Raw genomic sequence first — 115,343 nt, forward strand, 5'->3', positions numbered from 1 at the left:
TATTAAGCCATCTGCGGCGTTTGATGTGAAGGAAGACCTTATGGCCCCGAATTGGAAAATCCTGAACAGTAATCATCGGAAAGAACCCTTTGGAGAGCAAATTCTTCCTCTCCGGGTCATTCTCATCCGCATTCTTCTCATCTATATGCACGTGAAATACTCCATCCTGACGGTCGATGGATGTCAATTCAAAATTTTCAAGGATAAACTCTGGTAATAGAAACTGGATAATAGGCAAGAAACTCTCCAAAACGAACTAGGTTGATTAAAAACACAAACCTAGAAAATCCTATGCGCTCCACAAGTTTTTGATTTGATCCGTGATCCCTGAAAAGTAGAGCGTCCTGGCTTCTGAAGTTTTCGATCCCGAGGCCTTGCGCTGGACATATTCTTTGAACTTTTTGATTGCACTTTGATAGGTGACGCTAAATGTCCCGAAAACGAAAAACGCCCCTGCTGTTACCAGCAGAGGCATTTTGCAGAGAGGAAGAGATTCGAACTCTCGATGCAGTTACCCACATACTACCTTTCCAGGGTAGCCCCTTCAACCACTCGGGCACCTCTCTATCGGGCTGCAAATATAGTGAACAGATTGTTGTTTCCAAATGCAGGGGTGAAAATCAAATGCTCATTTCTCCGCGCAGCGGTTTGCCGAGCATGTCGATGCAGGCGCCGCCGCGGGTTTCGCAGGCGAAAACGTACATCATTTTGGTGATGGCGGCTTCGGCGGTGATGTCGGAGCCGCTGATGACGCCGATCTGTTGGAGGAATTTGCTCGTCTGGTATTGGCCCTGGGATACGCGGCCGCCGTCGCATTGGGAGACGTTGAATATGACGATATCGCGCTCGATGGCGTTGCTGATCGCATTCAGGAACCAGGGTTCGGTGGTGGCGTTGCCCGCGCCGTAGGTTTCGAGGACAATGCCTCTTAACCCTTCAATGTTCAGTATCGACTCCACGACTTGCTGGCTGATGCCCGGGAACATTTTCAGGAACGCCACATTGCTATCGAAGTTTTTATGGACTTTCAGTTTCAAACCGGGTTGGTAGGGTTTGATGTACGGAAAGTTGTATTCGATGCGCACGCCTGCATTCGCGAGCGCGGGGTAGTTTTCGGAATGAAATGCATTGAAATCCGAGCTTTCCTGTTTTTTGGAACGGTTACCGCGGAGGAGGTTGGAATTGAAATAAATACAAACCTCGGTGATGATTGAATGTCCTTCCGCATTCTTGGCGGCGGCGAGTTCCAATGCGGTAATGACGTTCTCTCGCGCGTCCGACCGCGCGACGCCTATGGGCAGCTGTGCGCCTGTAAGGATGACGGGTTTGTTCAGGTTTTCGAGCAGGTAACTCAATGCCGAGGCAGTGTAGGCCATCGTATCGGTGCCGTGCAGGATCACAAAGCTGTCGAACTGTTCGTAATGCTCCTCGATAATGGTCGCCAGCTCGATCCAGATCGACGGGTGCATGTTCGAGGAATCGATCGGTTCGGGGAGCGAGAGGAAGGTAATGTCGAAATCCAGGCGGCTGATCTCGGGTACCCTTTCGATGATCTGTTGAAAATCGAACGGCACGAGCTGCTTACCCTTCGTTTCGTACACCATTCCCAGCGTGCCGCCGGTGTAGATCACGAGCACGGAACCAGTGGTGGGTTCCGGGGAAATGGGGTTGATGTGTATTTTCGTATAACTCATTTTGATGGTCTGTTGAGGAAGCGCATTTTGGCATGACTTATTTTGTTACCTTATCGAGCATGCTTTTGGCATTCGCGGTGGTGGCGGCGATCACGTCGGCTTTGGTCATTTCTTTGAGATCGGCCACGCGCTGGGCAACGATATCGATGTAGGCGACTTCGTTGCGTTTGCCGCGGTAGGGGACGGGCGCGAGGTAAGGCGCGTCGGTTTCCAATACCAAATGCTGTATGTCGACGTGCGGGATTACTTTGTCCAAACCTCCATTCTTGAATGTAGCCACACCGCCGATGCCGAGCTTGAAACCCAGTTCGATGGCTTTTTCCGCTTCTTCCAACGTGCCGGTAAAGCAATGGAAAATGCCGGTCAATGCGGGATCGGCGAAGTCTTCAATCAATTTTACAGTTTCCCAAAATGCGCTCCGGCTGTGAATGTCGATCCAGAGGTTATGCTTGCGGGCGAGGCCGCATTGGTATAGAAATGCTTTTTCCTGCTGCTCTTTAAATGTCACATCCCAGAAAAGGTCCATACCGATCTCTCCGACGGCGATAAACTCGTATTTACCGAGCCATTCTTCCATGATCTGCAATTCCTTTTCAAAATTCTCCTTCACATAAGTCGGGTGCAGGCCGATCATCGGGAGGCATTTGCCGGGGTATTTTTCGGCGAGTTCGAGCATGCCGCCGATGGTCTCGTGGTCGCAGTTGGGCATCCATATTTGCTCGATACCGGCATTCCAGGCGCGGTCGAGCATGGCGGTGCGGTCTTCGGCGTAATCGTCGCTGTATATGTGGGCGTGGGTTTCAATCATAATAATTACATTTCCATTGCTTCAAACCGGAACCCCTTTTCGCTGAAATGTTCCAGGTAACGTGGGAGGGTATGAAGCATGTTTCTGGCGGCCTTGATGCTGTCGTGAAAAAGTACGATGGAGCCGGGCCGGGTGTGTTGAAGGGATTTTTTTAAACAAATTTCGGGGTTGATCTGCGGGGAAAAGTCGCCGCTCAGGACGTCCCACATGATGATCTGCTTGTCCTGCAAAACGATTCTCGACTGGCTCTTCTTAATGCGTCCGTAAGGCGGGCGGAAGAGCTTGGTTTCGAGATTCAATTGCTCCGTGCATTGCTGAATGTTTTCCAGGTAAACGGCGTCCTCGGTTTTCCAGCCATTCATATGGTTGTAGGTGTGGTTACCAATGGAATGCCCGCCGTTCCGCACCATGGCATAAATTTCCGGATGTTTAAACACATTGGCCCCAATGCTGAAAAACGTCGCTTTTGCATTGTATTTAGCCAGAAGTTCCAGCACTTGCTCGGTAATGTCGGGAATAGGCCCGTCGTCGAAAGTGAGAAAGATGGTTTTTTCCTTCGTAGGAATGCGCCAGGTAAACCCGGGGAAAAATGCTTTGAGCCAGAATGGAGTGTGATGCAGGAACATGCCGTGAACGGACAAAATGTTTCATATATAAACATCAAAGAAAATAAAAAAAGCCGCTTGATCAGACAGCTCTGTGATTTTATAGATGTTTATATATGCATCATTCAACAAAAAAGCTGCCCGTTAGAGCAGCTTTTTTGCAACAATATTTAGGTGCCGTCCCCCTTATGCGTGTGCAAACACGGGATTCAGCATCGATACAGCCTTGGCTTCGAGGAATGACTCGCCCATCAGGTATTCGTCCACCGAACGTGCCGCTTCACGGCCTTCCGAGATCGCCCATACTACCAGCGATTGTCCGCGGCGGCAGTCACCTGCTGCGAAGATCTTCTCGTTGGAAACCGACTGGTACCCGCTGGTTTTGATGTTGCCGCGTTCGTCGAATTCCAGGTCGAGGTCGCTCAACAGGCCTTCTTGCTGCGGGTGCAGGAAGCCGGCTGCCAAAAACGCCAGGTCGCAAGGAATCGTGCGTTCGCTGCCTTCTACCTCTTTCATCTGCATACGGCCCGTTTCAGGGTCTTTCTGCCAGTCGAGGTCTACGATTTTCAATGCAGTCAGGTTGCCGTTTTCGTCGCCTACGAATTCTTTGGTGTTGATAGACCAATGTCTGTCGCAACCTTCCTCGTGAGAAGTCGACGTGCGGAGCATCATCGGCCAGTTCGGCCAAGGCGTGCTTGCATCGCGGTCTTTCGGAGGAATAGGCATGAGTTCGATCTGCGTAACGGATTTTGCACCGTGACGGCCCGAGGTACCTACGCAGTCGGAACCCGTATCACCACCACCGATTACCACCACGTGCTTGTCGGTAGCGAGGATTTCGCCATTGGTGTAAGTCGCGCCGCGGTGATCCACCACGCGGTCGATACCGGCTACACGCTTGTTTTGCTGGCTCAGGAACTCCATCGCGAAGTGTACGCCTTTGAACTGACGGCCCTGGATTTTTACGTCACGGGGAACAGTCGATCCAACGGTCAAAAGCACCGCGTCGAATTCGTTCTGCAACTCTTCCGCTTTGATATCCACACCCACATTCACGCCGGTACGGAATTCAACGCCTTCGGCCTCCATCACCGCCATACGACGGTCGATAATGCCTTTGTCGAGTTTGAAATCAGGGATACCGTAACGTACCAGACCACCGATTTTATCCGCTCTTTCGAGCAATACCACCGAGTGACCGGCCTGGTTGAGCTGATAAGCGGCAGCCATACCCGCAGGTCCCGAACCTACCACAGCCACTTTTTTGCCGGTGCGGGTTTTCGGAATGCGTGGTTTGACCAAACCTAATTCGAATGCTTTTTCGATGATCGATTTTTCGATGTACTCGATCGCTACCGGCGGCTTGTTGATACCCAGTACGCAGGATGCTTCGCAAGGAGCGGGGCAAATGCGGCCTGTGAATTCAGGGAAGTTGTTGGTAGACGCTAATATTTCATAGGCCAGTCCCCAGTTTTCATCATACACCGCGTCGTTGAACTCGGGGATGATGTTGCCCAGCGGACAACCATTATGGCAAAAAGGAATTCCGCAGTCCATACAACGGGCTGCCTGCTGTTTGGAATTAGAGTCGGTCGGTGCGGTTTCGATCTCACGATAGTCTTTCAGACGCTCGTCAATACTTCTCTTTTTCGGCAACTCCCTTTCAAACTCTAAAAATCCGGTTGGTTTTCCCATTCTTATTACTGATTTAAAAAATTCTGATAGTTGATCTTGAAACTGAAAATTACTGGTGTACCACGTCTACGACGATGTCTTTGTACACCACGTTCTTATCCGCAATCTGCTGTGCGAGCGTGATACCGCGTCCTTCCAGCGCTTTGCGGAAGTCGGACGGCATTACTTTCACAAATTGCTTCACAGATTCTTCCCAGTTCTGGATCAGTTGGAAAGCGATGTTACTGGTTGTGTACTGGAAGTGTTTGTCCAGGTATTCGCGAAGAATGCCTTTGTCTTCCTCGTTCAACGCTTCCAGCGTAACCATTTCTTTATTCACTTTCTCTTCGAAATTGCCTGCTTTGTCGAGCACGTAAGCCACACCACCTGACATACCCGCCGCGAAGTTGCGGCCTGTTTCGCCGAGGATGATCGCCAGACCGCCCGTCATGTATTCCAGACCGTGGTCGCCGACACCTTCCACCACCACTTTCGCGCCCGAGTTACGTACGCAGAAGCGCTCGCCCGCCGTTCCGCGGATGTAGGCGTCACCCGAAGTAGCTCCGTAGAATGCCACGTTACCGATGATGATGTTCTCTTCCGGCTTAAACTTCGCGTCGCGGTCGGGGTAAACGATCAGTTCGGCGCCGCAGAGGCCTTTTCCGAAGTAGTCGTTCGCGTCACCTTCCAGTTCGAGGCGCACACCCAATGTGTTGAATGCACCGAAGCTCTGGCCCGCCGTACCGCGGAATTTGAAGTGTACATTGCCGTTTGGCAAGCCCACACCGCCGTATTTTTTCGAGATTTCGTTCGAAAGCATTGTTCCCACCGACCGGTTAAGGTTATTGATCGGGAATTCCGCGTAAATCTCTTCCTTACTGTCGAGCGACGGCTTGGCCGAACGGATCAGGTCGAGGTCGAGAATGGCATCTATACCGTGATCCTGCTCTTCCTGCTTGAATTGTGCTACCGAAAGGTCGCCTTCTTTGTACAGGATCGCGTCGAAGTTCAGGTTTTTGTATTTCCAATGTTTGATATCATTGCGCAGTTCGAGGTACTGAGCCTGACCAACCATTTCATTCACTGTTCTGAAACCAAGCTGCGCCATGATCTCGCGCAGCTCTTCCGCCATGTAGGTAAACATGTTCACCACGTGCTCAGGCTTGCCCGAGAACAATGCGCGGAGTTCTTTGCGCTGCGTAGCCACACCCACAGGGCAGGTGTTCAGGTGGCATTTACGCATCATGATACAGCCTGCGGCAACCAATGCGGCGGTTGCTACACCCCATTCTTCGGCACCGAGCAATGCGGCAATCGCGAGGTCGCGGCCGGTACGGAGCTGTCCGTCGGCCTGAACGGTTACCCGTCCGCGCAATTTGTTTCTTACCAAAGTCTGGTGCGTTTCCGCCAAACCGAGCTCCCAAGGCAGACCCGCGTGGCGGATCGAGCTCAATGGAGAGGCACCGGTACCACCGTCGTAACCCGAGATCAGGATGTGATCGGCGTGTGCTTTCGCTACACCGGATGCTACTGTTCCTACACCGGCTTCGGATACCAGCTTCACGCTGATACGTGCGGCACGGTTCGCATTTTTAAGGTCGAAAATCAGCTGCGCCAAGTCCTCGATCGAGTAAATGTCATGGTGAGGAGGAGGAGAGATCAAGCCCACACCCGGCGTCGAGTGACGGGTACGGCCGATCCAGTCGTCCACCTTGAAGCCAGGAAGCTGACCACCTTCGCCCGGTTTTGCGCCTTGGGCAGTTTTGATTTGCAGCTCGCCCGCATTGCTCAGATAATGGCTTGTCACACCGAAACGCCCCGAAGCAACCTGTTTGATCTGCGAGTTCATGCTGTCGCCGTTTGCCAGCGGGTTGTAGCGCAGTTCGTCTTCACCACCTTCACCGGAGTTGGATTTACCGCCAATGCGGTTCATCGCAATCGCCAGCGTCGTGTGCGCTTCCCACGAAATCGATCCGAAGGACATCGCACCGGTAGCGAAGCGTTTGAAGATATTTTCAACAGGCTCTACTTCGCTCAAAGGAATGGCATTGCCTTTTTTGAATCTTAACAAACCACGCAATGTCAGCGCCTTGTGGCTCTGGTCGTCGATCAGTTTAGAGTATTTCTTAAACTGCTCGTAGCTCGCATTACGGGTAGATTGTTGCAGCAAATGCACCGACTGCGGGTTGAAGATGTGTGCTTCACCACGTTGTTTCCACTGGTAAACACCACCTACTTCAAGTCTTGGCTTTTGCTCCGCGCTTTCGTGGTAAGCCACTTTGTGACGCACCAGGATTTCGCGTGCAATCTCAGGAATGCCCATACCGCTGATCCGCGAGATGGTTCCTGTGAAATATTTGTCGATTACGTCCTTGTTCAAGCCCACGCATTCGAAGATTTGCGCACCCTGGTACGATTGCAGGGTAGAGATTCCCATTTTCGAGAATATCTTCAGAAGCTCCTTGTTAACGGCCTTGATGTAGTTGTAATGCAGTTTTTCGTCGGTAAACTCGCCTTCGATCATGCTCTTGCGGTTCATGTACGAAAGCGTTTCGAACGCCATGTAAGGGCAAACACCCGCAGCGCCGTAGCCGATCAATGTCGCTACGTGGTGGGTTTCCCAAACGTCTCCCGCTTCCACGAGCAAGCCTACGCGGCCACGTAATCCTTCGCGGATGAGGTGGTGGTGGATGGTTGCTGTCGCGAGCAGTGAAGGGATCGGCGCGTGGTCGGAGTCGATGGCGCGGTCGGAGAGGATAAGGATCTCAAATCCGTCTTCGATAGCGTCTACCGCGTAACGGCAGATTCTTTCCAATGCTCTTTCCAGCGCTTTTCCGCCTTCGTCGGCGCGGAAGTAGGTATTGATGGTTTTGGCCTGGAAGCCGTCTTTATCTACGAAACGCAGCTTGTCGAATTCCTGCACCGAAAGGATCGGGTGCGGCAATGCGATCTGGCGGCAATGCTTCGGTGATTCTGTGAGAATGTTCTCGGTGCTGCCTACGAAAGAGATCAGAGACATGATCGCACGCTCGCGGATCGAGTCGATCGGCGGGTTGGTAACCTGTGCGAAAAGCTGTTTGAAATACGTAGACAAATGCTGGCTCTGCTCCGAAAGAACGGCCAGCGGAGAGTCGGTACCCATGGAACCGATCGCTTCCATGCCCGTCTGAGCCATTGGGCCGAGGATCATGCGCAAATCTTCCGAAGTATAACCGAATGCTACCTGACGTTTCAGCAATGCATTCTCGTCGTAAGCACGGTAGGTGCGGATCGGGTGATCCAATGCGTCCACGTGCAGCTTGTTCTCGTCCAGCCATTGCTGGTAAGGCTGCGCGGTGCAGATTTGTTTTTTGATTTCTTCGTCAGGAACAATGCGGCCCTGCTCCATATCCACCACGAACATACGTCCCGGTTGCAGGCGGCCTTTGGTCACAACGCGTGCCTGATCTACTTCGAGTACACCCGCTTCCGAGCCCATGATGATGGTGTCGTCGTCGAGTACCCAGTAGCGCGACGGGCGCAGGCCGTTACGGTCGAGCGTGGCGCCTACCATTTTACCGTCGGTGAATGAGATCGATGCAGGACCGTCCCAAGGCTCCATAATGGCCGCGTGGTATTCGTAGAATGCTTTGCGTTCGGCGTCCATCTGGTCGTTACCGTCCCATGCTTCGGGGATCAGCATCATCATCACGTGCGGCAATGAGCGGCCCGAAAGGTGCAGCAATTCGATCGCATTGTCGAGGTTGGCAGAGTCGGACTGGTTCCTGTCGCAGATCGGCAGAAGCATATCCATTTCCTCTTTCGAGAAGAATTTCGACTCAAACGATTTTTCTCCGGCGCGGATCCAGTTCACGTTACCTTTCACGGTGTTGATCTCCCCATTGTGCGCAATGTAGCGGAATGGCTGGGCCAGCTCCCATGATGGGAAAGTGTTGGTCGAGAAACGCGAGTGTACTACTGCCAATGCAGATACTACCGACTCGTTTTCCAGATCCGGGAAGTAATATTTCAATTGGGCAGTGGTGAGCTGTCCTTTATATGAGATCGTGCGGCATGAGAGCGACGAGAAATAGAAGTTTTTCGCGCCTTTTACCGTGTCTTTAATCAATCTTGCAGCAACCTGGCGGAGGATGAACAACTTGCGTTCAAACGCCATATCGTCCGTAATGTCGTCCGGACGTTTAATGAAAACCTGTTCTACACTTGGCTCGACAGAAAGCGAACCTTCGCCCAGGGTGTTGTTTAATGTAGGTACCTCGCGGTAGCCGAGCAATTGCAGGCCCAGCTTCTTGATCTTTCGGTTCAGGATATCCCTGCTTTCTTCCCTGGCAAGGTCGTTGCCCGGGAAAAAGATCATCCCCACACCATACTCACCTGCCGGCGGCAAGTGGAAGCCCAACTTGGTAGATTCTTCTACGAAGAACTCGTGAGGGATCTGAATTAAAATACCAGCACCGTCACCGGTGTTAGGGTCAAAACCAGTTGCACCCCTATGCTCCATCCTTTCGAGCATATGAATGGCATCAGCCACGATCTGGTGCGACTTACGACCCTTGATGTTAGCCCGGAAACCGATTCCACATGCATCATGCTCAAATTCCGGGCGGTACAGTCCCTGATTTTCTACCATTTGTTCAGACATTTGCGACATTTATCGAATTGTAGGTAATTAACAAATTCGTAATTAGAATCTGTTTAAATAAGCACTTTAAAAGGAAAGCGAAAACGCCAGTGTGTGATGTTTTGGGTAAAGCCACGCAATATACCCATAAAAAATATTTGGCTTATTATGGGAATGGCAAAATTTTCTATCACTAATATGCATTTGGCCGATTAATTACAATTATTATCGAAATATTGATAAAGATGTAACGAACCTCCGTATTGGTTACCATTTTGGAAAGCTGCAATCGCCATTTTCGGTGACTTGGAGGATTACAAAAAGCGTATGAGTAAAATATAAAAAGTGTTAGAATGACATAAGAAAAACGTCCCGCCGGGCTCGGCGGGACGTTTCCATAAATAGCTGAAAATTATACTATTCAAATATTAAGGCTCTTTCGACTCGCTCACGCCTTCGTAATCTTCGTCGTCATAATCATCATCGCCCGCACCGAACTCGTTTTCAAGACTATGCATAAAAACCGCGTCGATCGCCTCTTCTTTGGTAGGTAAAATGGTGAGATCGGGAATGCGCAGATCTTCCAGCACATCTATAAAATCGTCGTCGCGCGTGACGATCGCGAGCATGCCGAGGTCGTTGGCACACAGATAATTTACTTTCTTTAGTATGGTGATACCCGTCGCGTCCAGCGATTTTACAGTCTGCATATTCACGATCAGGCTGTGGTAACCTTCGCGAAACAGGCCGCGTGCCGTTTCTTCGAAAGCCGCGGGTACATCACCGGCGAATGCGGGTGCATCCGTTTCGATATAGACGTATTGTTCTTTCTTTTCCAGTTTAAAATCCATTTCGGTTGTCGTTTTGTGCAACAATATTTTGTTAAGCGAGTAGTCGGTAGTCAGGCCATTGCACGTAAAATGGCCTTCTCGATTCTTTCCAGCGGGTGATCCAGGTTGTTTTTCTGGAACTTCATGCCCGTCACTTTTTCGAACAGCTCGATGTAACGCTCCGAGATCGACGTCACTTTTTCATCCGTCATTTCAGGCACGGTCTGGCCGTCTTTGCCCTGGAAGCCGTTCTCGATGAGCCATTCTCTTACAAATTCCTTGCTAAGCTGCTTTTGGGCCACCCCACCGCGCTGATTTTCCTCATAAGTATCTTTATAGAAGTACCTTGATGAATCGGGTGTGTGGATTTCGTCGATCAAATAAATCGTGCCATCCAGTTGTCCGAACTCATATTTGGTATCCACCAATATCAATCCCTGATCGGCGGCCATTTCGGTGCCTTTTGCGAATAATGCGAGCGTGTAGCGCTCCAGGTGCTCGTACTCGTCCTCGCTCACGAGCCCCTGCGCGAGGATTTGCTCTCTTGAAATGTCCTCGTCGTGCCCTTCGTGCGCCTTAGTCGTAGGGGTGATGATAGGCTGGGGGAGCTTATCGTTTTCGTTCAAGCCCTCGGGCAATGCCACACCGCATACTTCGCGTTTTCCGGATTTGTACTCGCGCCACGCATGGCCCGCAAGGTAACCGCGTACCACCATTTCCACCGGGTAAGCCTGGCATTTGATACCGATGCTCACATTTGCGTCGGGCACTTCTTCGAGCCAGTTGGGCACGATATCGGAAGTGGCATTCAGGAAGTGGGCGGCGATCTGGTTCAAAACCTGGCCTTTGTAGGGGATAGCGCGTGGCAGGATCACGTCGAATGCCGAAATACGGTCGGTGGCGATCATGACCAGACGTTTTTCAAACGAGTAAACGTCACGGACTTTCCCTTTGTAAAAGCCTGTCTGGCCGGGGAACTGGAAGTTGGTTGCTGGTATGCTGTTCATTAGATTATTGGTAAAATTACCATTCGATTTCGCTCTTTTGACCGGGCTTTTGATTGTATTGCTTGCGCCGGAGCTGGTAAATATATTGGGATTCGTTCGATTTCATGGCATCCAGAATGGCGCGGGCCTGTTCTTCGGTCATGTTCATCGCTTTCAGGCTTTTGAGCAATTCCTCCTTTTTAACATCCTCGCTCACTTCCCGTATTTCCTGCGGCGGCGCAGGGGGCGGTGCCGGCTGCACCTGGTTAGGCTGCTGCTGGTTCGATCTCCGCTTCCGTGTTGTGACATCCGATGGTTGGTCTATGCCGGAGAAGCTCTTTTTCAGGATAATATAATTGGTACGGGCCAATGCATTTCCCGGTTCGATGCGCAATGCGGTCCGCAGGCTGGTCAATGCGCTGGCTGTGTCCTTTTTACTTACGAGGATCAATGCGATCTGTGCATTGGCTATGGAAGCAATGCTGTTGTTATCGATGTCGCTAAGGAGTCGGTAATGTTTCAAAGCCTGTTTGTAGTCGCCCGCTTTATACAAAGAATGGGCCAAGTTTAGTCTTGCAGCCGGATCTGAAAATAGCGATCCGTAGGTAATTTGCCGGTACAGCTCGGCCGATCTGGTAAATTCCTTTTTCTGAAAAGCCTGCTCGGCATCCAGCTTTCGCTGGTTCGCCTTGGTAATGGAATCGAACGTACGGTTATCCCAAAGCCAGAGCAGGACATAAAGGATCAGAGACGTCATAGCGGTTCACATTTGCGTGCAAAAATAGGGAATTGCGCTTACAGTCGAAACGTTCCGATGGTAATTAGTACATCGAGCAATATGAGCACCAGTGCCGCGCCGAGGAAATAATAGTATTTGTTCGAAACGACCGTGATCGTCCGCGAATCCACCAATGCGCCTTCCGCCTGGTTGATATCGCTGACCAGCTTCTGGATATCGTTTTTGGAATTGTTCAACTCATAATAGCTCCCGCGCGACGAGTTGGCAATGCTGCGCAGGAAATTCTCGTCCAGTTTGCTGATCACCAGCTTGTCGTTTTTATCCATCAACGGCTTCCCGTTCTGCTGGATGCTGATGCCCACTTTGGTACCCACGGCCACCGAATACACCCCGATGCCGAACCGCCGGAGGTTATTGAACAATGCATTGCTGCAACTGCTGCTGTTTTCGCCGTCTGTGAAAAGCACCATCATCTTGGCCCGACTTGTCGGGTCGGCGGAGTTCATGAGCTTGTTGTAGGCCATTTCAATCGCGCCGCACACGTTGGTGCCATTCGTGGGCAGCAAATCCGTTTGCAGCGACTGGATGAACAGTTCTAGCGCGGCCGCGTCATACGTGAGCGGCACGTGTATGTACGCGTTGTTCGAGAAAATGATGATCCCGATCCGGTTGGCCCGTTCGTTCTCGATGAAGCGGTTAAGTTCGAACTTTACTTTTTCCAGCCGCGAGGGCGTCACATCCGCCGCGTCCATCGACTTCGAAAGATCGACGACCATGAATATGTCCTTACCCTTCGCCTGAATGTCGCGTTCTGCCTCGCCGAACGACGGCCCGAGGAGGCTGATGATCAAAAGTGAGAAGGTAATGCTGCGTAAAAATAGCTTGATGATAAGCGTCCGGGCGGTCGTTTGGAGCTGCCTTGCGATCCGAACAGTGCGGATAATGTAGGCTGTGTAAGCGAAAATGAAAAAAAATATAAAAAAATATTCAGTGCTCTCAAAGGGGTAATTCCAGTTCATAATGAACGCATTGTGTAATTTAAACTTGGGCAAAAATAGGCATTTCAAGCTTCTGGTGAAGTTTTTTTTCTTTGAATGTTTGCTTTTCTGAAAAAAGACCAGCTATATTTGCACTCCCGAACGACGGAAGAACGGAGGGATGGGTGAGTGGCTGAAACCAGTAGTTTGCTAAACTGCCGTACTCGCAAGGGTACCGCGGGTTCGAATCCCGCTTCCTCCACAGCGGTTTCCGAACGTTCACCAAAGGGGTCTTTCTTAAAGTAGAAAGAAAATAATTCGGGGAGTGGCGCAGCCCGGTAGCGCATCTGGTTTGGGACCAGAGGGTCGCAGGTTCGAATCCTGTCTCCCCGACAAAAAGATAAGGCAGTAAGCCGTAGCAGTTTAAACTGTGAATCGCTGACTGCCTATTTTTTTAGAATAAAATTAATATTTGGATTATCGGTCCCGTAGCTCAGCTGGATAGAGCAACTGCCTTCTAAGCAGTAGGTCTTGTGTTCGAATCACAACGGGATCACTTCAAAATCAAGCACTTAGATTAACTTCTAAGTGCTTTTTTGTGCCATATGGGACTTTTTAACAGTCCTTCAATCCGTTTAATTACCAATATAATGTGCATTCCTTTTAAGAGAATCGTTAATCATTCCCTTCTCTTACTTTTTATTGCAACTACCTGCTCTCTGGTGATCAGTTGCACTTCGGTCAGGCAAACGCCAAAAATATTGGATGAGGATGTCCCGAATGTACACCTGGCCTATCAGGTCCAGCAAATCGAGATCGTCGACAAAAGAAGAAATGTTTCAGCGGGTGAAATGAAAATTCCGAAGTTTTCGACTCCGAAAAGCTATACCAGGCATTCGCCAGCCGTTACAGTCGAGCATCGGCAAGAAATAGAGGATTTTTTCAATCATAATATCAAGGGTTCTGGCCCGTCCGTACAGGCGATCGTCGTTTTGGTGGATGCCTACAAGGAGTTTTCCGCCACGGCGATGACTGAAAGAGAAAGGTCGCATGTCAGGATGGAGATTACTTTGTATGATTCGACGACGGATAAACCGCTCGTTTTCTGCGAATCCACGGCTGATTTTGGTGTAGAATCGCTCGATGCGGATCAGAAAAAAACGGAAAAAATCTATCGATACGTTCTCCGGCAGGCGATTTACAAATGCTTCAAATCCATTGCGATGAACGATGACGAGGAGTAAAACGGAGTCCGTCCCCAAACCTTTTGCTCGTTGCCAACAGCCCAGATATGAAGGCGTTGATTGGCCGTTTTACCGCTGATCAGTTCACCAATAAAATCGGCCATACCTTCTTTAATTGGGTGTGATAACAACGTGGTATCACTATTCATTTGATTGCTGAGCCATCAGGAATGTTTATAAAGCGATTCAGTCAGATAGCTCCCGGTAAATTTTAGAACTTCCCTGTAAAAATGGCTGCTGTCGTAGTACCCGAATTCACATGGGTCAAAACCCTCGGCGGTCATATAGGCGGTCAGTGCAGTCCTGGCCCGGAGTATTGAAAAATAGCCTTTTGGATTAATCCCGATGACGCGGTGAAAATAGCGGTTGATACTTTTGGATGTCGTAAAATGTTTTTCTGCGAGCTGGCTTACGTTGAATTGTAAACGCGTTTCCTGATAAGTTTCGGTTAAGTCCTGGACAAACGTCAGATAATGATCGGTTTTCCTTTCCTGATACCTGTTTTGTAAATATTCCTCAGCAATTTTCTGGCGAACAGCAAAAGTTGGACCGTTCCTGATCTGCCCGATGATATGCGTCGGGAGAATGTGATGGAGCGGTATTATTTTCCCTTTGAGTTGGACCTGGGATATTGCCAGGATCGCTTCCAATCCGCCCGGCTTAAATTTGATGGTGAAAATCCGGTCGCCGGGCAGGTTGAGGCGGGTGGTGTGAACGTCCCGCAGGACTAAGATATCCGCATCAGCATGGACATTCCAGATGGAAGTGTTCAGGGAAATTTGGTAGGGATTGCCCAGGTTAATGTATATGGTAGGCGTCCAGCTGGGAAACATTTCAACCGTAAACCCGCTGTCGTTGACAATGGATTCGGAGAAAAAATCGATATGTTTCGCCAGTTCGCCGCATGGCTGGGCGAACGTATAGTGATTGCGTATCGGGTCGAATATTTCTTTCAATTGTCCGTTTTTTACCTTGACGAAGATACTGGCCCTCACCTACATTTGGAAGAAAAAGCACTTATGCATCACCTAATTACCTGTTTTTTCATTGTTATCATTTGCAGCAACCCCATTTGTGCGCAGTTTGCAAAAATCGAGGAGTCCGGCTGTGATTTCCGGATCGATCCCGAGGTGTTGAAACTAGTCCCGGACAATGCGAAGCAATCCTACATTTCCGGTCCGAACCTGCCCGACAGCAGCTTTAAAAAGCAATGCGGCTACCTGGTCGTTCCAGAGAATCGGGGCAAGAAAAATTCCCGGCTGATTAAACTGCCGTTCATAGTCGTCAGGAGCAAAAATCCGGACAAACACAGCGACCCGGTGCTTTTTACCGCCGGCGGGCCGGGCGGGAGTTCATTGGGTATGGCGACATGGCTGGCGAAAAGTCCTTTTATTGAAAGCCGGGATTGCATTGTTTTCGAGCAGCGCGGTACCCGCTTCGCATTGCCTTACTTGCGTACATTCGAGCTCGACAAAGCGCTAAAAGAAGCCACCCGCCGCAATCTCGATAAAGATAGTATGGCAATTGTCGGTGTTAAAAAGTATAGGAAGGAGCTCGAAAAGCGGGGGATCGATCTTACCGGCTATAACACCGACGAAACCGTTTCCGATATTCACGATCTGCTGAAAGCACTGAAAATCGACTCGGTAAACCTGTTCGGGGTATCGTACAGCGGCGGCTTGATGACGGCGGTTTTGCAGCGGGACCCGACCCGGATTCGCTCCCTGATCCTCGATTCGCCATTGCCAACTTTCGTGCCTATCGACGAAGATGAGCCCGTCAATTTCATGGAAGCGCTCCATATTTATTTTGAAAGCCTCGCCAGCGATTCGACAGGACAAAAGCTTCACGGCAACCTCAGGAGTCGCTTTCATAATTATTTCAGTGCTATCGCTACCAAAACGTTCGAACTGCCTTACCTCGAAGCCGGCACAAAGGATTCTATCCGCATAAAGTACATGAAGAACGAGCTTCTGACCATCATACTCGACAAGCTCTACGACGATTCAGGGCGAAAGGAGCTACCGCGCATCATTGCAGACCTCGAAAGCGGCAATCACCAGCCCTACATGCGCCGTTACTTTGATGACTTCTTCCGCAGGAACGGAGCGCCGGACGGCATGCGCCTTTCAGTATATTGTGCAGACCAGACTGCCTACCATTCCGAAAAAGTACGCCGGGATTTGGACAAGATTTATCCGTATCTGGCTGGTTTTCACATTAATGACGTTTACCGGGAAATGTGCGATTGCTGGAAGGTCCCGCCCATCAACCCGGCTACGAAGCAGCCATTCTATTCGGATAAGCCCGTCCTGCTCGCGGACGGTGAGCTCGATCCCGCATGTCGGCCCCTGTACATCGATCGCATTGCGCACTACATGCCCAATAGTCAGAGGTTTCTGCTTAAAAACAGGAGTCACGGTGTGATCGGGACTTCCATGAGTGCAATCATAAGGGCATTTCTGGCTGAGCCTTATCGGAGAATAGTGTCGGCAGACAGAAATATCATCAGTTACTGAAACGTGCGATGAAACGGGTACCAAGTAAAAAACACGGTATTTGGGCTTCTTAGCTCAAAATCACCGATTTATCCATGGTATCGCACTACATCAAAATTGCTCTCCGCCATATTCAGCGACACTATATCATTAGCATCGTCAACATTGGTGGGCTGGCGATCGGGCTCACGGCTACGCTGCTTGTAGCTGCTTATGTCGCAAACGAGTATAGCCACGATCGCTTTCATGCCAATGGGGAGCGGATCGTAAAGGTGGAATTCAATCATAATGATGGAGAAAAGTCCTATACCGTGCCGTGGCTTTCATATGAATTCGGCAGGGTAGTCAGGGAGCAATGCCCCGAAGTCCGGCAGTTTGGCAGGATAACGGACCAAAGTTTTCGAAGCAAATTGGTACAAAGCGATGCGCAGCACAAAGATTATGAAGCCGGCTTTGTAGCAGCCGACAATAATTTCCTGCAAATGTTTTCTTTTGAATTGATTAAAGGAGACAAAAAAACGGCCCTGACAAAACCGAATACGGTCCTGCTCACGGAAAGAATGGCCAACAAATATTTTGGAGAGCAGAATCCCGTTGGAAAAACCATTACTTACGACAAAACGCAGTTGTTCGAAGTGGTTGGCGTAATAAAGGACCTTCCTTACAATTCGACGATCAAATTCGATTTTCTGAGCGATCTCATCTCTTTCCGTGCCCGTGAAGTGCGGGATCTGAAAGATTATCTGGGCAAAGAATTGCTGAAAGAACGAATCAAAGAAGTAAATGCCTCCGGATCGTATCATACCTATCTTCTGCTGGCGCCGAATGGTAGCCGCGAGGCAGTGGCCCGGAAAATTCCTTCGTTACTCACTCCTTCTTCCAAAATAACGGATGCGCGTGACAGCTACGACCTTTTTCCGCTTTTCGATTTGTATTTTGAAAGGGAAGATGAATCGGCAAAGCAAAGAGCTATTGTCTTTTCGGTCATCGGGCTGCTCACCCTTTCGCTGGCTTTGTGCAATTATGTCAACCTTACAACCGCCTCATCTTCCAGCCGGGCCGGCGAGGTTTCCGTTAGAAAAGTGGTGGGAGGTCAAAGATTTGCATTGATTTTGCAATTCTACCTCGAATCGGCGATCTATGTCACGTTCGCATTTGGATTGGCCACGGGGTTATTTTTTGCTTTGAAAGATTATTTTTACCGCTCGCTCGAACTGCCGGTCAATGCCTCTTTTCTGAAAAATCCCTGGTTTATTTTTTCATTGGCCGGCTTCTACATTACGAGCATAGTTCTTTCCGGGGGATACCCGGCGTTTCTTCTCTCGCGATTGTCCCCGGGACAAATTTTCAGGGGCAGCTTTGGTACAATGGGCAGCGCCGCGCATGCACGGAAGGTTTTTACAGTTTTCCAATTCACCGTTTCCATCGCACTCATCATTGGTTCCATACTGATTACCAGTCAAATGCAGCTTTTGCAGAAGAAGAATCTGGGCATTAGCCGGGACAGAATTGTAACCGTATTCCTGGATCGTGAAGACGGGCTGTCAAAACATTATCGCGAGATCAGGCAGGATGTGGAAAATCTCTCGGGCGTGGAGTCGGTTACGTCGTCCAGTTTGCTGATGTACTACCCTTACGGCAATGTTGTCGAGTTGGAAAAACTGAATAGTGACAAAAAGATAAATGTGAGTTATTTCCCGGTGGACGATCATTTTGTTGAAACAATGCAGATCCGGTGGGTGGCGGGACCACGGAAGTCGACGAATGGAAAAAAAGGGAGCGGTTTCGTTCTCAATGAAACCGCGGCGAAGGAGCTGGGGGTCAATACCGGCAATTACAGCCAGACAGTGAACCTGGGCGGTGGTGTGAAGCGGGATTTGTTGGGCATTGTCAGGGATTTCCATTTCACTTCGCTTAACGAGAAGATCAAGCCAATGGCATTACAAATGGGAAGCGACACGATTTTTCACGATTATCTGTACATCAGACTGGGAAAAAATGCAGACGCTCCAAAAACCCTGGCTTCCATCGAAAAAGTCTACAACCGGTTCAGGAATAACCGGCCATTCGAATATGCGTTCCTGGATGAGACTTATAACAAAATGTATCGTAATGAGCAGAAAACGGGCCGGATCGTTTTCTGGTTTACCGGTGTAGCCATCGTCATTGCCTGTCTGGGGCTATTTGGACTGACGGTTTTTTCCGCGGAGCAGCGCAAAAAAGAAATCGGTATCCGTAAAGTGCTCGGCGCGACGGTGATGAGCATTGTCGCAATGCTTTCCAAAGACTTTCTGAAACTGATATGCATATCCGTTTTACTGGCGTCACCGCTTGCCTATCTGGCGACGAAACGCTGGCTGGAAGATTTTGCGTACCGCATTTCTATAAGTTGGTGGGTGTTTGTTCTGGCGGGGGCGGCAGGCTTGTGCATTGCCATCGTCACGATCAGCTTCCATGGTTTCAAGGCGGCAAAAGCAAATCCTGTCAAATCGTTGAAAACGAATTGAATATTTCGGTTTGTTTTGGTGGCTCCTACTATCGTGGGTAACTCATGGTAGGCAAAATATTCTTCAACGCGTCAGCCCAAGCTCCGCGGCCATCCGTACCACGGTAGCGGTATTAGGTACCCCGAATTTCTCTTTCAGGTTCTTCCGATGGCTCTCCACAGTATGGGTACTGATAAATAGCTCGGCGGCAATTTGCTGGGTCGTATAGCCCTGGCCGATCAGTTCCAGGATCTCTTTTTCACGACGGGTGAGGCGGGGTATTTCTTTGGGTTCGGTGCCGGGCGCTTCGTTGAGGGCTTTCTGGGTTTCGGCACAGAGGTATATCTGCCCTTGCATGGCGGCTTGCAATGCAGCTACAATGTCGTCGCCGATGGCGTTTTTGAGCACATAACCACTCGCGCCGCTTTGCAGCATGTTCATGATCACGCTCCGTTCATTGTGGATGCTGAGAGCTACAATGCGGATTTCGGGATGCACTTGCTTTACCTGCTGGCACAAGGTAACGCCGCTGATGTCGGGTAGGTTGATGTCCATCAGCATTACCTGGGGAATGTCGCTGCCGGGCGGGGGATTGTCCAGTGCCGCCAAAGCGGTGGCCGCCTGATCGAATATGCCTGTCACGCGCACGCCGTCGCGGGATTCGAGCAGGTTTTTCAGTCCTTGTAAAACAATAGGGTGGTCGTCGATGATGAAAACGTTCATAGGTCAGATCTCGCATTCCACGGTAACGGAAGTGCCTTTTTGGGGTGATGATTGTAGTTCAAATTTCGCATTCAGGAAATCGGCGCGGGCCTTCACATTCGACAGTCCGGCACCGGCTTTGCCGTTCACGCGGTCGGGGTCGAAGCCACGGCCATCGTCCTCGACGGTGACAAACAGCGTTTCACCGCTTTGCTGGATAATGACCAGGATCTGTGGCGCGGCGGAGTGCTTCACGGCATTGTTCACCAGTTCCTGGATAATGCGGTACAGCAAGATCTGCTTCTCCTTGGGCATCGAATCGCGGTAGTTGAATACCTGACAAACGAGGTTAATGCCCGTTTCGCGCAGATTTTTGCAAAATTCCTTCGTCGCTTCGGCCAGGCCGTAGTTCATCAGTATCTCCGGCATGAGGCTGCGGGCAATGCGGCGCAGCTCATTCACGGCGTCGTCCAGGTGCGAAAGCGTACGCGTGACGCTGGTTTTGAAGCGGTCGTCCTGGACGGACAGTTCTCTCGACAAATCGATTTTAATGCTGCTGAGCAATCCGCCGAGGCCGTCGTGCAGGTCGCGGGCGAGGCGGGTGCGTTCCTGTTCCTGCCCTTCGAGCATGGCCGAGAGCATCGAGATGCGGTAATCCTGTTTGATTTTCTGCATTTCAAGGTCGTGAAGCTGCTTTTGTTGCTGCCATAGGCGCTTGTTGTTCCGGTAAAAAAGCAATACCAATACGGTAACGGCCAACAGGAAAAGGCACACCACGGCCAGTAGCCAGTTGAGCAGCCGGTTGTTTTTAATGGTCAATGCGGCCTTTTCATTATGGGCCTGCAACTGGTAAATGCGCTTCTCCTTCTCCGCCGACTGGAATTTGGCCTCCATCGCGGCAATCTCCGATTTGGTACGCTCCTCAAAAGTACTGTCGGCCAGCTCGGCGTACTTGTTCAGCCATTCGTAGGCAGCCTTGTCGTTGCCGGTTTTAGCCAGCATTTGCGCGTATTCATAGTAGTACAATTTCCGGTTCGCAGCGCGTATCAGCGGTGTTTTCTGATCGATCACGCCGCGGATAATGCCCAATGCTTTGGCATAGTTACCCATGGATTTGTAGGTAAAATAAACCTGTAAAAGCATTCCCTGGTAGTCGTACTCGCGTTTCAGCTCCTTCGCGAGCGTCATGCCTTTATTCAGGCTTTTCAATGCATCATCATACTGCCGCAGGCGCGAATGGTACATGCCTTCCACCATATAATAGTCGAGCTGGTAGGCTGCATTCGGGTGAATGCCGAGGATAATGGCCGCGCTGTCGAGCATGGGTTTTACGGGCGGGTACTCTTTGAGATACACATAATTCTTAGCCCCGAAAATGTAAGCGTCGGCGAGTTCGAGCGATGTTTTGTTCAGTTTTTGTAAAAGGGTAATGGCGGTATTGAAATAGCCTTCCGCGCGTTTGTAATCCAGCTGGTTGGAAAAAATAATGCCCAGGTTATGGTAATTGTTCGCGACGCGCACACTGTCGCCTGCCTTCGTGGCGAGCGGGATCACGTGCTGCAAAATGATTTCCGCATACTTTTTCTCCCGGTCCTGCCGCTGCTCCAATGCCCCGAAGTTATGCCAGGCCCTCGCCCTGTAAACGAGCGCGTCGCGGCCGGGGAATTTGCGGAACAGCTTTTCGGCCGTCAGGTAAGCCTGGCCGCTTTTCGCATAATCGGTATCAAAATAGGCGCTGCCGGTGTAGAACTGGCTTAATGCTTCCTGAAACGAGCCGGGTTTCACGAGCCGGCCGGCTTCCCGAACATACCGCAGCGACACGCTGGTATCCTTATCGCTCCAATAATCGGAGAGCAGAAAAAGGTTGGCCACACGCACCGAATCCGGCAGTTTACGGCCTAGTAGCGTCCGCAAGCTGTCGGAATAGCCGTCTGCGCGCCCTGCCGGGGCCGTGTTTTGGGCACGGCCCGGTAAGGCAAGCAGCATTCCAAGGCTAATAATGATCAGTTTTTTCATAAATCAGGTTTCACTTGAAGCGGCCCGCCCTCCGGCGCCGCTTTGATCATCCGGCCATCGAGCACGGAAGGCGTGTCGCGCAGCGGGGCAGGTACAACGCGCGTGGATTCGCGGGTATGCGCAAGCCGCGCGGGCTGACCGGCGGAGACGCCCATTTCCGCCAATGCGGCGTTCAGCAACGTCTCGTTCTCGTCGCCGAAAGGCAGGAACGGGAACCGGTTGTCGCTCACCGCCACGTCGGGCGCAATGCCGTCCACAGTGCCGTACTCCGATTCGCCGTCGGCATTGGCCGTCTGGCCGAGCATCATGTAAATGCCATAGTCCCAGCGCTTCTTCTCGTCGCCGAACAATGCGCCGAAGAGGTTTTTGCCGGCAGTATGATCACCTACCGTCACCACATCGATATAGGACCTCAACCCATTGACGACGAGCTCGCTGGCAGATGCCGTCCCTTGCGAGGTGAGCACGAAAACGCGGTTCAGCCTGCTCCCGATATTACTGCTTTCCTGCGAAAAACGGTAATTCAAAGCCTCTTCGCCCTTCTCTTTTTTCCAGTACTGAATGTATTTGTCGTTCCATTGCTCGGTGTAAAACAGCTTCTTGCCATCACTCCCCGGTACGATCAGCGAGGCCAATGTGACTGCCGATGACATATAACCACCGCCATTGAGCCGCAAATCGAGTACCAGCTCGTTCACGCCCGCGGCTTTGAAATCCGCGAAAATGCCGCGTAATGCATTGTCGTACTTCTCCTTATCGGCCTCGGTACCGGGCACAAACTGCGTGTACACCACGTAACCGATCGTTTTGCCTTTCTTACGGATCACACCGGCGTGCGCCACCGGGTCCTCCGTGATCTGCGTGCGGGTAAGCGGAACGGTTTTCGGGTCCAGCTGCAAAGATTGGTCCACGATCTTGCCCAACGTCAGCGTAACCGATTCCTGTGCCGCCAGAAATGTGCCGTAGTTCTCCGCAGTAAGCGTTTTTCCATCAATCTTAACAACAATATCCCCGCGTTTCAGCCCCGCATTCGCCGCCGGGCTACCTTTGATAATGTGACTAACAAACAGCGCCACGGTCGTTTTGTTCTCATCAATGTAAGCGGGGACATAGTTAATGCCGTAAGCCTTCACCACGCCGTTGAACTGTTGCTGCAATGCGCCGTAATTGTCGGTAACGAGCGAAAACCGGTCGTACACCTTGCGTTGGTACACGAGCTTTTCAAAGAATGCGTCCGGGTTTTCGGTGGTGTCGAGGGATTGCTTGTCGGGCATCTCGTCGTACCAGAAATAGCCGTCGTACATCATATCGTAAATCCAGCTGTTCACGGAGCCTTTGTCGCCAAGCTTGCCGGTGAGCGTATCCACGTTGTCCGGCTGGCAGGCGGCCATTGTCGCGAGCAGGATGAGCAGTCCTGAAATCTGTTTACTGAATGCTTTCATAATGGTCACAGGATAATGTGAATGGAAATTCAGGTTCAGAGAGGATGGTAAATGCGGCTGATGAGGTTATCGATAATGTAGGATTTGGTCCTTGAATAGAACGTGTCCAGGTCTTCGAGGTAGCGATGGTAGAAGTAGCTGAGAATGAGGCCGAGAAACAATGCGATGAAGGTGGTATCGAACGAAACATTCAGGCACTGCGTGATCAGCGGCATACCTTCCTCGGTTTTGGCCAAATGGAAAAGGCCGATAGAACCTGCCAAATGCAGAATGGTACCGATAAAGCCCAGCGATGCAATCGCATTAATCAGGAACCGCGCGATTTCCAGCTTGCCTTCGAGTTCGGTTTTACTGTTATCGATCTGCGCCGTCAGTACCTGCAACGTCTCGCCGATCGACTGGTTATTCCGGTACTGCGTGCAGGCGCGTTTCACAAAATCGGTCAGGAGAAAACTGAAACCGTGTTTTTCCAGGTCAATTACATTCAATTTAATCTTCGCCACCTCGTCCGGCGACAGTACCAGCTGGTCCTGCACGGGCAGCAGGTTCAGTTTAAAACCTTCGTGCTGCTTTTTGATAAACTTCTGATATTCCAGGATTTCCAGCACCCCGAAAATGAACGCCATGTAAATCACGGCATGCACATAGCCGCCGAACGACCCGCCGAAGGCCTCGAAGAACCGTTTCAGCCCAGGCCCCGACGACATCGACGCGCCCAGAATCAGTACAAACCAGATCATTACCGCCGCTACAAGGCTGATGGCAACGTGATAGAGTCTTTTATTAGTCAGCATAGGAAATGTTTAATTTTTGGTAAACTGAAATGCGCCGTTTTCCGGCATTTGCACCGTGCCTAGGAGTACGCGCGGGGCTTTGAATTGCAGCGTGGCGGCGAATGGTTCGCCTTTTTCCTCGCCCTGGTCGTTGCGCGAGTACACGAGGCCGCGTATGCGTACGGAAGAATTGTTTTTGATGCTTTCTTTAAATAATGCATACACCTTGTATTCGCCAGGCAGGATTTTGTCGAACTGCCGCACGGCCTCCTGGGTCGTGCGCAGGTCGCTGCCGAAGAACTTGGTTTTGGCCTTGCCGCTGTCCCATTGCCCGATGTCGCGGATCTCCCGCGCGCCACCCGAGACGCATTTGTTGCCTTTGCACACGAAAATGTCCACATTATCGCCGATGTCGGCCCAGTTGATTTCGATTGAAACCTTGCAGGGCACTGACGGCGGATCGCCTTCGTACTTGCTCTTTTTGAAATTATCCGGCGGCGCAGGAGGCGTTTCAGCCGGTTTGGTAACTGCTAATGCCGAGTCTTTTCTGGCAGATTCTTTTTTAGAAGACGCCGCTTTCTCAGGCGCGGAGTATGCGACCGGCTGCGGTTCCGGGCAGGTAGGGCAGTCGGGGCACTCGGCGATGCCGGGCATGGGCTTGTAGTCGGTGATGACCACGAGCAATGTATCGCCGGGACGCCTGGCAGCGAGGCTGTCGCTGATGGTCGCGAAAAGCTGCTTGTGCGTGGTATCGATCGATACATTGAGTTGGTTGGACCGCCCCGGCGGCGCGCTGCCTTTCGGCACGGCGATGAACAGGAAGATCACCGCGCCCAGCGCACCGCAGATAACGTCCAGGAACGAGATATTGAATATTTGAGGTTCGCGATTTCTGGCCATAGTCGGATGGTTTTAATGCTTTTAACCTGCCCGCAGGCTGCCGATGACGAACGTGCCGTCGGGCTGCTGGCGGTTTTCGGTTCGCCGGATTTGTACGGGAAAGCGGCATTCGGGGCATTTCGGCAAGTGTGCGCCGATGAGGTTGCCACAGTTGCGGCATTGCTGCTTTTCGGTGCCGGCAGGAGCGTCCGAAGTGCCCGTGACTGTTGAAAAGCTGCCCTGAATGCGGCAATGGGAGCAAACGCGGGCATCAGCCTCGTTGATGGTACCGCAGTTGTTGCAGACTTGCATCAATATTTGTCCCCGAAAATGAAATGGTGTGTATAGGTGACGTTCAGGATCATCGATACATTGGAAATTTTGCCGTCGATGCCCGCGGCCGAGCTGCTGCGCGAATTCACCGCATTGAAACCCAGGTCCCACATCAGGTTGAGGTTCAGCTTTCCCTTTTCGCCCACGGCCATCATCATGCCCGGCCCGAGCATAAAACCCGGCTGGAAACGCTTGTAGCTGTCATTAATGCCGCTCCCGAACTTGATCGTGCCCGATTCGCTGCGCGACCCTACGCCTGCCACTTCCAGCTCCAACCGCGAGTTACCCGATAAGCCGATGTTGAAAGAAGGCCCCGCGGAGGCCGTCAGCCCGAATTTTTCACCGAGAATGCGAAAACGGAAGAGTAGGGGGATCTGGATAAATGAAGTGTTTTCCCTGCCTTTGACATACCCTACATAATTGCCCTCGATGCGGTAGTTGTCGGTCTCGGCTTTCGAGCCTTTCTGAATGAAATTGGCACCCGTCACAATGGCCATCCGGTTGAACTCCATACCAAACACGACGCCGCCGTTGAGCCCCGGCTTGGGTTTGGAACTGGTCCAGCGGTCGGCATAGTCGGACGTGAAGCCGTACATCGACAGGTTGCCGCCACCGCCGCCGCCTATGAAAAAGGAACTGTTCTGCGCCTGCGCGGGAAGTACCGCAGCGGCTGCAAGCAAGAGGATCAGGATGGTCAGTTTTTTCATTGCTGTGTTTTTAAATGATGGTTTAGCATTTCAAAAGCGGGCAGGCCCGGGACCACTGACAGCAAAATTTCTTGGAGGATTTGAGTAAGACAAAGGTCACCCAACGCCCGAAAACAAACCATCCCTGAAAACAGCCATTTTTTACTGTGGCGGTTTTCAGGGATGGTCGGAAATTGACTTCTAATTACTGGCTCGAAACTTATTCATTCGCGAGCGCATCCACGGGATTGCCGGACGCCACCTTAAATGTACGTGTTGTGATGATGAGGCTGCCGAGGAATAGCAGCAATCCGAAACAAAGCCCGAGCGTTTCGAAACCGATCGAGACGTGGTAGGCGAAACTGGCCAGGAATGCATACCCGGCCACGTAGCCCAGCGGGAGTGCAATCGCGGCAGCTATGGCCAGCAGTTTGACAAAATCGCGGGATAGCAGCCAGATAATCTGGGCGATTTTCGCGCCGAGCACTTTTCGGATACCCACCTCCTTCACCCGCGTTTGCGTGTTATAGGTTACCATGCCCAGCAGCCCCAGGCAGGCGATGGAAAAGGAAATGCCGAGCAGCAAAGCCATGAAATGAAGGTCGTCCGCGTGTGAGTGGTGTTCATACAGGAAATCATCATACCATTGCCCTTCGAATGGCTCATAGGGGCTTAGCTTGGCCCAAATTCCCTTTATCGATGCTTCCACATTTGCGTTGGTACCGCTCGCTACGGCAGCTTGCAGGTACCTTACCCCCGATATTTGGGGCCTTAAAATCAGGGGTTTGATCTCCCATACAAAACTGGTGAAGCGAAAATCTTTCACCACACCGGCGATCTGTACCTCGGTGCTGTCTTGGAGCCAAACCGATTTGCCGACTGCCGAACGGCTATCCCCCAGATTCAGCTTTCTCACCGCCTCTTCATTCACGATCACAAGGTTTGCCGTGCCGGCGGTATTCAGCAGCTCTTTTCCGGCTACCAATGATAACCCAAGTGTTTTGACGAAGTCCGGGGCGACATCAAATTGAAATGCGACAACCGGATTGGAATCGTTCTGGCCGCTTTTTACTTGCATGGTAGGTCCGTGGTGACCAAACGGCTGGACGATTCCCGAAACGTGTTCGACGCCCGCCAGCTTGTCGATCTCGTTGGCAAGCCGCTCAAAGGGAACGCCGTTCAGCGGGATGTTGATCACGTTTTTACTTTGAAAGCCGTAGTCGGCCGTGGCCATGTAATGCTGCTGCCGCATCATCGTCACCAATGCTACCATCGCGATCAGTGAAATGCTGAACTGGGCGACGATCAGCGCTTTGCGGAACGAAATGCCGCGAATGATTTTCAGGCCGGTGCGGCTGCGCAGCACTTCGGCCGGCTGAAAACCGGACAGTACCCGTGCAGGGACCAACCCGGCCAGCAGCCCCACGAGAATGCTGAACGCGATAAAAACGCTCCACAGCTTCCAGTCCCACGCAACCCCGGCGATCAGCCATTGCTGTACAAACTGCATGGGCCTTACCATTTCCAGCATGACGAAAGCCAGCGCCAGCGCCAGCAGCGAAAGCAGCACCGACTCGGCCATAAACTGGCCTACGAGCTGCCAGCGCAATGCCCCGGAAGTTTTGCGGATGCCGATCTCCCGCGCACGGCTCATCGAGCGCGCGAGGGTCAGGTTGATGTAATTGAATGCGGCCATCAGTAAAGTCACCAAGCCGACGCCCATCTCTGCCGACAAACCGCTGGTTTGCGGCTCGTAGGTGCCATTCATCAATTCTTCCGTCGATGGCGATATGCCGGAAAGCGGCTGGGCGCGGAAGGAGTAGTCTTTGATGCCGTCACCCCGTAGATTGGTTTTCGCGGTTCGCGACAGCTCAGGCAGGACGTGTTCGAGTTGCGCGGCCGCAGTACCCGGTTTCAGCAAGGCGTAGGTGTAGCCGGTCGAAAACTCATTCCAGTCCTTATCTGCATCAAACCTGGCCATGATGTCTTCCGAAACGGAGATCAATATCTCAAACCGCAAATGCGACCGCGATTCGACATTAGCCAGCACGCCGGTGATGATGGAATGGCCGATCCCGTCCTGGTCCAGGACCTGCCCAATCGGGTTTTTCCTCCCAAAAAGTTTTTCGGCTGTTTTCTGGCTGACCATGGCCGTACCGGGTCGCGTGGCTGCATTGCCCGCTACGATGCGGTACCCAAACAGCTGGTAGAAAGAAGGGTCCACCGCGAAGGTGAGGAAATTCATCTTTTTTGTATTGGCCGAAACCTCCCCGTAAGTACGCACCACACGCGCGGTGTTTTCGACAAAACTGTACGTTTTCAGGGTCGCAGCGAGTGGCAATGGGGAGCTGGCGAATGCGGTCCGGTCGTTTTCTTTTGTGGTAACGTCTGTCAGGACCCGGTAGATCTGGTTTCGTTTCGGGTGGAAATTGTCGTAATCGAACGCTCCTTTGATATGGGCGATGGCCAGCAGGCAAATCATCAGTCCGGAAGCCAGGCCAAAGACATTGATGATGGAAAAAAGGCGGTGTTTCCAGATATTCCGCACCGCTATCTTGGCGTAGTTTCTTAGCATGGAGATAGGTTTAGTGCTGATGACAAAAAAGTCGTTCCGCGTGGCGACATGCCGGGATTTGATCGTTCCGCGTTCGTTACCGGACATCGGGCGTTCTTTTACGGACGCTCCGCACAATCTGCCGCCCAGCGCGCAAGTAATTGCAGATCGCCTATCGGTAAGTCGAAATACGTTTTATACGTTTTCATACTATTAGGTTTAAACAAACCCATCCTTCCACTTCTGGGCAATGGATATGGCCGTTTCAAGCATATACGGTGCCCATTTCTCTACCTCCCAGGCGGTGTTACGCAAGTCGGAGGACTGCAACATGGCCGTGGCTTCGGATACGCTTCCGGCGGTTTCCAGAATGCGCGATAACTGAACTTGCTGCTTGTGTAAATCGGGATCTTCCAGTGGAACAGGCGGAGCAAGGCCGGGTAATGGTGCAAATGGATAGACTGCCGCCTGCGGGTAGCCGTGCGCGAGCGATTTGATAATGTAGTCCATGCGAAGAAAATCCGCCTGGAATGCAGCTTGACTGGAAGGCGTGTCGAGCGCTGTACCTAGTTGTTCCAGCACGACAAATTTCAAATAAGGGCATTCCGGAATGGCCTTGCCCAGAAATTCGAAGACTGCTTCCGGGACGGATTCGTCGTGTGTATCCCGCCGCACAGATTTGCCTGGAATAGCCTCGGTTTGCTGCCAGCTGCCGCCTGAAATGTGTATTTCCCGGACTTTGTTCAGCGGGTATAGCTTTATGATGTCGTCAAAAGCGATGTCAAAGTTATGAACCTGGCAGTAAACGTTGTGCAGGTCGAGAATGATGAACCCGTTGACGGTTTCCACGAGCTGGTCCAGAAACTCGCCGTGTTTTTTCACTTCGTCGACCGAATATGAAAAAGCGAGGTTTTCCAGCCCTACCGGGCATTGGCATGCGTCCTGAATCCTTCGCAGGCGGTCCTGCCCCAGCGCGAGCGTACGTGCGGTACGCGGAATGCCGATGGGCGCGCCCTTGTGAAAGTCCTCCCCGGTCATGAAACCGAAATGCTCGGTAATGTGGTCAAAACGGAATTCCGCGGACAGCCTTTTTAGCTTGTCGAGCCATTGCTGTTGCGCGGGCGACCATTTGCCTGAAAACAAAGAGAAGTAGACGCCGTGACCGATCAGGCGATTGTGGTTGCTGAATTCGCTGACGAGATCTGTAAACCAGGCCGGGATTTCATCGAACTTAAAAAGCGTATCGAACGACCATTCGATGGCCTCTATCTTTTCCTGCTCAAACAGGGGTAGGGAGGCTTGCAAAATATGGGCGTCCAGGTTGCAGGCAACCGATGCGTAGATTTCAGACATGATTTGGCGAGATCACCCCATTCCGCAAGCCGGGCAGTTGTCCAGCGTTTTGGTTTTGCTCGTCTTTTCGCCATTGGGGCCGACAGCATTATCGGTGCAGGCGGTGGTAAGGGCAGCCACGGTAACCGCAACGGCAACGGCCTGCAATACTGATTTTGAGATTTTCATGTCGCAATTCGTTAAGGTGAATAGAATATACAACAATGACGTAATCTAAATGCATTTGGTTGTAACCACATTTAAATTACGTCATTAGCCGGGCGATCAGCTGATCGCCTTAACTTTTCTCAGTACTATTCAATATTATGATGGCTTCCGTTCAAATGAACGGCGACACTGCCTATGGTCTTGAAATCATAACCGAACTGGGCTTTCCAGCGTGCGATAACTTCCCGCTCGCCCGGCCGGAGTGCGTCGTCGAGGAATATCGAATGGCGCTCCTGCAACAAGTCCTGGAAGTGTGCCAATGCGCCATGGCGGGCCTGTTTGGTGCCGGGCAGGTAGGCGATCGGCCCATCCACCACGAGGCAATCGATAGTCCCAATCGCGGGTTTCAGGTTGGCAATCGTAGTTTCGTCGTACCAGTGCGATCCGCTTTTTGAGAGCGGTATGTAGTGTAATTTACACCTTTCGGTCAGGCCTTCATCGATCAGGTACTGATTGATCAGCGAAGCCCAGCCTTCGTCGGCGTCGATACTGTGGAAGCTGGCTTCGATGCCATTCATTTCCAGTAGTTTGGCAATCACGACCGTCGATATGCCGGAGCCGATTTCGACGATGTTCTTCCGCGAATTCACTATGATATCGCAAATCACCATGTTCAAACTTGCCGGATCGAGGGCAAATGTGCTGTAAGGGTAATAGCGTGTGAGCGAGCTGAAAATTTTGTCGAGCCGCTGCATTGCCAGGATATTTTTATGCAGAAGTGGATCAACGCCCGACAGTTTTGAAAATAGGAAACTTGATTTGTTGAGTAGAGATTTTCTAGTAAGCATACAGTATGAATTGTGCGAATTTATTTCTGGAAAAGAGCTCAAAACCCTGGCTTAATGCCGCGCCGGAACGCGTTACGCATTAACTGATCAACCCCGCTTCCTGACTGACAACCTCCCAGGTACCTTGCTCGCGCTTGGTAATTGTAATGTCGGGTGTAGATGCCCACAATTTGGATATATATCGCTTGTAGGTCAAATAAATAAATAGTTTTCCTTTGAAAAATGTGTCGCGGAATCTTTTCATAATAATACGGTTCCACATCTTTTTAAAGCGCTTATCGAACCGGACTTTCAATTGAGAATCTGTAACGAAGTCGGCCAAACTTATTTCCTTCGTTTTACTATATAATCCGTTTGGAGTGATTACGAAATCGCCGGTCACATTGTCAAGAATATCTATCGCGCGCTTTTGAAGATGGACATACATAAATTCGTCGCGCAGTATACGTCCCTCGTTTAGGAAATAGCGGTACGTTACGCCATTCTCCCAGGTAAATACCTGTGAAGCATAATTATCGGTTTTCAGGCCTACCACTTCGAATTCGAATTTCTCGAAGTTGAGGTCGGCGATCCACGCCTGATTGTAATAGCATCTCAGGCCCTCGTTGAGCGCTACATACGGCATAATGCGCTCTACCGTGCCCTGGCACATCGGCCAGTTGAGTACCGTCTCGATATCGGAATAAGCGAAACATTTTTCGTAGAGCTTCACGCCCGCTTCGTTGTTGCGGATCGCCGTAAGGTGTCCCCAGCGCTGGATAACGTCGTAGCTGTCAAGTACTTCGGGAGTCAGGTAATTCGAGATTTTCCCGAAAAACATATCCATATCGCAATAGCCCCAGAAATCGTAATCGACCAGGTATTCGCTGAAAATAGCGCCGTATAATCCCTTGTAGTCACAAAGTTTGTAGGGGCGGGTGATTCTTATATTCAGGCCGAGCTTTTCATTGATAAGCTGGCTGAGCGCATCCATGTCTTTGAAGTACTGATACGTTACATTGTCTGCGAGATCGGTGGGAAGCTCTTTATTATCTCCTACGATAAGCCAATTGAATTCTGGGTTCGCTTTACAGGTTTTGAGCCAAAGGTCGAAATTCGACGGTAGCTTACCGAAGTAAGGTATTATAAATGCAACTTTCATAGTGAGTAGTATTAACAAAAAGGGTTAAGCACTGAATGACCTATACCAAGCAAATTAATGTTTATGGATTGTTTTAGCAGGACAATAAAATAACGGGTAGGGGAAGGCCAAATGCATCAGAAATGAATTCTGCATCTAAATTATAGAAATTATTGATTCGGAAAAACAATTATTTCAAGTGATAGTACTGGTTATAGTCCGATAACCAGGGTTATATCCATCGTTTTGCGCAATGCTTTGTAACCGCCAATCGGGAGTTATTTGCTTACGCATGTCCGGTGGCGCATTGGCCGGTATGGGTCCGGCCCTCGGTCAGATGTGTCAATAAACAAAAAACATACTAATTAGTATGTTTTTTGTTTAGCTTTGCGGGGTAACCTACATTTCCATGCATCAAACACTTCTGATCCTGCACTCAATCAACAGATGGCTCGTCCTGGTAAGCCTCTTGTATGCCATCCGCACGGCTTGGGCCGGGCTACGATCCGGCAGGCCGTTTTCCGGTACCGACAACACGGTCAGGCACGTCACCGCCACCATTTCGCACATCCAGCTGCTGCTCGGCCTTTCGCTTTACATGATTAGCCCGGTGGTAAAATTCAATGTCGCGGAGGAGGCCGGTGCCGGAATTGTGAGCGAGCACACGTTTTTCCGGCTGATCCACATTGCATTGATGGTGGTAGCCGTGGTACTGATCACGATCGGCTCGGCCAGGGCGAAGCGCGCTGCCACGGACCCACAAAAGTTCAGGACAATGCTTGTCTGGTTTGCGATTGCATTGCTGATTATCCTCGCGGCCATTCCCTGGCCTTTCTCGCCGCTGGCTAACCGGCCGTATTTCAGATCATTTTAAATTCCCGCCCGGGGCTTTGTACATTGAAAAGCTTATCCTCGTATATGCGTAAGCCAGCGGTTTTGCTATGGTTGGTAACGGCCGGAATGTTGCCGGCCTGTAACAACGACCCGCAGGAGATCAGCAACAACATTCCCTTCAAAAGCAAACTGTCCGAATATGCGCTGTTTGAAGGTGAGCCGAGCGGGCTCAGGCCAGCAGGCAACGTGGTGGAGGTGCATATCGGCTCTTCGTTGTTTACCGACTATGCCGAAAAGCAACGGCTCCTGAAAATTCCGCGCAGTACCAGGCTTCTGATTGCCGGGAATGGACTACCCGTATTTCCCGAGGGGGCGCTCATCGCGAAGACATTTTATTATTCCAAATCTGCAAATGGCGGCAGACAGATCATCGAGACCCGTTTGCTGCACTATTCCGGAGGTAAATGGAACCTGGCCACCTATCGCTGGAATGCCGCGCAAACCGACGCGGAATTGCTTACAAACGGAGCCGCTGTACCGGTTGATTTCGAAGATTTGTCTGGGAAACGCCGGCATTTGACCTACCGGATTCCCTCGCAAAAAGACTGCGGGACCTGCCACCGGTCCGGTGATCGCCTCGTTCCGCTCGGCCCAAGTGCGCGCAACCTGAATATCGATGTGCAGGTAGAAGGAAAACGCATCAACCAGCTGACCTACCTGATCAACAGAGGCGTGATCGCGCATTCGGACGTTTCGAAAATCGCATCACTTCCGGATTATAAGGATGCGTCGCACGCGTTGGCGCCCCGCGCACGGGCCTATCTGGAAATGAATTGCGCCCATTGCCACAATGAAACAGGTACGGCTGCCAACACATCGCTGAACCTGAGCTACACGACGCCATTCGACAAAACCGGCATCGCCTATAATAAGGAGAATATCGTGATCCGCATGAGCACGATGGGCGAGTACCACATGCCGAAAATCGGCACCACAACGCCCGATGACGAAGGCGTGCGTTTGATCAAAGATTACATTAAAAGCCTCGGTAGTGCTCATCGGCCATAACCGATAACACCGGCTCCCGTGAGAAATACGGAGATGAACTGCGCATAAACGGCCCCGGCGTATATTTGCAATGTATTACTTAAAAAAAAGATTGGCGAGGCAGATGAAAAAGGCGGAGGCGACCAGACTGACGATTCTGGAAAAAGCATTTGAACTGATCTATGCGAAAGGTTATCAGACCACCAGCATCGATGACATCATTGCCACTACCCAGGTGACCAAGGGCGCTTTTTATTACCATTTCAAAAATAAAGACGAAATGGGCATTGCGATTATCAATGAGCTTTTGAAACCGACGCTTACCGGCAGTTTCATAGGCCCATTGCAAGCCGCCGGCGACCCTTTGACAGGTATCTATCAATTAATGTATAACCTGCTGATCGAAAACGAGTTCCTTAAAGTCGAATACGGCTGTCCCGCTTCCAATCTCACCCACGAAATGACTTCCTGGAATGCGGATTTCAACCAGGCACTGAACGAACTGACCCAACAATGGATCGAAACGATGGTCGATCTGCTGGAAGCGGGAAAATCGAACGGTATTGTCCGTAACGACGTCAATGCGAGGCAGGTGACGATGTTTGTCATGTCGGGTTACTGGGGTATCCGTAACTTCGGCAAGCTCGGGAGGAGCAAAGACGTTTATTTGCCTTATCTGGAAGAATTGAAAAGTTACCTGGAAACTTTGCGCGCTTCGAGGTAAATGTAACTGAAAGTATAATTATTGACACACTCCAACCGTTACAAGGCAAACCCCTTGATACGTGTTCCCAAAATACCTTTTAGTACTCCTCTTTTGTGTCCAGGTTGCCGCCGCGCAGCCCTACTACACCCGCGTGCGGGGAGCGTTTGGTGCGGATGCATTTGGCATTGCCCCGCGCGGCGCCGTTACGGCCGAAGCTGCATTCGGTTATCTCAAAAAGTCATTCTGGACTTTGCAGGCAGGGATTGGCGCGATCACGAGGTCGGATTTTCGCAGCCCTACCTTTTCCGGTGCATTGACGCATTGCTTTATTTTGAACCCATACAAACGCAAATCCTGCATTCCGCAGCCGGGTAACTATCTCGTCGAGAGTTATTTCGAAGCGGGTCTGGGCGGTTTTATGGTTGATCGCTACGACAGTGCGGTGCTTTTCGGATCCAATAAACAGCGGCTGCTGACGCCGTCGGGCATAGCGGGACTTCGGTTTAATCTGGTCTCCCGGAAGTGGATTTACATGCTCAAATTACGTTTCACCCCGCCCTTGCTATCCAATGTGCTTGCCTCCCATGCGGGTATAGGCGTAGGCGTGGGCTGGCGTTAGGAAAACCTGATCACAAACCTGGTTCCGGGGGGCGCAGTCCCGGGGCGCGCAGTCCCGGGGCGTGTAGTCCCGTGGCGCGAATGCACCCTTACCTGTAATTTCAACAATTCGGACAGCTCCTTCACGATCACCAGGCCAATGCCGTGCGTACCTTGCCCGCCACCGGGCGACTCGGGGTAGGAGGTACCCTCGTTGAACCAGTTCTCCACCGGCCCAGGCAGCCCGGTACCCGTATCCGACACCGATAATGTAACCATACCGTCTTCCTGACCGGCATCCACCGTAATAGTCCCGCCCGTATTGAACTTGTTGGCATTGTCGATCAGGTTGTGCAGGATCACTTTCAATAGCTGCTGGTTCGATTTTACGACGAGCGATTCGGGAACATGGTTGGCAAAGACATTCTGCCGATGGGTAAAGCCGTCTTTGAAAATGGCGGCGACGTCGTCGATCAGCCTGTGCACGGCAATTTCCTCAAAGGCGACAGGGCCGCCCGAAACCTGCGATTTTACGTACGAGAGGATATTGTCTAAAAGCATCAGTATCCTCTCGGACGAGGCGCTCACGCTCTCACCAATGTTTTCCGCCAGGCCGAAATTTCCTTTCCGGATCAGCGAGGGTATTTGCGAAGAGGTAAATTGTATGGACCGGAGCGGGCTCCGAATATCGTGGCTGATCGATCCGATCAAATGCATTTGGAGTTTTATTTGCTTGATCAGCTCCTGTTCCGAAGCTTCCAGGGCTGTGAGCGTCTCTTGCAGATTCTGGGTTTTTTCGGATACCCGCGATTCAAGGATTTTGTTCTGCCGGTCTGCTTTTTTGAGACGTTTTTTGAAATACATCCCAAAACCCACTGCCGCAAGGAGCAATACCATCACCCTGAAAGGCCAGGTCTCGTACCATTTATAAGGAATAATCACCGTGAGCGTCGTCAGCCTTTCCGCTTTGCGCCCATAGCCCGCGTTTTTACGGATTTTCAAGGTATATGTGCCCGATTCCAGGTTGTTGAGATGGATGGATTGCTGCTCATTTTCAACGGGAAACCACACTTGCCCCGTTTCGGACCGCCTGTCGCTCGAAACGGAATAATATATAAGCTGGTTCTCCCGGTTGCCGAGGTAAGGTGATGAAATAAACACTTTCAGGTCGGTGGCGGTGACGGGCAGCCTTATTTGCGTATTTGCAAATGGTATATTTTGAGAATTGCTTTCAATGCGGTCGATGATGATCCTGGAATCCGGGATGTCGACGGGCATCAGTTCCGGTTTGAAAAACACCATCCCGTCCAGCGAAGGGAAAGACACATAGCCATTCGCCAAACGGACCGCGCACGGCTGGCAGCCGCCGTTGAATTCATCAATGCGAAAGCCGTCGCGTTTGATGTAGCGGTGATAATAGAGCCGCGTGCTGTCTCGGTGAACGGTGTAATCGAGCAGATCCTCGCGAAGGACGCGGAACAGCCCGTGGTCTGTGGGCATCCAGAAAAAGCCTTTTTTATCCAGTACCAGGCAATGCCCGGCCTTCATGTACTGGTTTTTATCGAGTGGAAACTGCGTCAGTTTTCCGTTTTTGTACAAACATAGGCCGTCGTCACGCGTGGCAAACCAAAGCTCTCCTTGAATGGGTATATAAAGATTTTTGACATAAATCTTCTCCGTGTGGGGGATCACGGAAAAGCTCTTCCGACTAAGATTTACCTTGAACAATCCCGTATCCGCTCCGACCCAAAGGGTATCCCGCCCATCTTGCAGCATGAACGTAATGCGGAGGATTTTCTTCGTAAAAGTACGAACCGGCATACCTGGCTCGGCAGGGTCGATGTAGCGCAGCCCCGCAAAACGGGTACCCAGCCATACCCGCCCGGTCCGGTCTTCATATATGTGCGAGAGGTTTTCACCCACATTCCATGTATTTTTCAGCGTGTTGCCTCGTGGATCGAAGCGGTAAAGCATATCGTGCTTGATACACCAAATGTTGCCCGAGCGGTCAATAAGCATGCTGCGCTTGTTCACGGCAGATTCCACCAGCGGCTGGGGAAGCTTATATGCTACCGTTTGCCCTGTCCCGCTTTTCCCCAACACCTCGAAAGACGGTGTGATCACGGTGCTGTCCGACAATGCGTCATGCGCATAATAAACGTTTGCTTGTGCCTCATTGCTGCCGATCGTCAGGGTTTCGAATACATGAAAATCGAAAATAAAAAGGCCATTACTGAGCGTACCCAGGAAGAGCCTTCTGTTTTTCGAATCGTAGAATACCGAGGCGACATTGTTTTTTTGAAAGTCGAAATCGTCGAGCAAAACCTGTGTACGGATGTCTCCGGCAGCCTTTTGCGTGAGCATGAAAAGTTTCTTATCCTGATAGGCGAAAGCATGTTCGAAAAGATGATACGAATATATCTGGTACGGTTTCGACAGATCGAGCTTTGGGTCGGCATGCCGGATGGGCGTTAACCTCGCTCCCTTGGTTGTTACGGTCGCATTCGGGGCTGCGAGAAGCGTTATACTACCAGCCCGATCGTCGTTGTATAAACTGCTCCCGATCCTGAAAATACCCCTGGGCCATTGTATCGAGGTAGTATAGGTTTTCTGTTTTTTCCAATTGGCGTAGTACCCGATGCTTCCGTCTTTCCGCCAGATAAAAAAGTTGCCGCTGGAACCCGGAGCGGAGAAAACGTAATGCGAGGGGAACCATCTTTTTTTGAAGGCATCCTCCTGATCGGGTGAAGACCAGTTCGTCGTGAGCCGATCGGTATAGCCTTTTGAAAAGAACAAACCGAAGAAGCCTTCCCTGACCCTGAATAGCTCCCGGATGCGTTTCACCGCCGTTGGAACCTCCCTTACCGCTATGCCGGCATCGATTTTCACGTAATCGAAGTCGTCGGTAGTCGCATATAGCCCGTCGGCATCGGTCAGGAAATCCACGAATGTATTGTTTTGCAGGCCCAGCTCAGCTTTGTTAAAGGTGCGGAACGATTGCCCGTCAAACCGAACGAGCCCGTTATAAGTCGTCAGCCATATAAACCCGTCGCGGTCCTGCGCGATAGCTGCCACCGAATTCTGGGGCAAACCGTTTTCGCTCGTGTAATGCCGTAGGGTATATTTGGGCACCTGCGCGATGCCTTGCCATGCGGCTGCCAATAGTATCGATATCTGTAATAAAATAGGTAGAATCAATCTCATAGGCTTCATTCTTTCCAAAACTCGATTGAAAACGCGGCTCCCGGCACAGATGCGGCCGCGATGCTTAAATTGATGAGTTCGGCCAGCTCCCGGACGATCACTAACCCGATCCCATTCACGGCCGATCCCCGGTCAAGTGACTCCAGATACGTTTCATCTCCCTGATTAAACCAATTCTGTACACCATCGGGCAAGCCGGGGCCGGTGTCGGACACGAGCAGTGTGATCCGGTCGCCTTGCTCGGTTGCGCTTACGGTCACCTGCCCTTCAGGGGTGTATTTGTTTGCATTGTCGACCAGGTTATGCAGGATGATTTTCAGTAACTGCCTGTTGGATCTTATCATGACCGTTGCAGGAACCCGGTTCATAAATTTATTCTGATGAGCGACGAATGCTTCATCAAAAATAACCGCGACTTCATCTACCAGATTGCGGGCGGAAAATGTGTCGTACGCCACCGAGTTGCCGGATACCTGCGATTTTACATAGGAAAGCATATTTTCCAGCAATTGAAGGATTTTTTTGGAAGAATCGTTGACACTCGTGCCGACCGTTTCTGCAAGTGTGTAATTGCCATCGTGAATAAGGTTCGGCAACCGTGAGGAAGCAAATTCGATGGAGCGCAACGGACTTCGGATATCATGGCTTATGGACGCGATCAGGTGCATTTGGAGGCGGGTCTGTCGTAAAAGTTCCTGTTCCGATCCCTTCAATACGCTCAATGTATCCTGCAAGTTGCGTGTCTTTTCCGACACGCGCGATTCCAGGATGCGGTTCATCCGGTCGGCTTTTTTCAGGCGTGTTTTGAAATAAAAATAGATGGCCACCAGTACGAGCGTCACGACGATCAATTTGAATGGCCAGGTTTCGTACCACGCATATGGAATGACGATTGTTAGCGAGGTCAACTGTTCCGATTTGGGGCCGAACCCTGTGTTTTTGCGGATTTTTAGAATATAGGTGCCCGATTCAAGATTATTGAGGTGAATGGACTGCTGGTCATTTTCGATAGGATACCAAATTGGCGTGGCATTTGCTTTTCTGTCGCTCGACACGGAGTAATAGAGCTGCTGATTTTCCCGGTTGCCCAGATACGGCGAGGAAACGTATACATGCATATCACTGACGTCCGAAAGCTCTAATTTAGGTCCATTTACCGGTATTTCCCGTGAATCGACCTCTATCCGGTCGATGAAGATCTGTGAATCAGGCAAATCCAATGGGGTTAGTTCCGGTTGGAAGAATACCAACCCGTGGATCGAAGGCAACGACACATAACCGTTTCCCAGACTTACCGCACAAGGTTCGCAGGTTCCGTTGAATTCGTCTATGTAGAACCCGTTCCGCTTTGAAAAGCGGTGATAATACAAGCGGGTACTGTCCCGGTGATCCGTAAATTCGAGGGCTTCACGACGAGAGAAGCGAAATAGCCCGTGATTAGTCGTTACCCATAAAAATCCATTCTTATCGCTGAGAAAACAATGTGAGTTGGAGAGGATCTTCTTTTTGTCCAATGGTAACCGAGTGAGCCGGTTGCCTTGGAGTAAAAAGAGCCCATGAGCGTAGGTGTTGAGCCAGAGTTCTCCTGCCTTGAAGAGGAACAGGCTTTTGACGCGAAAGTTACCCGTTTTTGGAACAAGGGAAAACGTCTTTCTAGTGTGGCTGATTTTGAACAAACCCGCGCCGGTAGCGACCCAGACAATGTCCGCTCCGTCTTCCAGAATAAATATAATATCCTTAATTTTTGGTGTGAAGGCGTGAACCGGTGTTCCCTTTTCCCGGGGATCAATATAAAGGAGCCCATTTTGATAAGTTCCTATCCAGATTCGTCCGGTTCCGTCTTCATAAATTTGAAAACCGTCTTTGCCGATCGTCCATTTGCCTTTCAATTGTTTACTTTGGCCATCATACCGGTAAAGCACGTTTATATTCCGGTACCAAATATCTCCTGTACGGCTGATCAGCACGGTGTTTACGTTCGGGGATGCTCCCCTAACCAGTTGCGGGAGCGCGTAAGCAATCGTTTGCCCGCTTGCCTTCTTTCCCAGGACCTGGAAAGACGGAGTAAGAACCGTGCTGTCGGAATATGCGATGTGTGAGTAAAAAATATTCGATTGAGGGTTTTGGTCATCGACCGTCAGTGTTTCAAACGCATGCAGGTCGAGGATAAAAAGCCCGTTATTGAGCGTGCCCATGAAGAGTCTTCTGTTACTTTCGTCGAAGAATATTGAAATGACGTGGGTTTGTTGGAAATCGAAATATTGGAGTAACAGATCGGTTTGAATGTTTCCCGCGGCATCGTGTGACAGAAGGTAGAGTTGCAGGCCCTGACGAATGAATGATTGTCCTGTCAAGTCGTGTGAATAAATCTCATAAGGTTTGGCGAGATCGGGCAGGGCATGATTTGATCGTCGCGGTGTAAGCTTTATTTTTCCCGGCTTTTCGAGGCTCCGCGAGCCGGTGGCCAGCAGCTCGATATGCCCGCGACGATCATCGATATAAAGGTTTCGACCCAGCCTGAAAATCCCGAAAGGAGAAAGTACGCCAGTTCTATACGTCTTTTGCTTTTTCCAGTTTTCGTAAAGATCGATTTCCCCACCTTTTCGCCATAAATAGAAACTTCCTTTTTTTTCCGGGAACACGAACAGGTAATGCGTTACGGGGTGCTTTCCGGCATAGGGGTCAGGTAAGCCAAACGAATAAGCCCAGCCGCTTGTTCCGTCTTTCACCCTGGGCATGGCGGGAAAGCGGGATTCCAGCAGATTGCTGTCGCGTACGGCCTTGCCTCCCGAAATCTTAATGTGGTCTAAAAGGGCATTCAAAGCGTAGAGTTGGCCTTTCCGCCCTTCGAGGTCCGGGGTGAACGATATAATCTGATTGCTGTGTAAACCCGATTGTTCTTTGTTGTAAGTCAGGAACGACTGACCATCGAACCTTGCCAGGCCCATTTCGGTCGCAAGCCATATAAAGCCGTCCTGGTCTTGGGCAATAGACTTTACCGAATTTTGAGGCAAACCATTTTCATCGGTAAAATGCCGAATGCTGTAATTGACCGTTCTAGTGGCGGTCTGCGCCGCCCCCGGCGCTCCTAAAATTTGTAATAAAACACAGATGTACCATCCCACCCATTTTCCTGATCGGGCGGCAAAGCCCCGGTCCATTCCGCTTTCTTGTATCTGATCCTTCACCGATAGTGTACTTGTGATAGTAGGCATGCTGTACTCCGGGGCAAAGTAAAAGAAATCGTGCTTTTGCTATCAATAAAAGAAACACATGTAATCGTAAATACCTGCTCCGAAACCATAGAAATCATTCTATACTTTATTTACGATCAGCGGGTTGTAACAAAAACCATTTCGCCCTACTTTTACCGGCATCACCGGCTTATCTCTTTACTCCTTTACGTCACGTCCCGAACGCGGCATTGACCGGCCATGGGCCCTACCATCATGAACATCCTCATCATCGACGACCAAACGTTGCTGCGCACCGGCATGCAGCTTTTCCTGGAAACCATCTCGACCGAATACCAGCTTTTCGAAGCACCCGATCTGAAAATCGCCCGGGGCATTCTTAAAGAACACGACGACATCGATATGGTCATCACCGAGGTGAAAGTCGATGGCTTGGTTTCGGCTGAGATCATACGGTTGCTCAAATCCGTCAGGCCGGGCATTTCCATCTTATTCTACTCCGGCATGTCGGAACGCCTCTTTGCATTGCCGGCATTGCGGGCAGGTGCCAGCGGGTTTGTCATGAAACGCGCCAAACCGGCCGATCTCGCGAAGGCCATCGCCGTGGTAGGCTCCGGTGGCAAATACATGAGCGTGGAGTTGCAGGCATCGCTGATCACCATGATGGACGCAGGCCCCCAGAAAGACGGCCTGGAATCGATGGAACGGCTCTCGCACCGCGAGCGGGCGATTATGACGCACGTCGTGCAAGGGAAAACGACGAAGGAAATCGCTTACCTCTTCAACCTCAAATGCAATACAGTGAGTACCTATAAGAAGCGCATTTACAGAAAGATGAATGTCGCAGATACCTTCGAATTGTCCAAAAAGGCAATCAGTTTCTAGGCTTGCAGCGCGAGATGATAGAAATGTTTCTATGCCTTACTTTCATGAGGTAGAATGCAATGCGAAATATTTCTAACTAGTTTTGACACGCAATGTCAAAGCATTATGCAGGGTGGATTTTCACCATGTCAATGAATGCGTATATGTATAACCGTTCGATTTCGAACGGCGTTTGCTCGCATTATACACACACCTCCCTCTTTTAACACACGCTTTTCATGAATACCCCGTAAATCAGTTAAAACTTAATCCAGACTTCTATGCAAAGAAGACTATTACTTTCGCTGGTCATCAGCGGCTGGGCTTCCTTTGCCGTTTGCGCCCAAAAACCGGAACCACCGGGAGCGCAGCGCATCGGCACCACAGCCATTGAGGCCAAAACCTCCCTTTCAAAATCAGTGAGTGAATACCGGGCCGGCTTTGTCGAAAACAAAGGCCAGCTCGTGGACCAGAATGGAAACGCCAACAGCCAGGTTAAATACCTGCTGCAAAGCGGGCCGCTGCATGTGCAATTGCGCCAAAACGGTTTCAGTTACGACACCTACGTGCGAAAGGGCGCGGGCACACGCAAGTTCCACCGCGTGGATATCGAGCTGGTAGGTGCCAATCCGGCTGCCGCGTTGAAAGCCGATATGCCCGGCAATGAGGTCAGCAATGTGATCGACGAGCGCGGCGAGTTCCGGAACATCCGCAATTTTCAGCGTATCACCTACACCGGCATTTACCCGGGCATCGACCTGGAATTCGTGGGCGACCCAAAATCGGACAAGCATGTCGAATACAACTTCATCGTACATCCCGGTGCCGATCCGTCGCGCATTCAGCTGCGTTACCGTGGGAGCAAAAAGGTGGCGCTCAGCGGCAACCGCATTGTGATGGAAACCGCCCACGGCAAAATGCAGGAGCACATTCCGGCCAGTTGGGTAGGCACTCAGAGGAAGCCGGTTAACGTCTCTTACAAAGCGCTCGGCCAGGACGTATTCGCATTTCACGTACCCGCATACGACAAGCGCCAGACATTGGTGATCGACCCATCGCCTAACCTCGAATGGGCTACCTATTACGGCGGCAGCGGCGGCGACGAGCTCACGGCGATCGATACGGATGAAAATGGCAATATATATGCCGTTGGATATACCAACAGCGGAAATAACATTGCGTCTGGTGGAGCTTATCAGGGTACTACGGCGGGCGGAAACGACTTTTTTATTGCCAAATTCAACAGCGCAGGGATACGCCAGTGGAGTACCTATTATGGTGGCGACGAATCGGACCAGGCCTATGGAGTTACTATCCGGAATGGCCAGGTTTATATGGGTGGTCACACCAAGAGTGAAGGTTTGGCGACATCGGGAGCACTTCAGACAACGGCCAATTTACCGACCAATTCCAGTGAGATCCCTTTCCTGGCCCGTTTCGATGCAAACACCGGAGCAAGGGTTTGGGCTACCTACTACGGTGGCTTAGGAAATAGTAACCACCCCGGCTGGTTTGAATGTCTGAAAGTGGATGCGCAGGGCAACCTGTTTGCGTTGGGAGGAAGCAGGCCTGCCATAGGTACAGCTCGCCCCGGGGATATTGCAACTCCCGGAGCTTTTCGTGCAGATGGTGGGGGTACTACATCATTTTTGGTCAAGTTCGACGCTGCGGGCGTCAGACAGTGGGGTACGTTTGTAGCTGGGGCTAACGGAAATGTAGCCACATTTACCCAGGACGGAGGCTTGGCACTCGACATGGGTAGTGACGGCAACGTGTATGTAGGCGGTACCGGCACCAACGCAACCAATGACGCGGCTTTCGCGGCAGGGGTAGGAGAGGGAACTGCGGTACAAAAAGGCTATATCGCTAAATTCGACGGCGTCAGCGGCGCGAGGATATGGGGCCGGTTTTTCAATACCACCATTACCGGATTGAAGGTGGATGAGAGTAATGGCAGGATTCACATTGTTGGAAGTTCGACTGTGGCAACCGGGGTAGCGTCGGCTGGGGCGTTCCGTTCTTCGTTGGCTGCTGCCCGCGACGGTATCTGGGCGAGTTTCGATTTAACAGGACATTACCTGAACGGCACCTATCTGGGCGCAATTTCCACGGGGACTGCCTTTGCGAGAGCACTGGATTGTGCATTGGATGGGAAGGGGAACCTGCTGATCATGGGTGTTTCCAATGCGAATGGCGGCGGTTTGGCCAGCGATTGCGCATATCAGGTAACGCCCAGTGAGGGCGGGGACATTTTTGTCAATAAATTCAACATTGCGACCGGCCAACGGGTGTGGGGAACCTACTTCGGCGGCTCCGGTACCGACGGTTCGTTCGGAGCTGCGGGGGCAAACGGAATGGCCCGAACGACGTACAACATGGCCATGGCCAGCGACGGCGGTATTCTGCTCGGGTTTAGCTCTACCAGTACAACACTGGCAACCACTGGTAGTCACCAGTCTGCATTGGGCGGAGCCACGGACGGTATGATCGTCAAATTCAACCAGAATGCACTGCCGGCGGGTCTTGCAATTTCTCCTACGAACCTTGCGCCAATGACGCAAACCGCTTGTATCCTCGGTATTCCGGGCATGATCACGGGCAATACGGTGAGCATTACCGCCCCGGCGGGCTATCGCAGCCAGCTTACCTACCAGTGGCAGAAAGCCGATGTGGCTACCGGCCCGTGGGAGGATATTCCGGGAGAAGTTTTCAAGGATTTGCAGCCAGAGGCTTCGCAAACCACTAAGTATTACCGTCGTTTGGTGAAAACCTTCGGCCAGGATTGTTTGCCTGTGCAGGTAGACTCTTCGCAGGTGGCCGAAGTGGTAATCGGTGCTAATGCGGCTCCTGTTGCGAATGCGGACGGACCGCAATGGTTTGTTTGTGCCTCCAATACCGTTACCCTCAATGGCTCGGCCACGGGTGGCTCGGGTGCATTTACTTACCAGTGGTTCGAAGGAAGCTCGGTGAATGGTACATTGCGTGCCAGCACGGAATCCTGGACAACCCCTGCCGTAACGCAGGCGACTACCTACACATTGCAGGTAAGCGACGCGGCGGGTTGTACGGACATCGATCAGGTGACGATCGTACCGGTGGCCGCCGCAGCCGGCCCTGCCAAATCGGTCTGCGAAGGAACAAGCGGCGTGCAGATCGGTACGCCTGCCATTGTAAGTCCGAAAGTATCCTATGCCTGGACGCGTATTTCGGGTGATCCGCTCACCACATTGAGCTGCACCACCTGCGCGCAACCGCTCGCTAACCCGACTGTAACAACCGTATACCGCGTGACGGTGACCGTTCAGCGCAAGGATGGTACCACCTGTTCTTCCTTCAATAATGTAACGGTAACGCCCGTTGCGGCGCCAAGCGGAACGGTTGCATTCGCGGGAGACGATCAAACCATTTGCAAAAACACTTCGGCAACCCTGGGCGGCACTGCCGACGCTACATTTGCCTACACCTGGACAACCGGACAATACCTGGACGACCCGCAGACTGCGAACCCTGTTTTCAATGCAGGAACCGCAGGCGTGACCGGCGGTGCGATCACTTACAGTGTTACGGCTGTAAAAACGGGCTGTACCTTCAACGATCAGGTGAAAGTAACTGTACTCAATAACCGCATTACCGACCAGAATGAGACCATTTGCGGTCCCGTTTGGAGCAAGCACATGGATGAGGACAATGCGCCGGGTGCAGTTTATACATGGAACATTGTTTCGGGAGATGGCGTAATACTGAAAACCGCCAACGACGGCAAAGATGCCTATCTGAAAAGCAACACCGGCGTAACCACATTCCGCCGTACCGTAAGCCTGAATGGCGTGGATTGCAGCGCGGAAATTTCGGTACAGCCTTGCTCGACTGGGCCGTCTACCTGCGATTTTGAGATCGTGACGCTTTCCGATCAGGATTGTCCCAAGATCTTCGACGGGTCCGTTCTGAAACTGGGAACGAATGTGAGCAATGCTTCCGACTACAACTTCTCGTGGAGCCCAGCCAACCTCGTGGATAATGCACGTGCAGCTACGGTAAACATTACTTCCGCCGCACAGGCGACCATCACGGTGACCATTACCAACAAATACGATGCATCTGTCAGCTGTGTGAAATCGATCGTGATCAACCCGCCGGGATGGTCGATGCCGGTATTTGCGGCCGACGATAAATTCGTTTGCGCAGGCGTGCCCGTACGCATTGGCCAGACGCCGGTGGATGGGTTTAGCTACGCCTGGACGCCGACGACCGGCCTGGACAACGCAGCCCTGGCCAACCCGTACGCGACCGTTAATACTACTACCGAATTCCGTGTGCTGATCACGGAAACGGCTTCCGGCTGTAAACTCCGCGACACGGTTACCGTGAATGTGGCAACGCCGGTAGCAGCAGCGGGTGTGGACCGGACGATCTGTAACGGCGGAACCGTTACCCTGGGAACTGCCGCGCCTGCCGGTACCAACTGGCAATATGCATGGGAACCTTCCAATGCGGCATGGGTGAATGGTTCGACAGCTACCGACGCGCAGCCGCAGGTACAATTTGCTTCTGCTTCACCGCAAACCTTCAAACTGACCGTCACTGACCCATTATCGGGCTGCACGGCTACCGATGAAGTAGTACTCAGCAATGCGGTTACCGCCGGCGAATATGCGGGCGAAGGCGCCACCACGTGTGTGGGTGAGCCTGTAACACTGGGACGCGGGGGAGATGCTTCCGCACAATACGAATGGTTTATGGCCGACGGTACCACGCCGGCAACCGGCCTGAGCAGCAACACCGCAGCCAACCCGACTGTACTGAACCCGACCGTTACCACTACTTATGTGGTTAAAGTAAGCTACCCCGGCTGTGTAACGCCGGTAAGCGACGAGGTAACCGTGACCGTGAATGGCGAATCGGGCCTTGAACTGGCCGACAAAAACATCTGTCCGGCAGGACCGGTTGAAATCGGCTATGGGGCCGCGGGCAACCCGGCCGCACCGGCAGGCGCTACATATGCATGGGCACCGGCAGCGGGCCTGAGCGATGCGACAGCAGCTAACCCTACGGCCACCGTTACCGGCACGATGGACTACATTGTTACAGTAACCCTGGCCAGCGGATGTGTTTTCAAAGACACGGTAACCGTTACACAGCCTGCCAATGCGGGTGCTGATGTAGCTGTATGCCCTGGTGAATCGGTGGTGATCGGTACACCGGCAATGGACGGCGCTACCTACGCATGGACAGGAGCGGGTATCACAGGCGCGGCCGATGTGGCCCAGCCGACCGTAAAACCAACGGCAACTACTACTTATACGGTGCAAGTGACCGTAGACGGGTGTACTTCTACCGACCAGGTTGTGGTGACGGTGAATACCCCTGCGGCTTTGGTTATCACAGGTAGCACAGCTATTTGCGAAGGTGGCGTTACCACTCTTTCGGTGACTAACCCGGCTGTTGGCAGTACCTGGCAATGGACGCCGCTGGCGGGTGTGGGAAGTCCTAACAGCCCTGGCACGACGATCACCGGCTCGGCGACGCGCACTTATCGTTTAACCCAAACCATTACCGCAACCGGTTGCAGCAACTACAAAGAGGTGATTGTGGTGGTGAGCCCGAATACGATTGCGGCTACCACCGGAGACCTCGCACTTTGCGCAGGAACCCAGGGTACGCTGCCATTGAATGTCACTTCGACAGGCGACTACTCCTATGCTTGGAGCCCTGCCGAAGGACTTTCCAATGCATTTGTTGCGAACCCTACTTTCACAGCCAATGCAGCCGGAAACTACACGGTAACGATTACCGACAATGCAGGCCAATGCCAGTTGACGAAAACGGTAAATGTAGCTATTAATGCCCCTGAGGCATGTCTGGCGCCTGCTAATCTGTCGGGTAATGTATTCCATGACGGTAACGGGCTGAAAGACGTGACCGTAAATGCCGGTACTACCACGCAGGAACTGCCCGCGGGACTTTATGTAACGCTCGTGAATGCAAGTGGTACTGCGGTGAAAACCGTGGCGGTGAATGCGGATGGTACCTATGACCTCGGTGCTACTGTTGCCGGGACTTACAGCATTGTATTGCACCAGAATGCAACGGGTGCTACCTCTGCCAGCCTTCCTGCCGGCTGGATCAACACCGGTGAAAACCTGGGTGCAGGCGTGGGTAGCGACGATGCCGTGAATGGAATCCTGACCAACGTAACCGTTTCAGGCCAGCAGGTGGCGAATGCCAATTTCGGTATCCAGCAGCCTCCATTGGCCGATTCGAAAGATTTCCAGATCGACCGGCCTGCACCTAACGCAACCATTGCGCTCGACGGCTCGCACACGAGCACCGGCGCCGGCACTTCTACACCCGACGGGTTCACCGGAAACGACCAGGAAGATGGTTCGCTGAATGGCTCAGCCAAAAACCGTACAGTGGTGATCACCGCATTGCCGGGCACAGCCGAGCTGTACTACAATGAAGCACCTGTAACGCAAGGACAGGTGATCCCCGGCTACGACCCGGCATTGATGACCATCAAGCTGACCGGCACAGGTTATACGAATGTCACATTTGAATATGCGTTCCTCGACGAAGCCGGAGAACAATCGCCTTCGGTACCTTATACGGTGCGCTGGGAAGGAGCCCTTCCGGTGAAACTGGTGGCATTCGAAGCGGCTGCGCGTGAAAATGTGGTAGACCTGAACTGGGTTACCACAGAAGAAACCAACAGCGACCGTTTCGAGGTGCAGCGTAGTGCGGATGGCAAGAGTTGGAATGCGATCGGAAGCGTGAAGGCGGAAGGGGAGAGCCGTGACCGTAAGGCGTACAGCTTTACCGATCACCAGCCAGAGGCTGGCGCTAGCGGTGCAATGCTCTATCGCTTGAAGATGATTGACCTTGACGGCACTTTCGCATTCAGCAGCATCCGGAGCGTGCATTTCGGCAGTGAGTTGAAAAGCAGCGTTTATCCGAACCCGGTATCGACGGTGCTCAACCTGCAAGTGACGAACTGGAAGCAGGTCAAAACGATCCGCATCAATAGCCTTTCGGGTATCCGGGTGTATAGCTCCGGGCCGGTAGAATCGGGGCGTATCGATGTCTCCGGGCTCGGCGAGGGCATTTACATAGTTCACATAACGCATACGGACGGGTCTGTTCACACACACAAATTCGTCCACATTAAATAGAAGCATGTACGGTTGCCCGCTCGTTACGGGCAACCGTCATTTTTTAGTTACACCAATTTAATGAAGCCTAACCCACCATTCCAACTATGAAAGTGCTCGTCATCGACGGCCATCCGCTTATGCGATCGGCCATTAAACGGGAAATTAAAGACCACAAACCCCAGGCCAGGGTTACGCTCGTCGGGCAGCTCGATGAAGCTGTTAAATTGATTGATAATCAGTTGTTTGATATTGTTATTTTCGAGATAGGCATTCCGGGTGCGAGTATGCACACGATCAGGGAAATGCGCGCGACGGGAAAGGCGGGCAAGATCCTCGTTTTTTCATCGATGAGTGAGACGATCTATGCGCTTCCGGCGGTTTCGTCGGGTGCCAACGGGTTCCTGTCCAAGGATAGCTCCGGCGACGAGCTTAGGATCGCGGTCGATATGATGCTCGATTCGAAAACCTATTTTAGTAAAACCATCCAGGAAACCCTGCTTTCGCAGGTGATCGCCAATGTGGATGCTACGGACCATAACCCGTTGCAGACCCTCACGCAGCGCGAGCGGCTCGTTGTGCATTTGCTGTTGCAGGGGAATAAAATAAGGACCATCGCCGAAATGCTGGACCTGAAAGAAAGTACGGTCAGTACGTTCAAAGCGAACGTTTTCAAGAAGCTGCAAGTGAGCAACCTGGTGGCGTTGTCGGCGAAAATGGAGATGTTGCGGTAGCCTGCCAAACGGAGGCTACCTTGAATGCTGTTAATAGCCCGGTGCGGCCACATCGTCGATGATTTTAGAAAGTTCGATCGAGCTTGTGACGCCGCATTTCTGGAAAATCTTCTTCTTAAAAGTACTTACGGTACTCAATTTCAGCTCTAATTGCGTGGCGATCTCTTTCGTCCACAAGCCGCGGATCAGGAGCCTGCTGATTTCCAGCTCCCGGTCGGTGAGGCCAATCCATTTCTTACGCTTGATTTTGTTGTAATTCTGCGGCAACTGCGTCACCAGCTGCTCGCGCACCACCTCGCTAAGGTACTTCTTGTCGTTCACGACTGCCAACACCGCTTCGCCGTACATTTCAGGGTCGGAGCGCTTCGATAAATACCCGTCGGCCCCGGCCTGCACATACTTCAATGCATATTTGTCTTCCGGCAGGCCGCTGAAAATCAATATCTTCGTTTCGCGCCGTATGGATTTGATCATGTCGATCATTTTCACATCCTGGCCTCCGGGCAGGTGAATGTCCAGTACTACGAGGTCGATTGGCTTTTCCTGGACAATGCGGAGCCCGTCATTAAAATCTTCGGATTCAAAGACCGCGGCATGTTGAAATACTTCGCGGATAACCAGGCGCATGCCCATTCTTACAACGGCATGATCTTCAATGAGTAATGCATTCATTAACTGGTAGATTTGGTTCAAACTAATAGCAGGTACGGCTTCGTCATGTCAAAACTAGGCATCGAACAAATCGGTAACAATCGATATGTTGACGTTTAGACGTAAACATAGTACTACGTCTTTCAATGGGAATGTGACAGGTTTTTCGTTACTTCGGGACATCATTAAAGCACCCCCAGTCTTGCAGTCAGCCACCACCCGAATCTTACTCGTTGAAGATCACGACATTGTCCGCATCGCCACGACCATGCTCGTCCAGGAAACGATAGGTCATGCTACGGTCGACACAGCCACCAATTTTAAGGAAGCGGTTCATCATGTTTCTTCCCATAGCTACCGTTTGATAATCCTCGATCTACAAATCCCTGGTACAGACCACTTGCTGATGATCGAAAAGCTGCGCGGATTGCAACCCGAGACCCCCATTCTGATATTCTCGGGCCAGAAAGAAGAGCTGTATGGCGTGCATTGCATACGTGCGGGCGCGGCCGGGTTTGTTTCGAAGGAATCAAAGGCAACCGAGTTGCAGGACGCCATCCGGGTGGTGCTGAAAGGGCAGAAATACCTTAGCGCCGTGGTGCGTGAGCAGCTTTTGAATTCACTGGCACAGCAGACCGCATCCAACCCTGCCGAACTTCTGTCGGCTAAGGAGCTGGTAGTCATGGAAATGCTGCTGGAAGGGAAATGGACAAAGGATATCGCCGGCCGGCTGAATTTGAAAAGTACCACAGTAAGTACCTTCAAAGCCCGCATATTCAAAAAGCTGGGCGTCAACAACCTGCTCGATCTTGCCAAACAGGTCGAAATGTATCACCTCTCGAAATAATTCCCCTCGCCGATCCCATTACCGAAGTACAAATACCTCCATTAACACTCCATGTTAGCTGATGGCGTAGTATAGAATAATTTCTATGCTTTGCGAAAAGTTTATTTTTTAATGTATTGATAATGAGTGTATTGATAAAATGTGCGTTTTCGCATAACGCATTCATCCATCGAATCGGATACAATTTTCCCGCTACTTTGTAGATATAGTTTGCAAGGCAGATACGCTGTCGGCAAGGCCACGGTCCCGGTGGATCAGTGAGCCATTTGAGCCCCATTCATTCATAAACAGATCATAATACCCATTTAGAAACAAACCCTGTTTTCGACCGGTAAGGGTGCGCCCTTTTTGATCCAGAATTCAATCGCTTACCAATTCCATAATGTTTTCAATGATTTATTAATTAAAACAAATTACAAACATGCAAGTGAAACAACTACTAACACGCACAGCCGGTGCACTCGGAGTCACGGCCGGATTGCTTTTTGCGAGCTCGCCATTGATGGCGCAAATGAAGATCGGTGGAAATCCGAACACGATTAACCCAAGTTCTATTCTGGAACTGGAAAGTGCAACGAAGGGTCTTTTGTTGCCCCGCGTAGCACTTACTTCTCTTAGCAGCGCAGCACCGGTTACAGGCGCAGTTGCGGGTATGCACGTGTACAACACGACGGACAACGCCGAAGTACAACCGGGGGAGTACTTTTTTGATGGGTCAATATGGGTGAGATTGAACTCAAACGACACCTATAACTATATCGAAGGTAACGGCGCGCCGACCGGTAGCTGCCCTGCCAAAACAATCTATACTGATTCGGACGAAGATAGCGGTACTTTCGGTCAGCAATGGACCTGTATCGGGGGGGCCTGGGTGGTTTATTCATCTCCAACCAAGACACCTTTCTTTGCAGGATTAACGTCGAACGACGCTGGCGGTGCAAAGCGGGGAATGGTTTCTCGATTCGGTCACATTGTAGTTCGCCGCGAAACCCCAGCTAACTCGGGTAAGTCAACAATTACACCCGGCGGTATCATTCAACTTTACAGAGGCGCCGGCATCGACGCCGGTTTCGGTGGGGCAATCGATTTGACAAACCTTCCAGGAAACCCACTTCAATACCGCATTGCGGTAAGACCTACCGTCCAAAATGGTAATGGTGGTTTGGTATTCCACACTACGGCTCCTGGCGATACTCCACAACCAAGAATGATGCTGACTCCTAGCGGTAAATTGGGTATCGGTGTTACACTTGTTGAAGCGCCAAACCTGGTTCATGTAAATGGCTCCCTCCAAGGATCTGAACAGGAAGTCGATGCAGCTGGACTTGCGCAGGGAACAGCGGCCCTAAGTGGTTACCGACTTTTTCAGGAAGGTGGCTCTACTAACAAAGCCCAGGTCATAGTTCAGTCTGGCGATAATTTTGCAAACCTGGTGCTAACGAAAAGGACATTACCTAACCCTACCCAAGACCCGTTCGTTGTATTCCGCGTGAATGGTGCAGAACAGGGTAGAATTTTCCGTGATAACAATGGCGATGTACGTTTCCCTACTCCAACATCTGACCGTCGTTTGAAAGAGAATATCAAAAACACACACTATTCAATCCAGGATCTGATGAAAATTGGAGTAGTTGAATATAATTACATAGCCAACCCCAAGAAGGAGCGTACGATTGGTTTCATTGCTCAGGATCTTTATAAAGTGTTCCCAGAAGCGGTTACCGTTGGCGGCGAGGATGCTAAAACCAATCCATGGAGAGTGGACGCAAACAAAGTCACTCCTCTTCTCGTAAAAGCAGTTCAGGATCAGCAAAAAGAAATCGAATCGCTGAAAGCACAATTGAGCGAAATGAATGCTTTGAAAGCAGAAGTAGCCAGCATCAAGGCGATGTTGGGCAATGCCGGGGAGAAATCATCGGAGGCTACCATTTCAAAATAAGCGCACTATGCACAAAATCATCCATAAAAAGCTCTTTGGCCTGAGCGCGGCTATGTGCCTGTCGCTTTCGCTGATGACCGATCCGGTGGCGGCACAGTCGAGCAGTCAGGGGAATGTGAGCATTGCAAGCGGCACGCAGGTGACCGTGTTCGGTGCGCACACCTTCCTGGCGGGAGGCACCGGCGCCCAGCCCGGGATCATCCAGACCGACCGCAGCGCCACGCCCGGCGTCTTTGGTTTCGGCCCTACGGCTACCTACACGGGAGCCAACGACGCCAACCACGTCGACGGCTACGTGTCCAAGGCGGGTACAGCGGCATTCGTTTTCCCGGTCGGTAATGGTACCAAGCTGCGTACGATCGGAATCTCGGCACCGGCCTCGGCCGGTGTGTACCGGGCGGCCTACTTTTCAGACCCCGCGCCAGTCACACGACCAGCTACCGTAAGTTCTCTGGAATATTGGGACCTGGAAGGAGCAGGGCCAGTTGACGTCACCCTTACCTGGGATGCCACCAGTGCCCTGAACACCCTGACCAATGGGCTCTTTTTCCAATTGATCGTTGTCGGATACAACACGACTAACAACACATGGGAATCGCTCGGCAGGGACGGAGGTACTACCGGTTCATTGACAACCGGCAGCATTACCGCAACGGACGTAACGCCGGGTACCTATTCGTACATCACTTTCGGCGTGGACAAAGCGCTTCCGGTAACCCTGGTAGCATTCGACGCCCGCAAGGAAGGTTCTACAACCTCACTCGCCTGGGCTACTACCGCAGAAACCAACAGCGACCGCTTCGAGATCGAGCGCAGCGCGAATGGCAAGGCATGGAGCAAGATTGGTACCGTGGCATCTACCGGCGAAAGCAAGGTACTTGTTAACTACCAGTTCAGCGATGCAAGCCCTTTGAATGGCGAAAACCTGTACCGCCTGAGAATGGTGGATAAGGACAACACCTTCGGGTATAGCACCATCAAGAGTGTGACGTTCAATCAGCTGGCAAAACAGCTCGCTTATCCGAACCCTGCGCGTGACATCGTGTACATTCAGGATGCGGATCATGTACGTAGCGTTTCGGTGATCGATATGAACGGTAAAACGGTGAAAGACTCCGGCATCAGCGCCGCGGGTACGATCCGGGTCGACGGGCTGAATGCCGGTATGTACCTCGTGAAAGTTATCAATAAAGATGGGGGAGTGAAATCACAGAAGATCATCATTTCAAGATAATTACCTTCATGTGTTAGACCTCTTTAAGCAAATAGCGACCGGGAATTTCCCGGCCGCTATTTTTTTGATATTAAAGAAGCAATATGTCAAAGTAACCAGATAAGGTCGTCGAAATTTACTTTTTCGGGATGCAGGGCTTTCACCAATGCGCTCCCGATACCGAGAATGCCTTCACAGAATGCGAGGTTTTTTTGCATGTTCCAGGCGTTTTCGGATGTTTTATAGCCTGCAAATCCGTCGGGATGGAGGTCGAAGCGCAGGATTTGCCGGTACCAGAAATGGGCGGCGTTTTCGAGCGTCTGATCGTAGGTAAGCTGCGCGGAGCGATCGAACAGCAATGCCAGTCCGGCTGCACCTGCGTGTATCCCTGCGTCCCGCATACAGCTCGCGCGCTCCCGCCGGGCTTTCGCATATTCCCTCAGCATTTCCAGGCCCTCGCGCGTCCACGCTGTATTCCCGAACGCGGCGCCCGTGCGCAGCAATGCGTAGGCGGTCTCCGCATTCACTTCGCGGGAAACTTCATAGGATACTTCCTGCATCACCGCGTAGCCGCTCCCATTCCGGAAAATGCCATTCCGGAAAATGCCATTCCGGGAATCGCCATTCGGGGCACTACTGTTGCCGGCAGTGCCCCTGAATGGCTTAGCTAGGTTTGTATGCTGATTATCTAAATAAATAATAGCCTCATTTACGATCCCTTCGAGGAAATCGGCAGGGCAAAGGCCCATTTCGATTGCCCGCGCGAGGAACAGGAGTACCGCGGTGGTTTCGTTAGGGGAAAAAATGGCGGGTTTCGTATGGCTTCCATTCAGCCCGGATTTCCAGTAACACCCCTCGTCCGTGGGAATGGCATAGCGCACGATGCCCTGTACCAGCTCTTCGATCACCGGTTGTGCGAATGCCCTGTTGTAATAGCTGCGCTGCAAAAAGTACAGACCATAACCGAGCGCACCGTGGCTGAAACCTCCCAAATTTCCCACGTACAGCTCCGAACGCATTTTTTTGAGCAGTACCGCGTCGATATCGCTCAGGAAGATGTTGGGATCGATGTCCAGCACGCTTACCTGGCAAAGGTATTGTGCCACGGCACCCAGCCCGGCAAAATCCTGGGGATAGGCTTTCAGCGGGTCGCTGTCCACCATGTCGCACGCACGGTCGAATGCGTCGCGCGCATCGTCGAGGTACTGCTTTTTCCCCGAATGTACCGCATACAAATAAGTGAAGACAGAAACGCCGAGGTATCCGCGGGTAAAACCGAAACTGCTCAGCTGCTTCTTGTGCGCACTTACCACTTCATAGATTTCATCGATCTTGGCCGCTGCGATCATCGCCGAAAGCCCCGATATTCCAGTTGATGTCGTCATGGTACCCGTTGGTTTTTATACGCAAATGTGTATAGCTATGGTGACCTCCGGGTAACTTTTTAGACCAACCATGTATCTAATTCGACGAACTGAGGCAACGCAGGTGCGAATGAGCAGCCGGTGCGAGCCCGGCTTGGTCGATGAAAGCCCGATGTTCGCATAAATAGTTTGGTTTCAGTTAGTTCTGATGATTAGCTTCAATCTGATCTTGTAAACCTTCCTATATATGTCTGTATTATCCCAAGGATTCTTCGTGCTGAGACGTCCCCGGCTATCATTGGACGTACTCCATTCATTCCACGCGCAAACCGCCAACCGGCCTGAACGGTTCGAACAGGAACTGATCCGCATTTTCTCGCAACCCGCCATGTTGGAAGCGCTTTACGTAGCCTCGCCCGAGCTGTATGGTTCGTTTACGGGACTCATCGAGGGCAGGGTGAAGACGGGGGTGGATAAGTTGCTGAAAACGTTGTATAAATACCTCGTCAGGATGACCTCCCGGAGTACGCCGTACGGCCTTTTTGCCGGATGCGCCGCGGGCGAGGTAGGGCCGGAAACCCGCATTGCATTCGACGCCAACGCGCCGTTCCGCAAGCATGTGCGGCTGGATATGAACTACGTAGCCGAGCTGGCGGAAGGGCTGCTGGAAAAAAGTGCCATTCGCAGCCAGGTGAAGTTTTTTCCCAATACAAGCCTCTACCAGATCGGCGATACCTATCGCTACGTCGAGAGCTCGCTGAATAACAAAAAGCGGTTGTACATACTGGCGTCTGTGGACCGTAATGCCTACCTCGACCAGGTTATCACCACGGCCCGCCACGGCGCGACGATCGGTGAACTGGCGCATTGCATTGAATCCGAAGAGGTCGGCCGGGAGGAAGCGGAGCAGTTTGTGGATGCGATCGTGCGCGCACAAATCCTGGTCTCCGAACTCGCGGCCACAGTGACGGGTGAGGAGTTCTTTTTCACTATTTTGGACCAATTGAAAGGAATTGCGGGCGTAGAGGAAGATTTAAATCAATTAAGAAAAATAGCCGGTCTCCTCCAAAGCGAGGCCGAGGGAGTAGCGCAATACAGGGAAGTGGAAAAGGTTTTGGCGGAGCATTTTGTTACCACAGGCAGCAAAGACCTGGTACAAACCGACCTCTTTTTCCAGACCCGTTCGTGCACCCTGGGCGAGAATGCGGTTTCGGTTTTGGCCAAAGAGTACCAAAGTCTGGCATGCCTCGGCTACCGGAACCCGCTGCCGGAGATGGAGCTGTTTAAAAAGCGGTTTCTCGCCAGGTACGAACAGCGCGAAATGCCGCTGCTGGAAGTGCTGGATTGTGAAACAGGCATTGGTTATGGCGATGCCATGGCAGGCAGGGCGGATAACCTGCCGTTGCTGAACGAAATGCAGTGGCCGGAAGCTCCCAAAAGCGCAGCAAACGACGTTTCCCCGTTGGCGGAGCTCCGCGACGCGCTATACCAGCAATCGTCCGCGGGAAATGGTATGCATGTTTCCCTGACGGAGAATATTTTGAATGCGTTTCGCAAAGGCATCGATGATCCCGGGCAAACGCCGGATAGCTTTTACCTGTTCGGCAACCTCATTGCCGGTTCACAGGAGGCTATCGATGGCGGGAATTTCAAATTTGCATTCAAGGCGATGGGAGGGCCGTCAGGGCTGAAACTGCTCGGACGGTTCTGTCACGGCAGTCCGCAGCTGGCCGAATGGGTGAAAAATGCCGTCGCGGAGGAGGAACGGCTGGCGGAGGACGCTGTTTTCGCGGAGGTTGCGCACTTACCCGAGGCACGCGTAGGTAACGTGCTCATGCGCCCGCATTTGCGTACGTATGAAATTCCGTACCTGGCCGGTTCGTCGATGCCGCATGAAAACCAGCTGTTGCCTGAGGACCTGATGGTATCCGTATCAGCTTCCGGAGAAGTGATCCTGAGGTCGAAACGGCTAAACAAACGGGTATTTCCCCGCCTTACCAATGCGCATAACTTCGCCGACGGGCTGCCGGTGTACCGGTTTCTCTGCGAGCTTACCTACCAGCATGACTACCGCTACCTGGGCTGGGATTGGGGCCATCTGGCTTCGAAAACATTCCTGCCGCGGGTCGAGTACAAGCATTGGATACTCAGTCGGGCAACGTGGAATATCGATAAAAAAATGCTGAGTACGCTTCTGGGAAAGGAATGCATTACCCCGGAAGACTGGCGCGTGGTGAGGAGTGCTTACAACATCCCGCGTTTCGTGCAGCTCCGGCAGGGCGACAGCGAGTTGCTGATCGACGTAGATTCCGATTTTGCGGTGGAAGTAGTTTGTGACGCGCTCAAAAAATTTGAGCAGGTGACTTTAACGGAATTTCCTGAACACGAAGAAAACGGATTGCTGGGAAAGCCGGGTGAATGCTATTTGAATGAGGTTTTACTGCCTTTTTTGCATAAAAAGGAGGTGATAGGGTCTGGTCAAATTGCAGATACAGAACGGGTTATGGCGTCTGGTGTGAAACGTGATTTTATGACAGGCAGTGAATGGCTGTATGTTAAAATTTACGCGGGTACCCGCACCGCCGATCGCCTGCTGACCTCGGTGATCAAGCCTTTCGCCGACCGCCTCGTGGCCGAAGGAACCGTCGAGAAATGGTTTTTTATTCGTTACACCGATCCGGACAATCACATTCGGCTCCGTTTTTACCACCGCACCGACAAGTCCTTCTGGCAGAGGGTACTGGCGGAACTGCACGCGCTTATGGAGCCACTTCTGGATAACGGCACCGTGCATAAAATGCAGCTTGATACCTACAAACGCGAATTGGAACGCTATGGACAGCAAGCATTTGAAGCGGTTGAAACCATTTTCTTCGCGGATAGCGTCGCGACAACGGGGCTGCTGGATATGCTTTCCGGCGATGAAGGGGAGCATTTTCGCTGGCTGGCCGGTTTGCGGGGCGTCGATATGCTGCTGAGCGACCTGGGTTTTAATTTGGAAGACAAAAAAGCTTTCGCAGGGCGGTTACAGGAAGGTTTTTTCAGGGAATTCCGGGGAAATGCGGACCTGACTGTCCAGCTCAACAACAAGTACCGCCAACATTCGGAGGAGATATGGAGCTTTCTCGACCCCGGTAACGACCTGCTGAATGGCATCGAAGAGGTGGTCGCGTTGTTCGAAGAGCGGTCGTCCTGCATCCGGGCGTCCCTCGCGGTGATCCCCCCGCATAACGACACTTCGCTGCACCATTTTGCAGGTAGCCTGGTGCATATGTTCCTGAACCGGCTTTTTGTTTCCCAACAGCGTGAACATGAGTTAGTTGTATACCATTATTTGAAAAAATATTACGAGTCTAAGTTGGCAAGAAGGGAAAAAGTGTCACATTTGATGTTTGTTAATGCCTAGCAGAATTTGCTTTGCATTGATAGTAAGATCATAAGTCACTACCCGGACGCGGTTTAAGTATGACAGGGAAAATTAGTTGCCTCATTGTGGATGATGAGGAACCGGCTCATGAAGTCCTTAAATTTCTGATTGCAAAACTCACTTGGTTGACGTACGCAGGAAGCTGTTACAATGCATTGGAGGCGCTGGAAATGATCCCGGAAGTGAAGCCGGATATTATTTTTCTGGATGTAAATATGCCTGAGCTGTCGGGGCTGGATCTGCTGAATATCGTTCACGCGCCCGATTCACACGTGATCATGACCACTGCCTATCCCGAGTACGCGGTCGATGGTTTCACTTTCGACGTCACCTCTTTCTTGCTGAAACCCATCGGTTTCGACCGTTTTTTGAAGGCCGTTACCAAAGTGCGAAGGCTGCTGAGCGACCGCCCGTCTCATGAAAGAGGCCAATCGGATGCTAACGAAAACGCACCTGTCGATCGTCAGCACCCGCCGGTACAGCTCCCCGAGCAACGTACCGATTCCGGCCCGGAGGAGTACATGTGGATTCGCGCCGACCGCAAAATGTATTGCGTGTGGTTTAAGGATATTCTCTTTGTTGAAGGACTCAAAGATTACGTGAAAGTGTATTATTCCGACGGCGTGCTCGTGACGCTCGCCTCCATGGCCGCCATGACCACCCGCCTGCCTTCCCCGACATTCGTCCGGACGCACCGTTCGTACATCGTCAACCGCAACATGATCAAGGTCATCGAAGGGAACATGGTAACGATGCTGAACGGGATGAAGGTGTCGATAGCCGTTTCTCCAACACGGGACGAAGTTCTTCGGCAATTGACAGAAAAGTAACGCGCACGCTGAATGAATAAAAATATCGCCAAGAGGGGTTCGCTCATTGAAAGACTGCTGTTTCCCCGAACGCAGGGTTTAAGAATTTCGTATCACGTCCTTTTCTGGGTACTTTTTATATTGCTGCATTACTCTTATGCGTTGCCGACAATCTTGCGAAAAAATGCTGACCCAACCGTTAGTATAGCTAGTTTTGGCTATTTCATGAAGGTAATTCCGGAATATTATCTCTGTGTCGGACTTTTTTATCTGCTTCGCGATTATGTAAAAGGCTTCTTCCTTTTTTTGCTTCTACTCCTTTTTGCGCTTCTTGTAAATCACCTGTTTTCGGTCATGTTATATGCTAGCGTGGACTATTTTTTCGGTCTGGAAAACATGACGGAGAGGTATAGGATGTATGCCAGCATGTATCTCGTGCCCTTTAATTTTCGCGATCCCGCTGCATGGCTTGTGTTTGGTAACGACATTTCAGACATACAGTTCTTCGTGTTGCCAGCCTCTTTGAAAACGGTTAAGTATGCAGCTAACGAGCGCATTAAGCGGCAAAAAGCCCAGGATGATGCCATTAATATGGAGTTGAAGGCATTGAAATCCCAGATCAATCCGCATTTCGTTTTTAACGTGCTGAATGCGGCGTATGCCAAGGTACTGCCGGTCTCGGAAGACGCAGCAGAGTACTTACAGAAGATCTCCGAAATCTTGCGGTTTTCGCTGTACGAGATGAACGACGAGTTCATTAAGCTCGAAAGCGAGATCGCTTATATGAAACTTTATATTGAACTGGAATCGATACGAAGCAATCGACGCTGCAATATCAATGTAGAGCAGCACGGAGAAATAAGGGAGACGCATCATGTCCCTACCGTATCGCTCATCACATTGGTTGAAAATGCATTCAAGCATGGAGTCCATTCGACCAGGCACGATTCGTTTGTTGATATTCAAATCACTATTTCAGGTGGGATATTGAATTTTTGCATTAACAACAGCAAGCCATCGCAACCACTACGAAGCAAGCCGGGAAGCAGTGGCATTGGGTTGGTAAACCTGGAAAGACGACTGGCAATTTACTATGCTGGAAGGTACAAATTTGAAAAGTCGGAAACGGAAACTGAATTTAGCGTAACCGTTCAAATTCCAGTTGAATAGCTTACGCGAAGCTATCCGCACTTTGGTCGAATGCTTGGTTATGTTGGTATAAAAAGTTGAAATAGAACGTTTCTGTCGGTTTACTTCGGGGTATAAATCACCCATAAACAATAACCAACCCGATGAAAACGCAAGCAAAATCCCAATCAAAACTTCAACTGATCAAGTTAACAGTAGCGCGACTTAACGGCGTTTCCAAAGCCCGTGGTAACAAGGATTTTATACAACTAGATACCACTCACAGCACAATCGCCTGCCGAACAATTTTGATCTGACACGCTAGCCATCCAATTCAACACCCAACTGCCGGGACTTCCACTTTGGAGCTTCCGGCAGTTGTGCGTTTGGGCCATTCGAAATCACTTTGGCACGTATCTTTATTCTAAAATGTACTGTACATCATTCCCCGGATATCCATGAACAAAACACTACTTTTCTTACTCGTATTGGCGATATTCTCTTCCTGCCGGGCATTGAAAGACAGTCCCAAATACAAGCTCACCGATGGCGTCTACAAAACGAAGGACGGGGACCGGACCCGGTTGGTCTACGTCGAAAATGCAGAGGATTCGGTGCTCGTGTACCAGCTGGGCCCCGGCAAAACAGTGGTGAAGCCGGACCGTAAAAGCCTGAAACCGCAGGTTTTTCCCGGTACTGCGGTCGATAAGGAAATCGCGGCAAGTAAGTATTGGAAGAACACGTTCGACCTTGATGTGCTTACCATACCATTCAAATACCGCCCCTCTACCAACTCTTTCACGCCTCAATTGAGCAATCACCTCAACGGCGCGGTGTATCTGGGTTATCGGAACGACACTTATGAATTATCCTATAAAAGCAACCCGATCGGCAAAGTCAGTCAGCGGGTTACGCACCTCGGGTTTTCGGCAGGACTGGCTACGGGCGTAGGCGTAACACCCATGAATCCCTGGGTAACTGACGATAACATCAATGTGGAATACGACGGATTTATCTGGTCGAAGGCATTTTGCGTGTTGATGGCCGTCGAGAAGCTGAATTTCGGCCTGGCGCTTGGCTTCGACCATTTGCTCGACGAAAACCGGAAGTACTGGATTTATCAGGGGAAGCCCTACCTCGGTTTGACCGTCGGTTTGAACCTCAACTGATGGGCGCCGGAGCCGTGATGCGTTATCCGCAATTACTTACCCGTTTCCATATGCGCCGCATCCACGGGTTTGGATTCGGGGGAGCCTTTTTGTCTTAAGAAAATAGAAAGGATCACGATCGAAGCCACGGACAAAAATTCGCTTTGCCAGTTCTGAAATGTTTCGAACCAGAACTCGGGCTCCGCCAGAAATTCAGCCAGACTTTCCTGTGGCTTGCCGTGAAGCATTTGCTGATCATTGAAATCCGTGAAACTGCCGTAGAGGTGACCCACCCAGCTAACCAGGAACAGGAGTATAAATGCAATAGAAAGCGAATGCGCGTATAGCCGAAGCCGCCACCCGCCCCGCTTCACCGGCCCGGGCGCATCTTCTTTGCGGGGATCCGGTTCGCGGTCTACTTCTTCCTGCTTGACGAGGTCTTTTGATTCCGCCGAGCCGATCTGCCGCAGCGAAATCGTCAATACCACGTACATCGCCATTTGCAGGAATTCGCTTTGAAAGTTTTCAAATGTTGCCGAGAAAAAATGGCCGCTGGTAAGGTACTGGCCAAGTGAAAGTGCTGTGCCGCCCAGCTCTTCCAGTTCCTGGTTGTGTTGCTTCCAGCCAAACAATGCCTGGGCTACTAATGCAACAAAAAATAGGGATACGAAGACGACCGACAGGCCGTTGCGGTACAAAAAGCGATCGGTTTTGTTTGTGGACATGGCTGTTTTTGGATTTGAAACAGACAATGCAATTGCCAAAACCATGCCACCGGATAACCGTATTATCAGATGATTAACCGCTGCATAATAAGAAAATTGTAGTAGTAATTAGGCCAACTATATTCGGCGAATTGTTGCTTCTATTTTTTCGAACTGGTTAACAACTATTTGTATCGAACATTGCCAATGAAAAATCATTACAAATTCCTCATCGTTTCTCTATTAGCGTTTGGTCTTTTGTTTTACAAAAAGATTGATAAAACGCTTCCGGTTATTAATTCCGCCGCTCCAAAGACGCAGGCAAAATCGACTGCCGACGACGCGCCATTGATACCCGATAGTACCTTATCGGGTATCAGGCAGGTGATTACCAGCCACGAGTACCATGTTAGTTATGACAAAAAAGCTGGTGTCCTTCAAAGCCCTAACCGGAAACAGAATTTGCGCGCTATGTACGCACCCGGCGCATTGACACTCCAAAAACGTGTAGATTCCACGCATTCGGATTTTAAATTGAAACTCCTCAATCAAGGGGTTTTCGCAGACGGTGAATTGCTTTATGCGGTCTCGCAGGAGAGCAAGGTAAACAGTTCCGAAAATAAAGTAGTGATCAACCATGGTCGCTTTTCGGAAGAGTTTATCAATAACGAAGACGGAGTTCGCCAGAATTTTATCATTGAAAGCGCACCTGCCGGAGTGAAATCATTAGCTGTAAAGCTGACGGTGTCGGGCGCGGAGGTTTTGGATAAAGGAAAAAACGAACTTCGCTTTATAACCAAAGTTATTAATGGCAGCAGCGAAGAACTCGTTTACAACGGACTGAAATGCTGGGACGCCAACGGGCAGATCCTGGACGCCACATTGGCTTTTGCAGACAATCAGATCGAGATCACAACCGACGTTGCAAATGCCGCATTTCCCGTCACGATTGACCCCATTGTGGGTGGCGGTCCGGCTGTTGCGGACAAAAGACTTGAAATTCACCAGAACCTTGCATGGCTCGGTTACTCGGTATCGAGTGCGGGTGATGTAAACGGCGACGGATACAGCGATGTGATCATCGGTGCGCCCAAATATGACCTCGGGCAGGCCGACGAAGGTGCTGCATTTGTATTTCCCGGAACAGATGGCGGGCTAAGCCTCGCCGCTGTCACGCTGCAAAGCAACCAGGCCAACGCGCAGGCAGGTACGTCGGTATCGAGCGCCGGTGATGTCAATAAGGACGGATATAGCGATGTACTCGTGGGTGCTCCTTTTTACGATTCCGGACAAAACGACGAAGGCGTGGCATTTTTGTATCTGGGTAGCGCGGCCGGTATCAATACGAACCCCGCCAAAACACTGCAGATCAATCAAACCACTGCGGGTTTTGGTATTTCGGTAGCGATGGCCGGTGATGTGAACGGCGATGGACATAGCGACATCCTCGTGGGCGCGCATCAGTACGACAACGGGGAGAACAATGAGGGGGCGGCTTTCCTTTATTACGGCAATGCAACCGATGTGAACGTAGCCCCGGTGACGCTCGAATCGAACAAGGCCAATTCGATGATGGGCTATGCGGTGTCGTCCGCCGGGGATATCAATGCCGATGGTTACAGCGATGTGCTTGTAGGGGCGAGGTTGTACAGCAATGGCGAACTTTACGAGGGAGCCGTTTTCGTATATAAAGGAAGTGTAGCCGGGATCGTTACAGCCAATCCGTTCAAGGTGGAGAGCAACCAGGCGGATGCACGCCTGGGGCATTCTGTCGCTACGGTAGGGGATGTCAACGGTGATGGATTTGCCGACGTGCTCCTGGGCGCATATCAGTACAAACAGAGCCAGACGCACGAAGGGGCGGCTTTCCTGTATTTCGGCTCTACTAATGGAGAGCCCATAGGCGATAAGCGGATGTTTCTGGGGTATCAGAAAGAGGGCCAGTTTGGATGGGCTGTGGCAGGTGCGGGCGATGTAAACGGCGACGGTTATGCCGATTTTATGGTTGGCGCACGGTACTACCAGGTAACCCAGCCCAATGAAGGCGCCGTTTTTCTCTACTATGGAAACCATACCAAGAATTTCCCGATCAGGAATGCGGTGTTTACGGGCGACCAGGGTGATGCCTGGCTGGGCAGCGCAGTCGCTTCCGCCGGTGACGTCAATGGTGATGGATACAGTGATATCGTCATAGGTGCTTATGCTTACAACAATGGGCAAACCGACGAAGGTACCGCGCTGATCTTCCATGGCGGCGGTCTCACCGGGCACACTACCGCGAAAAACGCAGTTCCGGACTCTGTGAGTGGCCGGCGGATGGGATCGGCGGTGGCTAATGCCGGCGATATCAACGCCGACGGTTTCGACGACATTATCGTCACTGCGCCGGGAATCGATCAGTTTACTTCCGGCCGTACCTGCATTGTTTACGGATCTGCCGAGGGCATCAGGCCTCCGTGGTACAATATGCCGCAAAAATTGGTAACCATTCCATTCGGACGGTCGGTAGCTGCGGCGGGGGATGTGAATGGTGATGGTTATGCCGATGTTGTGATAGGAAATCCAAGTCCTACCAATGCACTCAACGGTGGCGAGGTAAGGGTTTATTTCGGTGCCGCGGCGGGCATAGATACTATTAATTTTCAGGTTATGAAGGAGCCGCTGGGAGGCACGATGTACGGAATCGCCGTGGGCGGTGCGGGTGACCTTAATGGCGATAACTACGCGGATGTGGTGGTTGGTGCTACAAAATACAAGGTGGGGAATGAGATACGCGGTGCCGCTTACGTTTACTACGGTTCGGGAACCGGATTGGGTGTGGTACCCAAAATCCTGCCGGGGAAACACAACAATGCAAGCATGGGAGCGTCCGTTTCCGGCTTGGGCGATACCAATGGCGACGGTTTCGGCGACTTGATCGTGGGGGCGCCGACAGCAAACACCATTGCCACTCAGGGTGGATCTGCGTGGATCTATTACGGCTCTTTGACCGGCGTGGAAAACTCGAACACCTATTTCAAAAATGATAATGCTTACGTCCATTTCGGAACGTCGGTAGCGGCAGCGGGCGATGTAAACGGGGATGGGTTCAACGATGCGGTAATTGGTCTGCCGGGACATGGATTGTCGAAACAAGGCTCGGTAGCGGTATATCTAGGCGCATCGGGCGGATTTACGGAAGCGAATAAGCGTTTTTACCCTGGTAATTGGGCAAATGCCGCATTCGGTATTTCCGTGGCAAGCGCCGGGGATGTAAATGGCGACGGTTACAGCGACATTATCGCGGGCGAGAACAAACTGTCCCATCAGGCAGCGCAAAGGGGCGGTTTTACAGTGATTCCCGGCGTAAGGCACGGTGGCACAGTTCCTGCCAACTGGGAAGAAATGGGCAGCGCCACGCTCGATCAGATGGGAACGTCGGTATCAGGAGGTGGTGATGTCAACGGCGATGGTTTTTCGGATATCATCGTGGGCATCCCGGGGCGCGACGGCATTAATTCGGATGTTGGCGGCGTACAGATTTTCGATGGCGGCGCGGAATACCAGGATCCGATATGGTTCAACGTTGTGCAAGGCAAACCGGGCAGACTGAAATTGTACAATACAGATTTGATTGCTCCTTACGCGCCGAGTGCAGTTCAACCCAATTTCGGTATCGGCCTTAAAAGCCGGTCGTTCCTTGGTCGTAACAAAGGCAAGCTGGTGTGGGAAACCAAAGGCAAAGGGCAACCCTTTTCCAGCAGCCCCAACAGGCCGATCAGCAACAGCGTGGCATCTACGGGCTCGCAGGCGGCCTTTATAGATCTTACCGCGGGCGGAACAGAGCTGAAAAGCCAGGTGTTGAAGCTAATGCCCGAAACGAAGGTAAGGGCACGCGTCAGATTCGATCCCGCGCTTGCATTAACAGGGCAAATGTATGGCCCGTGGCGTTATGTGCAGGTGTACGTTGCAGGGAAGAGCGTATCGCCGCCGCCTGCCGAGGAAACCGAATCCAACCTGCGCTTACAGGCGGAATTTGAAGAGAATGAAGAAGAACTCGTCTCCATATTCCCGAACCCGGCCAGCGAAAAGCTTTTCATCCGTTCGAATGCCGTAAATGCGGTAAAAAGTCTGAAACTGATCTCGGCAAGCGGAGCGGTGGTTTACCAGGCCGGTCATGCGCAAAGCGAGATCGATCTGAAAGGCATGGCGCCGGGAATGTACATTCTCGTGTCCAAACACGCCGATGGTTCCCAATTGTCCCACAAAGTGATGGTTAAAAAGTGACGGAACTGTTTTAGGTATGTAAATTTGTAAACGCGCCGGGGCCATTCCCGGCGCGTTTATATAACTGGTGTTTATACCCGATCCCCATGGCACAGCATACTGATTTCCCTTTGCACGAACTACCGCCTTCCCGCTTTATGGCGTCGGACAGCGGCCTGGCATTGGGTGATCACGCGCCGAGCCACCGCATCAGTTTTTTCGCTATCGTATGGTTTTCAGAAACCGGCGGTACCCATCACATCGATTTCGAGTCGTTCCCGGTGAGGGCCAATGAAGTGTTCCTGCTCGCGCCCAACCAGGTACATTCGATCCCTGCGCCCACGCTTCCGCCCGCACGCACGATCGTGTTCGCGCACGATATTTTTGACCGTATCGACGAGCCGCATTTGCGCCAGCTCTTCCTGCCGTTCGAAAATATAGCTTTTTCCATTCCGGATGCCATGCAGGCTCCGCTGACGCACCTTTTCGATCTCATTCTACTTGAATGCAACGGCTTGGCGGATATTGCCCTGCTTTTGAAATACACCACTGCATTTTTAACACATCTTTACCGTTTCGGAAAGCACAATCCCCAGGTGTCCGGTGCGGAAGACCACCGGCTCGTGAAGTTGTTTCACCTGATGCAAATGCATTACCGGCAGGAGAAATCGGCGGCATTCTACGCCCGGGAGATCGGTCTTACAGCCAAGCGGGTGAATGAGTTGCTGCGCGAAAAAATGGGTACGACGGTCAGTAAGCTGCTCTATCGCCTCATGCTCATCGAGGCCAAGCGGGAGTTATACCACCGGCAGCATTCTGTTAAGGAAATCGCCTACGGGCTCGGGTTCAGCGACCAATCCTACTTTGCCCGTTTTTTCAAAAAACAAACCGGGCTTACGCCCGAGGAATTCCGGGGCGGTGCTCGCTAGTCGTCGTTCGGTAATAGTAGGAATGTTCAGATTGTCCTAACCTTCGGACAGATCGTGCGGACCATTCAGCCTCGTTTTCAGGATATTTGCATTATCATTTTTGCGCAAGCAAAACACAGGTGATGGGCCTGTTATTGATTTGTATGAAGTGGCTTTGCGGCCTTCTGTTTCGAATAGTGTTTTCGTGTGTTTTGGCAAAAGTGGCTGCTCTTTCATGGCAGCCACTTTTTTGTTTTTATTCAGCGGCTGTAACAAAGACGGCGTCACGGCTGTTCGCTAATCATATTGGCTGGCATAACTCAGCCGGTGCATTGACCATTTAAAATGAAACAAATCCTCGATAACCCGGCCTGGCATGCGCTTCGTACGCACAATCGTGCGCTAGGGCATGTGCATGAAAGCTCGGCGTATTTTCTTCCGGAAGTCTCGCCCTTTGCAGCCGTGGAAGGCCCGGCACTGGACGGCCTGCCGGCATTGCATGAAGCGATCCCCTTCGATCATAACGTCATATTTGTCAGTAATGAAAACGTGGAGGTTCCTGCTCCCTGGCAGGTACTGGCAGCGGTACCTGGCTATCAAATGCTTTATAATGGCCCGGCTAACCCTGTATCCGACGGCCCGGTCACCATTCCGCTCACCACGGAGCATGTGCCGGAAATGCTGGCATTAACTAGCCTCACCGCTCCCGGTCCGTTTTCGATCGGGACGATTCGTTTCGGGCATTATGAAGGCATTTTCGACAATGCCAGGCTCGTGGCGATGGCCGGCCAGCGAATGCATCCCGAAGGTTACGCGGAGATCAGCGCGGTTTGCACGCATCCCGACCACCTGGGAAAAGGTTATGCGCGGCATTTGCTCCTACGCCAGGTAAACCGCATTCAGCAGGCCGGAGAGCAGCCTTTCCTGCACGTGCGTGCCGATAATGCGCGTGCGATAGGTGTGTACGAGTCGCTCGGGTTTGTGATCCGCACGCAGATTTTCTATTATGTATTAAAACGATGAGCTTTTTAACAAAGCAACTCTGAGCTTTTCAGCAAAGTCGGGCCGCCGACAGCCCGGTACTTTTGTATTGTACTTAAAAACACAAAGACAATGACAAAAGTATGGTTTATTACAGGTAGCTCCCGCGGATTGGGACGTAACCTAACAGAAGCAGTTTTGAAAAGTGGAGATAAAGTAGTTGCTACCGCACGGAATACCGCGCAATTGGATGACCTGGTAGCACAATATGGCGATCAGATTTACCCCGTATCGCTGGATGTGACCAACTACGAGCAGGTTTACCACGTGGTAGCCGACGCCGTTGCGCATTTCGGGCGCATCGATGTGCTGGTCAACAATGCAGGTTTTGGTATTATCGGTGCGGCCGAAGCCTATACCGACGAGCAGGTACGCAGCCAGTTGGAAACAAACCTTTACGCGCCGATCGAGGTTACCCGCGCCGTGCTGCCTTATATGCGCAAGCAGGGAAGCGGCCGTATTTTGCAGATCAGTTCCATCGGCGGCCGTGTCGGTAATGCCGGACTTACGATGTACCAGGCGGCCAAATTCGGTCTGGGCGGCTTTGCCGAGGCATTATCCAAAGAAGTTGCGCCGCTGGGCATTCATGTAACCAGCGTGGAGCCGGGTGGCTTCCGTACCGACTGGGCCGGCGCTTCAATGACCTATGCCCGTGAGATCGAGGGTTATGAAATGGTGAATCAGCGCACCGATTATTTCAAATCCGGCAAATTCGTGCCCGTAGGCGATCCTGAAAGGGCCGCGCAAGTGATGGTGGCATTGGCTGAACATCCTGCGCCGCCGGTTCACCTGGTGCTCGGAAGCGAGGCAATCGGCTTATTGAAACTTGCCGACGAGGCCCGGAAGGCAGAAATGGAAGAATGGGAGCCCATAAGCCTTTCAACCGACCACCACGAATCGGAGGATTTTCTCGAAACGTCGATGGGCAAGTGGTACACCGGCACCAAAAAGGACGCGTAATCCCTAACTTTGTTCATGGCCGATCCGAAATCCATTAAACCTGCATCCCCCATCGCGTATTCCTGCTATTTCACGCGGAACCGCGAGGGGGAGCAGTTTGCACCCGAGCACGTGTTCAGTTACCAGATTTCCGGGACTCTCACGATCAACAACGGGGATAAAGAGCATGTTTTCAAGGAGGGCGATTACCGGTTTATCCGTCGCAACCAGCTGATCAAATTCATCAAGCAACCGCCTGCGGACGGGGTTTTTAAATCCATTTCCGTATACCTGGACCAGGAAACGCTGCGAAGTTTTGCGATGGAGCATGGTTACCAGGCCGATCACGACCGGAGCCAGGATGCCGGGTCGATCATCGCGCTGAAAGGCGGAAGCCTTGTGAAGGGTTTCATGGATTCGCTGATGCCTTACAGCGAGGACGACCAGCTGATCGACGCGGATTTACAGGCATTAAAGGTGCGAGAAGCCATTATGATCCTGCTGCGCTCGTCGCCGGTGATGAAAGATATTTTGTTCGATTTCAGCGAACCGGGCAAGATTGATCTGGAAGCATTTATGCACAAAAACTTTCATTTCAATGTGCAAATGAGCCGTTTCGCTTACTTGACGGGCCGGAGCCTGGCCACCTTCAAACGCGATTTTGAACACATTTTCCATACTTCGCCCAGTCGCTGGTTACAACAGCGCCGGTTGCAGGAAGCACATTATCTGATTAAAGAAAAAGGCCGCGCAGCCTCCGACGTATACCTCGAAATCGGTTTCGAAGACCTCTCTCACTTTTCTTTTGCATTTAAAAAAGCATTCGGCATACCGCCATCACGGTTGGCTGGTTGAAGAGTTTTTGGAGTTCAGGAGTTTAGGGTTGATGAGTTTAGGAGTTTAGAGTTTATGAGTTTAGCGTTGATGAGTTTAGAGTTTACAGGTTAGGGTAAAGGGTTTAAAGTTTAGCCTTTTATCTCTAAACTCCTGAACTCTAAACTTTAAACTCCTAAACTTTAAACTCTAAACTCCTGAACTCATAAACTCTAAACTCATCAATGACTTGCCGATTCTTTCAAACCACAATACTAGTCCTTTTTACATTAGCCACATTTGCCCAAACGCCTGACCTCACGCAGGTGCCGGGCGCGGTGATTACTTATAGTCCGGCGTCTTCCGGGCTTTATATTGGTTCTCCGAGCATTGCCATCTTGCCTGATGGCGATTATGTCGCTTCCCATGATTTCTTCGGGCCGAATTCGAACGAGCATGTGCGTGCGACTTCGCGGGTGTACCGCTCGCGTGACCGCGGGAAGAGCTGGAAACAGATTTCGGAGATCAACGGGCAGTTCTGGTCGAAGCTGTTTGTACACCGGGGCAAGCTCTATATTCTCGGCACCGACCGGCACCACGGGAATATGATCATCCGGCATTCTGCCAACGGCGGCGAGACCTGGACGGAGCCAACCGACGCTTCACACGGCTTGTTGAAAGAAGGGGAATATCATTGCGCGCCCATGCCGCTGATCGAGCATAATGGGCGCTTGTGGCGGGCGATGGAGGATGCAGCCGGGCCGCCGAAGCAATGGGGAAAGCGTTACAGCGCTTTTGTAGCGTCTATTCCGCTCGACGCCGATCCGATGGTGGCGTCCAACTGGACGAGCACCAATATCATGCGTTTCGACTCGACGTACCTGGACGGCCATTTTACCGGCTGGCTTGAAGGCAATGCAGTGGTGGCGCCCGACGGCTCCATTGCGGATATTCTGCGCGTTGACGACCGGACGACTTTGGAAGAAAAAGCGGCCATTGTCAGGGTTAGCACGGACGGAAAAACGGCCAGTTTTGACCCTGCAAGCGGTTTTATCAGCTTTCCGGGTGGAAGTAAAAAGTTTGCCATCCGTTTTGACCCGAAAACAAAACTGTATTGGACACTCACAAACCTGATTCCCGATGAGGTGAAAAAGGCAAATGCCGGCAAATCACCCTCCGGTATTCGTAACACGCTTGCGTTGTACAGCTCCAAAGACCTGATGCATTGGGACTTTCACGAAATTCTCCTGCAACATCCCGATGTAGCAAAGCACGGCTTTCAATATGTCGACTGGCTTTTTGATGGCAAGGACATTGTGTTCGTCTGCCGGACCGCATTCGACGATGGGCTGGGCGGCGCGAGGAATAACCATGATGCAAATTTCCTGACGTTTCATCGTATCAAGAAATTTGCAAAAAGGTAATGTGGTTAGATGTCAGGAAAGCGGCTCGGGGCGGGGAGGGGTGTCGGAAGGCCGTGAATAATCATCCGGTAAGGGGATAAATTCGTGATCATCCGCGGGCGGAAGTTGAATGCGGCCCTGTTTCCAATCCTCCTTGGCTTGCTCGATGCGTTCTTTCCGTGACGACACGAAGTTCCACCAGATGAAGCGCTCGCCTAAGGGTTCGCCGCCGAGCAACATCAGGGTAGTGTTTTCCCTCGCTTTGATAACCGGCTCCGCATTCTTATTAAAAACCAGCATTTGTCCCGGCTGGTAGAAATGCCCGCCGGTTTCCACCGATCCTTTCACCAGATAAACGGCCCGTTCAGAATAACCATCGGGAATCCGGAACGTCGCCCCGGCTTCCACGACAACGTGTAAATAGAACAGCGGCGAAAGCGTTTCGACACCGTTGGATAATCCAAACGCGTCTCCTGCGATCAGCCTCATCCATACGCCTTTGTCGGTAAATACCGGCAATTCGTGCTTGGCGTAATTCCGGAAAGTCGGCGTAGATTCTTCGTCTTTTTCCGGCAACGCTACCCACGTCTGGATCATTTCAAGACCACCCGCCAGCGCCGCCGGATCTTCGAAACGCTCCGAATGCGCAATGCCGCTCCCGGCCGTCATCCAGTTTACTTCACCAGGTTTGATAATCTGCTGCACACCCGTACTGTCGCGGTGGGTAACCTGACCGTCAAACAGGTAGCTCACCGTCGAAAGCCCGATATGCGGGTGCGGGAGTACATCCATCGCCGAAGGGTTCGCCGGAATCGTCCCCAGCGGCCCCGCGTGGTCCATAAATATAAACGGCCCGACCATTCTCCGGAGGCGAAAAGGAAGAATCCGCTTCACCACCACCGACTCACTGATAGCAGCCTTCCGGGCTTCGATTACAATATCCAGCATGGGATTGTTTTTTTGGTTAAAGATAAGGGAACGGAGGATAACTATGGAGTGCCGTTTGTTAGACAAGAGTTACATAGAGGGTGTGGGTGTTACTTTTTTTAGTTACTTTTTGAAAACAATTTAGGAAACACTCCCGACTCACCTAACTGCCATCACGATATGCGAATGCTCTCCGTCAACAGTTTAATCGTAGCCCTTCTCCTTTCCTTAGGACAGTTAATGGCGCAAAAGTCTCAGGTCGTAAACAGTACCATCCGGCAGGTCACTATTTACCGCAACGGTGCGGAGGTTACGCGGGAAATTTCGGTTTCGCTCGATGAAGGGACACATGAGTTGATATTCAAAGGGTTATCCGGTTCCCTGGATAAGGAGAGTATCCAGCTTTCGGGGTTGGCCGATCTGACGGTTTTGTCGGTTGTACCCAAAATGAATTACAATCAGGAAGAAGGTAAATCTAAGACAGTGAAGCAGTTAGAGGCTAAAAGTGAGGCCGTTAAGGAGAAGATAGCCTTCGAGCGCGGAATGGAACAGATTTATAAACAAGAGGAGGAAATGCTTATCAAAAATCAGCAACTCGGTGGGGATAAGGTTGTTGTAAAGACGTTGGAACTGAAAGAAGCCGTTGAATTTCAGCGCAAAAAGCTCATTGAAGTGCTGCAAAAGAAACTTGAAACTTCCAACAATATCAAAAGGTGGGATGACAGTCTCAAAGTAATAGGGAAGGAGCTCTCGCCGCTTATTACCGATTCGCAAAAGGCTACTATCGATATCATCGTCACCGTCTCGTCCAAAAAGGCGGATCAAGTGAAATTGGAACTGAGTTATTATGTGGCGGACGCGGGATGGTATCCAAGCTATGATGCGAAACTGACGGACCTGAATTCGCCATTATCGTTGCAGTTCAAAGCCGGGATGTTTCAGTACTCGGGTGAGGATTGGAAGAAGGTGAAGCTGACATTATCCACCGCTAATCCCAGAGATAAGGTGCTCTCACCGCTGCTCAAAACGTGGTATTGGGGTTACCCGAACGATTACAGCCAGTACCAGGCAACTCCGACAGATAATTTGCCCGGAGAAAAAAATATATCGGAAGTCAGTGGATTTGTGAAGGATTCAGAGAACCGGCCTTTGCCTGGTGTTACTGTGATTATTGAAGGAACGAATGTCGGCACTGCCACGGATGCCAATGGTTTTTATCAGTTGGCGATCCCAATAAACTTAGCGCCGACGCAACGCTTCCTGCATTTTTCATTTATAGGATACAAAACACAATCCAAGCCGATAGTAAACCGGCGCATCGATACCAATCTGCAAGAGGATTTACACGCATTGGAAGAAGTTGTGGTAGTCGGATACGGAGGCAATGCTCGCAACAAGTTGGGAGGACGCACCGCTGGTGTAGGTATCTCCAAGAATGAATCAATTGAATTGAATACCAATGAAAGAGAGGCGCCCGCCAGCGTAACTTATGAAATTCCAATGGATTACACGTTGTTATCCGACGGCAAAACTTACGCCGTCAACCTGAAAACAGAGCAAATTGCCGGCAGCTATTACGAATATCTGGCTGTTCCCAAAGTGCGGCAGGAGGTTTTTTTGAATGCATACCTGCCTTCGTGGACGAATCTAAATCTGCTCCCGGGCGACGTGAATCTCTATCTCGAGAACAACTACGTCGGCAAAACACGCCTCGATCCGGCCTATGCGCCTGATACACTTAGCCTTTCGTTTGGGGTGGACAAAGCGGTGTCTGTCAGACGGGAACAAGTAAAAAGCTACACTAAAAAGCAATTCCTAGGAGGCAGCGTAACCGAAAATCGCACATATCGCATTGCATTACGAAATACCAAAAAAATACCAATCCGGATCGTTGTCAAAGACCAGTACCCATTGGCACGCAGCAAGGATATCGAAGTTTTCGATAAATCGGCTTCTGACGCCAAGGTAGAAGAAAATACAGGGGAGCTGACCTGGAATTTAATGCTGCCTGCGGGCGAGAGCAAGGAGCTTAATTTGCGATATTCCGTAAAATACCCCAAAAATGGTTACAGGGCCGGAGAATGAAGGTTTTTGAAATCAGTGCCCAGCATTCTCCGGCGGTTAAGTAAAATCGACGGACTGGCTCAACCCAGCACAACTTCCCGTTCAACACCAATCTCCCGCAGAAAACGCGCATCGTGCGATACCACCAAGAGCGTGCCGCGGTATTCGTTGATGGCCGCGGTGAGAATACCGATGTTTTGAATGTCGAGATTGTTGGTCGGTTCGTCGAGGATGATCATATCCGGCGCTTGTGTGGCGATGGCCAGCGAGCAGAGCATTAACCGCATTTTTTCGCCGCCGCTGAGGTTCCCACAGCGTTTGTCCCAGTATTCTCGGGTGAAAAGGAACCGGTTCAGCCGGATCTTGATGTCGTGTTCCTGCAAGGCGCCGGAATTGAATTTCTGTGCCTGCTCGTAAACCGTCAATGCATTGTCGATCAGCGAATAATCCTGGTCAATGTAAATGGATTTGAAATCGGCACGCTCGATGGCCCCGGTTGTCGGTTGCAGATCGTCAAGAATCATGCGGATCAATGTAGTCTTGCCGGAACCATTGGTACCTTTGATCGCAATGCGCTCACCGCTCGTGATTTGAAAATCAAGGTTTTCCTGCCAAAGTGACTGATCTCCGTAAGCGAAATTGACCCGGTGTGCAGTTATGAGAATCTTTCCCTTATGCAAGGCAGAATTGTCAAAATCTAGTTTCATTTTGTCGACAGCTGGAAGTTCGTTGCGCAAATGGCTGAGTTCCTGGGCTATTCCGCCAACTTTTTCAGCGTGAATGCCTTTCATCCGGGCAGTACTTCGCTCCGCATTGTTGCGGAATGCATTCTGGACGATCGTCGGAAGTCCGGCCTTCTCCTGCTTCTTTTTCCCCCGCGCATCAAGCTTTTGTTGTCGCTCCATCGACTCTTTTTCGACTTCCTTAGCCTTGCGTAGCGCCTTTTCCTTCGCTTTTACGTCGAGGCTCAATGCCTCGTTTTCAATCGCCTTTTGCTCCGCATAAAAATCATAATTGCCGCCGTAGACGGTTACGCCACGCTTGCCGAGCTCGCAAACGGTGTTCAGCAGGTTCAGCAGTGTCCTGTCGTGGCTCACCACCACGAGCGTGTTGCTTGTGGAGCGGATATAGTCGTAGAGAAGCGCCCTGCCGGAGGCGTCCAGGTGGTTACTGGGCTCGTCGAGCAGCACGATGTCAGGCTCGTGTATCATAATGCCAGCCAGGAAAACTTTCGTCTTCTGGCCGCCACTGAGCTCCGACATCGGTTGCGTAAGTGCTATTCCACGAAGCTCCCAGTATGCAAAAGCTTCCTGACAACGCTCCTCGATACCCCAGTCGTCGTCCAGCAGTTCGAGGTTAATGTCCGTTAAATACCCTTCCAGTATCTCTTTGAGAGCCAATAGTTTGTCGTGGATGCCCAGTGCTTCGGCAACCGTAAGCGCATTGTACTGCCCAAAGTGCTGTGGAACGAAATAGGGCTTTGAATCCGCACCGGCGATTCCGGAGACGGGCTTCAAACGGCCTGTCAGTATGCCCAGCAAAGTAGATTTTCCCGCGCCGTTGTTGCCGATCAGCGCGATTTTGTCCTGTCTATTGACAGTAAGATTTATATCAGAGAACAGCACATCCCGGTTCGGGTGTGCATAGGTAACACCTTGAAGAAAAAGCATAAGAAAATTTCTTTTGAAAATGAATAATAGCAGCCGCCTTCACGGCCGCGTGCATTTATTTTCCTGAAAGAAATGATCTCTTACACCTGGTGTTTCCGGTTGGTGAATAATGTTGCAAAGGTAAAAAGAAATCCCGAAAGTGAGACAGGTTTACTGTCGGTTACTTTTCGCGACGGTGTTATTAGTCAAACAGCGATGTCTGGCGGTAGGACGCTTCCATGTCGAGCAGCAGCGCTTTATTTTCGAGCCCGCCGCCGAAACCGACCAGCTTACCGTTCGCACCCACAACCCGGTGGCAAGGCGCGATAATCGGAAGGGGATTCTTGTTGGCAGCTCCGCCTACCGCACGTACCGAATCCGGATTGCCTATTTGCCGGGCAATATCGCCATAGGATCTGGTTTCGCCGAATGGGATGGTCAGCATGGCTTTCCAAACCTGAATTTGAAAATCGCTGCCTACGAAATCCAGTTCCAAAGAGAACGTTTTACGTTTCTTCGCAAAGTATTCGTTCAGTTGTTTTTCCGCTTCAAGCAGCACAGGATGGTTCGGGTCTTCAACACCGCTGTCAATACTCGATTGCTTCGGATCGTAATTCCAAAGCACTGCCCGCAATCCTTTTTCACTGGCAATCAGCGTCAGCGTGCCTGTCGGCGAAGCCATTGTTTTGAAGAAGGTCCCCATGTTGGTTGCGTTTTCGTCTACATGCAACAACAAACTGGATTTTATTGGTTCGCTGGACTGGTGATCGGAATTTTACGACAAACATAAATGCAGAGCGCACCCGAAGAATTCCGGGTGCACTCTGATTTGTAACGGAACTTATTCTCAGACCAATGCTGCGCTAAGTACAATCTCAAAGCTGAATGCCTGGCTCACAGGACAGGTTTCTTCGGCTCCTTTGGCAATGATTTGGAATTCTTCTTCCGAAATGCCCGGTACTTTGGCTTGCAGCGTCAGTTCCGATTTCGTGATTTTCCCGTTATCCAGCGTAATAACCGATTGCGTTTCCAGTGATTCTACGGTATAACCGGCTTGTGTAAGGTCAAGGTCGAGTTTCATGGTGAAACATCCTGCATGTGCAGCCGCGAGCAGTTCTTCGGGGTTGGTGCCGATGCCGTCGGTGAAGCGGCTGTTGAACGAGTATTGCGTTTTATTAAGGACTGTACTGCCTGTTGTGATATGTCCGGCGCCTGTTTTAATATCACCATTCCATACGGCTGTTGCTTTGCGTTTCATGATTTTTTAGAATTTAAAATTGACAATGGTTTTAAAATAAACTGTACTATATGGTACAAAATTGGTTAAAAAAATTTCAGTTCAGGATATTGAGGTTCATTCTTACCAGCTCGGCCAGCTTACGCTGATCGGGTTCCATTCTGCGCGTTACATTGATGCCATTCCAAAGGTTTACCAAATAAGCGCCCAGCGCCCCGGCGGGTTCGTTGGTTTGAAGCAGTCCCAGGTCTTTGCCTTTTTGGACAGCTTCGGTAAATATTTCTTCGAGCAAATGCAGGTATTTCGCTGCGATCATTTTCAATCCCGAATCGTCGGCCGATACCTGTATCAATGCGTTACCGAAGTAGCAGCCCTTGTTACCGATTGGCGAGTCGTTACCGGTGAGCGCGAGGAAGAAATCTCTGATAAACTGCACCGGGTTCTCGCAGGTTGCAAGAGATTCGCGGATCGCTTTGAAGTTCAGGTCAACGACGCGTTCCATGGATTTGCGGAACAATTCTTCCTTGCCGCCTTTGAATGCAAAATAAAAACTGCCTTTTCCGATTCCCATGGCGTGGAGCAGGTCGTCGGCAGTCGCGTTGGCATATCCTTTCTCCCAAAAGACTTCCACCGCCTTGTCTAGGATCGCTGTTTCGTCATATATTTTAGGTCTGCCTGCCATTGTTTCCTTGTTTGATGTTACAAAGATAGGATACTTTACTAATTGGTACAAAATAAAAGTGAAAATATTTTTTTGGAGGAAAGGGAGGATGGAGGAAAGGGACGAAGGAAGGAGGAAAGGTAGGAAGGGAGGAAGAAGGATGGAAGTAGGGTAGGATGGAGGCTTTTGCCGGCGATTTGGTATCTCAGGGGCCGGGCATTAGCTTTGCGGTGCATTACCAATACTATAACCAGCCTTCTTTTCTTTGAAAGCTTCCGGAAAACAATGGATTACCCTGGGGTTTGTGCTCCTGATGCTTGTGAAAGCATGGGTTATCCCGTTGGTGTATCTGGATTACGAGCTGCGGAAGGAATACATCATCGCGAACCTCTGCGTGAACCGCGATAATCCGATCGTGGTGTGCGAGGGTAAATGCTACCTGGCCGAAAAAATCGTCGAGGCTAAAAAGCAGGACGAACGCCGGGCGGAACAGACGTTTATGGCTAGTCTGCTTTTTCAGGCGATGGATACCAGCACGCCATTCATTTTCAACTCTCCCGATCGCTTTGAAGGGCGTTTGGCAGTGACATTCGATTACATTTCCCCGTTCCTTTCCCGCACAGTCGCTGCGGATATTTTTCATCCGCCGCTGACCTGAGCACTCATCTCCCGACTTTGCTCCTTGATAGCAAGGTAAATGGGAGATCGATTATCCAACGGCGCTCCCAGCGGTAGCGTCGGCAGTTTCCATTTATTTACTTTCAAAACTTTTGATGCGCGTGCATACCCGAAGAATCATCCTCGGTTTGCTGGCAGCGGCTTTGCTGACTGCCTGTGAAGACCGAAAACTGCCCTATCTGGGCCAACCCGAGACTGTTACCAAAACTGTGGCAGGCAAGACTACCGAAGAAACGCATTACCCGTCGATCCCGGCCTTTTCATTTACCAATCAGGACAATCAAACAGTTACAGAATCGGATTTTAAGGACAAAATCTATGTCGCAGACTTCTTTTTCACCACGTGCCCGACGATCTGCCCGGTTATGAAGAAGAATATGCTTAAGGTGTACGACGAAGTGAAGGATAATCCAACGGTCCGCATTCTTTCCCATACGATCGACCCCGCGCACGACTCGCCGGCGGTACTTAAAACCTATTCGAACGACCTCGGCGTGAACAATGCTACCTGGCAGTTTGTGACCGGCGACCGCGGGAAAATCTACGAAATCGGCCAGCAGCATTACCTTATTACCGCGGCCGAAGACGCCAAATCGCCGGGCGGCTTCCTGCACAGCGGGCATTTCGTGCTGCTCGATAAGGACCGCCATATCCGCGGGATGTACGACGGCACCACGGACGAAGGTACCTACGAGATCATCCGTGATATCCGTACTTTGCTGAAAGAGTATGAGCAGGAAAAATGACCTTGAAATGAACAAGAGGGCCATTTTTCATGTAGCTTTAAATGCAGTACGACATCTTTAAATCATTAAACTAAACCGTTATGTCAAAGAAAATTCTGTTGCTGGCCGGGGATTATGTCGAGGATTACGAGGCGATGGTTCCTTATCAGGCGCTGCTTTCCGTTGGGTTCGAGGTGGATACGCTCGCTCCCGACCGCCAAAAAGGCGACACCGTGCCTACGGCAGTGCACGATTTTGTAGGCGATCAGACCTACAAGGAGACGCAAGGTCACCGTTTTGCCATTACCGCCGATTTTGATGGCATCGACCCGGCCGATTACGACGGCCTGTACATTGCAGGTGGTCGCGCACCCGAGTACACGCGGCTGAACAAGCGCGTACTGGAAATAACACGTCATTTCTTTGAAGCCAACAAACCGGTGGCCGCGATCTGCCACGGTATCCAGATTCTTACTGCCGCGAAAGTATTGCAGGGCCGAACTCTCACGGCTTATGTTGCGGTTGGGCCCGATATCGAGCTTGCCGGCGGAACCTGGAAGAATATCCCTGCGGATCAGGCAGTTGTCGACGGTAACCTGGTTACTTCGCCCGCCTGGCCGGGCCATCCCGCGATTTTGAAGGAGTTTTACAAATTGCTTGGCGTGCAGATCAGCGGTATTTAAGTAAGGTTTTAATGGAAAATGCCGGACTTGCGTCGCAGGTCCGGCATTTTTGTTTGCTCTTCCCGCCAAACCGACCTATTTTTGCAGGATAATATCCATTGTTATGTCCGACGCAAGACTTCTTTTCTGCATTTCGCCTCCTCCGGTAGCCTAAGGGCTGATGACCGGAATTTCCTTGGTACTTCCCGCTTTTCGGGAGGCGATTTTACTATTACCTGTTACCATTGTTCATGAAGGTTGTTAGGCCTCAGCCCTTTCGAAGGGTTTTGCTTAACCGGTTCGCGCTGTAAATCACCGCGCCCGATGTCTATTTTGATACCTTTTTTGAACAAACATTACAATGAAACAAGCTTTCATCAAGCTGCATATAGCGATCATCCTCGCCGGGTTCACCGGTATTTTCGGGAAACTTATTACTGTGAACGAAGGCCTGCTTTCGTGGTACCGCATTTGGCTGGCGGGTATTCTGATGCTCCTCATCCTGGCCGCGACCCGAAAACTGGAACGCATTTCGTTCCGCGATTTTACGCGTACCTCGCTGGCCGGGTTGCTTCTCGGACTGCACTGGATTTTCTTTTACGGAAGTATCAAGTATTCCAATATCTCCGTCGGAGTGGTGTGTTTCTCGCTGGTGGGCTTCTTTACGGCTATTTTTTCACCGCTGATCAACCGCAAACGTTTCGTGCTTTCCGAGTTGTTGCTGAGCCTGCTCACGCTGGTCGGTATCGCATTGATTTTCAGTTTTGACTCGCGTTACCGCGTCGGTATTGCCCTTGGCGTGATCTCGTCCGCGCTCGGATCGCTCTTTACGATTACGAACGAGCGGCTCGCGCATTCCTTTAAGAGCGAAACGGCCACAGTCTATTCGATGATCGGCGGGGCCATTGCCCTTACGCCCCTGATGCCCGTGTACTTCTACTTTTTCCCCGTCGCCACGCTTGTGCCTTCGTGGGCCGACATGGGTTACCTTCTGATACTGGCGTTTTTTTGTACGGTAGTATTGTATATGCTGCAAACGCAGGTATTGCGCCGCATTTCGGCATTCACGGTCAACCTCAGTCTGAATTTGGAGCCCGTATACACGATCATCCTCGCTATCCTGATTTATCATGAAAACAAGGAATTGCGATGGTCGTTTTACCTCGGCCTCACGCTGATTATACTGTCGGTGGTGCTGCAAATGCTGCAAGTGCTGCGCACGCATAGGAAGAATGCAGGAGCGGCGGAACTAAGTATGCATTAGTATAACAAAAACGGGGCGTCACCAATACTGACTCCCCGTTTTTGTTTACATTAATATTGACTTGCAGGCCTAATGTGAATGTCCGTGCACGCGGGTAAATGCCTTCATCCACGCCGCGAAAGTGCGGATTCTGGTTATACTTGTTCACTTCCGGGCCCCAGCCCTTAACCCAGCGTGAACTCCATACACCCGTCAATTTTTCAGCCGCCGCAACGAATCGTCGATCACCTTCTGCATTAGCCCTGTGCCCTGAACGCGGGTCGGAAAACCGGCATAATGCAGTGCTTCGGTGACGTCTTTCTTCAAATTCAGCGCCGCTTGCTGTCTGCACAATGCAATGCCCTGCACCTGTAAATGCGCTGCCAGGTATTCCTGCTCCGACTGCCCTGGCGTGGGGATCAGCAATGCCTTCTTTCCAAGCGTGGCCAGGTCCATCAGCGTCGAGTAGCCGCTGCGGCAAACGACTAGTTCCGCACGGGCCAGCGCGTTGGCGAGCTCATTGGCGCTTGCGTGCGACGCGTACCTCATGTGCGGGGGCAGGTGCGTACGTGCGCTACCCGTGGGGTTGCCCGCAATGATATGGAACTGATAATCAGTAATGGAAGAAGCTTGTTGAAGAAGTTTCTCTTCCAGTATGCCCCGCATGGGTTCCGGCCCGGAGAGCAATGCAAGGACGCACTTGGGTTCGGGCTTTACCGCCGAGGCAGGCGGCTGCAATTGCGAGAGTAATCCTATATAATGCGCATTGGCGGGCAGTTGCATCGGATGCGATAATGCGCCGGCCAGCCCATTATCCTGCTCGTCTACCACCCAGCACGCATCGAATTTTTCCAGCATGCGGTAATGCAGCTTCCGCATTACATTATCCGCGGTGCTGCCGAAACCCGTCATAATCTGCAACTGATGGGTCATAATCACGGATTGTAACCCGTCGATTTTCAGTCCGTAGCGGTTGTCGGAAATGACGAGGTCGAACTGGTGGACAGCCTGCATTTCGCGGAGCCATTGGCGTTCTCGGCTTATCGCGCGCAAAATTTTCGGGATTTGAGCCACTATTTTGGCTACGAAAGTGCCGCCGCTACTACTATACGTGATCTGATAACCGGGAAGTACCAGTTGCGGCAAATGCGGGAAATTCTCTTTCAGCAATACCGCCGTCGCGCCGGATGCGGCAATGGTTACGTCGCCACCTTGCCCAATGAGGTACCTGATGACGGGGATGCAGCGGGTGGCATGTCCCAGTCCCCAGTCCAGCGGCGCTATCAGGATACGGAATGGCAGGGCGGATCGATATTTGGTTACAGGGCAAAAATAGTGAGTCTGGCGCTATTTCGGGCCAAGGAATGACAATACGCGGTCGGTAACGTCTTTCAGGGAAGGAATTTGAACCGGTTTTTGCAGATAATCCATCACATGCCCCGTGTCCATCGCCCGGTCGTAATCCTCGACTTCCGACGAAGAACTCATCATGCAGATCGAAATGGGTTGGGATACATCGGATTTCAGTTTTCCGTATTCGTTCAGGAACTGCCAGCCGTCGAGAATGGGCATATTGATGTCCAGCAGTATCAGCTGCGGAAGTTTCACTACGTCTTCCTTATGGCTGCTGAGGTAGTCCAGGGCGTCGCGGCCGTTTTCAAAAAAGATGATTTCCCGGGCTATCTTGGCTTTTTCAATGATTCGTTTCAGCAGGTAAGTGAAGATTTTGTCGTCGTCGATTACGCAAAGTATTTCAAGCATTTTCGTTGAATGTAATTTTAAATGTAATACCCGCGTCGACCTTACTGAATACCTGAATGTTCCCGCCCTGGGCTTCTATCTGATTTTTTATCAAAAATAAGCCAACTCCGTGAGCATCTTCATGTTTATGGAAAGTTTTATACAAACCAAAAATCTTGTCGGCATGCAGTGACAGGTCGATACCCTTTCCCAGATCGCTGTATTCGAGCACTTTAAGTCCTCGCTCGTTGCGGTAGAACCGAAGCTGGATCACCGGGTGCTGTCCGTCCTTCTTGTACTTGATCCCATTCGAAATCAGGTTCATCAGAATACTTTCCAGGTAAATGCGCGGAAAGACGATCTCTTCCTCCTCGAAATCCACCCCGATCTCGGCCTGGCTGGTATGCAGGCTTTCGTCGAGCACGCTCAGAACCTGCTCCGTTACGTCGTTGATATTCAGCTTTTCGCCTTCCAGGTGATTGTCGCGGATCTTGATTACCTGCGAGAGGTCGTCGAGGGTGCTGTTGAGGTGTTTCGACACGGTTTTGATCTTCTGGAAAAGCTCTTCATTGTCCTTCGTAAGAGTCGACTCGTCGACAAAATCCGCCAGCAGCGCGATATTGCTCGAATGGTTCCGGAGGTTATGGGAGAGAATGTGGGTGAAACTTTGCAGCTGGCTGTTTTTCTGGGCCATCTGGTCGATCGACTTGATCAGTTTCAGTTCCAGCGTTTTGTACCGGTCGATGTCCATGATAATGCCCCGGATCTTGCTGACCTGCCCGTTCGCATTCAGTGACGGCGTGGCCGAAAAGCGCACCCATTTCCGCTCATCCGATGGTGTGGTGAGCTGCAATTCGTGGTCCCACGAGCTGCCGGATTCGATGGATTCCCGCAGCGCCGCCCGGATGATCAGTTGATAAGGTTCGGGAAAAAATTGGAGCAGATCGGTTTCGTTGTGAATATCCTCCTCATTGGTTCCCAGTATATTACCACAGGTGGTGGTCCATCGGAACTGTCCGGTGGCGGGGTCGTACTCCCATCCCCCCAGCTTGCCCACATTGCCCGCCGCGGAGAGCAGAAACTCGCTTTCGGCAAGTTTGTCTTCCACGGCTGTACGCTCATTGATTTCACGCTGTAAATCGGAAACGGACCTGAGCAGTAGCACATTAGGGAATATTTTATACAGATAGTAAACCGTCGTCATCGATATGATAGCTGTTCCAAACCTGACCAGCGCGCTAAACCGGTACACGGGCACCCAGAAAATCAGCGCGTCGATCAAATGCGTAGCCCCGCAAAACAGGATGAATGCGACGAAGAGCCAGATCGTTTTGGGGAACGGAAAATCTTTTCTGCTCAGGATAAACCGCACGAGAAAAACGGGTATCAGAAAGTACGCGGCCCAGATGACAATGTCGGAAATGATGTACAACCACCCGTGGAAGTCCGACCAGGAGCCGCAGTACCAGCGCGGCGGCCATTGCGTTGTGCTGAAAAGGCCCCGGAAGAACTCCCAAACCTGCGCCGGTAAGGAATCCCCGCCTGCCTTCGATAGCGATACACCCGTACGGCATAGCGGTATAGGGTCGTTTGAAATTGCTTGAAGCTGCGCAGTTTCCGGGGTCATGAATGATTAATTAACGGGAGGTGTAATTCGAATATTAACGATAAATCTCATGCCAAACAACAGCATACCGTTTTCAAAATTAGCCAGCCCCCATGTCGTGAAAATACTATTCTATTGGATTTGTAAAAATAGTTTTGCTGCGATAGGGTAATCGTAACGAAGAGGGCTTTGGCTTGGGTTTTTAGCCGCTAACCTGCCTGAGGGTGAGGCTGAAATTAACGCTTGATTACGCGCTCAATGGCGCTGTTGCACCGCAGGGAAGCCGGGCGCGGGCCATCGTAATTACTAACGCCGGATTGTATTTTTTATTCCCGGAAGTAAAAAAGAAGATTAGAACAAATATTTTGAAATGTAGAAAAAGTTCAAATGACGGTTGTGCCAGGCAGAGCACTTTTTAAACTAACTTAGCGCATTGCCGCAAACAAACCGCGCGGCGTTTCCGTCATGCAAATTCACGTCCACCAACAACACGAAACCACAATAGCAGAAGTGCTATCCGACCAAATTCTCATTCAAACCCCGGAGGAAGGCTTGCAGCTCATGGTCGATCTGTACTACCAGGGCCACGGCGAGATCATTTTACATGAACAAAACATTACACCCGGCTTCTTCGACCTGAAAACCGGCATTGCCGGCGAAATTTTACAGAAATTTACCACCTACCGCGTCCGGCTCGCCATCGTTGGCGATTTTGCAAAATATGACAGCAAGAGCCTCCGCGATTTTATATTTGAAAGTAACAAAGGGCGGCAGGTCAACTTTGTGCCCTCGGTAGAGGAAGCGCTCCGAAGATTAGCAAGCTGACGCAGACATGGAAATCGATGCAATCCTCGACCGTTTTCATCTGCTGCCGCCGCATTCGAAGGCGGCGCTGAAAGCGCACATTTCGGAGGTGCAATATCCGAAAGGCCAAACGATCATCCGCGCGGGAAGAGCGGAGAAAACACTCTATTTTATCCAAAGCGGCATTGTTCGCGCCTATTCCGACGGGGAACGGGGCGACGTGACGTTCTGGTTCGGTCAGGAAGGAGACGTGGTAATTTCGATGAAAAGTTACGTTTCCGGCCAGCCCGGTTACGAGCATATCGAAACACTGGAACCCTGCCAACTGTACCAGATGAAAGCGCAGGATCTGGAATCGCTTTTCACAACCGACATTCACATTGCCAACTGGGGCCGCAAGCTGATCGGCCAGGAAATGATCAAAACCGAGGAACGGCTCATTTCCATGCAGTTCAAAACCGCCCAGGAACGGTATCTCGATCTTATGTCCGCCACGCCCGGCCTGCTCCAACGCGTGCAGTTATGCCACATTGCTTCCTTCCTCGGTATCACGCAGGTGAGCCTGAGCCGCATTCGCGCGGAAATCAGGTAGCAGGCTTCTTATTTATCATTTGTAAAATTTTTTCCGGATCCTGCGCAGGACCTTTGTATCAAAAAAACAAAGTGTTATGAACTGGATTATTTTGATCGTCGCCGGCCTGTTCGAGGTCGGATTTGCATCGTGTTTAGGAAAAGTTCGCGAAACGAGCGGTACCGAAATGTATTGGTGGTTTACAGGATTCATCATTTCCCTGGTTGTGAGTATGGCATTGCTGCTCAAAGCCACGCAAACACTGCCGATCGGGACCGCGTATGCAGTTTGGACGGGTATCGGAGCGGTAGGTACGGTGCTGGTGGGGATACTGGTATTTAAAGACCCTGTCAGTTTCTGGCGTATTTTCTTCATTACGACCCTGATCCTCTCCATTGCCGGGCTGAAAATGGTCTCGCAGCACTAGCAGATTTTCGGGGCACGCTATTTTCTGCTGCTAATGCATCAATATCCCGCAGAACTTATGGCCACGAGAAACATAATCGTAATCGGCGCTTCGATGGGAGGCTTCGAGGCATTCAAAAGGCTGGTAGCAGACCTTCCGCCCGACATTGACGCTTCCATTTTTCTGGTATGGCACATGTCGCCGCACGTCGAAGGAATATTGCCGAAGGTACTCGGGGAAATAACGACTATTCCCGTTGCCCACGCCGAACACGGTGAGCCCATTTTGCCCAATCGCATTTACGTAGCGCGCCCAGATCACCATTTACTGGTCGACGCGACGCACGTACACGTGACGCGCGGGCCTCGCGAGAACCGGTTCCGGCCTGCGATCGATCCCTTGTTCCGCTCTGCCGCTTATGCATTCGGTAACCGGGTGATCGGCGCTGTCCTCACGGGCGCGCTCGACGATGGTACCGCCGGGTTGTGGAGTATCAAACGCTGCGGAGGCATAGCCATAGCGCAGGACCCGGAGGACGCAGACATGCCCTCGATGCCGGAAAATGCCATTCGGGAAGTAGCTATTGACTATATTGTGCCGATTTCGGAAATGGCCGCACTGCTGGCCCGGCTTTGCTGCGAAACCGTCGACGGGAACAGTGAACCGGAACACGCCGAGCGCGACAAAATGGGAGCCGAGGTGCGTGTTGCGGCGGACGAAAACACTTTCGACGTGAATATTCCCCAATATGGTGAAGTAAGTAAGTTGTCATGCCCTGAATGCCAGGGAGTACTTACAATGCTGAAAGACGGGCAGTTTTCGCGGTACCGCTGCCATACCGGTCACGCTTTTTCACCGGAAGCATTGCTGGAAGCTATTTCAGAAAAAATTGAAAACAACCTGTTTGCGGCGCTCCGAGGTGTAGATGAGCACGTGATGCTGCTCAATCACATGGGCGACCATTTCGCGGAAGCAAACCAGCGGAAGGAAGCTGCCCGGTATTTCCGTAAAGCGCGGGAAGCGCAGCAGCGCGTGGTGTCGATCCGCCGGGCCATCCGGGCAAGCGAGGACCATGATGTGATCAGGGTATCGGAAGAACGGCTTTGAGCTTTTAGTTGAGTTATTGTTATTTGAATATGATAAACCCTACCCCGGATACCGCAGGCAAGGTATCTCCCCGCCAGATGCTGGTTGTCGGAATAGGCGCCTCGGCAGGAGGCATGGAGGCATTGACCGAATTTTTTGAGCACGTTCCGGCCCATACCGGCCTGGCATACCTCATTATGCTGCATCTAAGCCCCGATCAGAATGTGCAACTGGCCGATTTGCTCACGAAAGTGGCAAAACTGCCGGTCAAAAGCATAGCCGGGACAGAGAAGATCGTCGCGGACCATATCTATATCCTGCCCGCCGCGAAGCACTTTGAACTCGAAAAAGGCCGTGTGACGGTCGGTGCGAATGCGCCTATCGAAGACCGGCGGGCGCCGGTGGATTTGTTTTTCCGTATGCTGGCCGAATCTTACAAAGAGCGGAGCATAGCCGTGATCCTGTCGGGCACGGGCGCGAATGGCTCGATGGGCCTCAAAAGGATCAAAGAATACGGCGGTGCCACATTTGTGCAGAACCCCAGGGAGGCTGCATTCAATGAAATGCCGCGCAATGCGATCGCCACCGAGCTGGTCGACAATATCTTGCCGGTAGCACAAATTCCCGCCCAGCTTTTATCTTACCGCGAAGGACTTGGTACGGTAGCCATTGCGGTGGAGTCGGAAATCCGGCCCCCGGACCAGCAACAGGCGCTCCGGGAGGTGTTTACGCAGCTGCGGATGCGTACGGGCCATGATTTTTCCAATTATAAAAGACCTACGCTGATGCGCAGGATCGAGCGGCGGATCAATGTCCTGAACCTGCCCAACCTGCCCGCGTACGTGGCATACATGCGCGAGCAGCCCGACGAGACGCAGGCATTGCTCAAAAACCTGCTGATCTCCGTTACCAATTTTTTCAGGGATAACCGGGCGTTTCAGGCCATTGAGCAGGAGGTACTGCCTTTGCTGATAAAGGGCAAAAATCAGGAGCATACATTGCGGATCTGGGTTGCAGGCTGCGCCACGGGTGAAGAGGCGTATTCATTGGCAATGCTCTGTGCGGAAAAGACGTTCGGGGTTTTGGACGCACCCAAGATCCAGATATTTGCCACTGATATCGATGAAGCCGCCCTTTCGATAGCACGGGAAGGGAAGTATAATATCAACGACACATCCGACGTGACGCCCGAGCGCCTGCGGCGGTTCTTTACGCGTGACGGCAATGAATACCGAATCCGCCGCGAAATACGCGAGATGGTACTTTTCGCACGGCATAATGTACTTAAAGACCCGCCATTCTCCCAGCTCGACCTGGTAACCTGCCGCAACATGCTCATTTACCTGAACCAGACGGCGCAGGAAAGGGCGATGGAAACATTCCATTTTGCGTTGAAGCCGGGCGCATACCTGTGGCTGGGCATGTCGGAAACCGTCGATGGGTCGAGTGATCTGTATGTCAATGTCAGCCGTGAAAATCACCTGTACCAAAGCAGGCAGGTATCCAGCCGGTCGTACCCGGTGCCGGAAACGATCCCCCAATTTATCCCCGAAAAAAGAAGCATCACGCAGCCCGCCCCCGAACTGGACGTGCGTTCAGGAAACCGTATGAGTTTCGGGGATTTACACCAGCAGCTGTTGGAGCAATATGCGCCGCCGTCGATCATCGTCAATGAGGAATACGAAATATTGCACCTTACGGAGCGTGCCGGACGCTTTTTGCACATCGCAGGCGGGGAGCCCAGCAAGAATCTTCTAAAACTGATCCGCCCTGAGCTCCGTCTCGAACTCAGGACGGCATTTTACCAGGCCGTTCAGCAGCAGACGAACGTCGAAGCCCGGAACCTGAAAATCCGTATGGACGACCAGACTGAGACGGTCACGATCCACGTCAGGCCGGTTTTGCGCGAAGGCGATCCCGCACGCGGATTTATCCTGGTACTGTTTCAGCAAATGGGTGATACCAACGAGCAGGAAAGCGTGCTGGCCGCCGTAGAGCCGATGGCCCGGCACCTGGAAGAAGAGCTGGTCCGCGTGAAAGCGCAGTTACGTACGTCGAATGAGCAGCACGAGGTACAGGCCGAGGAACTGAAAGCGTCCAACGAAGAATTGCAGGCGATCAATGAAGAGTTGCGCTCGGCGGCGGAAGAACTGGAAACGAGCAAGGAAGAGTTGCAGTCGATCAATGAGGAGCTGACTACGATTAACCAGGAATTGAAGGTGAAGGTAGATGAGATCTCGCTGACGAGCAACAATCTGCAAAACCTGATCAATTCCACCAATATGGCCACATTGTTCCTCGATCGCGGTTTGCGTGTGAACCTGTTTACGCCCGCGACGAGGGAAATATTCAACCTCATTACCGCCGATTTCGGGCGCCCGCTGTCGGACATTACCAACCGCCTCGACTACGCGCATTTGCAGCAAGATGCAGAGCTGGTACTGGACAAGTTGCAGACCGTTGAGCGGGAAGTCAAGAGCACGGATGGCCGTGTGTTCATGATGCGGATATTGCCCTACCGCACGGCCGAGGACCGCATCAATGGCGTTGTACTGACATTTGTAGACATTACCGGCCCGAAAGCGGCCGAAGAAGCATTGCGCGAAGCCGACCGGCGAAAGGACGAGTTCCTGGCCATGCTCGCACACGAGCTGCGTAACCCGCTCGCGCCTGTGCGTAACACGTTGCAGATCATGAAAATGACCTCGGGCGACGACGAACGGGTGAGCACGTCGGTAGCGATGATGAACCGGCAGGTAGACCACCTGGTGCGGCTGGTAGACGACCTGCTGGATGTGAGCCGCATCAGCCGGGGGAAAATCGAGCTGCGCCGCGAGCAGGTGGAACTAGGCGCATTGGTAACCGAATCGGTAGAAGCGACAAGTGCGTTGTACCAGTCGGGCAACCGGCATTTGACATTGACATTGCCAGAAAACCCACTATACCTCAACGGCGACGCCACGCGTCTTACACAAGTGGTGACCAACCTGCTCACAAATGGCGTGCGGTTTACGCAGGTGAATGGCCGGGTGTGGGTTACCCTTGTACAAACGGGCACCGAAATCCTGCTGACCGTAAAAGACGATGGCATAGGGCTCACCTCGGATCAGTTCGAAGCGATTTTCGAGCTGTTCGCGCAGGTGGATTCTTCACCAAAAAGGCCGGACGGCGGTCTCGGTTTGGGATTGACATTGGTAAAACAACTCGTGGAAATGCATGGCGGCAGGGTCGAGGCCAGAAGTAATGGCCTGGGGCGCGGCAGCGAGTTCCTCGTGTATTTTCCCTACCTGGAAGTGCCTGTGGAATTTGTACCCCCATCCATTGAACGGACGCTCAAGCCCGCCGCACGAAACATCCTGGTGGTAGACGACAACCGCGATGCGGCCGATACTCTCGCGCTGGTCCTCCGACATCAGGGACATCGTGCAAACGTGAGTTATGCTGGCCAGGAAGCGTTAGGTCTGCTCGAAAGCCAACCCACCGACATAGTATTAATGGATATTTCGATGCCGCAAATGGATGGCTTCGAAACGGCCCGGCAGATCCGAAATCGCCCGGATGGCAGTAAGATCGCGATCATCGCGCTCACCGGCTACGGGCAGTCGGACGACAAGAAGCGGACCCGGCAAGCGGGTTTTGACGGTCATCTGGTGAAGCCGATAGACCTGGGCGAGCTGAATGAGCTTTTGAATCAGCTGTTTGCCGACAAGGATCAAGGCAAATGACATCCGTGCTGGTATGGATTTTAAGTTGAAAGCGACTTCATTAGAACAAACCCAGCAATGATGGAAGACTACACGAATGTACTGATACACGCGGCGCGGGTGGGTAACCTGGATGTGATCCGGGAACTGCTCAGCCGGGGTGTCGATGTAAATGTGCGGGACGAAAAGGGCTACACGCCGTTACTCATCGCCTGCTACAATAACCGCCCCGAAGCCGCCGAACTCCTGCTCGAATCGGGCGCGGATGTGAATGCAGGTGATTATGGTGGAAATACAGCATTAATGGGCGCCGCATTCAAAGGATTGCCCGAAGTAGCTTCACTGCTCATCCGCTATGGTGCCGATCTCGACAGCCAGCATGGTAACGGCGGCACGGCATTGATGTTCGCGACGATGTTCGGCCGGAATGAGGTGGTGAAACTTTTACTTGAAAGCGGCGCTGCTACGGATATTCTGGATGTCAGAGGCCAATCCGCATTTGATCTCGCGATGCAGCAGGGCAATACAGAAGCTGTCTCATTACTATCCTGAAATCTAAAAATCATCCAACAAAAAAGCAATCCCATTTCCGTCGACTTAAGTCGACGGCAGGGGATTGCTGTTCTGTGGGGTGATTTTTATCAGGCTGGGATTTTTCTGGGCTTTTCTCTTTCCCAGAACCTGTGCTGGGCAATGGCGGTGATGAACTGCTTAACCAATTTTGCCGGATCGTCGCTGATGACGATGCCATCCAGTAGCACGGATTCATCCGTAAATTCTGCCGGGATTTTTCGGGCAAAATAGGTCGCTTCGATCACTTGTATCGCTCCCGCATCTGCTGCAATGGCTTTGCAATGCTTGAATGCTTCATTCAGGAAATGAACGGCGTCGGCCTCTGCTTCCACGGTGGCTACGCTATTGGTGCCGCCCGGTACGTACACGGCGTCGTATAGCACCGATGCGGCCGTGAGGAAGCTGTGATGTACGGGAATTTCCTCGTCGGTGGTAGATAGGATAAAGTTCAGCCTCGGTGCGATCACTTCCACAGTGGCCCCTTCCGCTTCCAATGCAGCTTTAACGGCATTCAAAGAATTGCTATCGACACCATCTGCCGCCAGAAATGCGATTTTTCGTGTTTTAATACTGTCTTTCGGGCTGTTGGCCATACTCAATGCAGGCGAAGCGGTAAGGGAGCCTTCTACCATGATGGGGTCATAATCCGCCGGGTCGGCGTCCGCTGGAATGCTGCGGTTGACGGGCAGCTCGGGGTCCTCGGGAACAGAAAGTCGTAGGGCAAATGCCACTTCCGCCGCCAGACCTTTATCGACCAACGAAAGAATGCCCAGCATGCGCTGGCGTACCTCATTAGACTGCACTTTGCCCAGCTCGAAGCTGAATGCATCAATCATATGGTTCTTTTCCGGATCGGACTGGCTATTCAAAAACAGCCTTGCCTGGCTGAAATGATCCAGGAAGCTTTTGCTTCTCGCACGCACTTTCCGCGCATCGATCCGCTCGGGGTAGGAGGCAAATCCGCCCTCCGAAACTTTCGCCTGCAAAGGGTAATTGTCGCCCAGCGAGTTAGGGCCATAGCTGACCTTGCCACGATTGATCGTCTGGCGCATGTAGCCGTCGCGCTGGTTGTTGTGCACGGGTACAACGGGCCTGTTAATGGGTATTTCCTGGAAATTGGGGCCGCCAAGGCGGATCAGCTGGGTGTCGGTGTAGGAAAATAGCCTGCCCTGAAGCAGCGGGTCGTTGGTAAAATCGATGCCCGGCACGACGTGGCCGATATGGAATGCGGATTGCTCTGTTTCGGCAAAGAAATTCTCCGGGTTGCGGTTCAGTGTCATCTTCCCGACGCGGATAACCGGTACCAGCTCCTCGGGGATGATTTTCGTCGGATCGAGCAGGTCGAATTCAAATTTGAACTCATCCTCCTCGGGTACGATCTGTAATCCCAGTTCCCATTCCGGGAAATTGCCGCTTTCGATGGCATCCCAAAGATCGCGGCGGTGGAAATCGGGATCTTTGCCGGAGATGTTCTGCGCCTCGTCCCACGCAACGGAATGCACGCCCAGCAGCGGTTTCCAGTGAAATTTGACAAAATGGCTTACACCCTCCGCATTCACCAGCCTGAATGTGTGCACGCCAAAACCCTCCATCATTCGGTAGCTCCGCGGAATAGCCCGGTCGCTCATCAGCCACATAATCATATGCGCAGATTCCGGCATCACCGAAATAAAATCCCAAAAGGTATCGTGCGCAGAGGCAGCCTGCGGCATCTCATTATCCGGCTCCGGCTTCACGGCATGCACGAGATCGGGGAACTTGATGGCGTCCTGGATGAAGAACACCGGCATATTGTTCCCGACGAGGTCGAAATTGCCTTCCTGCGTGTAAAATTTGACGGCAAACCCCCGCACGTCGCGGGCGAGGTCGGTTGAGCCCCTCGACCCCGCAACGGTCGAAAACCGGACGAAAACTGGTGTTTCGATGGAGGAATCGTTCAGAAATTGTGCTTTGGTGTACTGCGCAAGCGGTTCATAAAGCTTGAATACCCCGTGTGCACCCGAGCCGCGTGCGTGTACCACGCGCTCGGGTATGCGCTCGTGGTCGAAATGGGTGATTTTCTCGCGGAGAATGAAATCTTCCAGGAGGGAAGCCCCCCGGTCGCCTGCTTTAAGCGAATTCTGGTCGTCGTTGACGCGGACGCCCGTGTTGGTATTCATCAGTTCGCCTGTGGAATCCTCCATATGCTGGGCAAGGCTTCTGATCTTGTCGTTTTCCGGCTGATCGACTGCCGGATTTTGTTGCGCTTTTCTTTTCGCCATAGTTGTTGATGGTTAAATCAAGCTTCCTGTGAAGCCTGGTATATAATGTCATTTTCCGCGATCGAGGCTAGCAGTTCATCGCTTGCCTGCTCTTCGGCCAATGTTTCGTTGAGAATATCGGCTACTTGTTCCAGTCCGAGGGTAGTAGCGAGTTGTATCAGGCCCAGGTAGGAAGCAATCTCATAATGCTCGACTTTTTGGGAAGAAAGGATAATACCCACATCCCGCGTGGCAGTACCGGCGTCGGTGCTCTCGATCACCCCTTCGCCTTCTTTGGTAATGCCCTCCATGGCGTCGCATTTCTTGGCAATAGCTTTTTGTTCCAGAAGACCAAAGATCTGTTCGAGGCGCGAAACCTGTTCTACGGTTTGGGCAAGGTGTTGTTCGATAGCCGTCACCAGTTGTTTCGAACTGGCTGCCTGGCTCATTTTGGGTAATGTCTTCACCAGGTGGTTTTCGGCCCAGTAAATGTCCCGGAGGCAATCCAGAAACAGTTCATAAAGGGCCGGTTCGGCGGTAGTCGAGGTTTTTGTCTTGAATTTAGGTTCTGAGTTTGTTTCCTTTTTCATAGTTGCATGGTTTAAAAACGGATGGCTTTCAGCAAAACATGTTCCAGCCTGTTTCGGCCTGGTATGCAAGTTGCTTGCGCACAGATTTTAGGCGAAGGCAATGTTGCCCGGCCCCGTTCAACCACCACAATATTGTAATGACAGACACGATGAAAACCTTGGTCTTTTCAACGAAAGTTGTACTGGACGGCGTCCCCGCAGGTTTTTCCGGGCGCTTCAAAATGCTTCACCTCGAATCCGGCCAGCTATATGTTTACCGGGTCCATATTACCAAGCAGAAATACACGGGTACGCATGTCCCCGGAATGGGAAGTGCCGAAGAAGACCATGCATGGTGGCAACGGATGTTCCATGCGCTGGTTTCATTTGTAGAGCGCTACAACCGTGAGTATGGCTACCTGCCTTCGGACAAGAACATCTACCAGGACAGCCGCTTCTACACGGGTGAAAGGATGTTTGGCAACAAAATAAGTTTTACGGTCGACGAGGCAAAACAGCGCGATCTGGCCGACCGGGAGGTGATCCTGCGGGACTTCGCTGATCAGGCATCGGCCGCAGAGGGAGTAGAGTGATGCCGCGTTCCTGCTGGCACGGTTTTGTACCAGCAGGCGGCTTGTTTTAAGCATTCGTCTTAGTCTTTAAGCATCCATTTTAATCTCATTGATATGAAAGCTCTTTTCCTGTTGACCATTTGCACTGCACTATCAGCGCTGCTGGCATTTTCCAATCGTTTTGCCCACGAAAAACAATTTATTACCAAATCTCCCGACCAGCAATTTGTAATGGAAGCCGCGGAAGGCGGAATGCTTGAGGTAAAACTGGGCGAACTGGCCTCACAGAAAGGTGTTTCCAACGAAGTGAAATCCTTTGGAAAAACAATGGTAGCCGATCATACAAAAGTGAACGATGAGTTGAAGGCTTTGGCACAAAAAAAGCAGATCACTATTCCGACGGCGATCGGGGCCAAAAAACAGCAGAAGTACGACAGCCTCGCGGCGCTGAACGGCGAACAGTTTGATATGCTTTACATGAATATGATGATTGCATCGCACGAGCAAACCATCGGACTGTTCCAGACAGAATCTAATAAAGGCGAGGACGCAGAATTGAAAAAATGGGCCGATTCGAAGGTTCCTGCATTGAAGCATCACCTCGAAATGGCGAAGAAGCTTTTTAAAGCCTCGCCCGGCGCGGCAAAACACTGACGGCATGATGCGTCGACAATAATCAAATGCGGGAAGTGGTGTGCATTTCCTGCTCAATACAATGTTGCACAGTGCCGTGAAAAGCACTGTGGATTTTTTTGTACAGACCTCAAACACATGAACCGAAGCAACGATATCGTTTTCGCCGACCGGAAAGATGCGGGAGAGCAGCTGGGTCGTTTCCTGACAAAACGTTACAAACACGCCGATCCGCTCGTGATGGGCATTGCCAGGGGTGGGGTGGAGGTGGCGTATCACGTCGCCAAATGCCTTGAAACCGACCTGACGATGGTTATTTCCAGAAAGCTGCCAGTGCCCGGCTACCCGGAAGTAGGCTTCGGCGCCATTGCAGAAGACCTGTCGGTGTACGTGGCTCCGCGGTACAAGCGGTCGCTCGAACCGGAGACCATCGGCGGCATTATCGACGAACAAACCGACGAGGTGAACCGCCGGATCACAATGTACAAACAGGAGAAACCATTGCCGGATATGCACGGCCGGACGGTAATTATCGTCGACGACGGCATTGCTACCGGTGTAACGCTCGTGCCCGTCCTGCGCCTGTGCCGCAAGAGGGGCGCTGCGCGGGTGATCGTGGCCGTGCCCGTGGCCGGGAACAACTACGATGCCCATCTGAACGATGCCGACGCCCTCGAAATACTGGTAATGCCCGAATGGTTTTACGCGGTTGGGCAGGTATACGCTTCCTTCCGCGATCTCACCGACGACGAACTGCACGCCATTGTCCGCAAGGGATCTTACTTGCAGTCGGGATGGGAGCATGTGCGCAGTTTACACAACTAATGCCTTCAATCGACAACCCGCTATTTCGCGATGATCGGGTCGGGAATATCCGCCGAGGCCAGACGGTTGTAGTCGATCCAGTAGCGGCACAGGGTTTCGAGCAAGGTATGCAGCTCTTCAAACTCCGTCGGTTTTACAAAAAATGAGTTGGCACCAGCCTGATAGCAACGGTTAATATCCTCCTGCCGGGAAGTACCGCTAAGGATTACGATGGGAATATTTTTCCATTCGGTTTCCGTGTTTCCGGGCGTCTGGCGTACGAGTTTCAGGAGTTCCAGGCCACTGATTGCGTTTAGCTGCAAGTCAAGGATGATCAGGCCGGGCCGTCGTCCTTTGAACTGCTCGGCCGATTGCAGGACCATATATTGGTAAAGCTCCTGCGCGCCCTGGAAAAACCTGACGTGGTACTCGGGCAGGAACTTGGTGAAAATGCCTCTTACAAGCTGTCGGAAGTCGCTTGAATCTTCAACAAGGTAAATTTCTCTTTTGCTCATGGATTTATCCCTTCAAAAAGTGTGGTGTATGTCAATCGCAAAATGCATTCCAGCACATTTAGTGTGGAAATTGAAGCGAAAACCGTTGACGCCCGTCGCCATCGGATTCTACCTGGTAAATCTCTCCGTCCAGCATCAGCGCCAGCCGCCGCACCATGAGTAGGCTGATATGCTGTCCCTTTTCGTGGCTGTGCAATTCGGTCTCAGCCCTGAACAGCCAATCCGGTAAAGGTTCGCCGTGATAAGCTACGTTCAGTACCCAACGGCTTGAATATCTTTCCCAGCCTATTGTGATTTCCCTAACGCGCATGACGCAAGTGAGATGAAGAGTGAGGTTTTTGATTATCCGGCGGACTTTTTCCTCATCACTATCAACCGCCCCCTCGCTGTCTCCCGTAAGAATCACCGCGGCTTTGCGCCGTTGGAGCATGGGTAATGCTTTTTTTCGGACATATTCCATAGCGCTTACCGGCCGGAAAGGTGCCGGCTCGACGCGCATCTGGCCGTTTTCAATAGCACAATAGTCTTCTAGGTCCGCGAACAGTTGCGTCGCATATTCGGTATTGTTATGCAGGCGGTTGAACATATCCTCGCGCTCAGCTTCTCCGGATGTAAGCGGCAGCAGCGAATGCAGGCCCGAAATGACACCGAATGTACTTCGCAGTTCGTGGCTAACCGACTGGATCAGCGAAAGATGGTTGCTTTGTGCAGTTAGCAGGCTCTCGATGGTGTCCGAAGCTGCCGGGGGCATGTCGTTCATCGCGGATCGGGAGTAGATACAGTATTCCACCAGAAATTGCGCAGATTCTTGAAGTCGTTCTTCCACAGCGAAGCATTCTTGCCCTTGGTCATATACGCATTCGCGTTGCGCTGGTAGCTGGCGTGCATATCCTCGGGTTTGTCGGAGTATGAAAATACGATGACAGGTATCGAGCGACAATCTTTGTTGATCAGAAGCTGATGAATATTGGCGAGTAAATCCAGGCCGTCCTGCCTGCCGGGCAGGTACAAATCCATGAGGATCAGATGCGGTGCGGGAACAATGCTATCCCAAACAGCCCTTAACTGCTCGTCAACAGCCGCCGCAGTAGCAAATTCAACAACCTGTACACCGGGCATACTGTCCTGCAAGGCATTCCGGATAAAAAACATATGGTCTTCATTATCCTCGATGACGATTACGCTACCCTTTGTCCAGTCAGGTTGAACAGGAGTTTCATCGGTATCATGGCTGGCATTCATAAAACAGGCGTCGACAGCCTTGGCTAGCTTCACAAAATCGGCTTCGTGGACCGGTTTTTCCAGAAATGCATTTACCCCGCGCTCATATGCTTCGCGCACGAGCGAGCGGTTCGAGGTAGTCGACAGCATTACCACGGGAATATGGCGGGAAGCGTCGTTCATTTTAAGGATACCGAGCGTTTCCAGCCCGCTGAGCCGCGGCATGTTCATGTCCATGATGATCACGGAAGGATCATCCGATATGCCCTGGTTGTTGATTAATTTAATCAGATCGTCTCCCGAATCGAGCTCGATAATGCGTACGGGACTGATGACTTGCTCCACGGCCGCACGGATCAGCATACGGTCGTCTTCGTCGTCATCGGCAAGGTAAATCGTCTTCATTCGGTACGTTAAAACGGCTAATAGATTTATTAACACGACAAAATAAACAAATCGTGCCAGCAGCCGCTGATGGCATAATTTTTACCACCAGCAAATCAAAATCAAAACGAACGAGGGATGAAAACGGAAAATAACGAATCGGGTTCTTTCTTCCGGGTAGCGGAAGGAGTTTGGGGAATAAAGGATGTGATGGTCAATATTTACCTCATCGCCAATCCGGATAAATCGTGGGTATTGGTCGATGCCGGACTGAAAAGCGCATTCGGGAAGATCAAAACTGCGGCGGCCGAGCTGTTTGGCGAAGGTATCCCGCCCGCTGCGGTAATCCTTACCCACGGGCATTTCGATCATGTCGGCTCGCTGGAAGCGATTATCCGCGAATGGCAGGTGCCGGTATATGCGCATTTCCTCGAAACGCCTTATCTGACTGGGAAATCAAAATACCCGCCGGCCGATCCGAATGCAGGAGGTGGACTGCTGTCGGTGGTTTCAGGCTTGTATCCCAATGAGCCGATAGACCTGATCGACGCCGTCAAATCACTTCCGCTGGACGGACACATTCCTTTTTTGCCCGAATGGAAATACATCCACACCCCGGGCCACGCGCCAGGGCACATCAGCCTCTGGCATGACGAGGACCGTGTGCTGATCGCCGGCGATGCATTCGTCACCACGAAGCAGGAATCGGTTTTCAGCGTGCTTACCCAGCGAAAAGTGATTTCAGGCCCACCGCGGTACTTCACATACGACTGGTACCAGGCCGATAAATCCGTGAATGCGCTTGCCGACCTTTCACCTGAAATCGTGGCAACGGGCCATGGCAAACCTATGGCAGGCCGGGAAATGCGGCAACAATTAATGGATCTCGCTCTCAACTTCTCCGATCGTGCGGTGCCGCGATACGGCCGTTACGTGGCCGAGCCAGCGGTGACCAACCGCGACGGCGTGGTGTCGTTGCCGAAAGAGCCGGTAACACCCAAGGCAGTTTGGGCCCTGGTGAGCAGCGTGGCCGTGATCGCGTTGGGATGTGTGTATTTTTCGCGGCAGCGGTCGCGGAAAGATCTGTTGTCGCTCCCCAGTTTTTCCTAGGTAATTCTACAACAAACAAGCAGTTGCATTTTACTAAACGGTTGGTTATGAGCCTGCATTCGTAAAGCGTTGCATATGTAACTCTTGTCGACGTGGAATTTCGTCGAATAGGCCATTTTCTGGAACGGTTTTTACCTTAAAAGGCACATTCTAACGATGTTGAATAAGAACGGGCAGTACGAAATGCTGCAAAAATGACGACTATGAGTGATGCAAGGAATATGGTGAAATGCATGGCCAGGATCTGGCGGATGTACAAGAGGCAGGAATCGCTTTTCAAGTCCGCGATGGGGCTCGATATGTCCAGCAAGCTGCGGCGCATTTGCAGTAATGGATACATGATGTCGCTGTTGTTTAAGAAGGATGTAGGGAGCATGTACGAATCGGTCAAAAGTGTGCTTGATGACGGGGAGCTATCGAGCATTACCCGGAGTGTAGATGAATTCGATGATCAGTTGATGGACCATTACGCGCTCCTGTCGCAGATCACCACGCACCAGCAGGTAATGCTGCAAGAGTATCAGGCGCTTTTGCCCCATCTAGACCATGACAGCGATGCTGCACGGGCTTGCAGCGAGCATATCGACAAGCTTTCGTTCCTGGAAAGCTCGCTCGCGAAGGAAGTAAGCATCCTGCCCGGTGAGCGGAAAGAGGATTTTTCCTTTGTTGCCTGACACTTCAACACTTACTCTGAATCTGTATGGATAGACTTTGCAATAATTGAAATCCGTATTACAGCATCAATCACAGCCGGTGAATTAGCGAACGCCTGATTCACCGGCTATTTGTTTAACAATATCATGAAAAATTCACCTGGTTTTTGGCAAAATAACAAATGGCAGACGTGCGGCATCACACTCGCTGGCCTGGGCGTACTTGCTGTCGCACGCGCTGTGTACCGGCGCGTGACGAGCATTGATTTTCACGACAAAGTGGTGCTGATCACCGGCGGGTCGCGGGGATTGGGACTGGAAATGGCTCGGATCGTTGCTGGTAAGGGCGCGAAGTTAGTGCTTTGCGCACGGTCAGAACAACACTTAGAGAATGCTGCGGAGGAGCTGCGCGGCACCGGGGCCGAAGTATTGACGGTGTCAGCGGATTTATCGCTTCCTGAGTCAGCCCCGCAGGTAGTACAGAAAGTGATCGACCGGTTTGGCCGCATCGACGTGCTGATCAACAATGCAGGCGTAATGCTGGTAGGGCCGGATAATCTCATGGAAATAGACGATTACCGGGAATTAATGGATGCCAATTTTTGGTCGGCATTGTACATGATTAAAGCAGCATTGCCGCATTTTCGCGGGCAGGGAAGCGGGCACATTGCTAATATTTCATCCATCGGTGGCAAAATCGCCGTGCCGCATATGCTGCCTTACAGCGCCAGTAAATTCGCGCTGACGGGCATGTCCGAAGGGCTGGCGGCCGAATTGAAGAAGGAAAATATCCACGTCACCACTGTCGTACCCAGTCTGATGCGCACCGGAAGTCCCCGGAACATTTCACTCAAAGGGGATCATGAGGGGGAATATGCCTGGTTCAAACTCGCCGATTCCCTCCCGCTGCTATCCCAGGATGCGCGAAAAGCCGCTTCACAGATTGTAGACGGCATTGCTGCCGGAGATACCGAGGTGGTACTCACGCCCATCGCCCGCAGCGCTTCCATACTGAACGGCATAGCACCAGGCGCATTGACGACCATCATGCAATGGACTGACCGTTTTCTTCCCCAAAGCGAAAATGCCTCCGTAAAAAAGGGATTTGAGAGCGAATCCGAGACCACAACCGGCATTATCGGCTCTCGTACCGACCAGGCCGCAGCACGTAACAACGAGTTGTAAAAAAAGAAACCGGGAGCAAATGCCCCGGTTTCAGCAACATATCTGACTTAGCTTTGGTTAAGAATTTTCGTGTACCGGCTTCTGCTGCTCGTTCATTTGATGTGCAACCGTGCTGTCGGGCATGACGGCGCTCATTGCCACCTGCACTTTGTTTTTCAAGCCTGACACCACCTTGTCTTTGCCGGACATCAATGCTTCGTATCCGTCGCGGGCGACATCGGCAGGGTCGGCCATGGCGTCTTCGTCCTGCACCGCCTTGCTCGCTTGCATATCGGCCTTGTTGAAGAAATCAGTGTCGGTAACGCCTGGCATCAATGCGGTGATCGTCACGCCGGTGTCTTTCGTTTCCTCACGGACGGCTTCGCTGAATGAGAGCACAAATGCCTTGGTACCATGATATACCGCCTGCCAGGGCCCGGGCATCTTGCTGGCTATCGATGCCAGGTTGAGAATACGGCCGGAGCCCCGGTTCACCATGTCGGTAAGGAAGCATTTGGTAAGTACCACCAGCGAGGCGATGTTGAGGTCGATGATCCGCAGCTCGCGGTCGATGTCGATCTGGTCGAACTGCCCGTACACACCCTGGCCGGCATTGTTAACCAATATTTCTACTTCAATACCTTTTTGTTTAATATCCGCATAGAGCCCGAATGCCTGTTCGCGGTCGAAAAGGTCTTTTGCGATGGGCCATACTTCCACACCTTCGGAGCGGAGCAATGCGCTGGTTTCGTCCAGTTCGGCGATATCCCTTGTCGTAATGATGAGATTGAAACCGTCTTTGGCGAACAGTTTGGCCAGTTCGAGGCCGATGCCGCTCGTCGCCCCGGTGATGAGGGCATATTTTCCTTTATTTTCCATAATCGTGACTTTTAATTAAAAAGAGCTGTGCTCAGGTAAAAAGCGTGCCTGCGCTGCTGCGCATTGGAGGCGCCGTTACCGAAGGCTCTTGATCGCCAGTGCCGCAGCCAGGCCGCCGAGCACATACCAGGTTACGGTGAGCACTTTCGTTTCGTCGGTCCTGGCAACGGTGCTTTCATTCAGGCCGAGTGGCTTTGCCAACCCAATGGCGCCGAGGCCGGCCATAAGGCCATATCCCGCGCCCCGGAGCAGGATGGTATCGTTGTCGCCCTTGCCGATCATGGCGTAGTAGCCTGCATTGCTGGCCAGATCGGCCACGAATGTAGAAGCGGTGAGTGCTTCGCCGGTTGGGGCTTCCACGCCCAGGGCTTCGGCGGTTTTGGTAACGGCCTCTTCGCCGAGCAGGTCTACGCGCGGCGCTTTGTGAGAAATGCGTTTGGCCACCTCGTGGACCAGGTTGAGAACAACGGCCCCCGTAATTCCGCCCAGAATATTTCTGATCTCTGGTTTCATAGCATGTTTATGGTTTGGATGAAGAATTAAATGAAGCGGCCCAGCACTTCTGCGGCCAACTTTTAAGGTCCTTTAACCGGAAAAAACCGAACCAGCCCCATTTGCAGCCCTTAGTTGAGATTTTTCTACAAAAGGACTGTGGCTGACGACGGTTTGTGGTTCGCGTACGTGTGGCATGTTTATTTTTCGTGAGGGTGCCGCTGTTGAGCTGTTGTTACGTCCCTACGGAACTCCGTTGTTCGGTGCCTGCCTGGCTAGCTACCAATGTTACGGCCTGACGGCACTTTGCGAGACATCTCAGTCGCGTAGCGATGCAACATGGGTAGCCAACGGGTAATAGGCATTCATCCGGAATGCCGGAGGCATGTAACAGTAAAACAATAGCAAAAACATCATCAAACAGAAACCAGATGGAAGCAAAGACAAAACTGGGTGTAGCATTGGTAGGACTGGGCGAATATGCGACAGGCGAATTGATCCCCGCCTTGAAACTCACTCAAAACTGCCATCTGGCAGGGCTGGTAAGCGGGGAGGAGGAGAAGCTGCGAAAATGGCAGCAGGAATGTGGGTTAAAGGACGATAGCCTTTACACCTACGACGATTTCGACCGCATTGCCGACAATCCCGACATCGATATTGTATACGTGGTACTTCCCAATGCCATGCACGAAGAATATTGCATTCGCGCCGCAAGAGCCGGGAAGCATATCATATCTGAAAAGCCGCTTGCTACGAGTGTGGAAGAATGTTACCGTATCCGCGATGCGGTAGCAGAAGCCAATGTGCGGTTTTCGATGGGTTATCGTCTGCATTTCGATCCGTTCAACCAGGAAATGATGCGGCTCGGCCAGAAAGAGGTATTCGGGCCGGTCCAGAAAATGGAGCTGCTCGACAGCATGGATATTGGCAACAATACGCCCTGGCGCGTCGACGAGGAACGTTCCGGCAGCGGACCGCTCGTGAACAACGGCATCTACTGCATTCAGGCGGCTATCTACATTACGGGCAAGCTGCCCATTGCTGTGGAGGCACGCTTCGCGCCGGTAACAAAGCCCGAGCTCTTCAAGGAAGTGGAAGAAGGGGTGATCTGGACGATGTTTTTTGAAGGCGGCACTACTGCGCATTGTGAGACGAGTTATTCCAAAAACCAGAACTTCATGCGTGCAGAAGGCACCGAAGGCTGGTTTGAACTAAACCCCGCTTATGAATATGGCGGACTCGCAGGCCGCACTTCCAGCGGTGCGATGGACATCGAGCCGGTGAACCAGCAGGCCCGGCAAATGGACGACTTCGCGCGATGCATTATGGAAAACAGTGAAACGTGCGTCCCGCTCGAAATGGGCATCCGGGATATGCGGATCATCGAAGCGGTATATGAATCGGCGCGCTTGGGCCAGCGTGTAGCATTGGATTTGGAAGAATTTGCCGCACTTCCCGAATTTTAAAATATTACAAAAAATGGAAGAGAAAAACTACACGGGCACCGTGCCCGGCCAGCATCGCGGAGATTCCGTAACGGCAGAAGGCAACCGGTCTTTTGAAGATATTACCGCTGCAAAAGCATTCTTTTTGCAGGCCGAGGCAAAGGTGCTCGATGTGAACCGGTGGCACGACCAGGCGGGAGAGGCACTTGCCCACTTTATGTTGACCGACACAGATGGCAATCCAGTCGGTGGCACCGCCCGGCAGGGATTATTGATCAAAATCGACATTCCAGGTCCCGGTTCGGAATCGGGTGAGGGATATGACTGGGTGGAAATTGAGGAAATCAAGAAGACCGATTCCGCGGGCGTGCAGAGTACGGCGTTGCGTGTCAGGCCTATTGCAGCACCCGGTTCGGAGGCCGACGAGCCGACCCACTTTTACGACGAGCAGTCGACCAGCACATTCACGATAACGCGTGAAAATACCACGGTTACAGTGGCTGTTTACGACCGCAATATCAATCCCAACACCGAGGCCGATTCGCTGATCGACAAGGTCAGAAATGCGATCACCGGGCTGTTTGGGGAGAAAGTGTTTTCCAAAATACAATGGCAATCGCTGGTGGACGGTATTTTGAAATGAATTACCTGCCTGCCGCCACGGCCTGGTATCGCGCTTCCAAAAGCATTTCCATTTCGGTCTGTACGTGTTCGTAGTCGGTACGGCAGGTCCAGTCGATGGTTTTGTGCAGCCGGGTATTGAGCGGGCCCCATCGTTCGGGTTCGCCGTCCATGCTGATCACAATGCTGGGCGTTTCTACGGCTGCGGCAATGTGTGAAACGCCGGTGCAGTTGCTGATCAGTAAATCGGCTTCCCTGATGAGCTGGCCTATTTCTCCCAATCCCGTTTGCCCGCTAAGGTCTATCGCCGGGTAATCCATTTGGTCGATCACTTCCTGGGTGATCTGCGCTTCGCTTGCGGTACCTGTTATCACCACCTGATAACCCATTCCGGCACATTGATCGGCCAGGCAGGCGAAATGCGAAGTCGGCCATTGCCGCCATGCGCCGCGGGAGCCCGGGTGCACACATACGTAGCGGTCGCCCGCGAGGAGCGGGGAGTTCTTGTGTGAATGTCTTACTTCATCGTCACTCACCGGGAATTCGAGCTTGTCGCCAAGCGCAGCAATGCCCAAATGTTCCATCAAGCGCAAATGCCGGTGGATTTCCGAAATGCCTTCGGGATATCCGACAAACCACTCAGGATTACCCTCGTTGCCTTCGGTATGGAACCCCGCGACTGCGCCCGCATCAAGGTCGCGCAGCATTTCGTTAACGACACTCCCGTTTCCCTGCATTTGCAGGATAAGGTCGAAGCCCTCCTTGCGCATTTGGGTCAGAAACTCTTGCCAGGCAAGTTGGTCGAATGGTTGCTCGGGCAGTTCGGGGTAGCCGGGGAAATGGATGAAGCCGTCAAAATATCCGGCAAACCGTTCGGTAAACGATTTGGCCCAGGGCAGCCCCAGCAATACGATTTCGGCATCAGGATAGGCGCCGCGCAGCGCACGGAATGCCGGAACGCCGCACAGCATATCGCCCAGTTGCAATGCCCTGAAAACGGCGATTTTTCGGGTGGTTTCAGCTGGAAATTTCATAGGAAAAATACTTTGTAACGCAGTGCCCCGCGAAGTGTCCAATAAACGGAAAGATATGGGATAACCAACGACGTGAAAATCATTTCCAGGCGGTGGGACAGGGAATCGGAGGTCCCTTTCAGCCGCCGGATCACAAAAGCGCCGACTGCCAGCGCCCATACAGCCAATGCGGCCGCAGCGACTCCCTGCATACCCGCTACCAATGCGGCAATGGCGGCCAGGGTCGCCAGAATAATAATGTAATACGTCCAAACCGGCCCGGAAGAAATCTTCGCCCGATAAAACTGCGGGTGCTTTTTAAACAGCAATGCGTTGAACATGCTCTTCCGCTGCTCCGCTATGCTCACGCCCCAGTCCGCCTCGCGCACCGGGTGGCAGACCGCCGCCTGCGGTACATGCACAATGGGGATTTTTAGTTCCAATAGCTTAAATTCCAGGTCGGAATCCTCGCGCCACGCAATAGGAAAATCCTCGTCGAAACCGCCGGTCATTTCCAGCGCAGCCCGTGAGCAAGTGCAGTTGGCGGTGATAAATTCCGCAGTAGCGAGGTGCGCGACGTTCTTTTCGTAATCGGTCGGTTTTGGGGAAATGGGCACGATTACTCTCCCCGTGAATGCTACAAACCGCTCGGCCATAGCCTGGTAGCGGGCCGCATACTCTTCCAGCCAGCACGGATCGGGAATGCAGTCGTCGTCGGTAAAGACGACGAGCTCCCCGGTGCTCTTTTTCCAACCGTAATTACGGGCTGCGGCAGGTCCTTTTTTAGCGGGTAAATGGTGAAAGAAAACGGCACAGTCGGGCTGCTCGCGGATGAAGCGCTCGATTAGCACCTCGGTTTCGCGGTCGGGGCCGTCGGATACGACGATCACCTCGTAAAATGTTCGCCAGTACGTTTGCTCGCGAAGCGCGTCCAGGCACTTTCGGAGGAGTGCCGGACGCTTGTAAGTAGGAATAACCACGCTGATATTGACAGGTAGTATCATTATTTTTCAAGAATGAATGAATTGATAATCAATGCGTCGAAAGGAGACGTCCAGAAACACTCGATCGCGTCGCGCGGGGAGCAGACGATCGGCTCGCCGCGGGTATTGAATGAAGTATTTACCAAAACAGGCACGCCGGTAAGCGCTTTGAATTCGCTGAGCAGTTCGTGGTAGAGGGGATGCTGCTGTGCGTTCACTGTCTGCACGCGCGCAGTGCCGTCGGTATGGCGCACGGCCGGAATCTGATCGGCCTTGTCGTCTTTCACAGGATACACAAACAGCATAAATGGTGAAACGTGTGCGTTTTCAAACCATTCGGGCGCATCTTCTTCTCGTACCACCGGCGCTACCGGCCGGAAATCTTCCCGGTCTTTGATATCGTTGAGCCGCGCCTGCATATCGGGGTTAATCGGCGAGGCGAGAATGGACCTTGCTCCCAGCGAACGGGGACCGAACTCCATGCGGCCCTGGTACCAGGCGATGATCTTGTCCTGCGCCAGTATTTCAGCTGTTTCTTTCGCGACGTTATACAGGCGCTTGTAAGGTGTTTTTGCCCAGATCATAAATTGCTCGATCTCCGCGTCGCTGTATTCGGGACCCCAGTACACGTGCTCCATCGGCTCGGTGTAGCGTGGCCCTTCCGCATCGGCGTGAAGCCGGGCGTCCAGCCATTGTGCAGCGCCCAATGCGGTACCTGCATCTCCGGCCGCTGGCTGCACCCACACGTTTTTGAACGGGCCCCGGTCGCGGATCACCGCATTCATGACGCAGTTCAATGCAACGCCGCCTGCCATGCACAGATTTTCGGCGCCGGTCTGGTCGTACAGCCATTGTGCGAGCTTCAACACGGTTTCTTCCAATGCTTTTTGCAATGAATGCGCGATGTCGTGGTGCAGCTGTTCGAACGGATCGTCCTTCTTGCGGCCTGGCCCCCACCATTGTTCGGGATCGAAGTCGTCGATGGCGTATTGACCGTCCTCGCCCACGCGGATCACCGAACGGAAGTCTTCAAGGTAAACCGGGTTGCCGTAGGAAGCAAGCGCCATTACCTTGTACTCGTCCGACGAATGCAGGAAGCCGAGGTAGGTGGTGATTTTTTCATACAAAATACCCAGGGAATGCGGCATATCCACGGTTGCGAGCTGTTTCAGTGTGTTTCCTTTTCCCAGAAAATAGCCGGTAGTGGCTTTTTCTCCGCGCCCGTCGATAGTCAACACAGCCGCTTCGGTAAATGGTGAAGGGAAGAACGCGCTGGCCGCGTGCGAAATATGGTGGTTGACAAACTCCCATTTACCCGAAAGGTCGCCGGCCTCGGCCAGGCGCTTTTGCAAATGGTGCGGGTAACCGTCGCGCAGCTGCTCGGGCGCTTTGCGGATGTAGTTGAGAAATATCGTGTCCCAGCCATTGTATATCTTCGACGGCGTCAGGATGTCGTCATAGGCCTCATCTTCGTACACCGACGCGTCGCTCACACCTTCCGGATCGAACGAGTAAGCAATGCGGTCGACGTCTTTGAGCGTGATACCTGCCGTTTTAAGGCAGAAGTCGATCGCATGAAACGGTATTTCCCAGGTAGTGAAGGGGACAGGCCGTTTGCCGTGTTTGATATGCGTAAATCTTTCCTCCTCGGCAGCGGCGATCAGGCGACCGTCTCTGACCAGTGCCGCAGCGCTGTCGTGGAACGCTGCATTGATTCCCAATATGTACATAAGCGATGGTATGATTTGAAATGCGGCGTGCAGCACACAAGTACCATGCCAGTGACGGGCTGGGGAAGTTCTTCCATGAGCCACATCCCGGCTACCGGGCGCTATACGTTGCGTTTGGAAGCGCTTCTCACACACTTTCATGTGTACCCGCCTAATTGCCTCGTAATGAGGAAAGCGTTTCCGGGGTAGTGGCACTGTTTTTTACAAGGCGCGGTCTGTTTTAATCCAAAACCAACCAATATGAATGGGACGAGCGACACAAAAACGCGGCTGAAAATCTTTACATGGCATATTCATGGAAGCTATCTCTACTACCTTTCACAAGGCAATTACGACATTTATATTCCCGTCAATGAAGTTAAATCCGAGGGCTATTATGGCCGTGGAAAGACGTTTCCGTTCGGCCCGAACGTGATCGAGGTGCCTGCCGCCGAGGTGCAGAATGTGGAGTTCGACTGTATCCTGTTCCAGTCGGAGCGCAACTTCCTGACCGACCAGCACGATATTCTCTCCGACGGGCAAAAGCGTGGCCCGAGGGTGTACGTAGAGCACAACACGCCCGAAAAGCATCCCACCAACACCCGGCATGTCATGACCGACCCGACCGTGACGCTCGTGCATGTGACCCATTTCAACAAACTCATGTGGGATAACGGCGGGCTTCCGAATGTGCGCGTGATCGAGCATGGTGTATGCATTCCGGAAGTGCAATGGAAAGGGGATATTCCCAGGGGTATTGTGGTGATCAACCACATTCAGCAACGGGGCCGCATTACCGGCTGGGACGTTTTCGAGGAGGTGCGGAAACACGTCCCGATAGACCTCATCGGCATGGGTACCGAGCAGTCGGGCGGGCTGGGGGAGGTGCTCAACCCAAAGTTACCGGAGTTTATCAGCCATTACCGCTTCTTTTTCAACCCGATCCGCTCTACCAGTTTCGGGCTGGCCGTGTGCGAGGCCATGATGACCGGTATGCCCATCGTAGCCCTGGCGACGACCGAATATGTGACCGTGATCAAAGACGGTGAATCGGGCTGGATCGATACCAACGTCGACAAGCTCATCGAAGGCATGCGCAGGCTAATCGACGAGCCGCAGCTGGCTCAGAGCCTGGGCGAAAATGCCCGCCGCATTGCGCTTGACCGCTTCGCCATCGGCCGCTTCACTGCCGTCTGGGAGAAAATTTTTACAGAAACCATTCAACTTCATCAACATGAAACGGAAAATAGCATTTATCAGTGAGCACGCATCGCCGCTGGCGGTGCTGGGCGGCGTCGATAGCGGCGGTCAGAATGTGTATGTGGCCGAGATCTGCAAGTCGCTCTCGAGGCTGGGATATAGTATCGATATTTTTACCAGAAAAGATGATGAAGGCCTACCCGAGATCGTAGAATGGCTGCCGGGCATCCGCGTGGTGCATGTGGAGGCAGGGCCGGCGCGTGAGGTGCCGAAAGAGCAGTTGCTGGGTTTTATGGATGAGTTCACCAAAAGTATGGTGGGGCTAATCCGGCGGCTGCATCTGGACTATGAACTGGTTCATGCCAATTTTTTCATGTCGGGGCTGGTGGCGTCGGAGATCAAACTCATTCTTGGCATTCCGTATGTGATCACTTTTCATGCATTGGGCAAGATCCGGATGATCCACCAGAAGGAAAACGACGCATTTCCCGCCACACGGCTCGATATCGAGCAGATGATCGTGGAAGACGCCGACTACATTATCGCCGAATGCCCGCAGGACAAGCAGGACCTGATCGAGCATTACCAAGCCGACCCGACCCGCATTACTATTATCCCTTGCGGATTTAGTTCGGAAGAATTCGCCCCCGCGCCGAAAGCGGGCGCCCGTCGTAGACTTGGCTTACACAAAAACGACGTGGTACTGCTGCAACTGGGCAGGATCGTGCCTAGGAAGGGTGTCGACAATGTGATCCGCGCAATGCATTATCTGAAAGAAATACCCAACATCAAACTGCTTGTAGTGGGCGGCTCCGATGAGAAGCCCGATTTCGAGCGCGATCCGGAGTTTAAGCGGCTGAAAGCATTGGCCAAAACGGAAGGAGTCGAAGATAAAGTGGTTTTCACTGGCCGCCGAAACCGTAAGCAATTGAAATACTATTACCAGGCGGCCGATTTCTTCATCTCGACGCCCTGGTACGAGCCATTCGGCATTACCCCGCTCGAAGCCATGGCCTGTGGCACGCCGGTAATCGGCTCGGATGTGGGAGGGATTAAATACACGGTGCGACACGGCGAAACCGGTTTTCTGGTGCCGCCGCATGATCCGCTGGCATTGGCGGAGGCGGTAAAAAAAGGAATTTCCTGCCCGGAGCAGTACGCGCAACTTTGCGAAAATGCATTGAACCGCGTGAATGAAAATTTTACGTGGTCTTTCGTAGCGGAGAAGGCTCACGGGTTGTACATGCTGGTAATGGCCAAGCGCGAAGCAAAACCGGCCTACCTGCTGGATCTGAGAAGAGCACAAACCAAACCCTTGGGCGGTTACCAGGCAAATGCGATTACTTATGCTTCATGAATTGGTCAAGGCGGTATTTCTCGATAAGGACGGCACGCTCATCCGCGACGAGCCCTATAATGTCGACCCGGCAAAGGTAGTTTTTGAGGACGACGTCTTCGAAGGGCTGCGAACATTGCAGGGCGATGGCTACCGGCTGGTGATCATTTCAAACCAGCCGGGGCTTGCCATGGGTTTGTTTTCGCAAACAGAACTCGACGCGCTTGTGCATTATTTCGAAGACCGTTTCGCGGAAAATGGCATCATGCTGGCTGGTTTCTACTACTGCCCGCATTTGCCTGCCGCACAAGACATCGCGTGCGAATGCCGCAAGCCGGAACCGGGTATGCTGCTTCGTGCCGCCAGGGAGCTGCATATCGACCTGAGCAAGTCGTGGATGATCGGGGATATCCTGAACGACGTCGAGGCTGGAAACCGGGCGGGGTGCCGCACGGTCCTGATTGATAATGGTAACGAAACCGAGTGGGAAACCGGCCCGTACCGCGAGCCGCATTACACTACCCGCTATTTCCTAGATGCCACCGATTACATCACTGCGCAAACCATCTCTTCGGATGACACCACCCAGTTGCCGTAACGTTCTGTGTGTCCGGGCAGATAATATGGGAGATGTGATTATGTCGTCGCCCGCCATGCGTGCGCTCAAAGAGTCGTTCGGGAGCCGGATTACTTTGCTTACATCGCCTGCCGGCAGCATTGTTGTGCCGTATTTAAGCTGTGTTGACGATGTGATCGTCGCTGCATTGCCGTGGGTGAAAAGCGACGGGATGGACAGTGGGGCCCTGCTTGCATTGACCGGAGAAATACAAAGCCGCTCGTTCGATGCGGCCATTATTTTTACCGTATACAGCCAAAGCGCTTTGCCCGCGGGCATGCTCGCGTACATGGCGGGCATTCCCGTGCGGGTAGCCTACGCACGCGAGAACCCATACGACCTGCTCACGCACTGGGCGCCAGACCAGGAACCCTATGCGCATATCATGCACCAGGTGGAGCGGGATTTAAGCTTGGTGAAAATGCTCGGCGCCCATGTCGCCGAGGACCGACTGCTACTCGAAAAAAAACTTAATTCCGATTTTGCATTAACACAAAAACTAGAAGCGCAGGGCATAGGCGACGCATTTATCATCCTGCATCCCGGGGTGTCGGAAACCAAGCGGGAATATCCCGCAGAATACTGGATTGCCGTCGGCAAGCTGTTGGCCGACGCATTTGGAATGCCCTTGCTGGTTACCGGCTCCGGCTCAGAAAAAACGCTTGCGTACCGCATTGCAGCCGGGATAGGCGAAGGTGCTGTTTCTCTCGCCGGAACGCTGAATCTCGGTGAATTTATCGCGCTGGTAGGCCGGTCAGTTTGCGTGGTATCGGTCAATACGGGGACGATCCACATTGCTGCGGCAATGCAAACGCCTGCCGTGGTTTTATATGCCCAGACAAATCCCCAGCACACGCCCTGGAAATCTCCTCATGCATTGCTTCCATTTTCAGTTCCTGTAAATCTGCGGAGCAAAAATCCCGTTATCCGGCACGTTGCCGACCGGCTTTATACCGAAGAAATTCCTTTCCCCGAGCCGCAGCGCGTGTTCGAGGCTGTGAGAGAGCTACTTGCCGCTGCGGATACTCATCTGCCACCGGCCGTCCTTTGAGCATGCCCGTCAGCGCTGACTGTTCACCTCCCAAGCCTCCCGCACGGGCTCAGGCAAGTATATTTGCCCTGATCATTGCTTGCATTCGAAACTTTTTGCATTGAACAATCCGCTTCTGATCGGCCTGGCGACGGGCGCCGCTTTCCTGCTGGCATTTCTGCTGATCGACCCGCCGGGGCATCGAAACCTGTACGCCAACCGCTGGCTGGCCATATTCGCAGCGACTCTGGGCTGTGCGATGCTCGAAATTTTCCTGCATAATCTCGATTTACAACACGATTACCGTGTGTTGGCCGACCTGGCGGAGGTTTCGCGCTTTTTGTCCGCACCGGCATTGTATCTGAGCATTGCCTGCTTCGTGAGTCCGGAACGGAGATTCAGGAGAATCGAACTCCTGCATTTGCTGCCGTTCGTGCTTTTCCTGCTTTTGATCATGACCCATATGATTTCGGGGCGTAATGTTGAGATCAATCTGGCAGTGGCGAAGTTGTTTTTCGGCATTATCGGGATTACTTTGCCCTTACAGACCGTCGTGTACTGGGCATTGAGCTACGGGAAGCTCCGGGTGCACCAGCGAAATATCCGTGAAGTGGTTTCTTCAACCGACCTGGTGGATTTGCGCTGGCTGCAAAAATTGCTGTGGGTGCTGGCCGGGGTCATTTGCCTATGGTTGAACCTCGCCTTTTTTGAGCTGCCCGGCGTGGCGCGCCTGACTCCATTTCTGTATCTGGTCGCCATTTACTTTTTGTCGTATTTCGCGTTGCGGCAGGGGGAGGTGTATGCATTTTCGAAGGAGAGCCGCCAGGAGATCCAATCGCTGGTAGTGGAGACAGCCGGGAAGCCCGCGCGGCAGAAGCGGGTGGACGACGCGGTAT

At 51.9% G+C, this 115,343-nt stretch carries 93 protein-coding genes and 4 tRNA genes (1 of these 97 running past the window's edge); 50 read left to right on the forward strand and 47 right to left on the reverse strand.

The annotated features are described in order from the left end of the window. The 11 genes from BLQ88_RS37675 to BLQ88_RS08600 form a co-directional block, all read right to left on the reverse strand. On the reverse strand, positions 1 to 250 hold a 250-nt coding region (locus tag BLQ88_RS37675; protein WP_090148450.1), incomplete at its 3' end, for an ISAon1 family transposase N-terminal region protein. Between the two features lie 229 nt (positions 251 to 479). Further along, positions 480 to 566: transfer RNA gene (locus BLQ88_RS08555), tRNA-Ser, on the reverse strand. 54 nt (positions 567 to 620) lie between these two features. Then, positions 621 to 1,694, reverse strand: a complete 1,074-nt coding sequence (locus BLQ88_RS08560) for an asparaginase (protein WP_090148453.1) — start codon at positions 1,692 to 1,694, stop codon at positions 621 to 623. A 37-nt stretch (positions 1,695 to 1,731) separates the two neighbouring features. Then, a complete protein-coding gene (locus tag BLQ88_RS08565; protein WP_090148454.1) occupies positions 1,732 to 2,502 on the reverse strand; it encodes a TatD family hydrolase in 771 nt (256 codons plus the stop codon). 5 nt (positions 2,503 to 2,507) lie between these two features. Further along, complete coding sequence (locus BLQ88_RS08570; protein WP_090148456.1) at positions 2,508 to 3,128, reverse strand: polysaccharide deacetylase family protein; 621 nt, start codon at positions 3,126 to 3,128, stop codon at positions 2,508 to 2,510. 165 nt (positions 3,129 to 3,293) lie between these two features. Next, entirely contained in the window at positions 3,294 to 4,802 is a 1,509-nt protein-coding gene (locus tag BLQ88_RS08575; protein ID WP_090148458.1) for a glutamate synthase subunit beta, read from the reverse strand. 49 nt (positions 4,803 to 4,851) lie between these two features. After that, on the reverse strand, positions 4,852 to 9,432 hold the full coding sequence (gene gltB, locus BLQ88_RS08580; RefSeq protein ID WP_090148459.1) for a glutamate synthase large subunit: 4,581 nt from the start codon (positions 9,430 to 9,432) through the stop codon (positions 4,852 to 4,854). 398 nt (positions 9,433 to 9,830) lie between these two features. Continuing rightward, positions 9,831 to 10,253 (reverse strand): STAS domain-containing protein, encoded by a 423-nt coding sequence (locus BLQ88_RS08585; RefSeq protein WP_090148461.1) that lies wholly within the window; start codon positions 10,251 to 10,253, stop codon positions 9,831 to 9,833. 50 nt (positions 10,254 to 10,303) lie between these two features. Continuing rightward, complete coding sequence (locus tag BLQ88_RS08590) at positions 10,304 to 11,239, reverse strand: phosphoribosylaminoimidazolesuccinocarboxamide synthase (protein ID WP_090148463.1); 936 nt, start codon at positions 11,237 to 11,239, stop codon at positions 10,304 to 10,306. A 16-nt stretch (positions 11,240 to 11,255) separates the two neighbouring features. After that, positions 11,256 to 11,975: a tetratricopeptide repeat protein gene (locus BLQ88_RS08595; protein WP_090148464.1), complete on the reverse strand. Its 720-nt coding sequence runs from the start codon at positions 11,973 to 11,975 to the stop codon at positions 11,256 to 11,258. Positions 11,976 to 12,013: 38 nt separating this feature from the next. Further along, positions 12,014 to 12,976 (reverse strand): vWA domain-containing protein, encoded by a 963-nt coding sequence (locus BLQ88_RS08600; RefSeq protein ID WP_090148466.1) that lies wholly within the window; start codon positions 12,974 to 12,976, stop codon positions 12,014 to 12,016. Positions 12,977 to 13,109: 133 nt separating this feature from the next. On the opposite strand from BLQ88_RS08600, the gene BLQ88_RS08605 reads away from it, so the two are divergent. From BLQ88_RS08605 to BLQ88_RS08620, 4 genes are all read left to right on the forward strand, one after another. Then, positions 13,110 to 13,196: transfer RNA gene (locus BLQ88_RS08605), tRNA-Ser, on the forward strand. Positions 13,197 to 13,253: 57 nt separating this feature from the next. Next, positions 13,254 to 13,327: transfer RNA gene (locus tag BLQ88_RS08610), tRNA-Pro, on the forward strand. Positions 13,328 to 13,416: 89 nt separating this feature from the next. Then, positions 13,417 to 13,490 (forward strand) — tRNA-Arg (locus BLQ88_RS08615). A 205-nt stretch (positions 13,491 to 13,695) separates the two neighbouring features. Then, positions 13,696 to 14,178, forward strand: a complete 483-nt coding sequence (locus BLQ88_RS08620; RefSeq protein ID WP_143016817.1) for a hypothetical protein — start codon at positions 13,696 to 13,698, stop codon at positions 14,176 to 14,178. A 164-nt stretch (positions 14,179 to 14,342) separates the two neighbouring features. Here the strand turns inward: BLQ88_RS08620 and BLQ88_RS08625 are convergent, their stop codons facing one another. Next, positions 14,343 to 15,134 carry a helix-turn-helix domain-containing protein gene (locus tag BLQ88_RS08625; protein WP_090148954.1) on the reverse strand — a complete coding sequence of 264 codons (792 nt, stop codon included), beginning with the start codon at positions 15,132 to 15,134 and terminating at the stop codon, positions 14,343 to 14,345. A gap of 63 nt (positions 15,135 to 15,197) precedes the next feature. On the opposite strand from BLQ88_RS08625, the gene BLQ88_RS08630 reads away from it, so the two are divergent. Both BLQ88_RS08630 and BLQ88_RS08635 read left to right on the forward strand, forming a co-directional pair. Continuing rightward, entirely contained in the window at positions 15,198 to 16,697 is a 1,500-nt protein-coding gene (locus tag BLQ88_RS08630) for an alpha/beta fold hydrolase (RefSeq protein WP_090148956.1), read from the forward strand. A gap of 74 nt (positions 16,698 to 16,771) precedes the next feature. Then, complete coding sequence (locus BLQ88_RS08635; RefSeq protein ID WP_090148469.1) at positions 16,772 to 19,183, forward strand: ABC transporter permease; 2,412 nt, start codon at positions 16,772 to 16,774, stop codon at positions 19,181 to 19,183. A gap of 63 nt (positions 19,184 to 19,246) precedes the next feature. On the opposite strand, the gene BLQ88_RS08640 is transcribed toward BLQ88_RS08635, so the two are convergent. From BLQ88_RS08640 to BLQ88_RS08690, 12 genes are all read right to left on the reverse strand, one after another. After that, complete coding sequence (locus BLQ88_RS08640; RefSeq protein ID WP_090148470.1) at positions 19,247 to 19,885, reverse strand: response regulator; 639 nt, start codon at positions 19,883 to 19,885, stop codon at positions 19,247 to 19,249. 3 nt (positions 19,886 to 19,888) lie between these two features. Further along, positions 19,889 to 21,880, reverse strand: coding sequence for a tetratricopeptide repeat-containing sensor histidine kinase (locus BLQ88_RS08645; RefSeq protein WP_090148472.1), 1,992 nt, complete (start codon positions 21,878 to 21,880; stop codon positions 19,889 to 19,891). Then, positions 21,877 to 23,322: a S41 family peptidase gene (locus BLQ88_RS08650; RefSeq protein WP_090148473.1), complete on the reverse strand. Its 1,446-nt coding sequence runs from the start codon at positions 23,320 to 23,322 to the stop codon at positions 21,877 to 21,879. The genes BLQ88_RS08645 and BLQ88_RS08650 overlap by 4 nt, the downstream gene beginning before the upstream one ends. Before the next feature lie 35 nt (positions 23,323 to 23,357). Continuing rightward, a complete protein-coding gene (locus BLQ88_RS08655) occupies positions 23,358 to 24,116 on the reverse strand; it encodes a MotA/TolQ/ExbB proton channel family protein (protein WP_090148475.1) in 759 nt (252 codons plus the stop codon). A gap of 9 nt (positions 24,117 to 24,125) precedes the next feature. Next, positions 24,126 to 24,995, reverse strand: coding sequence for a hypothetical protein (locus tag BLQ88_RS08660; protein WP_090148476.1), 870 nt, complete (start codon positions 24,993 to 24,995; stop codon positions 24,126 to 24,128). Between the two features lie 21 nt (positions 24,996 to 25,016). Further along, complete coding sequence (locus BLQ88_RS08665) at positions 25,017 to 25,286, reverse strand: hypothetical protein (protein WP_090148478.1); 270 nt, start codon at positions 25,284 to 25,286, stop codon at positions 25,017 to 25,019. After that, positions 25,286 to 26,014, reverse strand: coding sequence for a porin family protein (locus BLQ88_RS08670; RefSeq protein ID WP_090148479.1), 729 nt, complete (start codon positions 26,012 to 26,014; stop codon positions 25,286 to 25,288). Before BLQ88_RS08670 ends, BLQ88_RS08665 begins: the two co-directional genes overlap by 1 nt. Before the next feature lie 199 nt (positions 26,015 to 26,213). After that, the gene (locus tag BLQ88_RS08675) at positions 26,214 to 28,655 is read right to left on the reverse strand and encodes an ABC transporter permease (protein ID WP_310590145.1); all 2,442 of its coding nucleotides are present in this window, start codon (positions 28,653 to 28,655) and stop codon (positions 26,214 to 26,216) included. Between the two features lie 111 nt (positions 28,656 to 28,766). Further along, on the reverse strand, positions 28,767 to 29,900 hold the full coding sequence (locus BLQ88_RS08680) for a multinuclear nonheme iron-dependent oxidase (RefSeq protein WP_090148480.1): 1,134 nt from the start codon (positions 29,898 to 29,900) through the stop codon (positions 28,767 to 28,769). 12 nt (positions 29,901 to 29,912) lie between these two features. Then, positions 29,913 to 30,068, reverse strand: a complete 156-nt coding sequence (locus tag BLQ88_RS36710; RefSeq protein WP_176884942.1) for a chryseobasin-related MNIO class RiPP peptide — start codon at positions 30,066 to 30,068, stop codon at positions 29,913 to 29,915. Positions 30,069 to 30,193: 125 nt separating this feature from the next. Continuing rightward, a complete protein-coding gene (locus BLQ88_RS08685) occupies positions 30,194 to 30,895 on the reverse strand; it encodes a class I SAM-dependent methyltransferase (protein WP_090148482.1) in 702 nt (233 codons plus the stop codon). Positions 30,896 to 30,974: 79 nt separating this feature from the next. Next, the gene (locus BLQ88_RS08690) at positions 30,975 to 32,036 is read right to left on the reverse strand and encodes a DUF6625 family protein (RefSeq protein ID WP_090148484.1); all 1,062 of its coding nucleotides are present in this window, start codon (positions 32,034 to 32,036) and stop codon (positions 30,975 to 30,977) included. Positions 32,037 to 32,424: 388 nt separating this feature from the next. On the opposite strand from BLQ88_RS08690, the gene BLQ88_RS08695 reads away from it, so the two are divergent. From BLQ88_RS08695 to BLQ88_RS08710, 4 genes are all read left to right on the forward strand, one after another. Next, positions 32,425 to 32,889, forward strand: a complete 465-nt coding sequence (locus BLQ88_RS08695) for a hypothetical protein (protein WP_090148485.1) — start codon at positions 32,425 to 32,427, stop codon at positions 32,887 to 32,889. 44 nt (positions 32,890 to 32,933) lie between these two features. Further along, a complete protein-coding gene (locus BLQ88_RS08700; protein WP_143016818.1) occupies positions 32,934 to 33,917 on the forward strand; it encodes a c-type cytochrome in 984 nt (327 codons plus the stop codon). A 103-nt stretch (positions 33,918 to 34,020) separates the two neighbouring features. After that, positions 34,021 to 34,620 carry a TetR family transcriptional regulator gene (locus BLQ88_RS08705; RefSeq protein ID WP_090148488.1) on the forward strand — a complete coding sequence of 200 codons (600 nt, stop codon included), beginning with the start codon at positions 34,021 to 34,023 and terminating at the stop codon, positions 34,618 to 34,620. A 61-nt stretch (positions 34,621 to 34,681) separates the two neighbouring features. Then, entirely contained in the window at positions 34,682 to 35,221 is a 540-nt protein-coding gene (locus BLQ88_RS08710) for a hypothetical protein (RefSeq protein ID WP_090148490.1), read from the forward strand. Here BLQ88_RS08710 and BLQ88_RS08715 read toward each other — a convergent pair. Together BLQ88_RS08715 and BLQ88_RS08720 are read right to left on the reverse strand one after the other, a co-directional pair. After that, positions 35,218 to 38,403, reverse strand: a complete 3,186-nt coding sequence (locus BLQ88_RS08715; RefSeq protein ID WP_176884943.1) for a two-component regulator propeller domain-containing protein — start codon at positions 38,401 to 38,403, stop codon at positions 35,218 to 35,220. The two genes, BLQ88_RS08710 and BLQ88_RS08715, sit on opposite strands and share 4 nt — an antisense overlap. A 5-nt stretch (positions 38,404 to 38,408) precedes the next feature. Beyond that, positions 38,409 to 41,618, reverse strand: coding sequence for a ligand-binding sensor domain-containing protein (locus tag BLQ88_RS08720; RefSeq protein WP_090148493.1), 3,210 nt, complete (start codon positions 41,616 to 41,618; stop codon positions 38,409 to 38,411). A 234-nt stretch (positions 41,619 to 41,852) separates the two neighbouring features. On the opposite strand from BLQ88_RS08720, the gene BLQ88_RS08725 reads away from it, so the two are divergent. The 3 genes from BLQ88_RS08725 to BLQ88_RS08735 all read left to right on the forward strand — a co-directional run bounded on the left by BLQ88_RS08725 (position 41,853) and on the right by BLQ88_RS08735 (position 50,343). After that, on the forward strand, positions 41,853 to 42,482 hold the full coding sequence (locus BLQ88_RS08725; RefSeq protein WP_176884944.1) for a response regulator: 630 nt from the start codon (positions 41,853 to 41,855) through the stop codon (positions 42,480 to 42,482). A 260-nt stretch (positions 42,483 to 42,742) separates the two neighbouring features. After that, positions 42,743 to 49,630 (forward strand): DUF7948 domain-containing protein, encoded by a 6,888-nt coding sequence (locus BLQ88_RS08730; RefSeq protein WP_090148496.1) that lies wholly within the window; start codon positions 42,743 to 42,745, stop codon positions 49,628 to 49,630. 86 nt (positions 49,631 to 49,716) lie between these two features. Continuing rightward, on the forward strand, positions 49,717 to 50,343 hold the full coding sequence (locus tag BLQ88_RS08735; RefSeq protein WP_090148497.1) for a response regulator: 627 nt from the start codon (positions 49,717 to 49,719) through the stop codon (positions 50,341 to 50,343). 30 nt (positions 50,344 to 50,373) lie between these two features. On the opposite strand, the gene BLQ88_RS08740 is transcribed toward BLQ88_RS08735, so the two are convergent. After that, complete coding sequence (locus BLQ88_RS08740) at positions 50,374 to 51,015, reverse strand: response regulator transcription factor (protein ID WP_090148499.1); 642 nt, start codon at positions 51,013 to 51,015, stop codon at positions 50,374 to 50,376. A 181-nt stretch (positions 51,016 to 51,196) separates the two neighbouring features. Between BLQ88_RS08740 and BLQ88_RS08745 the strand changes: the two genes are divergently transcribed. From BLQ88_RS08745 to BLQ88_RS08755, 3 genes are all read left to right on the forward strand, one after another. Next, on the forward strand, positions 51,197 to 51,841 hold the full coding sequence (locus BLQ88_RS08745) for a response regulator (RefSeq protein WP_176884945.1): 645 nt from the start codon (positions 51,197 to 51,199) through the stop codon (positions 51,839 to 51,841). A 421-nt stretch (positions 51,842 to 52,262) separates the two neighbouring features. After that, positions 52,263 to 53,780, forward strand: a complete 1,518-nt coding sequence (locus BLQ88_RS08750) for a tail fiber domain-containing protein (protein WP_090148502.1) — start codon at positions 52,263 to 52,265, stop codon at positions 53,778 to 53,780. Between the two features lie 7 nt (positions 53,781 to 53,787). Further along, positions 53,788 to 55,014, forward strand: coding sequence for a T9SS type A sorting domain-containing protein (locus BLQ88_RS08755; protein ID WP_176884946.1), 1,227 nt, complete (start codon positions 53,788 to 53,790; stop codon positions 55,012 to 55,014). An 86-nt stretch (positions 55,015 to 55,100) separates the two neighbouring features. On the opposite strand, the gene BLQ88_RS08760 is transcribed toward BLQ88_RS08755, so the two are convergent. Next, positions 55,101 to 56,378, reverse strand: coding sequence for a glycoside hydrolase family protein (locus BLQ88_RS08760; RefSeq protein WP_090148505.1), 1,278 nt, complete (start codon positions 56,376 to 56,378; stop codon positions 55,101 to 55,103). A gap of 226 nt (positions 56,379 to 56,604) precedes the next feature. On the opposite strand from BLQ88_RS08760, the gene BLQ88_RS08765 reads away from it, so the two are divergent. From BLQ88_RS08765 to BLQ88_RS08780, 4 genes are all read left to right on the forward strand, one after another. Further along, the gene (locus BLQ88_RS08765; RefSeq protein WP_090148506.1) at positions 56,605 to 59,763 is read left to right on the forward strand and encodes a lantibiotic dehydratase; all 3,159 of its coding nucleotides are present in this window, start codon (positions 56,605 to 56,607) and stop codon (positions 59,761 to 59,763) included. 59 nt (positions 59,764 to 59,822) lie between these two features. Continuing rightward, positions 59,823 to 60,614, forward strand: coding sequence for a LytR/AlgR family response regulator transcription factor (locus BLQ88_RS08770; RefSeq protein WP_090148508.1), 792 nt, complete (start codon positions 59,823 to 59,825; stop codon positions 60,612 to 60,614). A gap of 12 nt (positions 60,615 to 60,626) precedes the next feature. Next, positions 60,627 to 61,763, forward strand: a complete 1,137-nt coding sequence (locus tag BLQ88_RS08775; protein WP_090148509.1) for a sensor histidine kinase — start codon at positions 60,627 to 60,629, stop codon at positions 61,761 to 61,763. Between the two features lie 416 nt (positions 61,764 to 62,179). Next, positions 62,180 to 62,890, forward strand: coding sequence for a hypothetical protein (locus tag BLQ88_RS08780; protein ID WP_090148511.1), 711 nt, complete (start codon positions 62,180 to 62,182; stop codon positions 62,888 to 62,890). A gap of 32 nt (positions 62,891 to 62,922) precedes the next feature. Here BLQ88_RS08780 and BLQ88_RS08785 read toward each other — a convergent pair whose 3' ends face one another. Next, positions 62,923 to 63,594 (reverse strand): DUF6766 family protein, encoded by a 672-nt coding sequence (locus tag BLQ88_RS08785; RefSeq protein WP_090148512.1) that lies wholly within the window; start codon positions 63,592 to 63,594, stop codon positions 62,923 to 62,925. Between the two features lie 186 nt (positions 63,595 to 63,780). Here BLQ88_RS08785 and BLQ88_RS08790 point away from each other — a divergent pair, with 186 nt between their 5' ends. The 6 genes from BLQ88_RS08790 to BLQ88_RS08820 all read left to right on the forward strand — a co-directional run bounded on the left by BLQ88_RS08790 (position 63,781) and on the right by BLQ88_RS08820 (position 72,943). Then, positions 63,781 to 67,839, forward strand: a complete 4,059-nt coding sequence (locus tag BLQ88_RS08790) for an FG-GAP-like repeat-containing protein (protein ID WP_090148514.1) — start codon at positions 63,781 to 63,783, stop codon at positions 67,837 to 67,839. Positions 67,840 to 67,925: 86 nt separating this feature from the next. Then, a complete protein-coding gene (locus BLQ88_RS08795; RefSeq protein WP_229212629.1) occupies positions 67,926 to 68,747 on the forward strand; it encodes a helix-turn-helix domain-containing protein in 822 nt (273 codons plus the stop codon). Between the two features lie 324 nt (positions 68,748 to 69,071). Beyond that, the gene (locus BLQ88_RS08805) at positions 69,072 to 69,749 is read left to right on the forward strand and encodes a GNAT family N-acetyltransferase (RefSeq protein WP_090148519.1); all 678 of its coding nucleotides are present in this window, start codon (positions 69,072 to 69,074) and stop codon (positions 69,747 to 69,749) included. 90 nt (positions 69,750 to 69,839) lie between these two features. Beyond that, a complete protein-coding gene (locus tag BLQ88_RS08810; RefSeq protein ID WP_090148520.1) occupies positions 69,840 to 70,727 on the forward strand; it encodes an oxidoreductase in 888 nt (295 codons plus the stop codon). Between the two features lie 15 nt (positions 70,728 to 70,742). After that, positions 70,743 to 71,561: a helix-turn-helix domain-containing protein gene (locus BLQ88_RS08815; protein ID WP_090148522.1), complete on the forward strand. Its 819-nt coding sequence runs from the start codon at positions 70,743 to 70,745 to the stop codon at positions 71,559 to 71,561. Positions 71,562 to 71,764: 203 nt separating this feature from the next. Then, positions 71,765 to 72,943, forward strand: coding sequence for a sialidase family protein (locus BLQ88_RS08820; protein WP_176884947.1), 1,179 nt, complete (start codon positions 71,765 to 71,767; stop codon positions 72,941 to 72,943). Positions 72,944 to 72,955: 12 nt separating this feature from the next. Here BLQ88_RS08820 and BLQ88_RS08825 read toward each other — a convergent pair whose 3' ends face one another. Further along, complete coding sequence (locus BLQ88_RS08825; RefSeq protein WP_090148523.1) at positions 72,956 to 73,870, reverse strand: pirin family protein; 915 nt, start codon at positions 73,868 to 73,870, stop codon at positions 72,956 to 72,958. A 159-nt stretch (positions 73,871 to 74,029) separates the two neighbouring features. Here BLQ88_RS08825 and BLQ88_RS08830 point away from each other — a divergent pair, with 159 nt between their 5' ends. Next, positions 74,030 to 75,934: a DUF4139 domain-containing protein gene (locus BLQ88_RS08830; RefSeq protein WP_090148525.1), complete on the forward strand. Its 1,905-nt coding sequence runs from the start codon at positions 74,030 to 74,032 to the stop codon at positions 75,932 to 75,934. Between the two features lie 59 nt (positions 75,935 to 75,993). On the opposite strand, the gene BLQ88_RS08835 is transcribed toward BLQ88_RS08830, so the two are convergent. From BLQ88_RS08835 to BLQ88_RS08850, 4 genes are all read right to left on the reverse strand, one after another. After that, the gene (locus BLQ88_RS08835; protein WP_090148526.1) at positions 75,994 to 77,583 is read right to left on the reverse strand and encodes an ABC-F family ATP-binding cassette domain-containing protein; all 1,590 of its coding nucleotides are present in this window, start codon (positions 77,581 to 77,583) and stop codon (positions 75,994 to 75,996) included. A gap of 181 nt (positions 77,584 to 77,764) precedes the next feature. Continuing rightward, positions 77,765 to 78,265, reverse strand: coding sequence for a methylated-DNA--[protein]-cysteine S-methyltransferase (locus BLQ88_RS08840; protein WP_090148960.1), 501 nt, complete (start codon positions 78,263 to 78,265; stop codon positions 77,765 to 77,767). A gap of 144 nt (positions 78,266 to 78,409) precedes the next feature. Beyond that, on the reverse strand, positions 78,410 to 78,820 hold the full coding sequence (locus BLQ88_RS08845; protein WP_090148528.1) for an OsmC family protein: 411 nt from the start codon (positions 78,818 to 78,820) through the stop codon (positions 78,410 to 78,412). A 76-nt stretch (positions 78,821 to 78,896) separates the two neighbouring features. Next, entirely contained in the window at positions 78,897 to 79,481 is a 585-nt protein-coding gene (locus BLQ88_RS08850; RefSeq protein ID WP_090148529.1) for a TetR/AcrR family transcriptional regulator, read from the reverse strand. A gap of 244 nt (positions 79,482 to 79,725) precedes the next feature. Between BLQ88_RS08850 and BLQ88_RS08855 the strand changes: the two genes are divergently transcribed. From BLQ88_RS08855 to BLQ88_RS08870, 4 genes are all read left to right on the forward strand, one after another. Then, positions 79,726 to 80,118, forward strand: coding sequence for a hypothetical protein (locus tag BLQ88_RS08855; protein ID WP_229212630.1), 393 nt, complete (start codon positions 79,726 to 79,728; stop codon positions 80,116 to 80,118). A gap of 115 nt (positions 80,119 to 80,233) precedes the next feature. Further along, positions 80,234 to 80,884 (forward strand): SCO family protein, encoded by a 651-nt coding sequence (locus BLQ88_RS08860; RefSeq protein WP_090148531.1) that lies wholly within the window; start codon positions 80,234 to 80,236, stop codon positions 80,882 to 80,884. A gap of 80 nt (positions 80,885 to 80,964) precedes the next feature. Continuing rightward, positions 80,965 to 81,546 carry a DJ-1/PfpI family protein gene (locus tag BLQ88_RS08865; protein WP_090148532.1) on the forward strand — a complete coding sequence of 194 codons (582 nt, stop codon included), beginning with the start codon at positions 80,965 to 80,967 and terminating at the stop codon, positions 81,544 to 81,546. A gap of 340 nt (positions 81,547 to 81,886) precedes the next feature. After that, the gene (locus tag BLQ88_RS08870; RefSeq protein WP_090148534.1) at positions 81,887 to 82,789 is read left to right on the forward strand and encodes a DMT family transporter; all 903 of its coding nucleotides are present in this window, start codon (positions 81,887 to 81,889) and stop codon (positions 82,787 to 82,789) included. A gap of 192 nt (positions 82,790 to 82,981) precedes the next feature. Here the strand turns inward: BLQ88_RS08870 and BLQ88_RS08875 are convergent, their stop codons facing one another. The 3 genes from BLQ88_RS08875 to BLQ88_RS08885 all read right to left on the reverse strand — a co-directional run bounded on the left by BLQ88_RS08875 (position 82,982) and on the right by BLQ88_RS08885 (position 86,135). Beyond that, positions 82,982 to 83,938 carry a glycosyltransferase gene (locus tag BLQ88_RS08875; RefSeq protein WP_229212631.1) on the reverse strand — a complete coding sequence of 319 codons (957 nt, stop codon included), beginning with the start codon at positions 83,936 to 83,938 and terminating at the stop codon, positions 82,982 to 82,984. A gap of 177 nt (positions 83,939 to 84,115) precedes the next feature. After that, positions 84,116 to 84,529, reverse strand: coding sequence for a response regulator (locus BLQ88_RS08880; protein ID WP_090148537.1), 414 nt, complete (start codon positions 84,527 to 84,529; stop codon positions 84,116 to 84,118). Further along, positions 84,522 to 86,135, reverse strand: a complete 1,614-nt coding sequence (locus BLQ88_RS08885) for a sensor histidine kinase (protein ID WP_090148538.1) — start codon at positions 86,133 to 86,135, stop codon at positions 84,522 to 84,524. Before BLQ88_RS08885 ends, BLQ88_RS08880 begins: the two co-directional genes overlap by 8 nt. Before the next feature lie 444 nt (positions 86,136 to 86,579). Here BLQ88_RS08885 and BLQ88_RS08890 point away from each other — a divergent pair, with 444 nt between their 5' ends. The 6 genes from BLQ88_RS08890 to BLQ88_RS08915 all read left to right on the forward strand — a co-directional run bounded on the left by BLQ88_RS08890 (position 86,580) and on the right by BLQ88_RS08915 (position 93,237). Further along, the gene (locus BLQ88_RS08890; protein WP_090148540.1) at positions 86,580 to 86,939 is read left to right on the forward strand and encodes a DUF4180 domain-containing protein; all 360 of its coding nucleotides are present in this window, start codon (positions 86,580 to 86,582) and stop codon (positions 86,937 to 86,939) included. Between the two features lie 7 nt (positions 86,940 to 86,946). Further along, entirely contained in the window at positions 86,947 to 87,510 is a 564-nt protein-coding gene (locus BLQ88_RS08895; protein WP_090148541.1) for a Crp/Fnr family transcriptional regulator, read from the forward strand. Between the two features lie 76 nt (positions 87,511 to 87,586). Then, entirely contained in the window at positions 87,587 to 87,916 is a 330-nt protein-coding gene (locus tag BLQ88_RS08900; RefSeq protein WP_090148543.1) for a DMT family transporter, read from the forward strand. A 57-nt stretch (positions 87,917 to 87,973) separates the two neighbouring features. Beyond that, a complete protein-coding gene (locus BLQ88_RS08905; RefSeq protein ID WP_229212633.1) occupies positions 87,974 to 89,002 on the forward strand; it encodes a chemotaxis protein CheB in 1,029 nt (342 codons plus the stop codon). A gap of 29 nt (positions 89,003 to 89,031) precedes the next feature. Further along, a complete protein-coding gene (locus BLQ88_RS08910; protein ID WP_090148547.1) occupies positions 89,032 to 92,706 on the forward strand; it encodes a CheR family methyltransferase in 3,675 nt (1,224 codons plus the stop codon). A gap of 57 nt (positions 92,707 to 92,763) precedes the next feature. Beyond that, positions 92,764 to 93,237 carry an ankyrin repeat domain-containing protein gene (locus BLQ88_RS08915; protein WP_090148549.1) on the forward strand — a complete coding sequence of 158 codons (474 nt, stop codon included), beginning with the start codon at positions 92,764 to 92,766 and terminating at the stop codon, positions 93,235 to 93,237. Positions 93,238 to 93,326: 89 nt separating this feature from the next. Here BLQ88_RS08915 and BLQ88_RS08920 read toward each other — a convergent pair whose 3' ends face one another. Together BLQ88_RS08920 and BLQ88_RS08925 are read right to left on the reverse strand one after the other, a co-directional pair. Then, positions 93,327 to 95,519 (reverse strand): catalase, encoded by a 2,193-nt coding sequence (locus BLQ88_RS08920; RefSeq protein WP_090148550.1) that lies wholly within the window; start codon positions 95,517 to 95,519, stop codon positions 93,327 to 93,329. A 17-nt stretch (positions 95,520 to 95,536) separates the two neighbouring features. Continuing rightward, positions 95,537 to 96,088 carry a YciE/YciF ferroxidase family protein gene (locus BLQ88_RS08925; RefSeq protein ID WP_090148552.1) on the reverse strand — a complete coding sequence of 184 codons (552 nt, stop codon included), beginning with the start codon at positions 96,086 to 96,088 and terminating at the stop codon, positions 95,537 to 95,539. Between the two features lie 149 nt (positions 96,089 to 96,237). Here BLQ88_RS08925 and BLQ88_RS08930 point away from each other — a divergent pair, with 149 nt between their 5' ends. From BLQ88_RS08930 to BLQ88_RS08940, 3 genes are all read left to right on the forward strand, one after another. Further along, positions 96,238 to 96,660 (forward strand): hypothetical protein, encoded by a 423-nt coding sequence (locus BLQ88_RS08930; protein ID WP_090148553.1) that lies wholly within the window; start codon positions 96,238 to 96,240, stop codon positions 96,658 to 96,660. A gap of 93 nt (positions 96,661 to 96,753) precedes the next feature. Then, positions 96,754 to 97,293, forward strand: coding sequence for a DUF4142 domain-containing protein (locus BLQ88_RS08935; protein ID WP_090148555.1), 540 nt, complete (start codon positions 96,754 to 96,756; stop codon positions 97,291 to 97,293). 117 nt (positions 97,294 to 97,410) lie between these two features. Continuing rightward, a complete protein-coding gene (locus tag BLQ88_RS08940; protein WP_090148556.1) occupies positions 97,411 to 98,097 on the forward strand; it encodes a phosphoribosyltransferase in 687 nt (228 codons plus the stop codon). A gap of 20 nt (positions 98,098 to 98,117) precedes the next feature. Here BLQ88_RS08940 and BLQ88_RS08945 read toward each other — a convergent pair whose 3' ends face one another. From BLQ88_RS08945 to BLQ88_RS08955, 3 genes are read right to left on the reverse strand one after another with little or no spacing between them, the layout of a single operon-like run. Then, positions 98,118 to 98,591 carry a response regulator gene (locus BLQ88_RS08945; protein WP_090148558.1) on the reverse strand — a complete coding sequence of 158 codons (474 nt, stop codon included), beginning with the start codon at positions 98,589 to 98,591 and terminating at the stop codon, positions 98,118 to 98,120. 58 nt (positions 98,592 to 98,649) lie between these two features. Further along, positions 98,650 to 99,351: a sensor histidine kinase gene (locus BLQ88_RS08950; protein ID WP_090148559.1), complete on the reverse strand. Its 702-nt coding sequence runs from the start codon at positions 99,349 to 99,351 to the stop codon at positions 98,650 to 98,652. Continuing rightward, on the reverse strand, positions 99,348 to 100,217 hold the full coding sequence (locus BLQ88_RS08955; protein WP_090148561.1) for a response regulator: 870 nt from the start codon (positions 100,215 to 100,217) through the stop codon (positions 99,348 to 99,350). The genes BLQ88_RS08950 and BLQ88_RS08955 overlap by 4 nt, the downstream gene beginning before the upstream one ends. A 117-nt stretch (positions 100,218 to 100,334) precedes the next feature. On the opposite strand from BLQ88_RS08955, the gene BLQ88_RS08960 reads away from it, so the two are divergent. The 3 genes from BLQ88_RS08960 (at position 100,335) to BLQ88_RS08970 (ending at position 103,144) form a co-directional block, all read left to right on the forward strand. After that, positions 100,335 to 101,306, forward strand: coding sequence for an MBL fold metallo-hydrolase (locus tag BLQ88_RS08960; RefSeq protein WP_090148562.1), 972 nt, complete (start codon positions 100,335 to 100,337; stop codon positions 101,304 to 101,306). A gap of 203 nt (positions 101,307 to 101,509) precedes the next feature. Continuing rightward, positions 101,510 to 101,980 (forward strand): hypothetical protein, encoded by a 471-nt coding sequence (locus BLQ88_RS08965; RefSeq protein ID WP_090148963.1) that lies wholly within the window; start codon positions 101,510 to 101,512, stop codon positions 101,978 to 101,980. Between the two features lie 126 nt (positions 101,981 to 102,106). Next, complete coding sequence (locus tag BLQ88_RS08970) at positions 102,107 to 103,144, forward strand: SDR family NAD(P)-dependent oxidoreductase (RefSeq protein ID WP_090148564.1); 1,038 nt, start codon at positions 102,107 to 102,109, stop codon at positions 103,142 to 103,144. 57 nt (positions 103,145 to 103,201) lie between these two features. Here BLQ88_RS08970 and BLQ88_RS08975 read toward each other — a convergent pair whose 3' ends face one another. Together BLQ88_RS08975 and BLQ88_RS08980 are read right to left on the reverse strand one after the other, a co-directional pair. Next, a complete protein-coding gene (locus BLQ88_RS08975; protein WP_090148565.1) occupies positions 103,202 to 104,002 on the reverse strand; it encodes an SDR family NAD(P)-dependent oxidoreductase in 801 nt (266 codons plus the stop codon). Between the two features lie 75 nt (positions 104,003 to 104,077). After that, positions 104,078 to 104,515: a hypothetical protein gene (locus BLQ88_RS08980; RefSeq protein ID WP_090148567.1), complete on the reverse strand. Its 438-nt coding sequence runs from the start codon at positions 104,513 to 104,515 to the stop codon at positions 104,078 to 104,080. 410 nt (positions 104,516 to 104,925) lie between these two features. On the opposite strand from BLQ88_RS08980, the gene BLQ88_RS08985 reads away from it, so the two are divergent. Together BLQ88_RS08985 and BLQ88_RS08990 are read left to right on the forward strand one after the other, a co-directional pair. After that, complete coding sequence (locus BLQ88_RS08985; RefSeq protein WP_090148965.1) at positions 104,926 to 105,960, forward strand: Gfo/Idh/MocA family protein; 1,035 nt, start codon at positions 104,926 to 104,928, stop codon at positions 105,958 to 105,960. A 13-nt stretch (positions 105,961 to 105,973) separates the two neighbouring features. After that, entirely contained in the window at positions 105,974 to 106,582 is a 609-nt protein-coding gene (locus BLQ88_RS08990) for a hypothetical protein (RefSeq protein ID WP_090148568.1), read from the forward strand. Between the two features lies 1 nt (position 106,583). Here the strand turns inward: BLQ88_RS08990 and BLQ88_RS08995 are convergent, their stop codons facing one another. The 3 genes from BLQ88_RS08995 to BLQ88_RS09005 are packed head-to-tail and all read right to left on the reverse strand — an operon-like array spanning position 106,584 to position 110,286. Then, on the reverse strand, positions 106,584 to 107,594 hold the full coding sequence (locus BLQ88_RS08995) for a glycosyltransferase family 9 protein (protein WP_090148570.1): 1,011 nt from the start codon (positions 107,592 to 107,594) through the stop codon (positions 106,584 to 106,586). Beyond that, positions 107,591 to 108,577, reverse strand: coding sequence for a glycosyltransferase family 2 protein (locus BLQ88_RS09000; RefSeq protein ID WP_090148571.1), 987 nt, complete (start codon positions 108,575 to 108,577; stop codon positions 107,591 to 107,593). Before BLQ88_RS09000 ends, BLQ88_RS08995 begins: the two co-directional genes overlap by 4 nt. Beyond that, entirely contained in the window at positions 108,577 to 110,286 is a 1,710-nt protein-coding gene (locus BLQ88_RS09005; protein ID WP_090148573.1) for a carbamoyltransferase family protein, read from the reverse strand. The genes BLQ88_RS09000 and BLQ88_RS09005 overlap by 1 nt, the downstream gene beginning before the upstream one ends. Positions 110,287 to 110,526: 240 nt before the next feature. Here BLQ88_RS09005 and BLQ88_RS09010 point away from each other — a divergent pair, with 240 nt between their 5' ends. From BLQ88_RS09010 to BLQ88_RS09030, 5 genes are all read left to right on the forward strand, one after another. After that, complete coding sequence (locus BLQ88_RS09010) at positions 110,527 to 111,528, forward strand: glycosyltransferase (RefSeq protein WP_090148575.1); 1,002 nt, start codon at positions 110,527 to 110,529, stop codon at positions 111,526 to 111,528. Beyond that, on the forward strand, positions 111,500 to 112,822 hold the full coding sequence (locus BLQ88_RS09015; protein ID WP_090148576.1) for a glycosyltransferase: 1,323 nt from the start codon (positions 111,500 to 111,502) through the stop codon (positions 112,820 to 112,822). The genes BLQ88_RS09010 and BLQ88_RS09015 overlap by 29 nt, the downstream gene beginning before the upstream one ends. Further along, positions 112,812 to 113,399 carry a D-glycero-alpha-D-manno-heptose-1,7-bisphosphate 7-phosphatase gene (locus BLQ88_RS09020; protein WP_090148578.1) on the forward strand — a complete coding sequence of 196 codons (588 nt, stop codon included), beginning with the start codon at positions 112,812 to 112,814 and terminating at the stop codon, positions 113,397 to 113,399. Before BLQ88_RS09015 ends, BLQ88_RS09020 begins: the two co-directional genes overlap by 11 nt. Further along, a complete protein-coding gene (locus BLQ88_RS09025) occupies positions 113,377 to 114,468 on the forward strand; it encodes a glycosyltransferase family 9 protein (protein WP_090148579.1) in 1,092 nt (363 codons plus the stop codon). Before BLQ88_RS09020 ends, BLQ88_RS09025 begins: the two co-directional genes overlap by 23 nt. A gap of 100 nt (positions 114,469 to 114,568) precedes the next feature. After that, positions 114,569 to 115,343 carry the 5' portion of a helix-turn-helix domain-containing protein gene (locus BLQ88_RS09030; protein WP_143016819.1) on the forward strand. The gene runs 341 nt beyond the window's last position, so 775 of the gene's 1,116 nt are visible here — the first part of the coding sequence; it begins with the start codon at positions 114,569 to 114,571; the stop codon falls past the right edge of the window.

It is taken from the genome of Dyadobacter soli (genome assembly GCF_900101885.1).
Lineage (GTDB): Bacteria > Bacteroidota > Bacteroidia > Cytophagales > Spirosomataceae > Dyadobacter > Dyadobacter soli.

Coding starts and splice junctions, on each gene's coding strand:
- BLQ88_RS08560 (WP_090148453.1), bottom strand. CDS start 1,694: ATGAGTTATACGAAAATACACATCAACCCCATTTCCCCGGAACCCACC.
- BLQ88_RS08565 (WP_090148454.1), bottom strand. CDS start 2,502: ATGATTGAAACCCACGCCCACATATACAGCGACGATTACGCCGAAGAC.
- BLQ88_RS08570 (WP_090148456.1), bottom strand. CDS start 3,128: ATGTTCCTGCATCACACTCCATTCTGGCTCAAAGCATTTTTCCCCGGG.
- BLQ88_RS08575 (WP_090148458.1), bottom strand. CDS start 4,802: ATGGGAAAACCAACCGGATTTTTAGAGTTTGAAAGGGAGTTGCCGAAA.
- gltB (WP_090148459.1), bottom strand. CDS start 9,432: ATGTCGCAAATGTCTGAACAAATGGTAGAAAATCAGGGACTGTACCGC.
- BLQ88_RS08585 (WP_090148461.1), bottom strand. CDS start 10,253: ATGGATTTTAAACTGGAAAAGAAAGAACAATACGTCTATATCGAAACG.
- BLQ88_RS08590 (WP_090148463.1), bottom strand. CDS start 11,239: ATGAACAGCATACCAGCAACCAACTTCCAGTTCCCCGGCCAGACAGGC.
- BLQ88_RS08595 (WP_090148464.1), bottom strand. CDS start 11,975: ATGACGTCTCTGATCCTTTATGTCCTGCTCTGGCTTTGGGATAACCGT.
- BLQ88_RS08600 (WP_090148466.1), bottom strand. CDS start 12,976: ATGAACTGGAATTACCCCTTTGAGAGCACTGAATATTTTTTTATATTT.
- BLQ88_RS08630 (WP_090148956.1), top strand. CDS start 15,198: ATGCATCACCTAATTACCTGTTTTTTCATTGTTATCATTTGCAGCAAC.
- BLQ88_RS08635 (WP_090148469.1), top strand. CDS start 16,772: ATGGTATCGCACTACATCAAAATTGCTCTCCGCCATATTCAGCGACAC.
- BLQ88_RS08640 (WP_090148470.1), bottom strand. CDS start 19,885: ATGAACGTTTTCATCATCGACGACCACCCTATTGTTTTACAAGGACTG.
- BLQ88_RS08645 (WP_090148472.1), bottom strand. CDS start 21,880: ATGAAAAAACTGATCATTATTAGCCTTGGAATGCTGCTTGCCTTACCG.
- BLQ88_RS08650 (WP_090148473.1), bottom strand. CDS start 23,322: ATGAAAGCATTCAGTAAACAGATTTCAGGACTGCTCATCCTGCTCGCG.
- BLQ88_RS08655 (WP_090148475.1), bottom strand. CDS start 24,116: ATGCTGACTAATAAAAGACTCTATCACGTTGCCATCAGCCTTGTAGCG.
- BLQ88_RS08660 (WP_090148476.1), bottom strand. CDS start 24,995: ATGGCCAGAAATCGCGAACCTCAAATATTCAATATCTCGTTCCTGGAC.
- BLQ88_RS08665 (WP_090148478.1), bottom strand. CDS start 25,286: ATGCAAGTCTGCAACAACTGCGGTACCATCAACGAGGCTGATGCCCGC.
- BLQ88_RS08670 (WP_090148479.1), bottom strand. CDS start 26,014: ATGAAAAAACTGACCATCCTGATCCTCTTGCTTGCAGCCGCTGCGGTA.
- BLQ88_RS08675 (WP_310590145.1), bottom strand. CDS start 28,655: ATGTCCGGTAACGAACGCGGAACGATCAAATCCCGGCATGTCGCCACG.
- BLQ88_RS08680 (WP_090148480.1), bottom strand. CDS start 29,900: ATGTCTGAAATCTACGCATCGGTTGCCTGCAACCTGGACGCCCATATT.
- BLQ88_RS36710 (WP_176884942.1), bottom strand. CDS start 30,068: ATGAAAATCTCAAAATCAGTATTGCAGGCCGTTGCCGTTGCGGTTACC.
- BLQ88_RS08685 (WP_090148482.1), bottom strand. CDS start 30,895: ATGCTTACTAGAAAATCTCTACTCAACAAATCAAGTTTCCTATTTTCA.
- BLQ88_RS08690 (WP_090148484.1), bottom strand. CDS start 32,036: ATGAAAGTTGCATTTATAATACCTTACTTCGGTAAGCTACCGTCGAAT.
- BLQ88_RS08695 (WP_090148485.1), top strand. CDS start 32,425: ATGCATCAAACACTTCTGATCCTGCACTCAATCAACAGATGGCTCGTC.
- BLQ88_RS08700 (WP_143016818.1), top strand. CDS start 32,934: ATGCGTAAGCCAGCGGTTTTGCTATGGTTGGTAACGGCCGGAATGTTG.
- BLQ88_RS08705 (WP_090148488.1), top strand. CDS start 34,021: ATGAAAAAGGCGGAGGCGACCAGACTGACGATTCTGGAAAAAGCATTT.
- BLQ88_RS08715 (WP_176884943.1), bottom strand. CDS start 38,403: ATGAGATTGATTCTACCTATTTTATTACAGATATCGATACTATTGGCA.
- BLQ88_RS08720 (WP_090148493.1), bottom strand. CDS start 41,618: ATGCCTACTATCACAAGTACACTATCGGTGAAGGATCAGATACAAGAA.
- BLQ88_RS08725 (WP_176884944.1), top strand. CDS start 41,853: ATGAACATCCTCATCATCGACGACCAAACGTTGCTGCGCACCGGCATG.
- BLQ88_RS08730 (WP_090148496.1), top strand. CDS start 42,743: ATGCAAAGAAGACTATTACTTTCGCTGGTCATCAGCGGCTGGGCTTCC.
- BLQ88_RS08735 (WP_090148497.1), top strand. CDS start 49,717: ATGAAAGTGCTCGTCATCGACGGCCATCCGCTTATGCGATCGGCCATT.
- BLQ88_RS08740 (WP_090148499.1), bottom strand. CDS start 51,015: ATGAATGCATTACTCATTGAAGATCATGCCGTTGTAAGAATGGGCATG.
- BLQ88_RS08750 (WP_090148502.1), top strand. CDS start 52,263: ATGCAAGTGAAACAACTACTAACACGCACAGCCGGTGCACTCGGAGTC.
- BLQ88_RS08755 (WP_176884946.1), top strand. CDS start 53,788: ATGCACAAAATCATCCATAAAAAGCTCTTTGGCCTGAGCGCGGCTATG.
- BLQ88_RS08760 (WP_090148505.1), bottom strand. CDS start 56,378: ATGACGACATCAACTGGAATATCGGGGCTTTCGGCGATGATCGCAGCG.
- BLQ88_RS08765 (WP_090148506.1), top strand. CDS start 56,605: ATGTCTGTATTATCCCAAGGATTCTTCGTGCTGAGACGTCCCCGGCTA.
- BLQ88_RS08770 (WP_090148508.1), top strand. CDS start 59,823: ATGACAGGGAAAATTAGTTGCCTCATTGTGGATGATGAGGAACCGGCT.
- BLQ88_RS08775 (WP_090148509.1), top strand. CDS start 60,627: ATGAATAAAAATATCGCCAAGAGGGGTTCGCTCATTGAAAGACTGCTG.
- BLQ88_RS08780 (WP_090148511.1), top strand. CDS start 62,180: ATGAACAAAACACTACTTTTCTTACTCGTATTGGCGATATTCTCTTCC.
- BLQ88_RS08785 (WP_090148512.1), bottom strand. CDS start 63,594: ATGTCCACAAACAAAACCGATCGCTTTTTGTACCGCAACGGCCTGTCG.
- BLQ88_RS08790 (WP_090148514.1), top strand. CDS start 63,781: ATGAAAAATCATTACAAATTCCTCATCGTTTCTCTATTAGCGTTTGGT.
- BLQ88_RS08795 (WP_229212629.1), top strand. CDS start 67,926: ATGGCACAGCATACTGATTTCCCTTTGCACGAACTACCGCCTTCCCGC.
- BLQ88_RS08805 (WP_090148519.1), top strand. CDS start 69,072: ATGAAACAAATCCTCGATAACCCGGCCTGGCATGCGCTTCGTACGCAC.
- BLQ88_RS08810 (WP_090148520.1), top strand. CDS start 69,840: ATGACAAAAGTATGGTTTATTACAGGTAGCTCCCGCGGATTGGGACGT.
- BLQ88_RS08815 (WP_090148522.1), top strand. CDS start 70,743: ATGGCCGATCCGAAATCCATTAAACCTGCATCCCCCATCGCGTATTCC.
- BLQ88_RS08820 (WP_176884947.1), top strand. CDS start 71,765: ATGACTTGCCGATTCTTTCAAACCACAATACTAGTCCTTTTTACATTA.
- BLQ88_RS08825 (WP_090148523.1), bottom strand. CDS start 73,870: ATGCTGGATATTGTAATCGAAGCCCGGAAGGCTGCTATCAGTGAGTCG.
- BLQ88_RS08830 (WP_090148525.1), top strand. CDS start 74,030: ATGCGAATGCTCTCCGTCAACAGTTTAATCGTAGCCCTTCTCCTTTCC.
- BLQ88_RS08835 (WP_090148526.1), bottom strand. CDS start 77,583: ATGCTTTTTCTTCAAGGTGTTACCTATGCACACCCGAACCGGGATGTG.
- BLQ88_RS08840 (WP_090148960.1), bottom strand. CDS start 78,265: ATGGGGACCTTCTTCAAAACAATGGCTTCGCCGACAGGCACGCTGACG.
- BLQ88_RS08845 (WP_090148528.1), bottom strand. CDS start 78,820: ATGAAACGCAAAGCAACAGCCGTATGGAATGGTGATATTAAAACAGGC.
- BLQ88_RS08850 (WP_090148529.1), bottom strand. CDS start 79,481: ATGGCAGGCAGACCTAAAATATATGACGAAACAGCGATCCTAGACAAG.
- BLQ88_RS08860 (WP_090148531.1), top strand. CDS start 80,234: ATGCGCGTGCATACCCGAAGAATCATCCTCGGTTTGCTGGCAGCGGCT.
- BLQ88_RS08865 (WP_090148532.1), top strand. CDS start 80,965: ATGTCAAAGAAAATTCTGTTGCTGGCCGGGGATTATGTCGAGGATTAC.
- BLQ88_RS08870 (WP_090148534.1), top strand. CDS start 81,887: ATGAAACAAGCTTTCATCAAGCTGCATATAGCGATCATCCTCGCCGGG.
- BLQ88_RS08880 (WP_090148537.1), bottom strand. CDS start 84,529: ATGCTTGAAATACTTTGCGTAATCGACGACGACAAAATCTTCACTTAC.
- BLQ88_RS08885 (WP_090148538.1), bottom strand. CDS start 86,135: ATGACCCCGGAAACTGCGCAGCTTCAAGCAATTTCAAACGACCCTATA.
- BLQ88_RS08890 (WP_090148540.1), top strand. CDS start 86,580: ATGCAAATTCACGTCCACCAACAACACGAAACCACAATAGCAGAAGTG.
- BLQ88_RS08895 (WP_090148541.1), top strand. CDS start 86,947: ATGGAAATCGATGCAATCCTCGACCGTTTTCATCTGCTGCCGCCGCAT.
- BLQ88_RS08900 (WP_090148543.1), top strand. CDS start 87,587: ATGAACTGGATTATTTTGATCGTCGCCGGCCTGTTCGAGGTCGGATTT.
- BLQ88_RS08905 (WP_229212633.1), top strand. CDS start 87,974: ATGGCCACGAGAAACATAATCGTAATCGGCGCTTCGATGGGAGGCTTC.
- BLQ88_RS08910 (WP_090148547.1), top strand. CDS start 89,032: ATGATAAACCCTACCCCGGATACCGCAGGCAAGGTATCTCCCCGCCAG.
- BLQ88_RS08915 (WP_090148549.1), top strand. CDS start 92,764: ATGATGGAAGACTACACGAATGTACTGATACACGCGGCGCGGGTGGGT.
- BLQ88_RS08920 (WP_090148550.1), bottom strand. CDS start 95,519: ATGGCGAAAAGAAAAGCGCAACAAAATCCGGCAGTCGATCAGCCGGAA.
- BLQ88_RS08925 (WP_090148552.1), bottom strand. CDS start 96,088: ATGAAAAAGGAAACAAACTCAGAACCTAAATTCAAGACAAAAACCTCG.
- BLQ88_RS08930 (WP_090148553.1), top strand. CDS start 96,238: ATGAAAACCTTGGTCTTTTCAACGAAAGTTGTACTGGACGGCGTCCCC.
- BLQ88_RS08935 (WP_090148555.1), top strand. CDS start 96,754: ATGAAAGCTCTTTTCCTGTTGACCATTTGCACTGCACTATCAGCGCTG.
- BLQ88_RS08940 (WP_090148556.1), top strand. CDS start 97,411: ATGAACCGAAGCAACGATATCGTTTTCGCCGACCGGAAAGATGCGGGA.
- BLQ88_RS08945 (WP_090148558.1), bottom strand. CDS start 98,591: ATGAGCAAAAGAGAAATTTACCTTGTTGAAGATTCAAGCGACTTCCGA.
- BLQ88_RS08950 (WP_090148559.1), bottom strand. CDS start 99,351: ATGAACGACATGCCCCCGGCAGCTTCGGACACCATCGAGAGCCTGCTA.
- BLQ88_RS08955 (WP_090148561.1), bottom strand. CDS start 100,217: ATGAAGACGATTTACCTTGCCGATGACGACGAAGACGACCGTATGCTG.
- BLQ88_RS08960 (WP_090148562.1), top strand. CDS start 100,335: ATGAAAACGGAAAATAACGAATCGGGTTCTTTCTTCCGGGTAGCGGAA.
- BLQ88_RS08965 (WP_090148963.1), top strand. CDS start 101,510: ATGAGTGATGCAAGGAATATGGTGAAATGCATGGCCAGGATCTGGCGG.
- BLQ88_RS08970 (WP_090148564.1), top strand. CDS start 102,107: ATGAAAAATTCACCTGGTTTTTGGCAAAATAACAAATGGCAGACGTGC.
- BLQ88_RS08975 (WP_090148565.1), bottom strand. CDS start 104,002: ATGGAAAATAAAGGAAAATATGCCCTCATCACCGGGGCGACGAGCGGC.
- BLQ88_RS08980 (WP_090148567.1), bottom strand. CDS start 104,515: ATGAAACCAGAGATCAGAAATATTCTGGGCGGAATTACGGGGGCCGTT.
- BLQ88_RS08985 (WP_090148965.1), top strand. CDS start 104,926: ATGGAAGCAAAGACAAAACTGGGTGTAGCATTGGTAGGACTGGGCGAA.
- BLQ88_RS08990 (WP_090148568.1), top strand. CDS start 105,974: ATGGAAGAGAAAAACTACACGGGCACCGTGCCCGGCCAGCATCGCGGA.
- BLQ88_RS08995 (WP_090148570.1), bottom strand. CDS start 107,594: ATGAAATTTCCAGCTGAAACCACCCGAAAAATCGCCGTTTTCAGGGCA.
- BLQ88_RS09000 (WP_090148571.1), bottom strand. CDS start 108,577: ATGATACTACCTGTCAATATCAGCGTGGTTATTCCTACTTACAAGCGT.
- BLQ88_RS09005 (WP_090148573.1), bottom strand. CDS start 110,286: ATGTACATATTGGGAATCAATGCAGCGTTCCACGACAGCGCTGCGGCA.
- BLQ88_RS09010 (WP_090148575.1), top strand. CDS start 110,527: ATGAATGGGACGAGCGACACAAAAACGCGGCTGAAAATCTTTACATGG.
- BLQ88_RS09015 (WP_090148576.1), top strand. CDS start 111,500: ATGAAACGGAAAATAGCATTTATCAGTGAGCACGCATCGCCGCTGGCG.
- BLQ88_RS09020 (WP_090148578.1), top strand. CDS start 112,812: ATGCTTCATGAATTGGTCAAGGCGGTATTTCTCGATAAGGACGGCACG.
- BLQ88_RS09025 (WP_090148579.1), top strand. CDS start 113,377: ATGACACCACCCAGTTGCCGTAACGTTCTGTGTGTCCGGGCAGATAAT.